Origin of the sequence: Glycomyces niveus (assembly GCF_017592475.1) — a bacterium.
Classification (GTDB): Bacteria; Actinomycetota; Actinomycetes; order Mycobacteriales; family Micromonosporaceae; genus Glycomyces; species Glycomyces niveus.
Map to the genome: position 1 here is coordinate 1 of NZ_JAGFNP010000018.1, position 83,287 is coordinate 83,287.

Annotated in this window: 83 protein-coding genes, 1 tRNA gene and 2 pseudogenes; 48 read left to right on the top strand and 38 right to left on the bottom strand. The window is 70.5% G+C overall.

Annotation, left to right across the window (positions count from 1 at the left end; translation table 11 throughout):
* Window positions 1–213: 213 nt before the first annotated feature.
* The 6 genes from J5V16_RS23220 to J5V16_RS23245 all read right to left on the bottom strand — a co-directional run bounded on the left by J5V16_RS23220 (window position 214) and on the right by J5V16_RS23245 (window position 5,544).
* Complete coding sequence (locus J5V16_RS23220) at window positions 214–450, bottom strand: DUF4287 domain-containing protein (protein ID WP_208499610.1); 237 nt, start codon at window positions 448–450, stop codon at window positions 214–216.
* Window positions 451–591: 141 nt separating this feature from the next.
* Window positions 592–1,377 carry an ABC transporter permease gene (locus tag J5V16_RS23225; protein WP_208499613.1) on the bottom strand — a complete coding sequence of 262 codons (786 nt, stop codon included), beginning with the start codon at window positions 1,375–1,377 and terminating at the stop codon, window positions 592–594.
* 40 nt (window positions 1,378–1,417) lie between these two features.
* Window positions 1,418–2,377, bottom strand: a complete 960-nt coding sequence (locus J5V16_RS23230; RefSeq protein WP_208499629.1) for an ATP-binding cassette domain-containing protein — start codon at window positions 2,375–2,377, stop codon at window positions 1,418–1,420.
* A 316-nt stretch (window positions 2,378–2,693) separates the two neighbouring features.
* Complete coding sequence (locus J5V16_RS23235) at window positions 2,694–3,212, bottom strand: EXLDI protein (protein ID WP_208499631.1); 519 nt, start codon at window positions 3,210–3,212, stop codon at window positions 2,694–2,696.
* Between the two features lie 164 nt (window positions 3,213–3,376).
* Complete coding sequence (locus tag J5V16_RS23240) at window positions 3,377–4,150, bottom strand: sporulation protein (RefSeq protein WP_208499634.1); 774 nt, start codon at window positions 4,148–4,150, stop codon at window positions 3,377–3,379.
* Window positions 4,151–4,248: 98 nt separating this feature from the next.
* Entirely contained in the window at window positions 4,249–5,544 is a 1,296-nt protein-coding gene (locus tag J5V16_RS23245) for a nicotinate phosphoribosyltransferase (protein WP_208499637.1), read from the bottom strand.
* Between the two features lie 157 nt (window positions 5,545–5,701).
* On the opposite strand from J5V16_RS23245, the gene J5V16_RS23250 reads away from it, so the two are divergent.
* From J5V16_RS23250 to J5V16_RS23285, 8 genes are all read left to right on the top strand, one after another.
* Window positions 5,702–6,184, top strand: coding sequence for a M67 family metallopeptidase (locus tag J5V16_RS23250; RefSeq protein ID WP_307793050.1), 483 nt, complete (start codon window positions 5,702–5,704; stop codon window positions 6,182–6,184).
* A gap of 95 nt (window positions 6,185–6,279) precedes the next feature.
* Window positions 6,280–6,558 (top strand): MoaD/ThiS family protein, encoded by a 279-nt coding sequence (locus tag J5V16_RS23255; RefSeq protein ID WP_208499640.1) that lies wholly within the window; start codon window positions 6,280–6,282, stop codon window positions 6,556–6,558.
* 19 nt (window positions 6,559–6,577) lie between these two features.
* Window positions 6,578–7,528, top strand: coding sequence for a PLP-dependent cysteine synthase family protein (locus J5V16_RS23260; RefSeq protein ID WP_208499642.1), 951 nt, complete (start codon window positions 6,578–6,580; stop codon window positions 7,526–7,528).
* Between the two features lie 306 nt (window positions 7,529–7,834).
* Complete coding sequence (locus J5V16_RS23265) at window positions 7,835–8,320, top strand: hypothetical protein (protein ID WP_208499644.1); 486 nt, start codon at window positions 7,835–7,837, stop codon at window positions 8,318–8,320.
* Window positions 8,321–8,549: 229 nt separating this feature from the next.
* On the top strand, window positions 8,550–9,353 hold the full coding sequence (gene murI / locus J5V16_RS23270; protein WP_208499647.1) for a glutamate racemase: 804 nt from the start codon (window positions 8,550–8,552) through the stop codon (window positions 9,351–9,353).
* A gap of 6 nt (window positions 9,354–9,359) precedes the next feature.
* Window positions 9,360–10,118 carry an MBL fold metallo-hydrolase gene (locus J5V16_RS23275; RefSeq protein ID WP_208499649.1) on the top strand — a complete coding sequence of 253 codons (759 nt, stop codon included), beginning with the start codon at window positions 9,360–9,362 and terminating at the stop codon, window positions 10,116–10,118.
* 93 nt (window positions 10,119–10,211) lie between these two features.
* Window positions 10,212–11,993 (top strand): hypothetical protein, encoded by a 1,782-nt coding sequence (locus tag J5V16_RS23280; RefSeq protein WP_208499653.1) that lies wholly within the window; start codon window positions 10,212–10,214, stop codon window positions 11,991–11,993.
* Window positions 11,994–12,035: 42 nt separating this feature from the next.
* Window positions 12,036–13,280 carry a deoxyguanosinetriphosphate triphosphohydrolase gene (locus tag J5V16_RS23285; protein ID WP_208499656.1) on the top strand — a complete coding sequence of 415 codons (1,245 nt, stop codon included), beginning with the start codon at window positions 12,036–12,038 and terminating at the stop codon, window positions 13,278–13,280.
* Window positions 13,281–13,286: 6 nt separating this feature from the next.
* Here J5V16_RS23285 and trmB read toward each other — a convergent pair whose 3' ends face one another.
* Window positions 13,287–13,973, bottom strand: coding sequence for a tRNA (guanosine(46)-N7)-methyltransferase TrmB (gene trmB, locus J5V16_RS23290; protein ID WP_208499660.1), 687 nt, complete (start codon window positions 13,971–13,973; stop codon window positions 13,287–13,289).
* 56 nt (window positions 13,974–14,029) lie between these two features.
* Window positions 14,030–14,851: a hypothetical protein gene (locus J5V16_RS23295; protein ID WP_208499663.1), complete on the bottom strand. Its 822-nt coding sequence runs from the start codon at window positions 14,849–14,851 to the stop codon at window positions 14,030–14,032.
* Window positions 14,852–15,191: 340 nt separating this feature from the next.
* On the opposite strand from J5V16_RS23295, the gene J5V16_RS23300 reads away from it, so the two are divergent.
* Both J5V16_RS23300 and J5V16_RS23305 read left to right on the top strand, forming a co-directional pair.
* The gene (locus J5V16_RS23300; protein ID WP_208499666.1) at window positions 15,192–17,708 is read left to right on the top strand and encodes a sigma-70 family RNA polymerase sigma factor; all 2,517 of its coding nucleotides are present in this window, start codon (window positions 15,192–15,194) and stop codon (window positions 17,706–17,708) included.
* A gap of 56 nt (window positions 17,709–17,764) precedes the next feature.
* On the top strand, window positions 17,765–18,295 hold the full coding sequence (locus J5V16_RS23305) for a GtrA family protein (RefSeq protein WP_208499669.1): 531 nt from the start codon (window positions 17,765–17,767) through the stop codon (window positions 18,293–18,295).
* A 49-nt stretch (window positions 18,296–18,344) separates the two neighbouring features.
* On the opposite strand, the gene J5V16_RS25170 is transcribed toward J5V16_RS23305, so the two are convergent.
* The 3 genes from J5V16_RS25170 to J5V16_RS23320 form a co-directional block, all read right to left on the bottom strand.
* Window positions 18,345–18,869: a PH domain-containing protein gene (locus J5V16_RS25170; RefSeq protein ID WP_208499675.1), complete on the bottom strand. Its 525-nt coding sequence runs from the start codon at window positions 18,867–18,869 to the stop codon at window positions 18,345–18,347.
* Between the two features lie 148 nt (window positions 18,870–19,017).
* A complete protein-coding gene (locus J5V16_RS23315; RefSeq protein ID WP_208499677.1) occupies window positions 19,018–20,001 on the bottom strand; it encodes a helix-turn-helix domain-containing protein in 984 nt (327 codons plus the stop codon).
* Window positions 20,002–20,036: 35 nt separating this feature from the next.
* On the bottom strand, window positions 20,037–20,837 hold the full coding sequence (locus J5V16_RS23320) for a biotin--[acetyl-CoA-carboxylase] ligase (RefSeq protein ID WP_243901607.1): 801 nt from the start codon (window positions 20,835–20,837) through the stop codon (window positions 20,037–20,039).
* 27 nt (window positions 20,838–20,864) lie between these two features.
* Here J5V16_RS23320 and J5V16_RS23325 point away from each other — a divergent pair, with 27 nt between their 5' ends.
* The 5 genes from J5V16_RS23325 to J5V16_RS23345 all read left to right on the top strand — a co-directional run bounded on the left by J5V16_RS23325 (window position 20,865) and on the right by J5V16_RS23345 (window position 25,804).
* Entirely contained in the window at window positions 20,865–22,448 is a 1,584-nt protein-coding gene (locus J5V16_RS23325; RefSeq protein ID WP_408612516.1) for an acyl-CoA carboxylase subunit beta, read from the top strand.
* A gap of 236 nt (window positions 22,449–22,684) precedes the next feature.
* On the top strand, window positions 22,685–23,695 hold the full coding sequence (locus J5V16_RS23330) for an NYN domain-containing protein (protein WP_208499685.1): 1,011 nt from the start codon (window positions 22,685–22,687) through the stop codon (window positions 23,693–23,695).
* Window positions 23,696–23,738: 43 nt separating this feature from the next.
* Window positions 23,739–23,948: an acyl-CoA carboxylase subunit epsilon gene (locus J5V16_RS23335; RefSeq protein ID WP_208499688.1), complete on the top strand. Its 210-nt coding sequence runs from the start codon at window positions 23,739–23,741 to the stop codon at window positions 23,946–23,948.
* Window positions 23,945–24,538, top strand: a complete 594-nt coding sequence (locus tag J5V16_RS23340; protein WP_208499691.1) for a Maf family protein — start codon at window positions 23,945–23,947, stop codon at window positions 24,536–24,538. The genes J5V16_RS23335 and J5V16_RS23340 overlap by 4 nt, the downstream gene beginning before the upstream one ends.
* Before the next feature lie 87 nt (window positions 24,539–24,625).
* Entirely contained in the window at window positions 24,626–25,804 is a 1,179-nt protein-coding gene (locus J5V16_RS23345; protein ID WP_208499694.1) for an amidohydrolase, read from the top strand.
* Here J5V16_RS23345 and J5V16_RS23350 read toward each other — a convergent pair.
* Entirely contained in the window at window positions 25,801–26,340 is a 540-nt protein-coding gene (locus tag J5V16_RS23350; protein WP_208499697.1) for a thioredoxin family protein, read from the bottom strand. The genes J5V16_RS23345 and J5V16_RS23350 overlap by 4 nt on opposite strands.
* A 382-nt stretch (window positions 26,341–26,722) precedes the next feature.
* Window positions 26,723–27,052 (bottom strand): hypothetical protein, encoded by a 330-nt coding sequence (locus J5V16_RS23355; protein ID WP_208499699.1) that lies wholly within the window; start codon window positions 27,050–27,052, stop codon window positions 26,723–26,725.
* 135 nt (window positions 27,053–27,187) lie between these two features.
* Here J5V16_RS23355 and J5V16_RS23360 point away from each other — a divergent pair, with 135 nt between their 5' ends.
* From J5V16_RS23360 to J5V16_RS23370, 3 genes are all read left to right on the top strand, one after another.
* Entirely contained in the window at window positions 27,188–27,352 is a 165-nt protein-coding gene (locus tag J5V16_RS23360) for a hypothetical protein (RefSeq protein WP_208499700.1), read from the top strand.
* A gap of 22 nt (window positions 27,353–27,374) precedes the next feature.
* Window positions 27,375–27,800, top strand: coding sequence for a GNAT family N-acetyltransferase (locus J5V16_RS23365; protein ID WP_208499702.1), 426 nt, complete (start codon window positions 27,375–27,377; stop codon window positions 27,798–27,800).
* Window positions 27,801–27,894: 94 nt separating this feature from the next.
* Window positions 27,895–30,048 (top strand): HelD family protein, encoded by a 2,154-nt coding sequence (locus tag J5V16_RS23370; protein ID WP_208499704.1) that lies wholly within the window; start codon window positions 27,895–27,897, stop codon window positions 30,046–30,048.
* Here the strand turns inward: J5V16_RS23370 and J5V16_RS23375 are convergent.
* From J5V16_RS23375 to J5V16_RS23385, 3 genes are read right to left on the bottom strand one after another with little or no spacing between them, the layout of a single operon-like run.
* On the bottom strand, window positions 30,026–30,274 hold the full coding sequence (locus tag J5V16_RS23375) for a hypothetical protein (RefSeq protein ID WP_208499706.1): 249 nt from the start codon (window positions 30,272–30,274) through the stop codon (window positions 30,026–30,028). The genes J5V16_RS23370 and J5V16_RS23375 overlap by 23 nt on opposite strands.
* Window positions 30,275–30,301: 27 nt before the next feature.
* Window positions 30,302–30,922, bottom strand: a complete 621-nt coding sequence (locus tag J5V16_RS23380; RefSeq protein ID WP_208499708.1) for a hypothetical protein — start codon at window positions 30,920–30,922, stop codon at window positions 30,302–30,304.
* Window positions 30,919–31,608 carry a lysoplasmalogenase gene (locus J5V16_RS23385; protein ID WP_208499710.1) on the bottom strand — a complete coding sequence of 230 codons (690 nt, stop codon included), beginning with the start codon at window positions 31,606–31,608 and terminating at the stop codon, window positions 30,919–30,921. Before J5V16_RS23385 ends, J5V16_RS23380 begins: the two co-directional genes overlap by 4 nt.
* Window positions 31,609–31,688: 80 nt before the next feature.
* On the opposite strand from J5V16_RS23385, the gene J5V16_RS23390 reads away from it, so the two are divergent.
* Complete coding sequence (locus tag J5V16_RS23390) at window positions 31,689–32,522, top strand: class I SAM-dependent methyltransferase (RefSeq protein ID WP_208499712.1); 834 nt, start codon at window positions 31,689–31,691, stop codon at window positions 32,520–32,522.
* Between the two features lie 3 nt (window positions 32,523–32,525).
* Here the strand turns inward: J5V16_RS23390 and J5V16_RS23395 are convergent, their stop codons facing one another.
* The 3 genes from J5V16_RS23395 to J5V16_RS23405 are packed head-to-tail and all read right to left on the bottom strand — an operon-like array spanning window position 32,526 to window position 35,099.
* Window positions 32,526–33,122: a histidine phosphatase family protein gene (locus tag J5V16_RS23395; RefSeq protein ID WP_208499714.1), complete on the bottom strand. Its 597-nt coding sequence runs from the start codon at window positions 33,120–33,122 to the stop codon at window positions 32,526–32,528.
* Window positions 33,123–33,177: 55 nt separating this feature from the next.
* The gene (gene egtD / locus J5V16_RS23400) at window positions 33,178–34,158 is read right to left on the bottom strand and encodes an L-histidine N(alpha)-methyltransferase (protein ID WP_208499716.1); all 981 of its coding nucleotides are present in this window, start codon (window positions 34,156–34,158) and stop codon (window positions 33,178–33,180) included.
* 53 nt (window positions 34,159–34,211) lie between these two features.
* The gene (locus J5V16_RS23405) at window positions 34,212–35,099 is read right to left on the bottom strand and encodes a carbohydrate kinase family protein (RefSeq protein ID WP_307793055.1); all 888 of its coding nucleotides are present in this window, start codon (window positions 35,097–35,099) and stop codon (window positions 34,212–34,214) included.
* A gap of 225 nt (window positions 35,100–35,324) precedes the next feature.
* On the opposite strand from J5V16_RS23405, the gene J5V16_RS23410 reads away from it, so the two are divergent.
* Window positions 35,325–35,933, top strand: coding sequence for a DUF4245 family protein (locus tag J5V16_RS23410; protein WP_208499720.1), 609 nt, complete (start codon window positions 35,325–35,327; stop codon window positions 35,931–35,933).
* A 134-nt stretch (window positions 35,934–36,067) separates the two neighbouring features.
* Here J5V16_RS23410 and J5V16_RS23415 read toward each other — a convergent pair whose 3' ends face one another.
* Both J5V16_RS23415 and xseA read right to left on the bottom strand, forming a co-directional pair.
* Window positions 36,068–36,280 carry an exodeoxyribonuclease VII small subunit gene (locus J5V16_RS23415; RefSeq protein WP_208499722.1) on the bottom strand — a complete coding sequence of 71 codons (213 nt, stop codon included), beginning with the start codon at window positions 36,278–36,280 and terminating at the stop codon, window positions 36,068–36,070.
* Window positions 36,281–37,483, bottom strand: a complete 1,203-nt coding sequence (gene xseA / locus J5V16_RS23420; protein ID WP_208499770.1) for an exodeoxyribonuclease VII large subunit — start codon at window positions 37,481–37,483, stop codon at window positions 36,281–36,283.
* A 140-nt stretch (window positions 37,484–37,623) separates the two neighbouring features.
* Here xseA and J5V16_RS23425 point away from each other — a divergent pair, with 140 nt between their 5' ends.
* The gene (locus J5V16_RS23425; protein WP_208499723.1) at window positions 37,624–38,586 is read left to right on the top strand and encodes a 4-hydroxy-3-methylbut-2-enyl diphosphate reductase; all 963 of its coding nucleotides are present in this window, start codon (window positions 37,624–37,626) and stop codon (window positions 38,584–38,586) included.
* A gap of 131 nt (window positions 38,587–38,717) precedes the next feature.
* Here J5V16_RS23425 and J5V16_RS23430 read toward each other — a convergent pair whose 3' ends face one another.
* Window positions 38,718–39,857, bottom strand: coding sequence for a DNA recombination protein RmuC (locus J5V16_RS23430; protein WP_208499724.1), 1,140 nt, complete (start codon window positions 39,855–39,857; stop codon window positions 38,718–38,720).
* Between the two features lie 41 nt (window positions 39,858–39,898).
* Here J5V16_RS23430 and J5V16_RS23435 point away from each other — a divergent pair, with 41 nt between their 5' ends.
* On the top strand, window positions 39,899–40,657 hold the full coding sequence (locus J5V16_RS23435) for a hypothetical protein (RefSeq protein ID WP_208499725.1): 759 nt from the start codon (window positions 39,899–39,901) through the stop codon (window positions 40,655–40,657).
* Window positions 40,658–40,717: 60 nt separating this feature from the next.
* Here J5V16_RS23435 and J5V16_RS25175 read toward each other — a convergent pair whose 3' ends face one another.
* Genes J5V16_RS25175 through J5V16_RS23450 form a run of 4 tightly spaced genes read right to left on the bottom strand, consistent with a single transcriptional unit; the run spans window position 40,718 to window position 44,007 of the window.
* Window positions 40,718–40,846: a hypothetical protein gene (locus J5V16_RS25175; RefSeq protein WP_255537592.1), complete on the bottom strand. Its 129-nt coding sequence runs from the start codon at window positions 40,844–40,846 to the stop codon at window positions 40,718–40,720.
* On the bottom strand, window positions 40,840–41,985 hold the full coding sequence (gene dgoD, locus J5V16_RS23440; RefSeq protein ID WP_208499726.1) for a galactonate dehydratase: 1,146 nt from the start codon (window positions 41,983–41,985) through the stop codon (window positions 40,840–40,842). Before dgoD ends, J5V16_RS25175 begins: the two co-directional genes overlap by 7 nt.
* 31 nt (window positions 41,986–42,016) lie before the next feature.
* The gene (locus J5V16_RS23445; RefSeq protein WP_208499727.1) at window positions 42,017–42,754 is read right to left on the bottom strand and encodes an SDR family NAD(P)-dependent oxidoreductase; all 738 of its coding nucleotides are present in this window, start codon (window positions 42,752–42,754) and stop codon (window positions 42,017–42,019) included.
* Complete coding sequence (locus J5V16_RS23450; protein WP_208499728.1) at window positions 42,751–44,007, bottom strand: ROK family transcriptional regulator; 1,257 nt, start codon at window positions 44,005–44,007, stop codon at window positions 42,751–42,753. Before J5V16_RS23450 ends, J5V16_RS23445 begins: the two co-directional genes overlap by 4 nt.
* A gap of 116 nt (window positions 44,008–44,123) precedes the next feature.
* Here J5V16_RS23450 and J5V16_RS23455 point away from each other — a divergent pair, with 116 nt between their 5' ends.
* Genes J5V16_RS23455 through J5V16_RS23465 form a run of 3 tightly spaced genes read left to right on the top strand, consistent with a single transcriptional unit; the run spans window position 44,124 to window position 47,295 of the window.
* A complete protein-coding gene (locus tag J5V16_RS23455) occupies window positions 44,124–45,473 on the top strand; it encodes an extracellular solute-binding protein (protein ID WP_208499729.1) in 1,350 nt (449 codons plus the stop codon).
* Window positions 45,470–46,459, top strand: a complete 990-nt coding sequence (locus tag J5V16_RS23460) for a carbohydrate ABC transporter permease (protein ID WP_208499730.1) — start codon at window positions 45,470–45,472, stop codon at window positions 46,457–46,459. Before J5V16_RS23455 ends, J5V16_RS23460 begins: the two co-directional genes overlap by 4 nt.
* The gene (locus J5V16_RS23465; RefSeq protein WP_208499731.1) at window positions 46,459–47,295 is read left to right on the top strand and encodes a carbohydrate ABC transporter permease; all 837 of its coding nucleotides are present in this window, start codon (window positions 46,459–46,461) and stop codon (window positions 47,293–47,295) included. The genes J5V16_RS23460 and J5V16_RS23465 overlap by 1 nt, the downstream gene beginning before the upstream one ends.
* 106 nt (window positions 47,296–47,401) lie before the next feature.
* Here J5V16_RS23465 and J5V16_RS23470 read toward each other — a convergent pair whose 3' ends face one another.
* Both J5V16_RS23470 and J5V16_RS23475 read right to left on the bottom strand, forming a co-directional pair.
* Window positions 47,402–48,976, bottom strand: a complete 1,575-nt coding sequence (locus J5V16_RS23470; RefSeq protein ID WP_208499773.1) for an N-acyl-D-amino-acid deacylase family protein — start codon at window positions 48,974–48,976, stop codon at window positions 47,402–47,404.
* A 99-nt stretch (window positions 48,977–49,075) separates the two neighbouring features.
* Window positions 49,076–49,471, bottom strand: a complete 396-nt coding sequence (locus tag J5V16_RS23475) for a (deoxy)nucleoside triphosphate pyrophosphohydrolase (protein WP_208499732.1) — start codon at window positions 49,469–49,471, stop codon at window positions 49,076–49,078.
* Between the two features lie 427 nt (window positions 49,472–49,898).
* Between J5V16_RS23475 and J5V16_RS23480 the strand changes: the two genes are divergently transcribed.
* Window positions 49,899–50,252 (top strand): hypothetical protein, encoded by a 354-nt coding sequence (locus J5V16_RS23480; protein WP_208499733.1) that lies wholly within the window; start codon window positions 49,899–49,901, stop codon window positions 50,250–50,252.
* Window positions 50,253–50,323: 71 nt separating this feature from the next.
* On the opposite strand, the gene J5V16_RS23485 is transcribed toward J5V16_RS23480, so the two are convergent.
* The 3 genes from J5V16_RS23485 to J5V16_RS23495 form a co-directional block, all read right to left on the bottom strand.
* Window positions 50,324–51,106 (bottom strand): SDR family NAD(P)-dependent oxidoreductase, encoded by a 783-nt coding sequence (locus J5V16_RS23485; protein WP_208499734.1) that lies wholly within the window; start codon window positions 51,104–51,106, stop codon window positions 50,324–50,326.
* A 93-nt stretch (window positions 51,107–51,199) separates the two neighbouring features.
* Window positions 51,200–52,273, bottom strand: a complete 1,074-nt coding sequence (gene ychF / locus J5V16_RS23490; RefSeq protein WP_208499736.1) for a redox-regulated ATPase YchF — start codon at window positions 52,271–52,273, stop codon at window positions 51,200–51,202.
* 75 nt (window positions 52,274–52,348) lie between these two features.
* A complete protein-coding gene (locus J5V16_RS23495) occupies window positions 52,349–52,771 on the bottom strand; it encodes a hypothetical protein (RefSeq protein ID WP_208499737.1) in 423 nt (140 codons plus the stop codon).
* A gap of 120 nt (window positions 52,772–52,891) precedes the next feature.
* Here J5V16_RS23495 and J5V16_RS23500 point away from each other — a divergent pair, with 120 nt between their 5' ends.
* Genes J5V16_RS23500 through J5V16_RS23510 form a run of 3 tightly spaced genes read left to right on the top strand, consistent with a single transcriptional unit; the run spans window position 52,892 to window position 54,408 of the window.
* Window positions 52,892–53,464, top strand: a complete 573-nt coding sequence (locus J5V16_RS23500; protein ID WP_408612517.1) for a TetR/AcrR family transcriptional regulator — start codon at window positions 52,892–52,894, stop codon at window positions 53,462–53,464.
* A gap of 59 nt (window positions 53,465–53,523) precedes the next feature.
* Window positions 53,524–53,967, top strand: a complete 444-nt coding sequence (locus J5V16_RS25265; RefSeq protein ID WP_208499739.1) for a MarR family winged helix-turn-helix transcriptional regulator — start codon at window positions 53,524–53,526, stop codon at window positions 53,965–53,967.
* A gap of 15 nt (window positions 53,968–53,982) precedes the next feature.
* Complete coding sequence (locus J5V16_RS23510; RefSeq protein WP_208499740.1) at window positions 53,983–54,408, top strand: organic hydroperoxide resistance protein; 426 nt, start codon at window positions 53,983–53,985, stop codon at window positions 54,406–54,408.
* A 50-nt stretch (window positions 54,409–54,458) separates the two neighbouring features.
* Here J5V16_RS23510 and J5V16_RS23515 read toward each other — a convergent pair.
* From J5V16_RS23515 to J5V16_RS23525, 3 genes and pseudogenes are all read right to left on the bottom strand, one after another.
* A pseudogene (locus J5V16_RS23515) lies at window positions 54,459–55,202 on the bottom strand (succinate dehydrogenase/fumarate reductase iron-sulfur subunit); the annotation flags it as partial.
* Complete coding sequence (locus J5V16_RS23520) at window positions 55,199–57,094, bottom strand: fumarate reductase/succinate dehydrogenase flavoprotein subunit (protein ID WP_243901609.1); 1,896 nt, start codon at window positions 57,092–57,094, stop codon at window positions 55,199–55,201. The pseudogene J5V16_RS23515 and the gene J5V16_RS23520, both read right to left, overlap by 4 nt.
* An 11-nt stretch (window positions 57,095–57,105) precedes the next feature.
* Entirely contained in the window at window positions 57,106–57,912 is an 807-nt protein-coding gene (locus J5V16_RS23525; RefSeq protein ID WP_208499742.1) for a hypothetical protein, read from the bottom strand.
* A 159-nt stretch (window positions 57,913–58,071) separates the two neighbouring features.
* On the opposite strand from J5V16_RS23525, the gene mshB reads away from it, so the two are divergent.
* From mshB to J5V16_RS23545, 4 genes and pseudogenes are all read left to right on the top strand, one after another.
* Entirely contained in the window at window positions 58,072–58,944 is an 873-nt protein-coding gene (gene mshB / locus J5V16_RS23530) for an N-acetyl-1-D-myo-inositol-2-amino-2-deoxy-alpha-D-glucopyranoside deacetylase (RefSeq protein ID WP_208499743.1), read from the top strand.
* A gap of 42 nt (window positions 58,945–58,986) precedes the next feature.
* Window positions 58,987–59,664, top strand: coding sequence for an MgtC/SapB family protein (locus tag J5V16_RS23535; protein WP_208499746.1), 678 nt, complete (start codon window positions 58,987–58,989; stop codon window positions 59,662–59,664).
* Window positions 59,665–59,799: 135 nt separating this feature from the next.
* Window positions 59,800–60,258, top strand: coding sequence for a GNAT family N-acetyltransferase (locus J5V16_RS23540; protein WP_208499747.1), 459 nt, complete (start codon window positions 59,800–59,802; stop codon window positions 60,256–60,258).
* A gap of 42 nt (window positions 60,259–60,300) precedes the next feature.
* A pseudogene (locus J5V16_RS23545) lies at window positions 60,301–60,791 on the top strand (transposase family protein); the annotation flags it as partial.
* 78 nt (window positions 60,792–60,869) lie between these two features.
* On the opposite strand, the gene J5V16_RS23550 reads toward J5V16_RS23545, so the two are convergent.
* Window positions 60,870–61,229, bottom strand: coding sequence for an ArsR/SmtB family transcription factor (locus tag J5V16_RS23550; RefSeq protein ID WP_208499749.1), 360 nt, complete (start codon window positions 61,227–61,229; stop codon window positions 60,870–60,872).
* Between the two features lie 112 nt (window positions 61,230–61,341).
* On the opposite strand from J5V16_RS23550, the gene J5V16_RS23555 reads away from it, so the two are divergent.
* The 4 genes from J5V16_RS23555 (at window position 61,342) to J5V16_RS23570 (ending at window position 65,008) form a co-directional block, all read left to right on the top strand.
* Entirely contained in the window at window positions 61,342–62,841 is a 1,500-nt protein-coding gene (locus tag J5V16_RS23555) for an FAD-dependent oxidoreductase (RefSeq protein ID WP_208499750.1), read from the top strand.
* A gap of 236 nt (window positions 62,842–63,077) precedes the next feature.
* The gene (locus J5V16_RS23560) at window positions 63,078–63,449 is read left to right on the top strand and encodes an ArsR/SmtB family transcription factor (protein ID WP_208499751.1); all 372 of its coding nucleotides are present in this window, start codon (window positions 63,078–63,080) and stop codon (window positions 63,447–63,449) included.
* A complete protein-coding gene (arsB, locus tag J5V16_RS23565; protein ID WP_208499752.1) occupies window positions 63,446–64,531 on the top strand; it encodes an ACR3 family arsenite efflux transporter in 1,086 nt (361 codons plus the stop codon). Before J5V16_RS23560 ends, arsB begins: the two co-directional genes overlap by 4 nt.
* Window positions 64,532–64,594: 63 nt before the next feature.
* Window positions 64,595–65,008 carry an arsenate reductase ArsC gene (locus J5V16_RS23570; protein ID WP_208499753.1) on the top strand — a complete coding sequence of 138 codons (414 nt, stop codon included), beginning with the start codon at window positions 64,595–64,597 and terminating at the stop codon, window positions 65,006–65,008.
* A 23-nt stretch (window positions 65,009–65,031) separates the two neighbouring features.
* On the opposite strand, the gene J5V16_RS23575 is transcribed toward J5V16_RS23570, so the two are convergent.
* Window positions 65,032–65,105, bottom strand: a tRNA-Arg gene (locus J5V16_RS23575).
* A gap of 425 nt (window positions 65,106–65,530) precedes the next feature.
* On the opposite strand from J5V16_RS23575, the gene J5V16_RS23580 reads away from it, so the two are divergent.
* Window positions 65,531–66,535 (top strand): M48 family metallopeptidase, encoded by a 1,005-nt coding sequence (locus tag J5V16_RS23580; RefSeq protein ID WP_208499754.1) that lies wholly within the window; start codon window positions 65,531–65,533, stop codon window positions 66,533–66,535.
* Between the two features lie 51 nt (window positions 66,536–66,586).
* Here J5V16_RS23580 and J5V16_RS23585 read toward each other — a convergent pair whose 3' ends face one another.
* Window positions 66,587–67,927 (bottom strand): dipeptidase, encoded by a 1,341-nt coding sequence (locus J5V16_RS23585; protein ID WP_208499755.1) that lies wholly within the window; start codon window positions 67,925–67,927, stop codon window positions 66,587–66,589.
* 59 nt (window positions 67,928–67,986) lie between these two features.
* Between J5V16_RS23585 and J5V16_RS23590 the strand changes: the two genes are divergently transcribed.
* Together J5V16_RS23590 and J5V16_RS23595 are read left to right on the top strand one after the other, a co-directional pair.
* The gene (locus tag J5V16_RS23590; RefSeq protein WP_208499756.1) at window positions 67,987–69,138 is read left to right on the top strand and encodes an RNA-guided endonuclease InsQ/TnpB family protein; all 1,152 of its coding nucleotides are present in this window, start codon (window positions 67,987–67,989) and stop codon (window positions 69,136–69,138) included.
* A gap of 123 nt (window positions 69,139–69,261) precedes the next feature.
* Window positions 69,262–70,038, top strand: a complete 777-nt coding sequence (locus J5V16_RS23595) for an SURF1 family cytochrome oxidase biogenesis protein (RefSeq protein WP_208499757.1) — start codon at window positions 69,262–69,264, stop codon at window positions 70,036–70,038.
* 27 nt (window positions 70,039–70,065) lie between these two features.
* Here the strand turns inward: J5V16_RS23595 and J5V16_RS23600 are convergent, their stop codons facing one another.
* Window positions 70,066–72,237, bottom strand: coding sequence for a transglycosylase domain-containing protein (locus J5V16_RS23600; RefSeq protein ID WP_208499759.1), 2,172 nt, complete (start codon window positions 72,235–72,237; stop codon window positions 70,066–70,068).
* 220 nt (window positions 72,238–72,457) lie between these two features.
* Between J5V16_RS23600 and cobA the strand changes: the two genes are divergently transcribed.
* The 8 genes from cobA (at window position 72,458) to J5V16_RS23640 (ending at window position 83,248) form a co-directional block, all read left to right on the top strand.
* A complete protein-coding gene (gene cobA / locus J5V16_RS23605; protein ID WP_307793054.1) occupies window positions 72,458–73,651 on the top strand; it encodes a uroporphyrinogen-III C-methyltransferase in 1,194 nt (397 codons plus the stop codon).
* Between the two features lie 229 nt (window positions 73,652–73,880).
* Window positions 73,881–74,972 carry a hypothetical protein gene (locus tag J5V16_RS23610; protein WP_208499761.1) on the top strand — a complete coding sequence of 364 codons (1,092 nt, stop codon included), beginning with the start codon at window positions 73,881–73,883 and terminating at the stop codon, window positions 74,970–74,972.
* A gap of 333 nt (window positions 74,973–75,305) precedes the next feature.
* Window positions 75,306–77,933 carry a fibronectin type III domain-containing protein gene (locus tag J5V16_RS23615; protein ID WP_208499762.1) on the top strand — a complete coding sequence of 876 codons (2,628 nt, stop codon included), beginning with the start codon at window positions 75,306–75,308 and terminating at the stop codon, window positions 77,931–77,933.
* Window positions 77,934–77,948: 15 nt separating this feature from the next.
* Window positions 77,949–78,977: an AAA family ATPase gene (locus J5V16_RS23620; protein WP_208499763.1), complete on the top strand. Its 1,029-nt coding sequence runs from the start codon at window positions 77,949–77,951 to the stop codon at window positions 78,975–78,977.
* A complete protein-coding gene (locus J5V16_RS23625; protein WP_208499764.1) occupies window positions 78,974–80,254 on the top strand; it encodes a DUF58 domain-containing protein in 1,281 nt (426 codons plus the stop codon). Before J5V16_RS23620 ends, J5V16_RS23625 begins: the two co-directional genes overlap by 4 nt.
* Window positions 80,251–82,392: a DUF3488 and transglutaminase-like domain-containing protein gene (locus tag J5V16_RS23630; RefSeq protein ID WP_208499765.1), complete on the top strand. Its 2,142-nt coding sequence runs from the start codon at window positions 80,251–80,253 to the stop codon at window positions 82,390–82,392. Before J5V16_RS23625 ends, J5V16_RS23630 begins: the two co-directional genes overlap by 4 nt.
* Window positions 82,393–82,484: 92 nt before the next feature.
* Window positions 82,485–82,700 (top strand): DivIVA domain-containing protein, encoded by a 216-nt coding sequence (locus J5V16_RS23635; RefSeq protein WP_208499775.1) that lies wholly within the window; start codon window positions 82,485–82,487, stop codon window positions 82,698–82,700.
* Between the two features lie 23 nt (window positions 82,701–82,723).
* Window positions 82,724–83,248 (top strand): hypothetical protein, encoded by a 525-nt coding sequence (locus J5V16_RS23640; protein WP_208499767.1) that lies wholly within the window; start codon window positions 82,724–82,726, stop codon window positions 83,246–83,248.
* Window positions 83,249–83,287 lie beyond the last annotated feature (39 nt).

The window sequence follows — 83,287 nt, forward strand, 5'->3', positions numbered from 1 at the left end:
GAGGTCCGGCCGGAGAGGAATGGGACCTCTTTGTCGCTGCCCGATTGAACCCCTATCGATTCGGGCCGGGCGGCCGAAGTGCGGGCAAGCGATATGGGGCCTCTTTGTCGCTGCCGCTTGAACCTCGATCAAGGCGACGCAGAACACGCCACATGCGCGATCACGGCCCCAGCTCGGCCGCGGGCGGCGAACCGTTCCGCAGCCGTCCCACCCCTACTCCGGCCGCACGAACGCCGGGTACTTGCCCGGGTTGAGGCGGTAGGCGGCCAGCGCGTTCGCGTGACCGTGGCCGAGCCCGTGCTCCGCTTTGAGCCAGTTCACGACCTCCATCTGCTTGGTGAGGCCGCTCGCGTCGATGAGGGCGAACCACTCCTCGACCGGGCGACCGCTGCGCTCTTCGATGGACAGGAAGTAGGAGGCAGGACCCTGGTTCGGGTTCTTCGCGTTCATGGTGTGCTCCTTGTGGTCGAAGTGTCGTACCGGTGTAGACGAGGCTCGCGGCGCGGATTCATCGGGGGCGCGTGCCGGAGGGCGGGCCGCTCTCGCGACCCGCCCTCCGGGGTGTGTTTCCTGGTGGTGGCTTTGCGGCGCTCAGCGCTTGTTGAACTTCTTCTTCGAGACCACGTAACCCAGCAGGGCGAACGCGAGCGACCAGGCGATCGTCAGGATCAGGTCCGTGCCGCCGACCGCGTTGCCGAACAGGAGCGCCCGGACGACCTCGATGAAGGGGGTGAAGGGCTGGTAGTCGGCGAAGTACTGGATCACGGTCGGCATCGACTCGGTGGGGACGAACGCGGAGCCGAAGAACGGCAGGAGCATCAGCGGCATGGGCGTGTTGGACGCTTCTTCGACGGTCTTGGCGGCCATGCCGAGTCCGACGGTGAGCCAGGTCAGGCCGAAGGAGATCAGGACCAGGACGCCGGCGAGGCCGAGCCAGCCGAGCGGGTCCGCGTCGGGGCGGAAGCCGATCGCGATCGCCACGCCGAGCGTGACGGCGATGCACAGGAAGGACTGGACCACCGAGGCGATCACATGTCCGGTGAGGACGGAGACCCGGGCGATCGACATGGTGCGGAACCGGTCGATGATGCCCTCGGTCATGTCCATGGCGACGCTGATCGCGGTGCCCTGGACGGCGGCGACGATCGCCATGAGCATCATGCCGGGCGTCAGGTAGGTCAGGTAGGCCTCGCGGCCGCCGGTCGGGCCGCCGAGGCCGTCGCCGATCGTGCCGCCGAAGACGTAGACGAACAGGAGCAGGAAGACCACCGGCATGCCGACGAGCATGACCGTCAGCGACGGGTAGCGGAGCATGTGCTTGAACTGGCGGCGGAGCATGGTGGAGGTGTCGGAGAGGGAGTAGGCGAGCGTGCTCATCGGAATCTGCTTTCTGGGCTTGGCGGTCGGTGGGGGCGGGTTACGCGGCGGCGGCCGCGGTTTCGATGTTCGTGGTGTGGCCGGTCAGGGTCAGGAAGACGTCGTCGAGGTCGGGCGTGTGCACGGTGAGTTCGTCGACCTCGATGCCCTCGCGGTCGATGGCGTCGAGGATGCGGCGCAGCGAGTGAATCGAGCCGTCCGAGGCGACCTGGACGCCGAGCGGGTCGGTGTCGGAGACGACGGCGGCGAGGGACTGCACGGCCCGCTCGACCTGGTCGGGGCGGTGGAGGCGGAGCTTGACGTGGCCGCCGGGGACGAGCCGCTTGAGCTCTTCGGGCGTGCCCTCGGCGACGATCGTGCCGCCGTTGAGGACCGCGATCTTGTCGGCCAGCTCGTCGGCCTCCTCCAGGTACTGCGTGGTGAGGAAGATCGTGGTGCCGCTCTTGACGAGTTCGCGGACGATCGACCACACGACGCGGCGCCCGCTCGGGTCCAGGCCCGTGGTCGGCTCGTCGAGGAAGATCACCTTCGGGTCGCCCATGAGGCACATGGCGATGTCGAGACGGCGCTTCATGCCGCCCGAGTAGGTCGCGGGCGTGCGCTTGGCGGCGTCCACCAGGTCGAACCGCTCCAGCAGGTCTTCGGTGCGGCGCTTGGTCTCCCGCTTGCCCAGGTGGTGCAGGCGGCCCATGAGGTGCAGGTTCTCGCGGCCGGTCAGCAGGCCGTCGACGGCCGCGAACTGCCCGGTGACGCCGATGCTCCTGCGCACCGCGTCGGCGTCGCCGGCCACGTGGTTGCCGTGGACGAACGCGTCGCCGCCGCTGGCGGGGATGAGCGTGGTCAGGATGTTCACCGTGGTGGTCTTGCCGGCGCCGTTGGGGCCGAGCAGGGAGAAGATGGTGCCTTCGGGGACGGAGATGTCGACGCCGCCGAGGACGGGCTTCTCGCCGTAGGACTTGGTGAGGTTCCGGGCTTCGATCGCTGCGGGCTTGCTGGTCATGATTCCTTCTTTCGGGGGTCTTCGCGTCGTTCCGGTTCGGTTCCCCTCGCCGGGCATGTGAGTACTGTGGCCGGGTCCGCTGACACGGCGCTGACATCGACCTGACGTGGCGTCAGCGGGCGTGAAAGCTGTTGCGGCGGCGGGTAGAGCGTGAGCACCATTCCGAGCTCGAACACGGTTCCACCTCGATGTCAAGGGTCAGTGACAGTGCAATGTGGACTGTCAGAGGACAGGGCTCCGCCCCGAGTCGTCGCGGTTGCGGAGGGTGCGGTCTACCGCCGGGACGCGCCCGGTGGCGGCGCAGTGAGATCGGGGCCTAGATGTCCAGGTCCTGCACCGGCGGGGCCTCCGCCGTGGCGGCGACCATCTGGTACAGCTCGGCCGGGATCTTGGACTTCAGCTCTTCGAGCGTCTCGACGACCTCGAGCGAGGCGTCGCCGAAGTTCATGGCGTAGCTCTGCTCGCCGAAGCCGAGGAGCTTGCGCCAGCCGGTCTCGTTGGTCTCATGGACGAAGTCGGGCGTCTTCTCGATGTGGATGACGAACTTGCCCGAACGCGACCGGTAGACCCGGTAGATCTCGGCCTTCTTCTCGTTCGAGCGGACCCACTCGCCGATCTTGACGCCGGTGAACCGCTGGCGCTGGCGCTTGCGGCCGGAGCCCGGGCCGACCGGGACGGTGATCTCCTCGTAGCCCTCGAGGCGGCCCTCCTCGGCGTCGACGTAGCGCTTGAGCGCCGTAGAGATCGCTTTGGAGAGGTTGCCTCCCGCCAGTTCCTGCGCTCGCGTGTAGAGGGGCAGGTCCTTGTCGGCGACGTAGATCGTCTTGTTGGGCATGACGGCATCTTAACCTCCTTCTAGGGGTCGTCCTTGGTATACGTAGAGACTATACGTATACGTAGAAGTTGTGCAAGCCCGCTCCCCGGATTTCTTCACCGGCAACGCCGAAAGGCGGCCCCGCGTTGATCCGCGGAACCGCCTTTCAAGGCTTTGAGCTGGTCTTATGCGCCCTTCTGGGCCGCCAACTGCGTCAGCTGGGCCTTGACCGTCTCGACCACGTCCGTCGACGCGGTGGGCACCGAGAAGCGGATCGTCGAGTTCAGGTCCGGCGCCAGCAGCTCCGCCGAGTTGTCCGCCGCGAACACCACATCGGTGTCGGCCTCGCCGACCACGAACACGACCTCGAGCTCCTTGACGCGGCCGTGGAACTCGCCCTCGGTCGCCCAGAACTCAACCTCCTGGTAGAACGGCACCGTCGCGCCCTGGATCGTGCCCAGCTCCAGGTCGGTCTCCTGGAACGCGAAGCCCAAGGCCTCCAGCGCTTCCCAGACCGCCTTGTGCACCGGCAGCGCCTCCACCGTCAGCCAGTCCAGGTCGCCCTTGTCCAGGGCCTGGTCCAGCGACAGGTGCGTCGAGACGCCGAGCTTCATGCCGCCCACCAGCGGGCGCTGCTCCACGTTGTTGAACGGCGTCTCCCAAGGCACCTGCACCTCGAACGGGATCGGGTGGGCCGTGCCCTTCGCCAGGTCGAACTTGCCCGAGATCTCGGTCTTGAAGTAGTCGTGCACGACGCCGGCCGCGTCCTCGCCCTTGGAGTCGTCCTCGACCAGGGCCGTGAACTCGATCTCGACGCTCTCCACCGCGGCGTCCACTTCGGCGCCGGAGATCCGCACCTCGCCCTTGAGGACACCGCCGGGGACCACGTGCTTCTCGTGCAGGAGCGTGTCGACTTGGATGCCACTACCGAGAATGGCCTTGAGCTTGCTGAACACCATTGGGGCGGTTCCTTTCGGGGAGGATCGCAGGTCTAACTGAGGCACCGGGGGTGGAACGCGGACAGGGGCAACCGCATCGTATCCCGAAAGCGCTGCGACTACGCGCCCCCGTGCTGCTGGACCACCGGAATCGCCGGATCGCCCGGCGAGAGTTTGAGCCCCTCCCAAGGGATCGAGATGAGCCGCTGGCGGAGCAGCTCTCGCGACTCCTCCAGCGACGGCTGCTCCACGAGCGCTCCGCCGCGGAACAGCGGCGTCTGCAGCCGCTTGTCGCCCGGCAGCGACTCCGGCTCCCCCTGGGAGACCACCACTTCCTCCGTCGCCGTGCCCGTCGGCTTGTGCCGGCGCACCGCCACCTTCCGGCCCCCGTTGGTGCCCTTGTGCTCCGATCGCTTCGCGACCGGCCGGCCCTCCACTTCGACCAGCTTGTAGACCAGCTGCGCCGTCGGCGCGCCCGAACCCACCACGACCGCGGTGCCCGCCCCGTAGATGTCCACAGGGGCCGCCGCCAGCGCCGCGATCGAGAACTCGTCGAGGTCGCCCGAGACCACGATCTTCGTGTCGTGCGCGCCCAGCTCGTCGAGCAGTTCCCTCGCGCCCGTGGCCATCACGTCGAGGTCGCCCGAGTCGATGCGGATCGCGCGCAGGCGCGGACCCGCCACCTCGATCGCGTTGCGGATGCCCTGCGTGATGTCGTACGTGTCCACCAGCAGCGTCGTGTCGGTGCCGAACGCGTCGACCTGCGCCTGGAACGCCTCCACCTCGGACTTGTGCAGCAGCGTGAACGCGTGCGCGCTCGTGCCCGAGGTCGGCACCCCGTACCGGCGGCCCGCCTCCAGGTTCGAGGTCGCCACGAACCCGGCCAGGTACGCCGCGCGCGACGCCGCGATCGCCGCCGCCTCGTGCGTGCGGCGCGACCCCATCTCCAGGATCGGGCGGCCGCGCGCGGCTGTCACCATGCGGGCCGCGGCGCTGGCGATCGCGCTGTCGTGGTTGAGGATCGAGAGCGTCAGGGTCTCCAGGAGCACGCACTCGGCGAACGTCCCGGTGACGGTGACGATGGGGGAGCCGGGGAAGTACAGCTCGCCTTCGGCGTACACGTCGATGTCGCCCTTGAAGCGGTAGTCGGCGAGCCACTCGGCGGTGGACTGCTTGACGACGCCCCGCGAAGTGAGGTCCTCGAGGTCGGCGTCCTCGAAGCGGAAGCGCTCGATGGCCTCGGAGAGGCGGCCGATGCCGGCGACGACGCCGTAGCGGCGGCCGGTGGGCAGGCGGCGCCCGAAGACCTCGAAGACGCAACGATGCTCCGCGGTGCCGTCGCGGAGGGCCGCTTCGAGCATCGTGTACTCGTAGTGGTCGGTGTACAGGGGCGTGCGCGGCAGCGTGACGGACATACCGGTGAGCGTAATGCACCTGCAAGGCGCCCGCGCCCCGTGCGCGAGCGGTGTTCACGCCCGTCCGTTCATTCCCTCCCGGCGCAGGTGGAGCGGTGTGTCTCACGCTCTGAGCGAGGGGTTCTGGCCTCCTCGCGCCGCGTGTACGCTTGCTTGCGTGTTGCGGATCGCGCATGAACTGGTCGAGGCGATGGTCGCGCACGCCCGGGCTGACCACCCCGACGAGGCGTGCGGCCTCATCGCGGGCCCCGAGGGCACGGGAGAGCCGAAGAGGCACATCCCGATGATCAACGCTGCCCGCTCCACCACCTTCTACGAGTTCGACTCGGAGGAGTGGAAGCAGGTCTACGACCAGATGTGGGACAACGACGAGGAAGTCGTCGTGACCTACCACTCGCACACCCACACCGAGGCCTACCCGTCGCGCTCCGACGCGGGCATCGCCTCGCAGATGGGGCTGCCGGACGCGCACTACGTGCTGGTGACGACGAAGGACCCCGACATCGCCGAGGTCCGCTCGTTCCGCATCGCCGACGAGGTGATCACCGAGGAGCCCATCGAGGTCACCGGCGCGCCGGAGGCGGTGCAGAGCTACAAGTTCGCGCACACCCCCGACTCGACGGTCTACGACTGTCACTGAGCTCCCGCCCCCCGGGCGGCACCGGTCCTGCAGCGTACGGCTGCGCACCAGACGAGAGCGTCCTCGCGGCTGCTCACAGAACAAAGGAAATCCGCATGTCCATCGAAGTCCGCATTCCCACGATCCTCCGCACCCACACCGGCGGCCAGAAGCTCGTCACCGGCGAAGGCGACACCCTCGCGAAGCTCTTCGACAGCCTCGACGCCCAGCACACCGGCCTCAAGGGCCGCGTCGTGACCGACGAGGGCGCGCTGCACCGCTTCGTGAACGTCTACATCAACGACGAGGACGTGCGGTTCATCGGCGGCCTCGAAGCCCCGCTCGCCGACGGCGACCAGGTGACCATCCTCCCCGCCGTCGCGGGCGGCATGTAGTTCGCAGAAGGGACTGGCCGTGGCACGTTTCACGGACATCACCGCGACGCTCGGCGACACGCCGCTCGTCGGCCTCCCGCGGCTCTCGCCCTCGCCCGACATCCGGCTGTGGGCGAAACTCGAGGGCGCGAACCCGACCGGCTCGGTCAAGGACCGCGTGGCCGCCAAGATGATCGAGGCGGCCGAGGACGACGGGCTCCTCAAGCCCGGCGCGACGATCCTCGAGCCGACCTCGGGCAACACCGGCATCGCCGTGGCGATGCTGGCGCGGCGCAAGGGTTACAGGCTCATCGCCGTCATGCCCGAGAACACCTCGCTGGAGCGGCGGCAGCTGCTGACCGCGTTCGGCGCGGAGATCGTGTTCTCCCCGGCCGCGGGCGGCTCGAACGCGGCCGTCGCCAAGGCCCGGGCCATGGCGGCCGAGCGTCCCGACCTGGTGATGCTCAACCAGTACGCGAACCCGGCGAACGCGGCCGCGCACTACGAGGGCACCGGCCCCGAGCTGCTGCGCGACCTGCCCGAGATCACGCACTTCGTGGCGGGTCTCGGCACGACCGCGACGCTCATGGGCGTCGGGCGCTACCTGCGCGAGCGGGCGCCGAGCGTGCAGATCGTGGCGGCCGAGCCGCGGTACGGCGAGCTGGTGTACGGGCTGCGGAACCTCGACGAGGGGTTCGTGCCGGAGCTGTACGACGAGAAGGTGCTCGACCGGCGCCTGTCGGTGGGCACCGAGGACGCCCTGCGGCGCACCCGCGAGATCCTGAGCGAGGAAGGCCTGTTCGTAGGGCTCTCCACGGGCGCGGTCCTGCACGCGGGCCTCGCGCTGGCGCGCGAGGCCGCGAAGGCGGGCCGCCCGGCGGACATCGCGATGCTCGTCGCCGACGGCGGCTGGAAGTACCTCTCGACCGGGGCCTACTCGGACGGCCTGGACGACGCGGCGAACGCGCTCGACGGCCAGGTCTGGGCATAGCGGAACGACAACGGCGAACGGCCGGGAAGCGCGTAGCGCGGCCCGGCCGTTTCCGTTTGCGCAGGCCGGTCCCCGGGGGCGGGTGTGTCGGCCGCGGAGGCCCCCGGTTACCAGGGTCGCGCGAGGGTCCGACATTCGCGCCGCAGCCGCCACCCGGGCTCGGGTGTGTCGACTCCGTCGCCCTTCGTTCAAGGGTGCGTCGGGGGTCCGACAGTCTTCTTTGCCGTGTTTCCGGTTTCGGCGATTTGGGCCGCACTGTCGCGGTGCGATCCTGAGGCGTCCTCAGTGGCTTGCTAGCCTGGCCGCATGAGTTCCGCCGGCAAGCTCAAACTGCCTTCCGTGTCGATCCGCAAGTCGAAGGACCTGCCGCGGCAAAGCACGGCGCCGCAGGCCGCGGCTGGGGACAACGCCTGGGCGAGCACCCCGGTGCCGCCGTCGGCGCGGACGACCGCGCTCGGCAGCATCCAGGGCGGCATCGCCTCCGCGAAGGACTTCGGCCCGGTGCAGCCCGAGAAGCCCGCAGTGCGCCTGCGCCGCCTCGCAGGCGTGGCCGTCTGGGCGCTCGTGCTCGTGCTCGCAGGCGTCGCGACCGCGATCGTCGGCCTCTTCCGCGTCTTCGGCGACAGCCCCGCCTGGTTCACCCCGGCGTTCATCTCCTGCGGCGTCATCGGGATGCTCCTGGCCATGATGGCCTTCGCGTCCCTGCGCTTCCGCGGCGTGCCCTGGATGTTCATGGCCGCCTCCACGATCACGCTGCTCGCCGCGTTCGTCATGCTCCGAGTCGCCGCCTAGGGCCGCAACGGAACCGGGTCCGCCCGAGCCGGCTGGCCCGTCAGGCGGGCAGACCTCCCGCCCAGGGTGGGTAAGGAGGGCGTCCCGGCCGCTCCCAGCCTCGCCCCCAGAGCCGACGAAAACGCAGCGCAAACGACAGAAATGTGGCGATCGCCACCCTGTCATTTTGGCGACATTCCAGTGACGAGCAGGGGTGTTCCAGGCCCGTTTGGACGTACGCTCGGAGCCCATGAACGACGCGCCCATCGGGATCTTCGACTCCGGTGTCGGAGGCCTGACCGTCGCCCGATCGATCAGCGAACTGCTGCCCGCCGAGCGACTCGTCTACGTCGGCGACACCGCCCACGTCCCTTACGGCCCGCGGCCCATCGCCGAGGTCCGCAAGTTCTCGCTCGACGTCTGCGACCACTTGGTCGAACAGGAGGTCAAAGCGCTCGTGATCGCCTGCAACTCAGCCGCGGCGGCCTCGCTGGCCGACATCCGCGAACGCTACGACATCCCGGTCGTCGAGGTCATCCGGCCCGCCGTCCGCCGCGCCGTCGCCACCACGCGCAACGGCCGCATCGGCGTGATCGGGACATCCGCGACGATCTCCTCAGGCGCGTACCTGGACGCCTTCAACGCCGTCCCGGACGTCAAGGCGACCGGGGTCGCATGCCCGGCGTTCGTGGATTTCGTGGAACGCGGTGTGACAACCGGCCGACAGCTCCTGGGCCTCGCCCAGGGGTACCTTGAGCCGCTACAGCAGTCCGACGTCGACACGGTCGTGTTGGGCTGCACCCACTATCCGCTGCTGTCGGGACTCATAGGACTGGTGATGGGAGAGGACGTGACACTGGTGAACTCCGCGAGCGAGAGCGCGCGCGAACTCTACCGCGTGCTCACCGACCACGACCTCTTGGCCACCCGCACCGACACCCCCGAGCACCGGTTCCTCGCGACCGGCGACCCGGAGGCCTTCACCAGGACCGCGCGCCGGTTCCTGGGCAACCTGTTCCCGAACGCGGCGGCGGCCGTACTGGACAAGGTGTGATCTGCCATGAAACTGACGGTTATCGGCTGCGCCGGCTCGTTCCCGGCCCCCGACACCCCCTGCTCGGCCTACCTGGTCGAAGCGGGCGGATACCGGCTGCTCATCGACTTCGGCACCGGCTCGCTCGGTGAACTGCAGAAGCACCTCGACCCGCACCTGATCGACGCGGTCATCGTCACCCACCTGCACGCCGACCACTTCTTCGACGCCTGCGCGTACGCGGTCATGCGCCGCTACGCCGCCGACGCGCCGAAGCACCCGCTGCCGCTCTACGGCCCCACCGGCGTCGCCGAGCGCATCGTGGCCGCGTACGGCGGGCAGGGCGAGCTGTGCAGCCCGTCCATGACCGACGTCTACGACTTCCGCGAGCTCCAGTCGGGCACGTTCGACCTCGGCCCGCTCACCGTCGCCGTCGACCGCGTCGCGCACCCGGTCGAGACGTACGGGCTCCGCGTCGAGCACGCCGGCTCCTCCCTCACGTACACCTCCGACTCCGGGCCGTGCCAGGCGCTCGAAGCGCTGGCCACCCATTGCGACGTGCTCCTCGCCGAAGCGTCCTACCTGGAGGGCCGCGACAACCCGAAGGACGTGCACCTCACCGGCAAGGAAGCGGGGGAGTACGCCACGAAGTCCGGGGCCGCCCGCCTGCTCCTGACCCACCTCGTCGAGCCCTGGAACTCCAAGGACCAGACCCTCGCCGAGGCCCGCGCCGCCTACACCGGACCCGTCGAGGTCGTGCGCCCCGGCCAGGTCTACGAGTTCTGAGACGCCGGCGCCGAGTCCCCTGCGACCCCCGCCGAGTCGCATTTGGCACGTTCCCGGGATACGGCCGTTGCACCGCGGCCGTAGCGTCGAAGGATGTCGAGCGATGCCACCTCTCAGCCCTACCCCGGGGACCCTAACCAGCCGCCCCCGGGCGCTTACGGGCCCCCGCCGGGCGCGTACCAGCCCCCGCAGCCGCAGCCCTATGTGGAGCCCGGCGCTCCCCAGCAGCCGCCCGGCGCCTACGTGCCGCCGGGCGCGTACACGCCGGTCCCCGTGGCGCCCAGCGGCTCCGGACGCGGGCGCGGACCCAAGGTCGCCGTGGCCGCGATCCTCTCCGTCGTGCTCCTCGCCGCCGTCGGCGCGGTCGTCCTGTTCAAGTTCGTCCTCGACCGCGGCCCCGACCCGGCCGAGAGCTTCCCCGCGACCGCGAGCATGTACGTCGAGCTCAACCTCGACCCGTCCTTCGACCAGACCCCGAAACTCCTCGACCACCTCCAGAAGTTCGAGGACCTCGAGGAGTACGAGGACACCGACGCGCTCGTCGAGGCGTTCGTCGACGAGTCCGGCGTCGAGGGTGTCGACGCCGCCGAGGACATCAGCTCCTGGCTCGGACTCCGCCACGGCCTCGCCACCTGGGAGTACGACGACGAGACCTACGCCGTCCTGAGCCTCGCCAGCACCGACGCGAACGCCGCCGAAGAGGGCATGGCCCAGATCCGGGCCGCCTCCGGCGGCGACGAGTCGAGCTTCGACTACACCGTCGAGGACGACCACGTCCTCATCGTCATCGGCGAGACCGGCGCCGACAAGGCGCTCGCCGCCGCCGAATCCGAGGCCGCCGACCAGCCCCTCGCCGAATCCGACGACTACGCCGAGGCCCGCTCCTGGCTCGACGGCGACCAGATCCTCGTCCACTGGACCGACATGGACGCCGTCGGCGACCTCGCCGAGATGACCATCGGGTCCGAGAGCGACGCCGTCGAAGACCTCTACTCCGGGCACCTCATCTACGGCTTCTCCGCCTTCGACCAGGGCTTCGAAGTCACCTACCGGATGTTCGGCGACGCCGACCACCGCTGGACCGGCACCGACGGCCTCATCGACGGCATGGGCGAGCTGCCCGCCTCCGACTTCGCCCTCGCCGCCTACGTCCCCGAGAACGTCGACGAGATCGCCCAGGGCTGGCTCGGCTTCTTCGAGGAGTTCTACGGCGTCGACGCCACCGCCACCGACGTGGTGGTCGAAGCCCCGCTCACCGACGCGGAGTACGCCGAGTACACCGAGCTCGACGAGCAGTACTGGGCCGGGACCCTCGCCGCCGAGGACGAGGAGCGCTACTGGGAGCTCGACGGCCGCTACTGGGCCGCCGGCACCGAGGACGAGCCCTGGGTCGAGGAGACCTACGGCCCCGACTTCGGCGAGATCGAGACCGCCGTCGGCGACTTCACCGACCTTCTCGCGGGAGCGACCCTCAGCGGCGGCGGGAACTTCTCCGCCGAGGACGACGTCGACCCCGACTCGCTCCACTTCGCCGCGCACCTCGCCGAGGACCGCGCCCAGGAGCTCGAGGACCTCATCACCACCTGGAGCGAGGGCGAGCCCCTCCCCGAAGGGGTCGAAGTGGACGGTTCGGAGCTGAGCTACACCGGGTCCGCCGTCGCCGACGGCACCCTCGCCGAGGACGACCGGTTCCGCGACTTCGCCGGCCTCACCCCCGCGCAGTGCTCCGTCGGCGCCTGGGTCGACTTCACCCGCGCCGCCGAGGAGTACCCCGACGACTTCGCCGGCCTCGAACCGCTCTCGGCCTTCGCCTGGGCGCACGGCATCGAGGACGGCGACGGCACCGGCGTGATGCGCCTCTACCTGAAGGATTAACGCCCGCATGCCGCCGGGATCGGTCGCGCTAGGCTCGATGGCGTGACCGATCCCGCACTGCACCCTCTGGCGAAGCGCTGGCCGGCCGCGGAGCGGCTGCTGGCCGAGCCCGGTTCGGCGCGGACGCCGTTCCAGCGCGACCGCGCGCGCATCCTCCACTCGGCCGGGTTCCGGCGGCTCGCCGACAAGACCCAGGTCCACACCGCCGGCACCGACGACTTCCTGCGGACCCGGCTCACCCACTCCCTCGAGGTCGCCCAGATCTCCCGCGAGCTCGGCTCCGCGCTCGGCTGCGACCCCGACGTCGCCGACGTCGCCGGCCTCGCCCACGACCTCGGCCACCCGCCCTTCGGCCACAACGGCGAAGACGCCCTCCACGAGATCGCCGGCCCCTGCGGGGGATTCGAGGGCAACGCCCAGACCCTCCGCGTCGTCGCGCGCCTCGAAGCCAAGGCCGTCGACGTCACCGGCGCCTCGCTCGGCCTCAACCTCACCCGCGCCTCCCTCGACGCGATGTGCAAATACCCTTGGGCCGCAACCGAAGGCGTGCGCAAGTTCGGTTTCTACGAGGACGACCGCGCGGTCTTCGAATGGTTCCGCGGCGGCGCCCCCGAAGGCGCGAAGAGCCTCGAAGCCCAGGTCATGGACTGGTCCGACGACGTCGCGTACTCAGTGCACGACGTCGAGGACGGCGTCTACGGCGGCTACATCAACCTCGCCAAGCTCATGGACGACGAGGCCGAGCAGGCCGCCGTCTGCGAAGGCGCGGCGGGCCGCTACTCGGGCGAGTCCACCGCCGTCCTCGGCGAGGCCCTGCGCGACCTGCTGCGCGACCCGCTCCTCGAGCCGCTGCACGACTACGACGGCTCCTTCGGGGCGCAGGTCGCCCTCAAGCGTTTCACCTCGGACATGGTGGGCCGCTTCGTGAACGCCGCCGCCAAGGCCACCCGCGCCCAGTTCGGCGACGGCCAGCTGCGCCGCTACGACGCCGACCTCGTCGTGCCCGAGCAGGAGCGTGTGCAGTGCGCGCTCCTCAAAGGCATCGCCTGGCGGTACGTGATGGAGCCGCGCACCTCCGCGGACTGGTACACGAGGCAGCGCGAGATCCTGCGCGAACTCGTCGCGGTCCTGTGCGCCCGGGGTGCGGACGCCATGGACCCGATGTTCGCCGAGCTCTGGAACCGCGCCGCCGACGACGCCGCGCGGCTGCGCGTCGCCGTCGACCAGATCGCGTCCCTCACGGACGCCTCCGCCGTGTCCTGGCACCACCGCCTCACGACGGCTTAGCCGCGACTAGCGCTTGCGGAAGATCAGGTCGAAGATCTCGCGGTCGGCCTTCACACCGCGCCGCTCGAACTTCGTCACCGGCCGGTGGTCCGGGCGCGGCGCGAACCCCTCGGCGGTGTTCTCGAACGCCGCGTCGGCCGTCAGCACCTCGAGCATCTGCTCGGCGTAGTCCGCGATGTCGGTGGCGCAGTGCAGCACCCCGCCCTCGCGCAGCAGCCCGGCCATCGTCGCCACATGCCCGGCCTGGATGATCCGGCGCTTGTGGTGGCGCTTCTTCGGCCACGGGTCAGGGAAGTACACGCGGATCTCGTCCAGCGAGCCCGGCGCGATCCCGTTCCACAGCAGCGGCAGCGCGTCGCCCTGGTAGATCCGCAGGTTCGTGAGGCCGCGCGCCTCCGCGCGGTCCATGAGGTCGGCGATGCCCTGCGGGTACACCTCGACGGCGAGCAGGTCCCGCCCGCGGTCGGCGTCGCCCATCGCGGCCGCCGCCTCGCCGTTGCCCGAGCCGATCTCGAGGATCACCGGCGCGGTGCGGCCGAACAGCTTCGCGAAGTCGATCCGGCCGTCCTCGGGCCGCCAGTCCAGGCCATAGCGCGGCCACAGGCGCGCGAAGGCCTCGTCGTGGCGGGGCTTGTTGCGTCCTTGACGGAAGTTGAACGTCAGGATGTGGCGGTGCTGCGGTTCCTCAGGCATAACCGGGCAAGTTTAGCCGCATCCCCGGTGTGCTCTGCTTCATCGCCCGCGTGCGGCTAGCGCTCGAGCTTCGCCGGCGCCTCGTACGAGCGGCCCCGCACGCCCGCGGGCCCGTCCGGGCGGCGCGGGTCCGGGCGCGGCGGCGGCGGAGGCGCGTCCTCGCCGAGCGTCCCGTTCTCGAACAGGAACGACTCGCGCGGCTCGGGCTCGTCGTCGTCATCGTCGCCGTCCGGCTGCTCCGGCACGTACATCGGCGGACCCGCCTCGTCGTGCTCGGGCTCGGCCGCGATCATCGCCTTCGGCTTGCGGCGCGGACGGCGCAGCCGCTTCGCGCGGTCGCGCAGGAAGTACACGTACCCGGCGAGCGCCGCCGCCGAGAGGCCCGCGCCGATCCAGAAGCCGGGGCCGGCGATCGCGACGCCGGCCAGCTCGAGCACGGTCAGCGCAATGAGTACGTAGAGGATGCGGCGGTGGCGCCGCCGCCACCATTCGGCGCGCATCTGCCGGAGCCTGGCCTGCTCGTGCATCTCGGGGTCCTCGCCGGGGTACGACTCGTCGGTCCTCAACCGTACCGAGTCGCCGCGGCGCGTGCCGCGCCGCTCCCACCCGCCCGAGTTCGCTTGCGGGGGAACGTCTTGCCCGTCGAGGAGCGCATCGAGGGAGCCGTCCTGGTCAGACCCCTCGCCGAGGCCGAGTTCGGCCGTGTCGTGGGAGGCGGGGCGGGAGGGGCGGTGGCCCTCGCGGTCGAGGACGCGGGCGTCGGACGAGGCCCGGTCGGCGATCATCCGCTCGTCGGGGTCGTAGCGGCGCACCAGCGCCGGGGTCAGGGCCAGGAGGGCCGTGGCGGCGAGGAGTGCGAGCAGGACCGATGCGGGCATCGTTCACCTCCCTTGCGTCGAAGTCGGCCGGGAATGCGTCAGCAAACTGTACGCAATGGCCTGACGGTTTTCCGACAGTTGCCTGGAACCAGGGCGGGAAGTCCCAATACGATCACGCCTGGTCACAATCAGATCACAATTTATGGTTATGCTGGGTTTTTGCCCTAAACTCGCAGCAATGTCCAGTTCGCCGGGAGCTTGCCTGAACGGCTGAACGGGCGCAACTCGAGGCGTACTCGCTCGTTACGTCAAGGAAGGCCCGAACGCACCGCCGCGAGCAGACACCCGAGCCCCCCGATCGTACGAGTTCGGCGCAACCTGGAAGGAGCACCGGCGAACGATGCCCGAGACCGTCCCCGCCGGCGATCCCCGCCACCTCGGACCGCAGCCCGGCGACACCCCCGAGACCCGCTCCGACCCCGAACTCATCGCCGCCACCCGCGGCGGCGACACCACCGCGTACGCCGTCCTCTACGAACGCCACATCCACTCCGCGCGCCGCCTCTCCCGCATCCTCTCCCGCGACCCGGCCGGCGCCGACGACCTCGTCTCCGAGACCTTCGCGAAGCTCCTCCACACCTTCCGCGAAGGCGGCGGCCCCGACCTCGCATTCCGGCCGTACATGCTCCAGACCCTCCGCAACACCTTCTACGACCGGGTCCGGCGCGACAAGAAGGTCGAGTTCACCGACGACCTCACCGCGCACGACTCCGGCGAGATCTACGTCGACCCCGCCGTCGAGGGCCAGGAGCGCCGGTACGCCGCGCTCGCCTTCGGCAAGCTCCCCGAGCGCTGGCGGATGGTCCTGTGGCACACCGAGGTCGAGGAGGACTCCCCGGCCAGGATCGCCACCATGCTCGGCATGACCCCGAACGGCGTCTCCGCGCTCGCGTACCGGGCGCGCGAGAAGCTGCGCCAGAACTACCTGAGCGAGCACGCGGCCGACGCGCCGCGCGAGGAGTGCCGCTGGACGGTCGACCGCATCGGCGCGCGCGTGCGCGGCAGGCTCGGCGAGCGCGAAGCAGCCAAAGTGGATGACCACCTCGACTCCTGCGTCACCTGCAACCTGCTGTTCGCCGAGCTCACCGAGTTGAACTCGGGGCTGCGCGGCGTGATCGCCGTGATCTTCCTGGGCGGCGCGGCCTCGCCGTACCTGGCGGCGGGCGCGGTATCGGCCGCCGGGATCGCCTTCGGCGGCGCGCTCGCGTTCCTGTTCACGCCCGTCAAGGCGGTCGCGAACTGGGTGCGCCGGATCGTGCAGCAGCTCGGCCCCAAGGGCACCGTCGCGACCGGCACGGCCGTGACGGTGGCCGCCGCGGTCGCGGTCTTCGCCCTCACCGGGGGCGAGGAGGAGCCGCAGCCGCAGGCCGCGCCCGAGGACACGGTGGTCGCGCCCGCCGCGCCGGATGAGGAGCCGGACGAGCCGGGCCCGCAGCCGCCGGACCCGGAGCCCGAACCCGAGCCGGAGGACCCGGCGGCGCCGGGGCCGGAGCCCGAGGACGAACCCGAAGCGCCCGCGGCCGAGCCTGCCTCGTACGGCATCGAGCACGGGCTCGGCTCGAGCGGACTCGTGGCCGGCGGCGAAGCGGTGCTGCCGATCCGGCTCGAGGGGCCGGACGGTGCGGGCGGCGGCTACGCGCCGGTGAGGGAGCGGGTGTTCGTCGAGGAGTCCGGTCGGCACGGGTACGCGGTCCCGGTCGCGCGGCACGCAGGCGGTCGGTTCGGCTGGGGGCAGGCCGCCTCGGAGCGCGTCACGCTGGACATCACGCTCCCGCAGGGGATCTCGCTCGCGTCGGCGACCGCCGAGCCGGGCTGGACCTGCGCCGAGGACGGCGCGGTCGTCCACTGCACGGTCGCGGCGATGCCCGATCCGGCGGAAGCCCGTGTGCGCATCATGATCGGCGACGAGGTGAGCGGCTACCAGACGTTCGAGGTCGCGGTCGAGGGTCCCGGGATCAGCGGGACGACGGCGCTGCAGGTGCCGATCGCGCCGGCCGGGAGCGAGGTCGGGTTCGCGAGCGTCGACGCCACGGGCGTCACGGCCGCGGGGAACACGTGGCTGACCTGCGCGATCCCGGGGTGCCGCGAGGCGGTGGGCCTCGGCGGCGGCGAGCAGTGGCCGATGAAGGCGTACAAGCCGGAGACCGCGCCCGCCGGGCGCGAGGGCGACGCGGTGTCGGGTGCGGTGCTCGACGTGCCGGACGGTGCGGTGGTCCAGTGGGCGGGCCTGTACTGGGCGGGCGTCGAGGACGACCTGCCGACGGCGGTCTCGCTCGCGGGGCCGGGCGGGTCCTGGACCGATCTGAGTGCGGCCGCGGTGCGGCACACCGAGCCCGGGCAGCAGGCGTATGTCGAGGTCACGGCCCTGGTGTCGGGCGCCGGCGAGTACTGGGTCGCTACGGATAACCACCAGCTGCCGGTGTCGGAGTGCGACCACTGGCCGCTCGACCGGAGCGCGGGGTGCACCGACCGGCGCTGGGCGGGCTGGTCGCTGACGGTGGTGTTCGCGGAGCCGGGGGCGGCCTCGACGGAGGTGGCGGTCTACGACGGGCCGCGGTCGTCGGACACCGAGATCGAGGTGGAGGACGGCGGCGAGGTGCAGATCGCGGCCACGCTGTGGGGCGGCTCCCGCTACCGCGGCGGCGACGGCCTGGCCGCAGGCGGCCAGGCGCTCGGCGAACCGGCCCGGTGCCACGCGCACGGGGCCGTGGAGAACCCGGACTGGTACGCGTTCGGCGTCGACGTGAACGTCCACCGGGTCCAGACGGGAGCGGAAGCGGTGATCCGCTTCGAACGCGGCGACGACCCGTTCATCGTGGGCGTGGTCGCCGTCGCGGCCCCCCTCGACGGCGAATAGCGGAGACGAATCTCGGCGGTATCGCTCCCGCGCAAGGCCGGGTAGGCTGTGGCTTGATGTCGACCTCCATTGAGACGCCGCCGCAACCCTCGGCCCCCCGCGGCCTCGCGGGGCTGTATGCGCGCGCCACGGGCCTGGTGAGACGCCATGCCGCCGAGCTCATCCGCTTCGCCGGCGTCGGCGGGGTCGCGTATGTGGTCGACATCGGGCTGTTCAACCTGATGTTCCTGGGCCTCGACTGGCCCGACTGGCTGGCCAAGATCGTCTCCGCCGTCATCGCGATGACCGTCGCGTTCTTCGGGAACCGCCACTGGACCTGGCGCGAGCGCCGCGGCAGCGCCGCCGCCCACCGCCAGTACGCCCTCTACTTCTTCTTCAACGGCATCGGCCTGCTCATCGCGCTCGCCTGCCTGTGGGCCAACTCCGGCCTCGCGCAGGTCTGGCCGCACATCTTCGGCACCGAGTTCGCGGTGAACGTGGCCGCCAACATCGTCGGCGTCGGACTCGGCTCGGTCTTCCGGTTCTTCGCCTACCGCACCTGGGTCTTCCGGCACCACCCCGAACTCGCCGAAGCCCGGAGCGGCTGACGCGAAAGGCCCGCGCCGGAACGGCACGGGCCTGCTCTCACGCCTGCGGTCAGGTGCCGTCGCCCGCGCCCGCGCGGCGCGAGCGGTCATCCTCGGCCAGCTGGTACAGGAGCGCCTTGGTCTTGTCGACCTTCGGGACGTCGATCAGGTTGATCTCGCCGTCGTCAGAGGCCGAGTCGATGTTCATGTCGCCGAAGCCGAAGATCCGCTCCCAGACGTTCTGCGTGTACGACACGGTGTTCACGCGCGCCAGCGGGATGTGGCGGCTCTCGCGGGTCACGAGGCCTTCGCGCCACATGATGCGCTGGTCGGTGATCACGTAGTGGGTCGAGCGCCAGCGGATCCACGGCAGCACCGAGAGCCAGACGAGCAGCGCCAGGAAGATGACGACCTCGGCGAGGATCAGCCACAGCCCCCAGCTCTCGTCGATGCGGGCCGTGAACGTGATCGCGATGGCGGCGATGGCCAGGAAGACCACGAACCACAGGACCGGGCCGACACCTTCCTTCCAGTGCGGGCGGGTGTGCAGCTTGACCACTTCACCGCGGGCGAGCTGATCGTCGGGATATCCCACTGCGGACCTCCAGGAGTGAGAACGGGCGGGGGCATGATGTACGGCTTGCAAGCTTCGCCAATGTCAAAAGCACAGTACAACACCGTGGCATCGGCGGTCGTCCCACGATTCAGGCGCCGCGCGGGAACCCGCCGGGGGCTCGCTTTCGCTAAGGCACCCAACCGTTCTTGGCGGCGTGCCAGCCCAGCTGGATGCGTGTGTCCACATCCGCCAGATCCATGAGTTCGCGCACCCGCCGCTGCACGGTCCGCAGTCCGATGCCGAGCTTCGTGGCGATCGACTGGTCGGTGAGCCCGGAGATCAAGAGCCCCAGCAGGACCGCATCGTCCTCGTCGAGCCGTTCGGCGCTGCTGGCGGCCGTCGTGGCCGGGATGCCGGTGGACCACAACTGGTCGAACAGCGCGCCCGCGATCTCCACGATGGAGCGGTTGCTCGTGACGATCGCCTTCGGGCGCCCGCCGCCCTCCTCCATGAGCGCGGTCTTGTCGTCCACGATGAGGAGCTTGAGCGGCAGGCGCTTGGCGAACCGCACCTCGTCGCCCGAGGACAGCGCGTGGCGCAGGTAGTCCGAGTACGGGTCGATGTCGAGGACCGCGCGGTCGAACAGGATGCGGTGGCAGATCCCGCGGGCCTGCAGGTCCTCGTGCAGCGCGGGTTCGGGCACGGGCAGGACCATGGGCGGGCGCACGAACGTGCGGAGGCGCTTCTCGGCGCCGGCCTTCAGCTGGCGGAGGCGGGAGCGGATGGCGACGGGGCCGGTCACGACCTCCCAGGAGCCGTGATCGCCGCCGCCCGAACCCGGTCCGGCGCGGTGGATCTCGAGGAGTTCGCGCAGGGCCTCGTACTCGCCGAGGACGTCGCCGAGCTGGGAGGCGATGCGTCCGCCGAGGACGGTGTCGGGTCCGACGGCGCGGAAGCGGGAGTCGGCGACCATGGTGGCGAAGCCGTCGTCGACGAGTCGCATGAGGAGGTCCCGGGTGCGGGCGGGCCCGAGTCCGGCGTCGGCCGCGAGGCGGGACACCGAGGCGTCCGTGCGGGACAGCAGGAGCCGGTAGAGCCCTTCGGCTTCCGGGTCGAGCCCGGTCGGTCCCGGTGCGGCGGGAACGTTCTCGTCATGCGCCTGGTCGGCCAATGCGCCACTCCTTCGTTCGCGCCGGTCGGCCGCGGTCAGTCCTGGGGCCGCAGGTGGACGATGTCGCCGGCGGCGACGGTCTCCACGGTGCCGTCGGCGGCGACCTGCAGGCAGCCGTCGTTGTCGATGCCGACGGCGCGCCCGGTGAGGTTGCGGCCGTTGGGGAACGATACCGCGACGTGCCTTCCGAGGGTCGCCGAATTGCGGCGCCACCGTTCGATCACGGAGGCGGGGCCGCGCTCGTTCCACGTCTCGTAGACGGCCGCGACGTGCGCGAGGAAGCCCGCGGCGATCTCGGCGCGGTCGAGGGTGGAGGCCCCGGCGATCTGCAGCGAGGTGGCCTCGGGGACGGGCAGCTCGTCCTCGGTGAGGGAGACGTTGAGGCCCGCGCCGATGATGACGGCGTTCCCCTCGACCTGGGCGAGGATGCCGCAGACCTTGCGGCCGTCGATGAGGACGTCGTTGGGCCACTTGAGCTTCGCGTTGACGCCGCACACGGCCTTGAGCGTCTCCTCCAGCGCGACGGCGGTGAGGAGGCTCAGCGTGCCCCACTGCTCGCGCGGCACGGTGGGGCGCAGGAGGAACGACATGGTGAGCCCGGCGCGGGCGGGGCTCACCCACTGGCGGCCGAGGCGGCCGCGGCCGTGCTCCTGCTCCTCGGCGATGAGGACCTTCCCTTGGGACGCGCCGTGCTTGGCGGCGGCGGCCAGGTCCGCGTTCGTCGATCCAGTGACTTGCACCACATCGACCTCGGTCCAGAAGTCGGACTTCTCCGACAACAGCGACCAGAGCTCGTGCCGGTCCAGTGGCTTTCTCGTCGGTGTGCTCACGCACATAGCGTAGCGACCGGAAGGGCCGATACGATCCGAGTCGTGACCGACATCGACTTCCACACGACCGCCGGGCGGCTCACCGACCTGGCCGAGCGCCTCTCCGAAGCGGCCACCGGGAACCCCCGGGCGATCGAGAAGCAGCACGAGAAGGGCAAGCGCACCGCCCGCGAACGCCTTGAGCAGCTGCTCGACGAGGGGTCGTTCGTCGAGCTGGACTCCCTGCGCCGCCACCACTCCACCAACTTCGGCATGGAGGCGAACCGGCCCTACGGCGACGGCGTCGTCACCGGCTACGGCACCATCGAGGGCCGCGAGGTCTGCGTGTTCGCGCAGGACTTCACCGTCCTCGGCGGCTCCCTCGGGCAGGTCTCGGGCGAGAAGATCACGAAGATCCAGGACCTGGCGCTGCGCACCGGCCGCCCGATCATCGGCATCTCCGACTCCGGCGGCGCCCGCATCCAGGAGGGCGTGGCGTCCCTCGGCGGCTACTCCGAGATCTTCTTCCGCAACGTGCGCGCCTCCGGCGTCATCCCGCAGATCTCGCTCATCATGGGCCCCTGCGCGGGCGGCGCGGTGTACTCCCCGGCGATCACCGACTTCACGATCATGGTCGACCAGACCAGCCACATGTTCATCACCGGCCCCGACGTCGTCCGCGCGGTGACCGGCGAGGACGTCGGCATGGAGGAGCTCGGCGGCGCGCGCACCCACAACGCGGTCGCGGGCAACGCCCACTACCTCGCCTCGGACGAGACGGACGCGCTCGAGTACGTCAAGCACCTGCTGTCGTATCTGCCGTCGAACAACCTCGACGAGCCGCCCGCCTACGAGTCCAAGGACTTCGAACTCGACGTCACCGCCACCGACCTCGAGCTCGACACCGTCATCCCCGACTCGGCGAACCAGCCGTACGACATGCACAAGGTCCTCGAGTCCGTCCTCGACGACGGCGAGTTCCTCGAGACCCAGGCGCTGTTCGCGAAGAACATCATCACCGGCTTCGGCCGCCTCGACGGCAAGCCCGTCGGCGTCGTCGCCAACCAGCCCATGCACTTCGCGGGCTGCCTCGACATCGACGCCTCGGAGAAGGCCGCGCGGTTCATCCGCTTCTGCGACGCCTTCAACATCCCGATCATCTCCTTCGTGGACGTCCCGGGCTTCCTGCCCGGCACCTCGCAGGAGCACGACGGGATCATCCGCCGCGGCGCGAAGCTCATCTACGCGTACGCCGAGGCCACCGTCCCCAAGCTCACCGTCGTGACCCGCAAGGACTACGGCGGCGCGTACTGCGTCATGGGCTCCAAGGGCGTGGGCGCCGACCTCAACCTGGCGTGGCCGACCGCGGAGATCGCGGTCATGGGCTCGCAGGGCGCGGTCAACATCCTCTACCGCCGCGAGCTGGCGAAGGCCGACGACGAGCAGGCCAAGCGCGCCGAGCTCATGGCCGAGTACGAAGAGAAGCTGAACAACCCGTACGTCGCGGCCGAGCTCGGCTACATCGACGCGGTCATCCAGCCGCGCGAGACCCGCGCCATGCTCGTGCGCGGCCTGCGCATGAACGCCTCGAAGCGCGACGAGCTGCCCGCCAAGAAGCACGGCAACATCCCGCTCTAAGCGGTGCCGCGAGGGCGGCGAGGGGGCGACCCTTCGCCGCCCTTTCCCGTTTCCTCTCACTCGATCCGGTGAGGGCCCCACGCGTCCGCCGCGCCGACCCGCCCGCCAACAGGACAAACCGCGTTGCCACGCGAAGCGACGCGCACCACTCCCATCCCTGGAGTCCGATCCGGGTACCGTCTTATACAGCTGGGGGAAGCGGGACAATTCGTCCCGCCCGACGTTGGGAGTGGGCCATGACACCTATCGGAGGGATGCTGCCAGGGCTGCCGTCCCGGCGGTACGCCATATTGATCGACGTCGGCTACCTCTACGCGGCGGCCGCGGAGCTCCTGCTCGACGCCACCTCCCGCCGCGACTACCGCGTCGACGCCGAGAAGCTGATCAAATCCCTCATCGAACGGGCCGCCCACCACCTCTCCGACGGCGAACTGCTGCGCCTGTACTGGTTCGACGCCGCCCGCGACCGCGTACCCACGGTCGACCAGCGCGTCATCGCCAACATGGAGTTCGTCAAAGTCCGCCTCGGGAACCTCAACTCGCGCGGCCAGCAGAAGGGCGTCGACGCCCAGATCCGCTCCGACCTGGAACTGCTCGCCCGCCACCACGCCGTCCACGAGGCCATCCTCCTCGCCGGCGACGAGGACATGGTCCCCGCCGTCGAGGTCGCCCAGGCCTACGGCGTGCGCGTCCACCTCTGGGGCGTCGAGCCGCCGTACGGCACCAACCAGGCCGAGCGCCTGGTGTGGGAGTCCGACACCGTCGCCACCATCGAAGCCGAGGACCTGCGCGCCTACTTCACCAAGAGCGGCACCGCCGCGGCCGCCACGTACAGCATGGTCGGCGCGCCGATGACGCAGCCCGAACCGCGCGTGCCCAGCCCCGCCGCCGTCTTCGGGCAGCGGCAGTCCGTGGCCGTGACCATGAACGCCGCCGAGGCGCTGGCGCAGGCCGAGTCGGCCCGCCCGAAGTTCGTGCGCACCACCCAGACCGGCGAGAAGCTCGACCCCGAGACGGTGCGGCAGATCGGCGAGTACGTGGGCCACAAGTGGCTCCTGACCAGGGGCGCGGACAACATCGCGGACCTGCTCCCTGGCCCGCAGCTGCCCACCGTCATCGACAAGGAGCTGCTGGTGGAAGCGGAGAAGGAACTCGGTTACTCTCTACGCGACCACCCCGAAGCGCGGATCTGGGTCCGCGACGGGTTCTGGGAGCGGGTGCACCGCGAATTCGACATCGAAGACTGATGCATCCGGCAGTGACAACGGGACAGGCGAGGAGTAGCGCTCGATGAGTCTGGAACTCAAGGTCGTCCGCGGCAACCCCAGCGACGAGGAGCTGGCCGCCCTGGTCGGGCTGATCACGGCCCTGCCGCGGCCGGTGGAGGAGTCCGAGGCCCCGGCCCGCAAGGCCGCGTGGTCGAACCCGGGCCTGAAGCTGCGGGTGCGCCGGTCCTGGCGCGACACCGCCGTCCCCGCCCGCAGGGGCATGGACCGTTGAGCCGGACGTTCGTGCTGGCGTCGCAGTCGCCGGCGCGCCGCGAGCTGCTGAAGGCGGCCGGGATCGAACCGCTCGTGATCGTCTCGGGCGTCGACGAGTCGCAGGTGATGGGGGAGGACCCGGCGATGCTGGCGTCCACCCTCGCCGAACTGAAGGCGACCGCGGTGCTCGACCTGGTCTCGCCGGGCGCGCTGGTGCTCGGCTGCGATTCGGTGCTGCACTTCGGGCACGAGATCCTCGGCAAGCCGGGCGGCCCGGACGAGGCGACCTCGCGGTGGAAGCGGATGCGCGGGCGCTCGGGGACGCTGTACACCGGGCACTGCCTCATCGACACCGAGGCGGACCGCAAGATCGTGCGCGCTTCGGGGACCGAGGTGCACTTCGCCGAGGTCTCCGATGAAGAGATCGCCGCGTATGTGGCGACGGGGGAGCCGCTGCACGTGGCGGGCTCGTTCACGCTCGACGGCTACGGCTCGGCCTTCATCGACCGCATCGACGGCGACCCGGGCACGGTCATCGGCCTCTCGATGCCCTTGCTGCGCAACATGCTCGGCGAGCTGGAGATCGCACTCCACCAGCTTTGGAAGTAGCGGGCGCGCAGTAGGCCCCGCGGTGGAGCAGCTCACGCGGGCGTCGGTGCCGTCGCGTCCGCCGTGCCGAGGCGAGAGGATCTGCACATGACCGACCTGCTGCTGCGCGACGCCCGACTCTGGGGCCGCGAGGGACGCACCGACCTCCTCGTCGAGGACGGGAGGATCGCCGCCATCGCCGACTCGCTCCCCGCGGGCGGGGCGGCGGTCGAGGACCTCGGCGGCGCCGTCGTGATCCCCGGCCTCGTCGACGCCCATGCCCACGTCGACAAGACCCTCTGGGGCGGCCCGTGGGTGCCCCGCACGGCCGGCCCCGGCCTGGCCGCCGCGATCGCCTACGGCGCCGAGCGGCGCGCCGAGTTCGGCATCCCGAACGCCGACTGCATCACCGCGCTGCTGTCGAACATGGTCGCCTCCGGCACCACCCACGCCCGCTCGCATGTGGACATCGACCCGGGGATCGGCATCAGCGCCGTCCACGCCGTGCGCGAAGCGGTCGAGCGCCTCGCCGGGCGCATCGACGTCGAGCTCGTGGCCTTCCCGCAGACCGGCATCCTCGCCAGCCCCGGCACGGCCGAGCTCATGGACGAGGCCCTCGCCGCGGGCGTCAAGTCCATCGGCGGCATCGACCCCGAGGGCTTCGACGGCGACGCCGAACGCCACCTCGACCTCGTCTTCGCGCTCGCCGAGAAGCACGGCGCGGAGATCGACATCCACCTGCACGACGGCGGCGACCTCGGCGCCCGCGAGTTCGACATGATCATCGAGCGCACCCGCGCGCTCGGCTACGCCGGCAAGGTCGTCATCAGCCACGGGTTCGCGCTGTGCGACGCCGACGACGCCACCCGCGCCCGGCTCATCGCCGCGCTCGCCGAACTCAGGATCGGCTTGACCTCGGTGGCGCCCAAGAAGATCCTGCCGCTGCGCGAGCTCGCCGAAGCGGGCGTCGCGATGGGCATCGGGCAGGACGGCGTGCGCGACCTCTGGAGCCCGTACGGCAACGGCGACAACCTGCAGCGCACGCAGTGGTTCGCGCGCAACGCCGGGTTCAGCAAGGACGAGGACATCGAGCTCGCGCTCGAGGCCGCCACGTTCGGCGGCGCGCGGCTGCTCAAGATCGAAGGCTACGGCCTCGCTGTGGGCGACACCGCCGACCTCGTCGCCGTCAAGGGCCGCAACGCGTCAGAGGCCGTGCTCGAGCACCCGGCGCGCACGCTCGTCGTCAAGCGCGGACGCGTCGTGGCCCGCGAAGGCACCCTGGTCTAACGCCACTTGATGCCGCAGCCGGTCGACGGGTAGTGCGGCTCGGGCACGGGCTCGCCGCGGCGCACCAGCTCGATCGCGCCCGCGAGGTACTCCCCGGTGACGGGCACGCCGTTGCCGGGGGTCGACCCGTCGAACGCGCCGCGGTAGGCGAGCGCGCGGTCGGGGCCGTAGAGGAAGAAGTCGGGGGTGCAGGCCGCGTTGTAGGCGCGCGCGACCTCCTGCGACTCGTCCACGAGGTACGGAAACGTCCAGTTCGCGCGCGCCACCTGGTCGGCGAGGCCCGCCGGGGCGTCGTCGGGGTAGTTCTCGGCGTCGTTCGAGCAGACGGCCACCACGTCGAGGTCCGCCTGCCCGGCCGCGAAGGACCCGAAGACCTGCTCGATGTGGCGCACGTACGGGCAGTGGTTGCACAGGAACGCGACCAGCAGCATCGGCGCGTCGAACCCCGCGAGCGACCGCACCGCCCCGTCGAGGTCCGGCAGCGAGAAATCGGGCGCGGCCGTACCCAGCGCCACCATGTTCGAGTTGAGGGCCAAAGGAATCGCACTCCTCACGTAGCGGACGTCCGACCCCCATCGTAGAAACCCGCGAGCCTCCCGCCCACCCGGGCTCGGAGCCCGCCGCGCTTCGCGGAATCGGGGCATGGGGACGGCGGGGCTCCAGGCCAGGTAGTTGGAGCCCCGCCGCCGGGCCGTCTCGACTACCCCACTTCGTCGGACGGCCTCCTGGTGATGGCGGCAAAGTCTCTGGTCGAGCAGGCTTGATCTCTGCCGCCGCGCCACCGGGGTACGTGGAAACAGCGTAGAACCGCCCATTCGACTTGGTCAGTCCGAAACCCGACAATTGCAGACATTGCCATCTTCGCATGTATGGCGTCGTCGCAGGCGGGAGCGGCTTTCCGCTGCCGTCCTCAGTGGATCAGCACTCGTCGCGTCCCGATGGCTTCGCCTCGGGGCCTTTGAATTCGCGGCCGGAGACCTCGACTTGCGCGAGGCGGCGGAGGATCTCGAAGAGGGCGTCGCCGAGGAGGGTGCCGACGACCATCGTCTCGAGAATCTCGTCGCGGTCGCCGCGGCGCATGAGGAGGCGGATGTCGGCCTCGGCGACCTGCTCGGCCGCGCGGGCGTAGCGGTCCTCGAGCTCGGCGCGGTCGCTGATGCCGAAGAACTCGAGGCGGGCGACGACGTCGGCGAGCGCCCGGATGTAGCCGTGCTCGTGGGGCGCCCGGTCCCAGCCGCGGCGGCGCACGATCGCCAGCGCCGTCTCGATGCGCTTGTCGTCGGGGGCGTCGTCAAGCCGTGCCGGCCTACCTCGTCCCCGGCATGGAGCCGCGCGTCGACATCCGCGAGAACGTCCCGATCCACCTCCCGTTCCTCATCGCCCGTGCAGCTGCCGCTGCTCGACGGGTTCTACGGCGGCGACTTCGACGTGCTCTTCGGCACCGCGTACACCGCCGCGATCGTCGGCTCGATCGTCCTCAACCTGCTGTTCATCGAGATCTATCTGCGCCGCAGGGGGAGCCGCCGGATTTCGACTGGCGCGGCCTGAACCGCGGGCATAGGTTGGGGCGATGAGCGACGAGTACACGATCTCCTCGGACCCCGACCGCCTCGACCGCGAGTGGATCCACAAGGTCATCTCCACCGACACGTACTGGGCCGTCGGCCGCACCCGCGAGCGCAGCGACCTCGCCATCGACCACTCGCTGCCGTACGGGGTGTACGCGGCGGACGGCCGCCAGGTCGCGTTCGGGCGGCTCGTCACCGACCACGCCTACTTCGGGTGGCTCTCCGACGTGTACGTCGACCGCGAGGTGCGCGGGCAGGGGATCAGCAAGCGGCTCATCGCCCACATCGTGGACGAGGCCGAGCGGCTGGGCCTCAAGCGGGTCCTCCTCGCCACCGGCGACGCCCAGGGCCTCTACCGCCAGTTCGGGTTCGACGAGATCGACGACGACTACTCGTGGATGTACCGCGTCTGGCCCGCCCGACCGTAGAGCGTGTGCGAGCCCTCGCTAGTCCATGATCGGCGGACGGGTGTCGCCGCGACGCGCTAGGCTGGTGCGTTCCCGAATTCGAGCGAGGAGCGCAGTGTCCCAGGAACCAGGCCCCGCCAGAGCCGCACGACCGGATGCCGTCGAGCAGGACGTCGACACGACCCACGCCGTCCCCGCCCCCGACCCGTCCAGCACGCCGGAGCAGGAGATCGCGATCGAGCAGGGCTTCGTCGACCGCGTGTACGCGCGCGTCGACGTGCTCCGCGGTGAGGCCGAAGGCAACCGCGACACCGGCTACGCCCACCTCGCCGCGACCGTGCCCGGCGCCCGCTACGAGCGCGACGTGTTCGTGTACCAGGCCGCCCGCCGCATCGCCGACCTCGACTCCCAGCACGAGGGCCTGGTCTTCGGCCGCCTCGACTTCGACGACGGCAAGGTCCGCCACGTCGGCCGCCTCGGCGTGCGCGACGAGGAGTACCGCACCCTCCTCGTGGACTGGCGCGCCCCCGCCGCCGCGCCGTTCTACCGCGCCACGGCCGTCGACCGGCAGGAGGTCGCGCGCCGCCGCGTCATCCGCTCCTTCGGCCGCAGCGTCGAGGAGATCAGCGACGACCTGCTCAATGAGGACGCCGCCGACCGCCTCCCCGTGATCGGCGACGGCGCGCTCATGGCCGCCTTGGGCCGCAAGCGGACCGGGCGGATGCGCGACATCGTCGCCACCATCCAGGCCGAGCAGGACGCCGCGATCCGCGCCCCCGGCCGCGGCGCCACGATCATCACCGGCGGCCCCGGCACCGGCAAGACCGTCGTCGCCCTCCACCGCGCCGCGTTCCTGCTCTACCAGGACCGCAGCCGCTACGAGGCCGCGGGCATCCTCGTCGTCGGCCCCTCGGCCGTGTTCATGAAGTACATCGGGCGCGTCCTCCCCAGCCTCGGCGAGGAGACCGCCGCCCTCTACTCCCTCGGCGAGCTGTACGCCGGAGTCGAGGCCACCCGCCAGGACCGGCCCGAGGTCGCGGCCGTCAAGGGCGGCACCGTGATGCTGCCGATCCTGCGCCGCCTCGTCCGCCAGACCCCGCCGGGCGCCCCGAGCGAGCTGCGGATCGTCTACCGCGGCGACGTGTTCAAACTCGACGCCGCCGAGCTCGCCGCCGCCCGCGCCCGCGTCTTCGAGAAGGAGCCGCGCCCCAACCTCGCCAAGACCGAGGCCGGCCGCGCCCTCCTCGTCGCCTTGTGGCGCAAGATCAAACCGGTCATCGAAGACGCCGAGCCCGCGAAGTTCTCGCGGGACGTGGGCTCGCGCGGCGAGTTCCTCACCTTCCTCGACCACTGGTGGCCCGACCTCGACCCCGCCGACGTGCTCGGCTGGGCCGGCGACGCCCGCCGCCTCGCGTCCGCCGCCGAAGGCCACCTCAAGAAGGAGGCCATCGAAGCCGTCTCGGCCTCCCTGCGCGAGACCGACTTCTCGATCCCCGACGTGGCGCTCCTCGACGAGCTGCGCATCCTCCTCGGCGTGAAGCCGCAGCCGCGCAACCGGGACCGCATCCGCTCCTGGGACGGCATCCAAGAGGTCTCCACCGTCCAGGACCGCTACTACGACCGGCCCGAACGGCAGGCCCGCGACGCGTTCTACGAGGACTACGCGCACGTCATCGTCGACGAGGCACAGGACCTCTCGCCCATGCAGTGGCGCATGCTCGGCCGCCGCGGCCGCGGCGCCGGCTGGACCATCGTCGGCGACGAGGCCCAGTCGAGCTGGCCGCGCCCGAGGGAGAGCGCCGACGCCCGCCGCCGCGCCGTCCCCAGCGGCCGCCTCCACGAGTTCCACCTGACGAAGAACTACCGGAACTCCAAAGAGGTCTTCGAGTACGCCGCCGAATGGGCCAAGCCGCGCCTGCGCAACATCGACCTGCCCGAGGCCGTGCGCGAGACCGGCGTCGGCGTCGCCCAGAAGACCGTCGCCGCCGACACCCTCATGCCCGAAGTCGCCGGCGCGGTCGTCGAAGCCCTCGACGCCGTCGAAGGTACCGTCGGCATCATCGCGCCCTACGACCGCCACGCGGAACTCGCCGGCATCGTCCACGACGGCCGCGTCACCCTCGTCGGCCCCTTGGAGTCCAAGGGCCTCGAATGGGACGCCGTCATCGCCGTCGACCTCGAAACCGTCGCCGCCTCGCACGGCGCCGGCGTCGCCTACGTGGTCCTCACCCGCGCCACCCAGCGGCTCACGAGGATCGACCTCGACTGAGCTCAGGCCTCGGAGGCGTCCAGCGCGCGGCGCCTCCGAGCCCGCCTCGCGGCGTGGACGAGGAGCACGGCCGAGACCACACCCGGTCCATGTGGACGAGAAGCACCCCGAAGTGGCTCGGCCCGCCCCAGTCGGCCGCATAGCTCGACGGGTCGCCGAAGTCGACCACGAGCAGCTCCATGACGGCCCGGAAGATGAAGAAGCCGCCGACCACGAAGCCGAGCACCCACAAGACGCGTCCCGTGACCCGACTCTAACGGCTCAGGCCCCCGGCGGGGTCCCGCCCGTTTCGCGCGCGCCCTACCGCCATCCGCCGGAGCGCCCCGATGCCGAGCGACGCGCCGACCAGCACCGCGACCGGGACCCCATCCAGGTTCGGCCGGTCCTCAGCGGACACCGGAAACCAGCGAGGCTCGGACGAGCCCAGGAACAGCCAGGCGGTCCAGCCCGAAGACGAATACCGGGCGACCAGCTCGCCCGGGCGCAGCGGCCCGCCCGTGACGACCTCGATCGAACCGGCCCCGGGCGGCGAGTCCGAGCGGTACGCGGTGAGCGCGCACCTGCGGGCGATACCGAAGCCGAGCGGGGCGCGTTCGCACTCGCCGACCTCGACCACCTCGACCGTGAACCCGTCCCTGTCGCCGAGCGGGGAGCCGAACGCGGCCCGCACTTCGAGCGCCGCGTCCAGCAGCGCCAGCAGCGCCACGACACCGACGATGTCGGCGGCCATGCGGCGCCAGCGGACCCGCCGGGGTTCGGCCTCCCTGCCCTGGTGAGGCTCCGCAGGAAGCACGAACCGGAACGCCGCCCCCACCGCGGCGAAGACGAGCAGCGCGAACACGAGGACCGCGCCCAGGTTGACGAGCGCGGTCATGCGGCGGCCGGGGCGGGCAGGGCCTTGACGACGCCGAGCACGAGGAGGACCTGCGCGGCCGCGTACGTCGCCATCACCGCCTGCGACTGCAGCGGGAACTCGAACCCCGCCATGCCCAGGCCCAGGCACAGGTCCGAGACGACGAACAGCAGCCCGCCGACCGCCGCGAGCCGGTTGACGCCCGCCGCGGCGGCCGCCATGGCCACCAGCAGCAGGCTGTACACCGCGACCGGGACCGCCAGCGCCGCCAGGCGCGGCCACAGGACCACGTTGGCGCCCAACCAGAACGCCAGGTAGCAGCCCGGAGCCATCCACCGTCGGCGCAGGACCGGCAAGGCGCCCAAGCGGACGAAGACCGCGAGGTACACGATCTGCATGAGCCCGAACAGGCCCATGCCGGTCAGGAACGCGGGCGTTCCGTCGAACAGCAGCGCGATGTCGGCCGCGCACGCCAGCAGCAGACCCATGCCGAAGAGGCGGGCCGGGCGCAGGCCCGGCGGGGTCGCGACGATGAGGTGGGCGAGGAGCAGGAGCGTCAGAGCGGGTTTGCTCGCCCAGCGGAGGGCGTCCGCGCCGAGGCTGATCGCGGCGAGGTCGACGGCGATGGCGACCGCGAACGCCCACAGCCAGAAGCGGGCCGGGAAGCGCACCAGGATCGAGCGGATCAGGACGAGGGGAGGGTTCATGGATGCCGGATCCTAGCAGCATCCCGCGGGCGGTGGGAAAAGCGCTGGTGTTCGGCGGGCCGATCGGGGATGCTGCGCCGATGAGTGACGACTGGGAGTGGGACGAGACCCTGTTCGCCGGCAGCGCCGCCCACTACAGCGTCGGCCGGATGCCGTACCCGGCCGCGCTCGCCGCGGCCGTGCGTGACGCACTGGGCCTGGACGGGACCGGGCGGCTTCTCGATGTCGGCTGCGGGCCCGGTTCGCTGACGCTGATGCTCGCCCCGCTCTTCGCGTCCACTGTGGGCGTGGATCCGGATGCGGGGATGCTCGCCGAGGCGGCCCGCCGGGCGAAGGAGGCCGGGCTCGAGGACGTCGAGTGGCGGCGGCACCGGGCCGAGGAGCTGCCGGATGACTTGGGCCGCTTCAAGGTCGTGGCGTTCGCGCAGTCCTTCCACTGGATGGACCGGCTGCGCGTCGCCCGGCGCGTCCGCGGCCTGCTCGAGCCGGCGGGGTACTGGATCCACGTCGGCGCGACCACCCACCGGGGCGCGGAGGACGCCGAGACACTGCCGCACCCGGCCCCGCCGTGGGACCGGATCAGTGCGCTCGTCGCCGCCTACCTGGGGCCGGTCCGCCGCGCCGGACAGGGCTTCCTGCCCGGCGGCACCGCGGGCGGTGAGGAGGCGATCATGCGCGAGGCCGGGTACACCAAGGTCACGCGCCTGCAGGTCGATGACGGCCGCGTCTTCGACCGCGACGCCGACGCGATCGTCTCGGCGGTGTTCTCGCTGTCGAGTTCCGCTCCGCATCTGTTCGCGGAACGGCTGCCCGCCTTCGAGATCGAGCTGCGGGACCTGCTCGCGGAGGCGTCGCCCGGCGGCCGGTTCGCGGAGCGCGAAGTGTCCACAGGGGTCGTCGTCTGGCGGCCCTGACGGTCAGGCGTCGCCGTTCGCGGCCGCCGCGGTGAGGTTCCACAAGGTGATCGCGTGGCGCCCGTGCTCGTAGCCGAGGGCCGCGATCGAGGCGGTGTCGATCTTGAAGTCGCGGCCGTCGCGGGCCGGGCGGCCGAGCCAGCGGGCCGCCGCCACACGGAGGCTGTGGCCGTGGGCGACGAACGCGACGTCGCCGCGATCCAGGAGCGGTTCGGCCTCGGCGAGCGCCCGGTCGAGGCGCAGCGCTACCTCCTCGGCCGACTCGCCGCCGTCGCCCTTGCCGCCGTCGGTCCACAGCGACCAGCCCGGCCGCTCGGCCTCGATCTCCTCGCTGGTGCGGCCCTCGTAGTCGCCGTAGCCCCATTCGGCCAGGTCCGGGATGACGCCGGTGACGTCGAGGCCGGCGAGGTCGGCGGTGATGAGCGCCCGTTTGCGCGGGCTCGACCAGACCGCGGCGAACTCGCGCCCGGCGAGCAGCGGCGCGAGTGCTTTCGCCTGGGACACGCCGTTCTCGGTGAGGTCGAGGTCGGTCACGGACGTATGCTGCCCCGACGCCGACCAGGTGGTCTCGCCGTGGCGGATGAGGACGATCTCTCCCATGCCGCCCACTGTAATCCGGCCCGGCCGGGGGCAGGCGCGATCGCGTGACGGCCGGTCAGATCGCGCGGGCGAGGAACACGCCCATGTACCCGCGCTCGTCGGTCCAGCAGCGGGTCGTCTCGAACCCCGTGGCCTGCAGCTGGTTCTCGAGTTCGCCGGGGAGGAACTTGGTGGAGATGCCGGTGTGGATCTCCTCGCCGACGGAGAACGTCAGGTCGATGCCGAGCGCCGCGAGGTCCACCTTCATCGGCTTCATCGCGCGCAGCCGCATGTCGATGGTGGCGGTGTCGCTGTCCCACAAGGCGATGTGCTCGAAGTTGTCGGGCTCGAAGTCGGCGTCGAGGCGGTGGTTGAGGACGTACAGGATGTGTCGGTTGAACTCGGCGGTCACCCCGGCCGCGTCGTTGTACGCCGCGAGGATCACGTCGGGGTCCTTCACGAGGTCGGCGCCGAGGAGGAACCAGTCGTCCGCGCGCAGGGACTCGCGCAGGTCGCGCAGGAACTGGCTGCGCTCCATGCCGGTGAAGTTCCCGAAGGTCCCGCCGAGGAACGCGACCAGGCGCGTGTCGTGGTGGTCGGGCAGGTGCGCGAGGTGGCGGGTGAAGTCGCCGACGATGCCGCCCAGGTGCGCGTCGGGGTAGACCGGGGCGAGTTCGAGCAGCACGTCCCGCACCTCGCCTTCGGCCACGTCGAACGGCCAGAACCCGTCGAGCCGGCCCGCGTCGGCGAGCGCGCTCAGCAGCGGCCGGATCTTCTCGGCGCGGCCCGCGCCGAGCTCGATCACCGAGATCGGGTCGCCGCCGAGCGCGGCCGCGATCTCGGGGGCGCGGTCGTGGAGGACCGCCCGCTCACTGCGGGTCTGGTAGTACTCGGGCTGGCGGGTGAGCTCGGCGAAGAGGGTCGAGCCGCGGCCGTCGTAGTGCAGGCGCATCGGCAGGTGCTTGGGGTGCGAGGTGAGGCCCCGGCGGACGTCGAGGCGGAGCGACGCGTCGAGGTCGGCGTCGTCGATGCAGATCCGCAGTTCAGGAGCAGACACCCTTCGATCTTATGTCGACTCCGGGCATGTTTCGCCCCAGTGGACCACAGGCGTCACGGCGCGCCCGGGACGGTGCAGGCCTGCGCGGCGAGCTGGCTCGCGTACCGCAGCGCCGCGGCGACCACGCTCCGGTTGCCCCAGGCGGGGAGGCGGTCGAGGCGCATCCACCCGGCCGAGGTGAGCCAGCCGAGGAGCCCCGAGGTGAACGCGTCCCCCGCGCCGATCGAGTCGACCAGGTCGACGGCCGGGGCGGTCATCTGCGTGACGTGGTTGCGGTGGAACGCGACCGAACCGGCGTCGCCGAGGGTCACGACCACGAGCTCGGGCCCGGCCTCGAGCCATTTGCGGGCGATCTCGTCCACGGCGGTGCCGGGGTAGAGCTGCGCCAGGTCGCGCTCGGAGACGCGCACGAGGGTGGCGAGGCCGACCAGGCGCTCGGTGCGTTCGAGGACCTTCGCGCGGTCGCCCATGGCGCTGAGGCGGATGTTCGGGTCGAACGAGATCGGGACCGCGCGGCGGGCGCGGTTGATCCAATGCTCGATCGCCCGCGCCGAGGGCTCGAGGTACGCGGCGAGGGACCCGAAGTGGATGAGGTCGACCACGGCCGGGTCGGGTGCGGGCAGGGCGCGGTGCTCCCAGGCGAAGTCGGCGGTGCCTGCCGTCCAGTAGTCGTACGCGGCGCTGCCGTCCTCGCTCACGACCGCAAGACCGAGGGTCGAGGGGCGGTCGGTGCGGAGGATCCAGTCGCGGCGGACGCCCGCGGCGATATGGCGGCGCCAGACCCGGCGGCCGAAGTGGTCGCCGCCGACGGCGCCCACGAGCGCGGTCGGGACGCCGCGCCGGGCGAGCGCGACCGCGATGTTCGCGGGGCCGCCGCCGCAGGTCGGGCGGAGCTGGCCGCCGGGGGCGGGGACGAGGTCGATGACGTTCTCGCCTGCCACGAGGATCAACGGGGGCTCCTTCCGGTCGGGGGCGGGTGCCGCTGCGGAGAGGGTATTGCAGGTGCCCGAAGGCGTGGAAGTCGGATTCGCGTCCTGCTGGGAGGTCTCGTCCGGATAACGGACGCGACGGCTCGCGGTGCGCGCAGCGCCCGGTCCGGGGCTTCCTGCGCCACGCCCGGGCGGGCCGGTGCGCCGGACGGCGGGGCGGGGGTTCAGGATGGAGCCATGTCCACCGAGAAGGTCGAAGCCGAGCGCGCCGCCGCCGACACCGTCGAGAACGACGCCACGGACGGTCCCGCGGCACCCGCCGAGGGCGAGGCGCCCGCGCGCCCGAAGCAGCGGCGCATGCGCGACATGGCGATGTCGATGGCCGTACTGCTCGTGCCGATCGGCCTGTTCTACGCCGGATGGCAGTGGGTCGCCTCGGACCGGCAGGTCAGCGTCGTCGACACCACCGAGAACCACGCCACCGCCGCGAGCCTCGGCCTCGCGGCGATCGAGCCCGAGCTCGGCGAGGAGTGGAAGGCCATCTCCACCGACCTCGCCGTCGACGGCGAGACCGTCGTGCTCCGCACCGGCTACTACTCGCCCGACGGCCACGGCCTCCAGCTCGCCGAGACCAACGGCGCCCTCGCCGACGTGAACGAGGCCCTGACCGGTACCGGCACCCCCGTCGAGGCGGCCGGCATCACCTGGGCCGCATACGAAACCAACGCCGGCGAGACCTGGACGGCCGAGATCGGCGGCGAGACCGTCGTCCTCAGCGCCGAACCCGACGGCATCCCCGACCTCCCCGAACTCGCCGAAGGAGTGGCCGAGGCCACCGGCGCTTAGCGAAGCGCTACCCGCGAAACCGGCAGGCCCCCGAGCGGCCCCGGTCTCGGCGAAGCTGGCGAGCCGTCAATTCACCCAGATATCCGTTTTGGAAGGCTAACGCCGGAACTATGGCACCGTTCGGGGTCGGCGGCTCAGTCCTCGTCGTCGTCCGCCGCCGCCGCCGTGCGCGCCCGCAGGCGCTCCCGCGCGCCCTCCAGATGCGACTGGCACAGGTCGGCCAGCTGCTCGCCGCGCTCCCAGAGCTTCAGCGACTCCTCGAGCGTCGCCCCGCCCGCCTCGAGCCGCTCGACCGTGGCCACGAGCTCCGCCCGGGCCTCCTCGTACGTCAACTGCTCCCCGCTCACTTACCCTTCCTCTCTCGTCTGCACGACCGCGGCCCGCAGCGAACCCGCCGCCAACCGCACTTCGATGGCCTCCCCGGCGGCCGCCGCCTCCCGCAGCACCGCCCCCGACTCCGTGTCCGTGACGATCGCGTACCCGCGGTCGAGTGTGGACTGCGGCGACAGCGACCGCAGCCGCGCCCGCAGATGCTCCAGGTCGTCCGTGGACCGCTCCAGCCGCGAATCCACCCGCGCCCGCATCCGGTGCGTCAGGTTCGCGACCGCCTCGCCCCGGGCCTCCAGCATCGTCTCCGGCCGCGCCATCACCGGGCGGGCGCGCATCGCCGCGAGCCCGTCGGCCTCCCGCGCCACCATCGCGTTCAGCGCCTGGCGCAGCCGGGTGCGGCAGATGTTCAGGCCGCGCTGCTCCTCCGCGAGGTCGGGCACCACCTTCTTGCCCGCCTCGGTGGGCGTCGAGGCCCGCCAGTCCGCCACATAGTCGAGGATCGGCGTGTCCGGCTCGTGCCCGATCGCCGACACCACCGGGGTCACCGCCTCGGCCACGGCCCGGCACAGCGTCTCGTCCGAGAACGGCAGCAGGTCCTCCATCGAACCGCCGCCGCGGGCGATCACGATCACCTCGACGTCAGGGTTCCGGTCGAGCTCGGCCAGCGCCGCGCAGACCTCGGTGACCGCGCGCGGCCCCTGGACGGCGACCTCGCGGACCTCGAAGTCCGCGGACGGCAGGCGGGCCTTGGCGTTCTTGAGCACGTCCCGCATCGCGTCCGAGGCGCGGCCCGTGATGAGACCGATCCGGTAGGGCAGGAACGGCAGCGGCTTCTTGCGCTCGGCCGCGAACAGTCCCTCGGCGGCGAGCAGCTTCTTGAGGCGCTCGAGCCGGGCGAGGAGCTCGCCGAGGCCGACCTGGCGGATCTCGCGCACATGCAGCGAGAGCGAGCCGTTCTTGTCCCACCACTGGGCCTGGGCGCGGATGACGACCTGGGCGCCGTCGCGCAGCGGCGGGTCGCACGCCGCGACCGCGCCGGTGAAGTCGACGACCCGCATCGAGACCTCGGCGGCCGGGTCGCGGAGGGTGAGGTAGACGGTGCGGCCGCGGTGGCTGATCTCGGTGATCTGGCCCTCGGTCCACACCTCGCCGAGGCGGGCGAGCCAGTCGCCGATCTTCTTCGAGACGACCCGCAGCGGCCACGGGTTTTCGGCGCTCATCGGCACGCCCGGCCCGGTGGCGGGGCCGGTGCGGCCGGAAGCGCTGGCGGTGCTGTCGGTGGCGCTGCTCGCTGCGTCGGTCACGTGGCCAGACTAACTGCAGGGTGTGACGAAACCGGGCGGCCGGATACCATCGAGGCGTGGCAGACCCGAAGCGAGTGTTGTTGGCCAAGCCGCGCGGGTACTGCGCGGGCGTGGACCGGGCCGTGGTGACCGTCGAGAAGGCGCTGGAGCTCTACGGCGCTCCGGTGTACGTGCGCAAGGAGATCGTGCACAACCGGCATGTGGTGGAGACCCTCGCCGGGAAGGGCGCGGTCTTCGTGGAGGAGAACGAGGAGGTGCCGCCGGGCTCGGTGGTGGTCTTCTCGGCGCACGGCGTGGCGCCGGAGGTGCACGACCAGGCGGCCGAGCGCGGCCTGAAGGCGATCGACGCGACGTGCCCCCTGGTGACCAAGGTGCACAAGGAGGCCGTGCGGTACGCCGAGGAGGACTACGACATCCTGCTCATCGGCCACGAGGGCCACGAGGAGGTCATCGGGACCTCCGGTGAGGCGCCCGAGCACATCCAGCTCGTGGACGGGCCGGACGCGGTGGACGGGATCACGGTGCGCGACCCGGAGAAGGTCGTGTGGCTCTCGCAGACGACGCTGTCGGTGGACGAGACGATGGAGACGGTGGGGCGGTTGAAGCAGCGCCTGCCGATGCTGCAGAGCCCGCCGAGCGACGACATCTGCTACGCGACGCAGAACCGCCAGCAGGTGGTCAAGGACATCGCGGCGGAGTGCGACGTGATGCTGGTGGTCGGGTCGAAGAACTCTTCGAACTCGGTGCGGCTGGTCGAGGTCGCGGTCCAGCACGGCGCGCGCGCCGGTCACCTGATCGACTTCGCGCACGAGATCGACGAGGCCTGGCTCGAGGGAGCGTCCACTGTGGGCCTTTCCTCGGGGGCCTCGGTGCCGGACAACCTGGTGCAGGATGTGCTGGCGCACTTGGCCGAACGCGGCTTCACGAGCGTCGAGGAGTTCGAGCCGGTGACCGAGAAGCTGACCTTCTCGTTGCCGCGCGAACTCGTCAAGGACCTCAAGGCCGCCGGGCGCGCCTGAGCCCCGGTGACCTCTTTCGGGTGACACCTTTCCTTACGACGGTAAGAACGGGGTTTCTTGTCGGACCCCCGCGAAACACTTGAGCAGGGGACGCCCCCCGGGTGGGTGGGGGGCTGCCCGGAGCGCGGGCGCTAGGGGCGGAGGTCCTCCACCGACTCCCACGCCGGCTTCCGCGCCGGGGTGATCACCGGGGCCGGAGACTCCGGCGGGTCGCCCGCGACCTCGAGTTCGCTGAACCGCCGCGCCGTCACCAGCAGGCGCGACTCGACGCTCGCCACCGCCGCGTTGTAGGACCCGACCGCCGCCTCCAGCGACGAGCCGAGCCGCGAGAAGTGCCCCGCCACCGCGCCCAGCCGCTCGTGCAGCTCCCGCCCGAGCTTGTGGACCTCCTTGGCGTGCTGCGCCAGCGCCTCCTGCCGCCACGTGTGCGCCACCGTCCGCAGCAGCGCCATCAGCGTCGCCGGGGAGGCGATCACCACCCCGCGCGCGAACGCGTCCTCCAGCAGCGCAGGGTCGCCCCGCAGCGCCGCGTCCAGGAACGCGTCCGCGGGCACGAACAGCACCACCATCTCCGGCGTGTCCTCGAACGCCCGCCAGTACTCCTTGCCCGCCAACGACTCCACATGTCGCCGCAGGTGCTTCGCGTGCATTCGCAGCAGCTGGTCCCGCCCGGCCTCGTCCTCCGATTCCAGCGCCTGCAGGTACGACTGCAGCGGCGCCTTCGCGTCCACCACGAGGGTCCGCCCGCCGGAGAGGCGCACGACCAGGTCGGGGCGCACCCCGCGCCCGTCGACGAGCCCTGAGTGCTGCTCGGAGAAGTCGCAGTGCTCGACCATCCCGGCCGCCTCCACGATCCGCCGCAGCTGCACCTCGCCCCACTGCCCGCGCACCTGCGGCGACCGCAGCGCCCCCAGCAGCCGGCCCGTCTGCTCGCGCAGATCCTCCGAGATGTCCGCGACCCCCGAGAGCTGGATCCGCAACTGCGCGTAGGCGTCCACGCGGGCCCGCTCCACGTCGCCGAGGCGGGTCTCATACCGCGCCAACGTGTCCGCGATCGGTGCGAGCACCTGCCCGACCGCCTGGCGCGAGTGGTCCGTCGCCTCGAACGCGACCGCCTTCAGCGTCGACTCGAGCCGCTGCTCGTTGTCCGCCGCCGCTTCCAGCCGCGCCGTGGCCGCCGCCAGCTCGGCCGCCTGGCGCGACCGCCCCGCGAACCAGCCCCCGATACCGCCCGCCGCCAGGCACACCACCGCCAATAGGACCCACGTCATACGGGCCAGTCTAGGCGGGGCGCCACGGGTACAGTCGGTACATGGAGCTGTGGTTGACCCTGCTGGTGGTCGCGATCCTGGTCATCTTCTTCGTGGTGCAATCCAATAAGAAGCGGGCGCAGGTCGAACTCGCCGATGCCGAGGCGGAGGCCCGGCGCCTCTACGAGCGCCTCGGCGGCCAGACCATGAACCTCACCGCCCCCGGCGACAACCTTCCCGCAGGCCAGGCCCTCGCCGACGCCGGCGAGCGGTACACGGCCGCGGGCTCGCAGCTGGAATCGGCCCGCTCGATCAACCAGTACCGGCTCGTCGCCGAGACCGCCATCGAAGGCCTCAACTACGTGCGCGCCGCCCGCACCGCCATGGACATGGACCCCGGCCCCGAGGTCCCCGTCATGCGCGGCCAGCGCCGCACCGGCGCGCTCACCGAGCCGGTCAGCGCCGAGGTCGAGGGCCGCCGCTACACCGGCTCGCCCGACCCGAGCGACGAGAACCGCCACTACTACCCGGGCGGCCGCGTCGACGGGCGTCCCGTGCCGGCAGGCTGGTACAACACGCCCTGGTGGCAGCCCGCGCTGGCGGGCGCGGCGGGCGTGTTCGTCGGCATGATGGTCTTCGACGCGATGATCGCGCCCGCGTACGCGATGGGCGCGATCGAGGGCACCGATTACGGGAGCGATGCCGGAGCGGACGGCGGCGACGCGGGCGCTGACGGCGGCGACGCCGGTGGTGACTCGGGCAGCGGCGATTTGGGCGGCGGGGACTTCGGCGGAGGCGACTTCGGCGGCGGGTTCGAGTAGCCGCCCCGACGACACGGGCTCCCCTGCCGCTGTGCGGCAGGGGGCTTTTTCGTGCCTGAGTCAGTCGCGGCACCACTCCTTGGAGTCGGCGGAGGCGAGCAGGACCATGATGACGGCGTTGAGCCCCAGGCCGACCACCGGTCCAAGGGCTCCCGCCGGCGTCGCGGCGGGAGCCCCCGGAGTCACCATTCGGCGAAGGAGCCGTCCTTGAGGCGCCAGATCTCGTTGCGCCAGCGGTGGGGGTCCTTGGCGGCCTTGCGGACCGCGGCCTCGTCGATGTCGATGCCCAGGCCGGGGCCGGTGGGGCGCTTGACGACGCCGTCGGTGAACGCGAAGACCGCGGGGTCCACCAGGTAGTCGAGGAGGTCGTTGTCCTCGTTGTAGTGGATGCCGAGGCTCTGCTCCTGGATGAGGAAGTTCGGGGCCGCGAAGTCGACCTGGAGGCTCGCCGCGAGCGCGATGGGCCCGAGCGGGCAGTGCGGGGCGAGCGCCACGTCGTAGGCCTCGGCCATGGCGGCGATGCGGCGGACCTCGGAGATGCCGCCGGCGTGCGAGAGGTCGGGCTGGGCGACCGCGATGCCGGTGGAGAGCACGTCGCGGTAGTCCCAGCGGGAGTACAGGCGCTCGCCGGTGGCGATCGGGATGGAGGTGCTCGAGGTGATCGCGCGCAGGTCGCGGGAGAACTCGGGCAGGACCGTCTCCTCGACGAACAGCGGGAACAGCGGCTCCAGCAGCGGCAGGACGCGGCGGGCCATGGCGGTGGAGAAGCGGCCGTGGAAGTCGATCGCGAAGTCCATGTCGTCGCCGACGGCGGCGCGGAGCTCGGTGAACTGGTCGACGATGCGGTGGACCTGGGCGGCGGTCTCGATGTGGCCGAGCTGGGCCGCGGCGTTGCACTTGACGGCGTCGAAGCCGTTCGCCTTGGCGCGCAGGGCGTCTTCGGCGAGGGCCTGGGCGGAGTCGCCGCCGATCCAGGTGTAGACGCGGACGGTGTCGCGCACGGCGCCGCCGAGGAGTTCGTAGACGGGCACGCCGAGGGCCTTGCCCTTGAGGTCCCACAGGGCCTGGTCGATGCCGGCGACGGCGCTGGAGAGCACCGGGCCGCCGCGGTAGAAGCCGCCCTTGGTCATGACCTGCCAGTGGTCTTCGATGCGGGAGGCGTCCTCGCCGATGAGCCGGTCGGCGAGCGCCTCGACGACGCTGGCGACGGCCTCGGCGCGGCCCTCGACGATCGGTTCGCCCCAGCCCACGAGGCCGTCGTCGGTCTCGACGCGGACGAAGAGCCACCGGGGCCGGACGAAGAAGGTCTCGATGCTGGCGATGTTCAAGGGAACCTCTATCTCTTGTGGAGGGATCGGGTCAGGCGAGCCTGACGAGCCGGCCGCCGTCGACGGGGAGTTCGGCGCCGGTGATGTAGCCCGCCTCGTCGGAGGCGAGGAACGCGATCGCGGCGGCGACCTCTTCGGCGCGGCCGAGGCGTCCGGCGAGGGTGCGCCCGGCCTCCTCGGCCTGCCCCGCGGGGGGCACGCGGTCCCATTGCCGGGTGCGGATGGGGCCGGGCGCGACGGCGTTGACGCGCACGGCGGGGGCGTATTCGACGGCGAGCTGGCGCACCAGCGCGCTGAGGCCGCCCTTGGCGGCGGCGTAAGCGGTGAAGCCGGGCATGGAGGCGTGGGCGTGCACGGAGGAGACGGCGACGACGGAGCCGCAGGCGGCCGTGAGCGGTTGGGCGAGCGCGGCGACGCCGAGGTAGGTGGCCTTGAGGGTCGTGTCGAGCACGCGGTCCCAGTCGTCCTCGGGCAGTTCGTGGGCGGCGCCGAAGCGCAGCGCGTAGGCGTTGGAGACGAGCGTGTCGACGTGCCCGTGCTCGTCCATGGCCCGCGCGGCGAGGTCGCGCCAGTGCGCGGACTCGGCGACGTCACAGTGGACGAAGTGGACGGATCCTTCGGTCTCGGCGACGATGCGCGCCCCCGCTTCGCCGTCGATGTCGGCGAGGTACACGACCGCGCCTTCACTCGCGAGGCGCGCGACGACCGCGGCCCCGATGCCCATGGCGCCGCCGGTGACGACGGCGACCTTTCCCTCGAATCGGTTCATCCGGCGACCTTATCGGCGTCGGCGGCCGCTTTGCCGCGCTGGCGCGGTTTCGCCGCGGGTTCGGTGAGGTCGACGAGGGCGGCGGCGAGGCCGGGGCGTTCGCGGAGGATGAGGGCCGCGCCGCCGACCGCGCCGGCGCGGGCGCCGAGGTCGAGGGCGGCGGGGACGACGTCGACCTCGCGCACGAGGGTGAGCGCGTACCGGCGGATCGCGGTGCGCAGCGGGTCGAGCAGGACTTCGCCGGCGCGGGCGAGCTCGCCGCCGATGACGATCCGCTCGGGGTTGAGGAGGTTGCAGAGGCTGGCGAGGACGCGGCCGGTCATCTGGCCGACGTCGGCGAGGACGCCTTCGCAGGCGCGGTCGCCCGCCGCGGCGGCGGCGAGCACGTCCTCCACGGTGACCTTGGCGCCCAGGTGGGGACGCAGCGCTCCCAGCACCGCGGGGATGCCCGCGTGGAGGACGAGGCAGCCGCGGTTGCCGCACGGGCACGCCGGTCCGTCCACATCGACCGAGGTGTGCCCGAGCTCCCCGGCGGCGCCGACCGCGCCGCGGAAGACCCGGCCGTCGAGGATGAGCCCGGCGGCGATGCCGCTCGACAGGCCCACGTACATGAGGTCGCGGACGCCTCTGCCCGCGCCGCTGTAGGCCTCGGCGACGGCTTCGAGCCGGGTGTTGTTCTCGATCGCGACGGGCAGGCGCAGGCGCCGCTGGAACTCGTCGGCGGCGTGCACATGGGACCACGGCTGGTCGGGCAGCGAGGTGGAGACGATGCCGGTGGCCTTCTCGATGGGGCCGGGCAGGCCGACGCCCGCGCCGACGATCCGGTCGCGGTCGAGGCCGTGTTCGGCGATGAGCCCGTCGAGGAGGTCGGCGGCGACGTCGATGCGCTCGGACCAGCCGAGGTCGGGGTCGACGGCGCGGCCGGCGCCCGCGATCTCGTTGTGCGCCAGGTCCGAGAGGTGGACCCAGACGTGGTCGAAGGTGAAGTCGAGGCCGAGCGCGACGGCCGCGCCCGGGTTGACCGCGAGCGTCTCCTTGGCGCGGCCGTCCCCGTCGGGGTCGCCGTCCTGCTCGATCACCAGGCCGCGGGACATCAGTTCGGTAACGATGGTCGACACGGTGGTGCGGGAGAGGTCGGCTCGGCGCGCGAGCTCGGCGCGGTGCGTAGGTCCCTTGCGCAGCAAGAGGGTGAGCAGCCGTTCCTGGTTCGCGCGGCGCAGTGACTGGAGGGATCCGCTCTTCGTCCGGGGCATGCGCTGATCATACAACCCGCTCATAAATCTGTGTCAAGACTATTGACGTACTTATGTGAGTGGAGCTAGCCTTCGTCCACAGACTTTTCGAACCCCTTCCTGAAAGGCGAAAACCCATGCGTGGATCCCTCGGGACGCCGGTGTCCCGTCGTACCCTGATGCGCGGCTCGGCCCTCGGCGCGGCCGCCGCGGCCGGCGCCGGAGCCCTCTCCGCCTGCGCCCCTTCGGCAGGCGGCAGCGACGGCGGCAAGAAGACGCTGACGATCATGGCCCCGGAGAACGAGTTCAGCCCCGAGTTCCTCAAGTCCGCCGAGAAGGAACTCGGCATGACGATCAAGCGCGTCGAGGTCGACACCACCAAGCTCACCGCCATGCTCGCCAGCGGCACCGCCCCCGACCTGGTCCGCGGCCTCGGCGCCGTCGAGACCTCGTACATCGTCTCCCGCGACCTGGCGCTCCCCCTCGACGACTACTTCGCCAAGAGCGAACTGCTCAAAGAGGACGACATCGACCCGATCAACGACGTGTGGCGCTACGACGGCTCCGTCCAGGGCCAGGGCCCCCGCTACGGCCTCGCCAAGGACTACTCCCAGGACGCCATGTTCTGGTACAACACCGCCCTCTTCGACGCGGCCGGCGTCGCCCACCCCTCGGACGCCGAGCCGGTCACCTACGACGAGTGGCTCGAGATGGGCAGGCAGCTCACCCAGAAGGACGGCGACACCACCACCGTCTACGGCCTCTCGGCCGGCGGCCTCGGCCTCTTCATCAGCCTCACCAACATGACCGCCTCCGCGGGCGGCAGCCTCCTCTCCGACGACCTCGGCACCATCGACTTCTCCTCGCCCGAAGCGCAGAAGGCCCTCACCTGGTACCTCGAGTACGCCCGCGCCAAGGTCGGCTTCAGCCCCGTCGAGCCCAACCCCGACGGCTGGGACTGGCCGCCCTACCAGACCGGCCGCCTCGCCCAGTCCTGGTCCGGCTACTGGTTCGGCGGCGCCATCGCCGCCGAGGCCGCCCTCGCCGAGACCTCCCGCCTCGCCCCCGCCCCGACCATGGGCGGCGAGCGCGTCAGCCCCTGCTTCGGCGCCACCGGCTACTGGATCCCCAAGGCCTCCAAGAACCACGACGAAGCCTGGCAGCTCTTCGAATGGTTCATGGGCGGCGACCCCGCCAAGGAGCGCGCCGCCGGCGGCTGGGGCATGCCGAGCCTCCTGTCCCTCCGCGCTGACCTGCCCGTCGGCACCCCCGCCCAGGAGCAGGCGCTCGCGGCCGTCGAAGCCGAGGCCGACTACTTCAAGGTCCTGTCCTTCACCCCGTACGTCAAGGTCGAGGCCCTCGACGCCGTGCTCAACCAGTACCTGCCCGACGCCATCAACGAGGGCGTCTCCGCCGGGGCGCTGGCCGACACGCTCAACAACGACATGCAGGCGCTCCTGGACGAAGGCAAGGAGCTGGTGAAGTGACCGCAACGCTCACAGCGTCGCGCGAGACTCCCCCCGGGACCGCCCGGCCGCGCCGTGGGAAGCGCGGCCGGGCGGGCACCCGCCCCCGGACGTTCTACCTGTTCGTCGGCCCGTGGATCGCCGGGTTCGTGCTGCTGACGCTCTTCCCGCTCGGCTACGCGTTCTGGATGAGCCTCACCAACACCGACGGGCTCTCCCCGCACTGGTCCTATGTGGGCATGGACAACTACGTCAGGGTCTTCCAGGACGGGCAGACCCTGGCGTCCCTGGGCCGCACCGGGATCTTCATGCTCGCGACCGTGCCCACGGGCGTCGCCGCGGGCCTGCTGATGGCGGTGATGCTCAATCGCGACTTCAAGGGGCGCGCGCTCTTCCGGGCCCTGTTCTACCTGCCCGCCGTCGTGCCCGGCGTGGCCGCCGCGCTCACGTTCAAGATCATCTTCGACAAGAACGCCGGCGCGGCCAACGCCGCCATCGGCGCGGTCGGCGGCGAGCCGATCTCCTGGCTGGCCGACCCGTGGGTGCGCTCCGTGCTCATCCTCATGATGCTGTGGGGCGTCGGCGGGTCGATGATCGTCTCCCTCGCCGCACTGCAGGACGTGCCGAAGGAGCTGCTCGAAGCGGCCCGAGTGGACGGCGCGGGCCCGGTCTACTCGTTCTTCAAGATCACCCTGCCGATCCTCAGCCCGATCATCTTCTTCCAGGTGGTCACCGGCGTGATCGGCTCGCTCCAGGTGTTCGTGCCCTCGTTGCTGCTCGCGCCCGTCAACGGCGCCGCCGCGGTCACGGCCGTGCCCGAGGGCAACTACTTCTTCATGGTGCACGTCTACGCCGAGTACTTCGCCAAGAGCCACTTCGGGTACGCCTCGGCGCTGCTGTGGGTGCTCTTCCTCTTCGTACTCCTCATCACCGGCATCGTGTTCAAGATCGGCAACCGCGCGGTCTTCTACGGCGGGGTCGACCCCTCTGAGCGGAAGGAGGGCTGATGAACGTCGACTTCGCGCGCCGGGCCCGCATGACGGCCCTCTACATCGCGCTGATCACGCTCGCCGTGATCTTCTCCGGCCCGCTCGGCTGGCTCATCCTCACCTCGCTGAAGGCCCCGAACGAGCTGTCGGTCTTCCCGATCCAGCTGTTCCCCGAGACGCCGCAGTGGCACAACTACCTCGACGCCCTCACCTACATCGACTTCCTCGGCTACGCCCGGAACTCGCTGATTCTCGCCACGCTCTCGTCGGTGCTGACCACCATCTCGTCGGCGTGGATGGCGTACGGGTTCGCGCGGCTCTCGGCCCCCGGCAAGAAGTTCTGGTTCGGGCTCCTGATCTCGACGATGATGATGCCCGGCATCATCACCCTGATCCCGACGTACCTGATGTTCGCCAAGCTCGGCTTCGTCGACACGTACATCCCGTGGATCCTCTGGGGCCTCAGCGGCGCCGCGTACATGATCTTCCTGTTCCGCCAGTTCTTCTCGGGCATGCCGAAGGAGCTGGAGGAGGCGGCGGTCCTCGACGGCTGCGGCCATGTGCGGATCTTCTGGAAGATCTTCATCCCGCAGTCGTGGCCCGTGCTGGCCGCGTGCATGGTGCTGACCTTCACCGCCAGCTGGGGCGACTTCATCGCGCCGAGCCTGCTGCTCAGCGACGAGACGACGACCCTGGCCGTCAAGATGACCGCCGGGTACGTCAACGAGAAGGGCTTCCCGGTCCAGAACCTGCTCGCGGCGGGCAGCACCATGTTCATCCTGCCCGTGCTGCTGCTGTTCCTGTTCTTCCAGCGTTTCTTCGTGCAGGGCTTCTCGACCTCGGGTCTGAAGTAACGAGTCTCCGGCGCCCTGATCCATCGTCTCGTCAGGGCGCCGGTGCGAGAACCGGGGCGGCGGGCCGGAAGCCGGGGGTCAAACCTCCGGTCCGCCGCCCCTTTCGCTATGCGCGCCGGCGCACCGAGCGGCCCGCGAGGGCCTCGGTGCGCCGGCCGTCGTCGATGGCCAAGGCGCCGTTGACGACGACATAGGGGACGCCCGCCGCCTGGCGGCGGGGCTCCTCGAACGTGGAGCGGGCGTCCACGGTCTCGGGGTCGAAGAGGACGAGGTCGGCCGCGAAGCCCTCCTTGACGAGGCCCCGGTCGGTGAGGCCGAGGGTCGCGGCGGGGCGGCCGGTCAGGTGGGCGACGCAGTCCTCGACGGTCATGAGGCCGAGGTCGCGGGTGTAATGGCCGAGGTAGCGGGCGAACGAGCCCCAGGCGCGCGGGTGGATCTTGTCGCCCGCGAGGACGCCGTCCGTCGATCCGGTGTGGACGCCGTGGCGCATGATCGCGCGGACGTTCTCCTCGTTGCCCACGTGCATGAGGCACGCGGTGCTGAAGTCGTCCTCGGCGATGAGGTCGAGGAAGAACGCCGAGGGCCGCTCCGCTCCGGCGGCCTCGGCGACGCGCCGGCCCACCAGGTGCCGCAGGCCGGGCTTGGCGACGCCCGCGATCTCGATCCTGGACCAGTCGACGGGGACGCCGTTCGCGCCGTCGGTGCCCTCGACGTCGAGCTCGTGGACGATGCGCGCCCGCTGCTCGTCGCTGCGGAGGCGTTCGGCAAGGGCCCCATAGCCTCCCGCGACCGACCAGCTCGGCAGGAGCGCCGCGAGCATCGTCATCCCGGGCAGGTACGGGTAGGTGTCGAGGCTGATCGGCAGGCCCTCGTCGAGGCCTTCGTCGATGAGTTTGAGGAGTTCGGCGGCGCGGCCCTCGTTGACCGGGTAGTTCAGGGTGGCGTGCGCGAGGTGCAGGGCGCAGTTCGCGCGGCGGCCGATTTCGATCATCTCCGCGTAGCCCTCCATCGCACCGGCGCCGTAACTGCGCTGGTGGGGGCTGAAGTAGCCGCCGTACGAGGCGACGACCTTGCACAATTCGACCAGCTCTGCGGTGGTCGCGTACATGCCGGGGGCGTAGCTCAGCCCCGCCGAGAGTCCGAAAGCGCCCGCTTCCATGCCTTGGGCGACTTGGGCTTTCATGGCCTCGAGCTCGGCGGGCGCCGGTTCGCGGTCCTCCCAGCCCATCGCGAGCATCCGCACGGTGCCGTGGGGGACGAGGTAGGCCGCGTTGGTCGGGATGCCGCGGTCCAGGCGGTCGAGGTACTCGCCGACCGTGCGCCAGTCGAAGTCCACGTCGAGGCGGCCGTTCCACGCGGCGATGGCCTCCCACATCTGCGGCGCGGTGGCCTCGTCGACCGGCGCGTACGACAGGCCGTCCTGGCCGAGCACTTCGAGGGTGCAGCCCTGGCCGAGCTTCGCGAGGTGGTCGCGGTCGGCGAGGACCGCCAGCTCCGAGTGGGCGTGCATGTCGATGAAGCCGGGGGAGAGGACCAGGCCGTCCGCGTCGATGACGCGGCGGCCGTCGAGGCGCTCGGCGCCGATCGACGCGATCCGGCCGCCGTCGACCCCGACGTCGGCCCGGAACCGGGGCGCACCGGTGCCGTCGGCGATCTCGGCTCCCCGGATCACGATGTCCACTGCGGCCACTCGGCGACCTCCCCCATTCGGCACGGAGCGTCAGTCTATGCAGGCCAGAGGGTGAGCACTAGCCGCATCTCGGCCCTCGGGAGGCGGCGTTCAGGCGCTCAGGAGGGCCTTGAGCGCCTCCACGGCCGGGCGGTTGCCGGGGAGCCACGGGACCGAGTCGAGCTCGGCGGGGCCGAGCCAGCGCAGCTCGGCGTGCTCCTTCGCGTGCGGCTCGCCTGCGGTCAGTTCGGCGAAGTAGACGCGCAGGAGGTAGCGGCCGCCGCCGGTCGCGAGGTCGCCGCCGACGCGCTCGCCGACCGCGATGGCGACGCCGAGTTCCTCGCGGCATTCGCGTACGAGCGCTTCGGTCTCGGTCTCGCCGGGTTCGACCTTGCCGCCGGGGAACTCCCAGAGCCCGGCGAGTTCGGGCGGGTAGGCGCGCGCGGCCGCGAGGACGCGGTCGCCGGCGCGGATGGCGGCGCCCACTACGACTTTCGGTTCGTTCACCGCAAGAGCTTATCGGCGCCGCGGGGCCGCGCGGACTTCGCGGCCGTTGCCGGGTTGAGGGCGTTTCGTTATCTTTGGCGCGTCAGATCACGAGCAGTGACCACTAATGAGCAACGTGTTGTTCATACGTTCGGATGATGCGGCGTAGACCCTACGGTCAGGAATCGTGTCCACCAGCACAAAACCAGACAAGAACTGTACCGCCGCATCCGGTATCACCGATTGATCCCATTTGCCGGTCTGGACAGAAACTGGGAGACGCGCAAGACTCGGTTCAGAAACGATAAAGATCCGGCGACAATTCAGACACGAAGCCCCCGTGTCCGTCGGAGCCGAATCAGACCAACCTTACTGATCGGTCGCGGCCCTGCTTCGGCAGGGCACCGGTTTGCCGGACGCGGCCAGGACGAAATGGCGATGGTGCCATATGGGGAGAACGGAGCAAGACGACAACGTGCTGCTGGATGCACTGAGGGAGCTCAACGGTTGGGTAGCGGATGGCGACGGCCGCCTCTCGCGGTCGCTGCCGCTCGACGATTCCCAGCACGCGGAGCTCGCCGAACACATCAAGATCTTCGCCGACACGCTCGGGGTCAGGCCTGACGTGTCGCGCACCGATGAAGCCACGCTCATCGTGCTCGCCAGAGAAGGCGGATTCAGCCTCACCGACGTGACCTTCGCGGGCCGCGTCGAGACCGCGTACATCACCATCGCCGGCGAACTCGCCGCCCCGGAGGACTCCTCCAAGGGCCGCTTCCGCTGGCTCAGGCGCGGCGAATAGAACGACCCGCACGGCGGACCGCCGGGGACCCCACCTCCCCGCCGGTCCGCCGCTCGCGTGTCCCGGGTCCGTCAGGAAGGCATGACCGCCTCGGGGTCGTGGCCCTGCGCCGAGCGGGCGCCGTCGACCGGGAGCACGGCGCCGCTGATGAACGAGGAACGCGCCGAGAGCAGGAACGCGACCGTGTCGGCGACCTCCGCCGCCTCGCCCGCCCGGCCGAGCGGGTGCAGGTCCCGGATCGCCGCCTCGACCCGCGCGTACGCCTCGGCGCCCGACTCCTCCAGCGAACGCAGCCGCTCGGTCGCCACCGACCCGAGCGCCAGCGCGTTCACCCGGACGTCCCAGGGCCCGTAGTCGACCGCGAGCGCCCGCGTCAGCCCCTCCATCGCGGCCTTCGCCGTCGCGTACGGCAGCGCGCCGCGCACGGCCCGCTGCGCTTGATGCGACGAGATGTTGACGATGCTGCCGGGGACGCCCTGGACCCGGAACGCGGCCACCGCGGCGGCCGCCCCGGCGAGGCAGGGTTGGAGGTTGCGGCGCACCAACTCCATGACCCCCGCGCCGCCCACTTCGTGGAGCCAGGCGTCGTGGAACAGCGCGGCGTTGTTGACCCAGCCGGTGAGCGCGCCGAGGGATTCGGCGGCGGCGACGGCCCGCGCGGCGACGGCGTCCTCGCCCGCGTCGCCGACGACGACCCAGGCGCGGCTCTCGCTGATCGCCTCGTCGAGCCATTCGAGCCGCTCGTCGCGCATCTCCACGACGACGACCGCCCGGTCCTCGGCGAGCAGCCGCTCGACGATCGCCTTCCCGATGCCCTGCCCGCCGCCGGTCACGACCGCCACTTCACGGCTCATCCGCCCCACCTCCGAGATCGAAGACGCCGCGACCCGATCGTCGCGGCGTCAGATTCCTTAGTGCTCAAGGAAAGGCGTGTTTAAACCCCGGTCTCAGACGTTGAAGCGGAACTCGACCACGTCGCCGTCGGCCATGACGTAATCCTTGCCCTCCATGCGGACCTTGCCGGCGGCCTTGGCGGCCTGCATGGTCCCGGCCTCCATGAGGTCGTCGAAGGAGACGATCTCGGCCTTGATGAAGCCGCGCTGGAAGTCGGTGTGGATCTCGCCGGCCGCCTCGGGGGCGGTCGCGCCCTTCTTGATCGTCCAGGCCCGGGTCTCCTTCGGGCCCGCGGTGAGGTAGGTCTGCAGGCCGAGGGTCTCGAAGCCGACGCTGGCGAGGCGGTCGAGGCCCGGCTCGGTCTGGCCGGTGGACTCGAGCAGTTCGCGGGCCTCGGCCTCGTCGAGGTCGATGAGCTCGGACTCGAACTTGGCGTCGAGGAGCACCGCCTGGGCGGGGGCGACGAGCGCGCGGAGCTTCGCGGCCAGCGCTTCGTCGGCGACCTGGTCCTCGTCGACGTTGAAGACGTAGATGAACGGCTTCGCGGTGAGCAGGTGCAGGTCGTAGAGGAGCTCGGTGTCGAGCCCGGCGGCGAAGACGGTCTTGCCGGAGTCGAGGACCTGCTGCGCGGTCTGGACGGCCTCGAGCTTGGCCTTGGCGTCCTTGTTCATGCGCGCTTCGCGCTCGAGGCGCTTGAGGGCGTTCTCGACGGTCTGGAGGTCGGCGAGGATCAGTTCGGTGTTGATCGTCTCGATGTCGTCGACGGGCGAGACCTTGCCGTCGACGTGGGTGACGTTGCCGTCCTCGAAGACCCGCACGACCTGGGCGATGGCCGAGGTCTCGCGGATGTTGGAGAGGAACTGGTTGCCCTTGCCCGCGCCTTCGGAGGCGCCCTTGACCAGGCCCGCGATGTCGACGAAGGTCACGGTGGCGGGGAGGATCTTCTCCGAATCGTAGACCTCGGCCAGCTTCGGGAGGCGGGCGTCGGGGACGGCGACCACGCCGACGTTCGGTTCGATGGTCGCGAAGGGGTAGTTCGCGGCCAGGATCTCCGAGCGGGTCAGCGCGTTGAAGAGCGTGCTCTTGCCGACGTTGGGCAGGCCGACGATGCCGATGCTGAGTTTCACGAGGGTCAAGTCTAGGCGGGGCCGCGCCGCCGCCGCACGGCGCGACCTGGTGCTGTGTTGCGGAAGACCGGTGCGTCAGGCGGCGAGCAGGCCGATCCCGAGGGTCAGGACGCCGAGCGCGAGGCTCGCCGCGCCGGCGTAGACGATCGCGATGAAACGGTTGGGGACGGTGCGCCCGGCTCCGGCCATGGCGGCGAAGAACCCGCCGGACATGAGGACCGCGGCGGCCGGGACCGCGATGCGCCCGACCCAGCCCCAGAGGCCTTCGAGGCCCGTGGCGTCGGCGAGGATCAAGGTCACGAGGCTCAGGATGACGAGGACGCCCGCGTGGGCGTGCCCGGCGCGCGAGAACGCCTTCTGGAAGTCGGTGAGCGGGACCTTGCCGGCGGCGATGCGCAGCAGGAAGGTGCCGCCGAACTCGATGGTGACGATGGTGAGCAGGACGACGCCGGCGATGATGCGGGAGGCGTCGCTGAGGGCGAGAGTGGACTCGAACATCAGGGGTTCCAATCGTGAGCGTTGTGGAAACCCAACGTACGCGGGAGTCTTGACAGTGTCAAGTTATTCGCCGAGATGGCCGTAGTGGTGTTTGACACTGTCAAGATCCGCGCTACAGTGGTGCTTGTGACCGATCGCTACCACCACGGGGACCTGCGCCGGGCGCTCATCGCGGCCGCCGTCGAGGCCATCGCCGAAAGCGGGCCGAGCGCCCTGAGCCTGCGGGCCGTCGCCAAGCGGGCGGGCGTCTCGCACGCCGCCCCGGCCCACCACTTCGGCGACAAGGCCGGGCTCCTGACGGCGGTAGCCGCCGAGGGCTACGACCGCTTCGCGGACGCACTGGAGCGGGCGTGGGAGGCGACCGGCGACTTCGTCGAGGTCGGCGTCGCCTACGTGCGCTTCGCCATCGACAACAAGGCGTATTTCGAGACGATGTTCCGGCCCGAGCTGCTCCACGAGGACGACCCCGACCTGCAGCGCGCCGAGTCGCGCTCGAACGACGCGCTCGTGCGCGGCGCCGGCGCGCAGCGCCCCGACGCCGCGTTCAACGCCGAGGCGCTGGGCGCCTGGTCCCTCGTCCACGGCTTCGCGGGCCTGCTCATGGGCGGGAACTTCCCGCAGGCGGTCAAGGACGACCCCGAGGCCGCGCTCCGGGATATCGCGACCCACGTCCGCTTCGGCAAGCATTCCTAAAATTCAAGTCACACACAACTAGGTTGCGCACAACTCAGTTGTGCACTATCGTCGTCCCCATGGACAGGACACCGAGGCTCCGCGAGCAGGCCTGCTTCGCGCTGTACACCGCCTCCCGCGCGGTGACCGGCCTCTACCGGCCGCTGCTCGACAAGCTCGGCTTGACCTACCCGCAGTTCCTGGTCCTCATGGCGCTGTGGGAGACCGACGGCCTCACCGTCACCGCCCTCGGCGACGAGCTCCAGCTCGACTCCGGCACCGTCTCACCGCTGCTCAAGCGGCTCGAGGCCGCCGGGTTCGTCGAGCGCCGCCGCGAGTCGGACGACGAGCGGCGCGTCACCGTGCACCTCACCGAGGCCGGGGCTGCGCTCGAGCGCGAGGGCTGCGAGGTCACCCAGGTCGTCGGCACCGCCTCGGACATGTCCTACGAGGAGCTGGTCGCCCTGCGCGACAAGCTCCACGAGTTCACCGCCGCCATCCGCACCCGCGAAACCACCGAATAGGCAAGGGAAAACCACATGGAACAAGCGCTCTACGTCGCGAACGCCGTCTCCTCCGGCGAAGGCCGCAACGGGCACGTCGCCACCGGCGACGGCATCATCGCCCTCGACCTGGCCATCCAGAAGGAGCTCGGCGGCCCCGGCGGCAAGGCCAACCCCGAGCAGCTGTTCGCCGCGGGCTACGCGGCCTGCTTCCACAGCGCGCTCCAGATGATCGCCCGCCAGGCCAAGGTGGACCTCGGCGACTCCACGGTCGAAGCCTCCGTCGGCATCCACAAGCAGGGCGATGGCTTCGGGCTCAGCGCCATCCTCGAGGTCTCGACCCCGGGCGCAGAGCGCTCGGTCGCCGAGGGCCTCGTCGCCAAGGCCCACGAGGTCTGCCCCTACTCCAACGCGACGCGCGGCAACATCCAGGTCGAGGTCGACCTGGTCCAGACCGCTTAAGCAGAGCAAAGGGAAAGGGTCCGCGCCGTCCGGCGCGGACCCTTCCTCTACTTGCGGAAGATCTTGCGGCCCAGCCACACCAGCGGGTCGTACCGGTCCCCGGCGACGCGCTCCTTCATCGGGATGATCGCGTTGTCGGTGATCTTGATGTGCTCGGGGCACACCTCGGTGCAGCACTTGGTGATGTTGCAGTAGCCCAGGCCCTGGTCGTCCTGGGCCTGCTCGCGCCGGTCGTCCCGCGCGTCGAGCGGGTGCATGTCGAGCTCGGCCGCGCGGATGAACAGGCGCGGGCCCGAGAACGGCGGCTTGTTCTCCTCGTGGTCGCGCACCACGTGGCAGGTGTTCTGGCACAGGAAGCACTCGATGCACTTGCGGAACTCCTGGCTCCGCTCCACGTCGACCTGCTGCATCCGGTACTCGCCCGGCTCGAGGTCGGCGGGCGGCGCGAACGCCGGCATCCGCCGCGCCTTCTCGTAGTTGAAGGACACGTCGGTGACGAGGTCGCGCACGACCGGGAAGGTCCGCAGCGGCGTGATCGTGACCGCCTCGCCCTCCTCGAAGAGGTTCATGCGGGTCATGCACATCAGCCGCGGCATGCCGTTCACCTCGGCCGAGCACGAGCCGCACTTGCCGGCCTTGCAGTTCCACCGCACGGCGAGGTCGGGCGCCTGCTCGGCCTGGATCCGGTGCACCACGTCGAGGACCACCTCGCCCTCGTTGACCTCGACGTCGAACTCGGCGAAGTCGCCGCCTCCGGCGTCGCCCCGCCACACCCTGAACGTCCGCTCGTTCATCGGGACTCCTCCTCGGCCGCTCCGGGCCGGTATTCCTCGGGGGTCATGTACTTGGCGAGCTCGGTCTCGTCGAACAGGCCCAGGAGCTCCCGGGTCATCGCCGGGACCGCCTGCCGCTCCAGCCGCACCTCCCCGTCTTCGAGCGAGGCCACGAGGTTCACCTTGCGCCACTCGGGGTCCATGCCCGGCGCGTCCTCGCGGGTGTGCCCGCCGCGCGACTCGTCCCGCTCCAGCGCGGCCATCGCGGTCGCGACCGAGCAGAGGTACATGTTGCGCAGATCCAGCGCCAGGTGCCAGCCGGGGTTGTAGGCCCGACCGCCGGTCGCGCTGACGTTCGCGATCCGCTCATCGAGGGCCGCAAGCTCGTGGAGCGCCTCCTGGAGTTCGCCCGCCCGGCGGATGATCCCGACGAGGCGGCCGTTGATCGCCTGCATGGCGTTCTGCAGCGCGAACGGGTTCTCGCCGTCGTTCCCGAAGGGCCGCAAGGCGTCCTCGGCCGCCGCCGCGATCTCGTCGTCGCTGAGCTTCGGCGGCTCGGCCGCCGAGGCGTGCGCGGCCGCGTACTCGCCCGCGCGCTTGCCGAACACGAGCAGGTCCGACAGGGAGTTCCCGCCGAGCCGGTTCGAGCCGTGCATCCCGCCCGAGACCTCCCCGGCCGCGAACAGTCCGGTGACGGCCGACGCGGTCGTGTCGGCGTCGACCTCGATGCCGCCCATGATGTAGTGGCAGGTCGGGCCGACCTCCATCGGCTCGGTCGTGATGTCCACGTCGGCCAGTTCCTTGAACTGGTGGTGCATCGAGGGGAGCCGCCCGCGGATGTAGTCGGCGCTGCGCCGGGACGCGATGTCGAGGTAGACGCCGCCGTGCTCGGTCCCCCTGCCCGCCTTGACCTCCGCGTTGATGGCCCGCGCGACCTCGTCGCGCGGCAGCAGCTCCGGAGGGCGGCGGTTGTGGTCGGGGTCGGTGTACCAGCGGTCGGCCTCCTCGGGGTTGTCGGCGTACTGCGCCTTGAACACCTCGGGGATGTAGTCGAACATGAACCGCCTGCCCTCGGCGTTCTTCAGCACCCCGCCGTCGCCGCGCACCGACTCGGTGACGAGGATGCCGCGCACCGAAGGGGGCCAGACCATCCCGGTGGGGTGGAACTGGATGAACTCCATGTTGACGAGCTTCGCGCCGGCCCGCAGCGCGAGCGCGTGGCCGTCCCCGGTGTACTCCCACGAGTTCGAGGTGACCTTGAACGAGCGCCCGATGCCGCCCGTGGCGAGCACGATCGCGGGCGCGGCGACCGCCATGAACCGCCCGGTGCCGCGCCGGTACCCGAAGGCGCCCTTCACGGCGCCGCCCGCGGTGAACAGCTCGGTGATCGTCGTTTCATCGATGACCTGGAGCTTCGGCTCGGTCTCGCCGGCCGCTTCGTCGTCCTGCTGCAGCGAGACGAGCTTCTGCTGCAGGGTGCGGATCAGCTCGAGCCCGGTGCGGTCGCCCACGTGCGCGAGGCGCGGGTACTCGTGGCCGCCGAAGTTACGCTGGCTGATCTTGCCGTCGGCGGTCCGGTCGAACAGGGCCCCATACGTTTCGAGCTCCCAGATCCGCTCCGGCGCCTCCTGGGCGTGCAGCTCGGCCATCCGGTAGTTGTTGAGGAACTTGCCGCCGCGCATCGTGTCGCGGAAGTGGACCTGCCAGTTGTCGTTCGAGTTGACGTTGCCCATCGCGGCGGCCGCGCCGCCTTCGGCCATGACGGTGTGCGCCTTGCCGAACAGGGACTTGGAGATGACGATGACGCTCTTGCCCGCCAGCCGCGCCTCGACGGCGGCCCGGAGCCCGGCCCCGCCCGCGCCGATGACGAGGACGTCGCAGGAGAGGTGCTCGACCTCGTTGATGTCGTTCATGGTCTGCCCCTCTACCCGACGAATCGGAGGTCGGTGATCCAGCCGGCGGCGACGGCCATGACGTAGAAGTCCGTGAGCGCCAAGGACGCCAGGGTGATCCAGGCCCACATCATGTGGCGGGCGTTGAGCGCGCTGGAGAACGTCCAGAGGCGATAGCGGATCGGGTGCTTCGAGAAGTGCTTCATCCGACCGCCCATGACGTGCCGGCACGAGTGGCAGCCGAGCGTGTAGCACCACAGCAGCAGCACGTTGGCCAGGAGGACGACGTTCCCCAGGCCGATGCCGAAGCCGTCGGGGGAGTGGAAGGCCAGGATCGCGTCCCAGGTGTTGATGAGCGAGATCGCGAACGCCAGGTAGAAGAAGTACCGGTGGAAGTTCTGCAGGATCAGCGGGAAGCGGGTCTCGCCGGTGTAGCGCGGGTGCCCGTCGGGGACGGCGCACGCGGGCGGCGAGAGCCAGAAGGACCGGTAGTAGGCCTTGCGGTAGTAGTAGCAGGTGAGCCGGAACGCCAGCAGGAACGGCAGGCTCAGCGCCGCGTACGGGATCAGCGGGTGGTCCGGCAGGAACCGTCCGAAGTGGGCGGATTCAGGGACGCACCCCTCGGAGACGCAGGGGGAGTAGAACGGCGTCAGGTAGTGGTAGTCCGCCACCCAGTAGTCGCCTTGGTAGAAGACCCGGAAGGTCGCGTACGCGACCCAGGCGGTGATCCCGAGAACGGTCAGGATCGGGCCCCGCCGCCAGTTGTCGGTCCGCAGGTTGCGGGCCATGATGGCGGCCCGGGGCGGCGACGAGACGGCACTGTCTTCGGTCGTGGTCATCAGCGCAGGATATCGCTGAACCTGTGACGTAAGTCCATGGGGTACATCACATTTATGAGCTTTTCTCTGGCTGAGGCAGTAGATTGCAAAGTTTCGCTTGAGGCCTCCTCGCGTCTCTTGTGGCGCGAGTGGCGCGGGCGCACCGTTAGGCTTGAGCCCATGAGCGCACGCGGGATCATCTTCGTCCACGCCCACCCCGACGACGAGACCGTCGGCACCGGCGCGACCGTCGCCCACTACGCCGCCCGGCCCGACGTCCACGTCACCGTCGTCACCTGCACCCTCGGCGAGGAGGGCGAGGTCCGCGTCCCGCACCTCGCCGGGCTCGCCGCGGGCGAGGCCGACCAGCTCGGCGGCTACCGCTACTGGGAGTACCGCCAGGCCACCGAAGCGCTCGGCGTCACCGACACGCACTTCCTCGGCGGCGTCGCCCGCTACCGCGACTCCGGCATGATGGGCCTGCCCTCGAACGACCACCCGCGCGCGTTCTGGGGCGCCGACGTGGACGAGGCCGCCGCCGACCTCGTCGCGGTCATCCGCGACCGCGCCCCGGAAGTGCTCGTCACCTACGACCCCGACGGCTTCTACGGCCACCCCGACCACATCCAGGCCCACCGCGTCGCCATGCGCGCCGCCGATCTCGCCGCCGACCCTGCGTGGCGGCCCGACCTCGGTGCGGCACACCGGATCCGCAAGGTCTACTGGACCACCATGCCCCGCAGCGTCATCGAAGCCCAGTTCGACGCCTTCACCGGCGCCACCGACAACCCCTTCGCCGGCGTCGCCTCCGCCGACGAGCTGCCCTTCGGCGTCCCTGACGACCAGATCGACGCCTGCGTCACCGGCGACGCCGCCGACACCGCCAAGAAGCGCGCCGCCATGGCCGCCTACGCCACCCAGATCGCCCCCGGCGACTGGCTCGACGTGCTCGGCGACAAGCTCGGCGACGAGGCCCTCGTTGCCGAGCACTACCGCCTGGTCAGGGGCGAACGCGGCCCCGGTCCCGGCTGGGAGACCGACCTGCTGGCCTGACCTGGGATTCCGCGGACGTTGATCGGGGTACCCCGGACGGCTATGGATGCTTGGACCTATCTCGGCCCGCTGGGCCTGGCGCTGCTGCTCGGCCTCGCCGTCGGCGCCGAACGCGAATGGCAGGGCAAACCCGCCGGCATGCGAACGCACGCCCTCATCGCGGTCGGCACCTGCCTGTTCGTCCTCGCCGGCCGCTACGGCTTCCCCGAGACCGTGCCCGGTACGCCCGGCGTCGACCCCGCCCGCATCGCCGCGCAGGTCGTGACCGGCATCGGCTTCCTCGGCGCGGGCGTCATCTTCTTCAACCGGAACATCGTCCACGGCATGACCACGGCCGCGTCGATCTGGTCGACCACCGCCATGGCGCTCGCGTGCGGCGCGGGCCTGTACTGGGCGGCCGTCGCCGTCGCCGCCGCGCAGCTCGTGATCGTCGCCGGGCTCGCCCCGGTCGAGGACGTCATCGCCCGGCATGCCAAGCACGCCGGGCGCCTCCAGATCCGCTACACCAGCTCGGCCGCGCTCACCGCCGCGCTCGCCAAATGCACCGAGGAAGGGTTCAAGGTCGCCGAGATCCAGGGCGAGAACGGCCACGGCGTCGTGCGCACCACCGACTTCGTCCTCACCGGCCGCGGCGCGGTCGCGGAACTGACCGTGAAACTGCGGGCCATCGAGGGCATCGAGCACGTGATCTACCGCGAAGAGGACGACTCGGCCCCCTAGGCGATGTCCCGCAAGTTGATGCCGCGCAGTGGAAGCTCTCTCGATCGGTGATGAACAGGTGGGTTGGATATCGGTCCTGTGAAGCGGCCCGCAATGTGGCCGAGAGTCTGAGGGCCGGTCGTTAGGTTGGGGGGTATGAACGATGCTCCCCGCCTCGAACCCATCACGCCCGCCAATGTCGCCATGGCCTGCCGCATCAAGGTCGCGCCCGAACAGGAGGAGTTCGTGGCCCCGGTTGCGGTTTCGCTGGCCGAGGCATACGCGTCCTTCCCGACCGCGTGGCCGCGTCTGGTGTACGTCGGTGACGAACCGGTGGCGTTCGTGATGGGGGGATTCGATCCGGATGCCGAGATCGAGTTCTTCCGATGCGGCATCTGGCGGCTCAATGTCAGCGCCCGGCACCAACGCGCCGGCCTCGGTCGTTTCGCGGTCGAGGCCGTGCTCGGTGAGGCGCGGCAGCGTGGTTCGAAGCGGGCCACCGTGATGTGGAAATCCGGCTCGACCGGCCCTGAGGGCTTCTACCGCAGGATGGGGTTCGAGCCGACCGGTCAGGAGTTCGCAGGGCAAGTGGTTGGTGCGATCGCGCTGGACTAATGGAGACCCCGAGGCTATTGGGGCGCATGGGATCATGCCTGCGTGGCGGGTGTGATCAGTGCGGTGGATGAGACGATGATCGAGCTGTTCAGCGGCCTTTCGGCCCGGCAGTTCACCAAGCTGGTCCGCCAACTTCGGCGTGAGGGTGCCGATTCGGCGCTCAAAGGACGGCCTTGGGGCCTCGCCTTCGAGGACCGAGTGCTGCTGGTCGCGGTCTACTGGCGCACCAACCTCACGATGCGCCAGATCGCGGTTCTGTTCGGCACCTCGAAATCCGCCGCTCACCGGATCATCGACGACCTCGCCCCCAAGCTCGCACTCCGGCCGCGCAAACGCTATGCACCCGAAACGGTCCTGATCGTGGACGGCACGCTGGTGCCCACCCGCGACCACCAGGTCGCGGCGAAGTCGAAGAACTACCGTACTCGACCAACCACCAGGTGGTCATCCACGCTGACACGCAGCTCGTCGTCACAGTCGGGGAACCCTTGCCTGGCAACCGCAACGACTCGGTGGCCTTCGGCGAGCCCGGTATCGACCACGCCACCTGGCTGTTCCACACCAATGGGGCCTGACCCGCGGTGCGACACAAGCGCTGCGGGTTGTGTTCGCTAGTCGCAGCAGGTGTCTTCGGCGGGGGTGGAGAGTCCGGCGAGGGCGCGCAATGGCGCGGAGAACGCGTCGCAGCAGAGTGAGTAGACGTTGCTGCGGCCCTTGGGGGTCACGTTCACGAGCCCGAGTTCGCGCAGGGGCGCGAGGTGGTGGGAGACGAGGGTCTGGGCGAGGCCGGTGGCCTCGGTCAGCTCGCGGACGGTGCGGGAGTGCTCGGACAGCAGCAGGACGATCGCGAGGCGGTTCTCGTCCGACAACGCCTTGAACTGGGGAGCGAGGTCCTTGGCGTGCGCGATCATCGACGCGTCCGAGTGCCCGGTGGTCACGTCGGTCAGGGTGAGTTCGATCGTGCGGCTCATGAGTCAAGTAAACCACAGAACTTGATATCATCAGCAATCACTGGTATTAATTACGGAAGTTGATGTGACCGCTGGGTGCGGTCACCGTGAACCGAGATTCCAGGAGTCCGCCATGTCGAACCCCATCACCCGACAGGTGTCCACGGTCGCCGTCATCGGCGCAGGTCCCGTCGGCCTGGCCGCCGCCGCCCACCTGGTCGAGCGCGGCCTGACCCCGATCGTCCTCGAAGCCGGCGAAGGCCCCGCCGACGCGATCCGCCAGTGGGGGCACGTACGGCTGTTCTCCCCGTGGCGCTTCGACATCGACGCCGCCGCACGCAGGCTGCTCGAAGCCCAGGGCTGGACCGCGCCCGACCCCGACGGCCTGCCCACCGGCGCCGATCTAATCGACGCCTACCTCGCCCCGCTCTCCAAGACGCCCGAACTCGCTCCGCATCTGCGCTTCGGCACTCGCGTCGTCGCCGTCTCCAGGGTCGGTGTCGACAAGACCCGCACCATCGATCGCGAGGGCCGCCCTTACCTCGTTCGCACTCGCACTACCGCCGGCGAATGGTCGGACCTAGTCGTGGACGCGGTCATCGACGCCTCCGGCACCTGGATGCAGCGCAACCCTCTCGGCGCCCACGGCCTCGCCGCACCCGGCGAAGACCACGAAGCCACGTGGGCCGCCGGGCCGCTGCCCGACGTCCTCGGCTTCGAGCGCGACCGGTTCGCGGGCAAGCGGACCCTGGTCGTCGGCATGGGCCACTCGGCCGCGAACACGCTCCTGAACCTGGCAACCCTGAAGGAAGCCGAGCCGGAGACCACGGTGGTGTGGGCGATCCGCGGCCAGAGCCCGGCGCGCCTGTACGGCGGCGGCTCGGCCGACGCGCTCCCCGCTCGCGGCACCATCGGCACCCGCCTACGCGAACTCGTCGAAGCGGGCGCGATCGAACTCGTCACCGGGTTCACCATCGACCGCTTCGAAGACCGCGACGATGCTGCGGTCGCGGTGGTGGGGAACATCGGCGGCGTCGAGCACGTCATCGAGGCCGACCAGGTCGCCGCCGCGACCGGGTTCCGGCCCGACCTGGAGATGCTGCGCGAGGTCCGGCTCGAGATCGACAGCACCGTCGAGGCCCCGGCGAAGCTCGCGCCGCTCATCGACCCGAACTTCCACTCCTGCGGCACCGTGCCCCCGCACGGCGAGGCCGATCTCGCCCAGCCTGACGAGGGCTTCTATCTCGTCGGCATGAAGTCCTACGGCCGCGCGCCGACGTTCCTGCTCGCCACCGGATACGAGCAGGTCCGCTCCATCGCCGCCGCGCTGGCGGGCGATCGGGAGGCCGCCGACAAGGTCGAGCTCGACCTCCCCGAGACGGGTGTCTGCTCCTCGAGCAGGTCGCTGGAAGCCACCAGCATCGCCGACGCCGCCGAGGCTTCGGGCTGCTGCGGCTCCACCGCCGCCGAGACCGCCGACTCCGGGTGCGGGACGAGCGCCGACAGCGGATCCGGTTGCGGCACTGCGCAGCCTGAACCGGTCGTGGTCGGTGGCCGCGGTCTCGCTACCGGCGTCTTGCACGGCTACTCCGGCGAGCGGATCGAACTCAAGCAGACCGGCGGCTGCTGCTAGACATCAAGAGCGGTAAGGGAATGTGGCCGGGGCGCAGCCGCACCCCGGCCACATTCCGTTCGGCACTCAGGCTTGTCCGAGCAGGCTGACAGTTGAACTTCAAACCACCTCCGGGCAGCCGAGGGGCGAACGGCAAGCGTCGGCCGCCTGGTCGGCCTCGGCTCCGTGCCGAGTCGTGACCTGGGTGACAATTGATCGGCTTGCCGCGTTGCTTTCATGTCGGTCAAAATAAACGTATGTCGAAGCAACCTGGTCGCGAGCCGATCGCGCTGACCCTCGCGGACTGCCGCACCCCGCTGATCAAAGAGCCGTTGAACGCCGATCAGGCCGAGCGGCTCGCCCCGTCCTTCAAGGCCCTCGGCGACCCGATCCGGCTGCGCCTGCTTTCCCTCATCGCCTCGCACGAAGGCGGGGAGGCATGCGTGTGCGATCTGACCGACGCCTTCGACGTGTCCGCGCCGACGATCTCCCACCACCTCAAGGTGCTGCGCGAGATCGGCCTGGTCTCCTCCGAGCGCCGGGCGACGTGGGTCTACTACCGGGCCGAGCAGTCCGCGCTCGACTTGCTCTCCACGGTCCTCTCAGTCCCGCAGGGCGTGAACGCATGACCGCGACCGCGGCCACCGAGACCACTACCGCCGTTGGCGGTCGGCTCTCCACGCTCGACAAGTACCTGCCGGTGTGGATCGGCGCCGCCATGCTCGCCGGCATCGCGCTGGGGCAGTGGGTCCCCGCCGTCGGCAAGGCGTTGAACGCGATCCAGATTGGCGGCATCAGCCTCCCGATCGCCGCCGGTCTGCTCATCATGATGTACCCGGTCCTGGCCAAGGTCCGCTACGACAAGCTCGACTCGGTCACCGCCGACAAGCGGCTCCTCGTCTCCTCGATCGTCCTGAACTGGCTCGTCGGGCCCGCGCTGATGTTCGCCCTGGCCTGGGTCTTCCTCCCGGACCTGCCCGCGTTCCGCACGGGCCTGATCATCGTCGGGCTCGCCCGCTGCATCGCCATGGTCATCATCTGGAACGACCTGGCCTGCGGCGACCGCGAGGCCGCCGCCGTGCTCGTCGCCCTCAACTCGGTCTTTCAGGTGATCGCCTTCGGGGCACTCGGCTGGCTCTACCTTGACGCGCTGCCCAGGTGGCTGGGACTCGACTCGACCGGACTGGAGGTCTCGGGATGGGAGATCGCGCTCAACGTGGCGGTCTTCCTCGGTGTGCCGCTCGCCGCGGGTTATCTGACCCGCCGCATCGGCGAGCGCCGCAAGGGCCGGGACTGGTACGAGGGGCGGTTCCTGCCGAAGATCGGCCCGTTCGCGCTCTACGGCCTGCTGTTCACCATCGTGGTCCTCTTCGCCCTGCAGGGCGAGGCGATCCTCAGCCAGCCGATGGACGTCGTCCGCATCGCGCTCCCGCTGCTGGCGTACTTCGCGATCATGTGGGCGGGATCGTTCGTCTTCGGCAAGGCCGTCGGCCTGAACTACGAGCGCTCCACGACCTTGGCGTTCACCGCTGCGGGCAACAACTTCGAGCTCGCCATCGCCGTCGCGATCGCGACCTTCGGCGCGGCCTCCGGCCAGGCGCTCGCGGGCGTCGTCGGCCCGCTCATCGAGGTCCCGGTCCTGGTCGGCCTCGTCTACGTGAGCCTGTGGGCTCGCCGCTTCTTCCGCACCCCAGAACTCCGAGAAGCCTGACCATGTCCGCCCCGTCGACTGCCGCCAGACGGTCGGCGACCGTTGTAGAAAAGGATCATCACCATGTCTGACAAGCCTTCGGTGCTCTTCGTATGCGTCCACAACGCTGGCCGCTCCCAAATGGCCGCTGGATGGCTCTCCCACCTCGCGGGCGACCGCGTCGAAGTCCGCTCCGCCGGATCGGCACCGGCCGACCAGGTCAACCCCGCCGCCGTCGAGGCGATGAAAGAGGTGGGCATCGACATCACCGCCGAGAAGCCGAAGATCCTCACCTTCGACGCCGTCGAGGCCTCCGACGTGTGCATCACCATGGGCTGCGGCGATGTCTGCCCGGTGTTCCCCGGGAAGCGCTACCTCGACTGGAAGCTCGACGACCCCGCCGGGCAGGGTGTCGAAGCAGTGCGCCCGATCCGCGACGAGATCAAGACCCGCATCGAAGGCCTGATCGCCGAGCTCTTCCCTGAAGACGGGAAGTAGGCATGACAGGCGGGGGCGGATCGCGCCCCAGGCAGGATTCGAACCTGCGACCATCGGATTAGAAGTCCGGTGCTCTATCCAGCTGAGCTACTGAGGCACGGCGACGTCGCACAGGGCACCGCGCCAGCGGTAAGAATACCTGGAGACCGGTCCCTCGGGGGACCCGGGAGCCCTGCGGAGGGCATGGATACGGGGCGTCGCAAGAACACCCCAAACGATTCTCCACGACGCCCCGGAATTGCTGACCCGTATCAATGAGTAGTGCCTGCGGGCGTGAGTGTCAAGCGCCGTGCGGCGTGTTGACGCCGATTCGTTATCTCGCCCCCTTGTGGGCGCCAATGCCCGCTATGCGTCCTTACTGCTTGGGGCCCTTGCGGACTTCCCGGGTGAAATCCGGCACCGCGGCGCGGCGCCGCTGCCGGTCGCGGCCGGATCGGCCTGGGGCCGTGCCGTTCCCGAGCGGACTCCGGCGCTGGCGCCGCCGTGCCACACTTGCACCAGAGCCAACCGTGAGGAGCGGGCATGAGCGACGACCAGTCACCGGCCGAAGGCGGTCCGGTCGAGACCAGGGATGCGGCTCGCGGGCCGGTCATCCTGCGCGGCATATCGACTCGCGCCTGGGAGCACCCGGCCGACCGGGGTGCGCTGGTCGCCCTGCGGGAGCTGCGCGGCTTCGACGTCGTCCTCCGCAAGGTCTCCGGGATGATCTCCGAGCGGGCGCTGCGGCTGAGCCTCATGGGCTCCTCGATCCGGGTCGACCGCCACCAGTACTCGCGCGTCTACGAGGCCTATCAGCAGGTCGGCGCGGTGCTCGACGCCCAGGACCTGCCGGAGCTGTACATCACCCGCGACCCCGACCTGGGCGGGATGTGCATCGGCATCGACAAGCCCGTCATCGTCATCAACTCCGGCTCGCTCGACCTGCTCGACGAGGCCGAACTGCGGTTCCTGCTCGCACACGAGTTGGGGCACGCGCTTTCCGGGCACGGCCTGTACCGCACCCTCCTCATGGTCCTGGTGCGGCTCACCTCCTCCGTCGCCTGGATCCCGGTCGGCGTCGTCGGCCTGCGGGTCATCACCGCCGCGCTCTACGAATGGGCCCGCAAGTCCGAGCTCTCGGCCGACCGGGCCGGCGCGCTCGCCGTCCAGGACCCGGCCGCCGCCATTCGCGTCATGGCGAAGCTCGCCGGCGGCGGCGACCTCCACGACGTCGACACCGCCGCGTTCCTGGAGCAGGCCAAGGAGTTCGAGACCGGCGGCGACCTGCGCGACAGCTTCCTCAAGCTCATGCTGCTCGAGACGCGCAGCCACGACTTCGCCGTGGCCCGCGCCGCCGCCGTCAAGTCCTGGATCGACGACGGCGAGTACCGCGACTACCTCGCCGGGGACTACCCCAGGCGCGAGGACGACAAGGACGCCTCCATCGCGGCCGAGGCCAAGGCCGCCGCGAACTCGTACCGCCACGCCTTCCAGGCCTCCGGCGACCCCCTCGCCAAGGTCCTGCGCAAGGTCCGCGAAGGCTTCTAGGCAAAGGGAACGGGCTCCATCCATTGAGGATGAAGCCCGTTCCGTTCGCTGCTATCGCTGCAGCTTCTCCAGCAGCAGCGCCTCGGCCACGCACACCCGCTCGAACATCCGGATGTCGAGGGACTCGTTGGGGCCGTGCGGGTTCGAGTACTGGTCCTCGACACCGGTTACCAGGATCGCGGCCTCGGGGAACAGCTCCTGGAAGGTCGCGATCATCGGGATCGAACCGCCCACGCCGATCTCGACCGGCTCCGTGCCGTCCCAGGCCTCCGCGAACGCCGCCCGCGCCGCGTCGAAGGACGGCCCGGTCGCGTCGATCGCGCACGGGTCGCCAAGGCCGCCTTCGGGAGTCACCGTCACCTCGGCGCCCCACGGGGCGTTCGCCAGCAGGTGCTCGGTGACCGCCTTGAGCGCGTTCGCCGCCGAGTCGCCCGCCGCGAGCCGGAACGAGACCTTCGCGCGGGCCTTGGGCTGCAACGCGTTCGCCGACTCCGCCGCGCCCGGCGCGTCGATGCCGAGCACCGTCGCGGTCGGCTTCGACCACAGGCGCTCGGTCAGCCGCCCGGTGCCGATGAACTCCGCGCCCGGCAGCATCCCGGCCTCATGGCGCAGCGCCGCCTCGTCGTAGTCGAGGTCGCTGCTGCGGCCCGTCGCGAGGCCCGCGACGGCCACGTCGCCGTTCTCGTCGTGCAGGGTCGCCACGAGCCGCGCCAGCGCGGTCAGCGCGTCCGGCACCGGCCCGCCGAACATCCCCGAGTGCACCGCGCCCTTGAGGACCGCGACCTCCACGTACACGTTGATGACCCCGCGCAGGGTCGTGGTGAGCGCGGGGACCTCGGTGCGCCAGTTCTGCGAGTCGGCGATGACCACCACGTCGGCGGCCAGCAGGTCCTGGTGCTCGCGCAGCAGGCCCTCGAGCGTGGGGGAGCCGAACTCCTCCTCGCCCTCGATGAGGAGCTTGACGCCGACCGGCGGCTTCCCGCCGAAGACGCGCAGCGCGGCGATGTGCGCCATCACCCCGGCCTTGTCGTCGGCGACGCCGCGGCCGTACAGCCGCCCGTCCTTCTCGACCACGGTGAACGGGTCGGGCTGCTCCCACTTGGAGAGGTCGCCGACCGGCTGGACGTCCTGGTGGGCGTACAGCAGCACCGTCGGCTGGCCGGCGGGCGCGGGGAAGTGCGCGTACACGCTTGGCTGCCCGCCCCCGTGGGAGAGCTGCCTGGTCTCGGCCGCGCCGGCCTCCTCGAGGAGCCGCTGGACGGCGTTCGCACCTTGTCGGACCGGCTCGTGGTCGAGTCCTTCGAAGGCGATCGCCGGGATCTTGACGAGGGCCTCCAGATCGGCGCGCACGGCGGGCATGGCGGCGCGCACCGCATTCACTACATCGCTCATCGCCTCACCATATCGCAGGCCGATTTCTAGCCTTACGAGATATTTGTTAGAATGTGAAGATGACGGGGACGGCGACGCAACGGTCTTACCGGTTTCGCTGCTACCCGACCCCTGGCCAGGCCGATAATCTCTCCCGGACTTTCGGATGCGTGCGCTTGGTGTACAACAAAGCGCTGGACTACCGGACCAAGGCGTGGTTCCGACGGCGTGAGCGGGTCGGCTACAACCAGAGTTCCTCGATGCTCACCGTTTGGAAGCGCCGCCGAGACTTGGCCTTCCTGAACGAGGTGTCCTCGGTTCCACTGCAACAGGGCCTGCGGCATCTGCAGAAGGGTTTCGCGGGGTTCTTCGAGGGGCGCACCGCATATCCGACGTTCAAGAAGAAGCGGTCTCTTGCCGGATCGGCCGAGTACACGAAGTCCGCCTTCACCTGGCGAGAGGGCGCGTTGAAACTCGCCAAACACACCGCACCACTTCGAATCAAGTGGTCGCGACCGCTGCCGAAAGGGGCCGAGCCGACCTCGGTGACCGTTTCCCGGGACGCGGCCGGGCGTTGGTTCGTGTCGCTGCTCATCGAGGAGGATATCCCCTCGCTCCCGCGGCGGAGCGAAGCCGTAGGCGTCGATGCTGGTATCACCAGCCTGCTCACACTCTCGACGGGCGAGAAAATCACCAACCCGCGACATGAACGTCGTGATCGCGAACGAATCAAGCGGCGTCAGCGAGACCTGGCCCGCAAGGAGAAGGGATCCAGTAACCACCGAAAAGCCCAGTTGCGTCTTGCTCGCGCCCACGCCAGGGTCGCTGACCGGCGATACGACTTCCTGCACAAGCTCACCACTCGATTGGTTCGCGAAAACCAAACGATTGCGATCGAGGACCTGAATGTGCGTGGCATGCTGTCGAATCACACCCTGGCCAGGGCGGTCTCCGACGCATCGTGGGCGACTTTTCGCCGACTCCTCGAATACAAGGCAGCTTGGTACGGGCGGCAGGTGATCGCCATCGATCGATTCTGGCCATCCACCAAGACTTGCTCAGCCTGCGGCGGGCTGAACGATGCCGTGCCGCTCGCGGCGCGGACCTTCATATGTCAGGATCCGGATTGTGGGCACATTGAAGATCGCGATGTGAACGCAGCGAAGAACATTCTGGCCGCCGGGCTGGCGGTTGCAGCCTGTGGAGACGGTGTCAGACCCAAACGCTCATAGCGGGAGGGCAACTGTCGACGAAGCAGGAAGCCCGGCTGGGAGACCAGCCGGGCTCCCCCAATTCACATCGGGGGAGCGAGCCAAGGGGCGCAATCCTATGCCGGGTCTACACTCGGCGGCGTGATGCAGCGATTCCGATTCGTCCTCGCACCGCGCTGGCTCCTGCTGACGGCGGCGGGCCTGATCGTGATGGTCGTGTGCGGGCTGCTGTCCCAGTGGCAGTGGGACCGCGCCGTCATGCGCGCCGCGGCGAACGAGGTGATCGAGGAGAGCCGCGTCGCCGCGCCCGTCGAGGAGGTGCTGCCCGCGGGGGCGGCGCTGGACGACGCCGACCGCTGGACCCTCGTGGAGGCCACCGGGGTCTACGACGCCGAGCACGAGATCGTGCTGCGCGCGCAGACGAACGACAGCATCAACGGGTTCGAGATCGTCACGCCGCTCGTCCTCGAGGACGGCACCGCGCTCCTCGTCGACCGCGGCTTCGTCGCCTCCGAGAGCACCGGGCACGTGCCCGACTACCCTGCCCCGCCTGCGGGCGAGGTGACGGTGACCGGCCGCCTCTACGAGTCCGAGCCCGAGGGCGGGTCGGTCGCCGAGGTCGACGGGCACCTGGAGTCGCGCCGCCTCAGCCTCGAGATGTTCGAGGGGCGCTTCGACTACGAACTGCGCGGGGCGTGGGTCGCGGACGTCGAGCCCGCCGAGGGCTTCACCGCGCTCGAGACGCCCTCGTTCAAGGACTGGCAGAACTACTCGTACGCGGTGCAGTGGGCGCTGTTCGCGGCCATGGTCCCGGTCGGCTGGTTCGTCCTGGTGCGCCGCGAGCGCAAAGAGATGGACGAGGCCGAGAACGCTGAGCGCATCGACGGCTCGCAAGCTCGCCGAAGCGGCCCCCGGCGGTGAGCCGGAGGCCGCTGGGTCCGAGGCGGTCTAGTCCCCGTACATGATGTCGCGTGACGGCGGCGTGAACGGGAGGACCTTCTCGCCCTTCAAGGCGTCCCTGAAGATCTTCCCCACGGTCTCCTTCGAGGTGGACGTGTTGCCCGTGCCCACCGGGTTGAAGATGTAGTCGGGGTCGGCCATGAACGCGCCCACCGTCAGCTGCGGCGTGTACCCCAGGAACCACGAGGCCCGGTTGTTGTCCGTCGTACCGGACTTGCCCGCGATGGGCCGCCCGGCCAGGGTGCCCACCACCTTCGAGGTGCCCCAGGGCCCGCATTGCGCACCCTTGCGCTCGGTCTCGGTGACGCACCGGCCCGCGTCGGTCGCGGCCCGCGCCACGTCCGCGTCGAGCTCCTGGTGGCAGCGCGGCGAGGCGGCGTCGAGGTCGTGGCCCTCCGGGTCGATGATGCGCAGCGCGGGTAGCGGTTCGCAGTACAGGCCGTCGGCGGCGAGCGTGTTGAACACGTTCGTCATCTCGATCGGCTGCACGTCGGAGACGCCCAGGGTGAACGGCCCCCAGCCCGAGCGGCGCTCCTCCGAGGCGTAGTACGCGTCGCCTTCGGAGCGCCACTGCAGGCCCATCCGCTCGGCCATCTCCACCGCCTTGTCGGCCCCGACCCTGTCGATGAGCTGCGCGAAGTACGTGTTCACCGACATCCCGAACCCGGACCACATGTCGCGGTTGCCCGCCATCGCCGCGGAGCCGTTCTTCGGGCACCATCTGCCGCCGCACGCGGTCGTCGCGGAGACGAAGCTCGTGGCGACCCGGTTGGGGGAGTGGATGTTGTAGTCGAGCGGGTAGCCCGCGTCGAGCGCGGCGAGCATCGTGAAGATCTTGAACGTCGACCCTGCCTGGTAGCCGCCCTCGGCGCCGCCGCCGAGCACCGGGTTCACGGTGTTCGGGTAGTTGCCCTTGCGGTCGAAGGACGGGTTCGAGTGCGGCCCGTTGTGCTTCTGGTCGTACGAGAACACCCGGTTGAGGCCGAGCGCCTTGACGCGGCCGGTGCCCGGCTCCATGACGACGGCGCCGTGCGCGAGCTTCGACTCGTTGCTCTTGGCGTTGTTGACATGTTTGTTCGCCATCGTCTGCAGCTCGGGGTCGAGCGTGGTGATGATCGTGTACCCGCCCTGGCGCAGTTCGCGCTCGCGCTCGGCAGGGGTCGCCCCGAAGGCGTCCTGCTCTCGCCACCAGCGGCGGAAGTAGTCGCAGAAGAACCCGAACTCGGAGGGCGTGCCCTCGATGCCGATGCAGGAGTTCGGCGGGTCCGAGACGTCCAGCTCGATCGGCAGGCCCCGCACCTGGGAGGCGTCGCCGTGCGAGAGGTAGTCGATGTCGACCATCCGGTCGAGCACCCAGTTGCGGCGCGCGAGCGCCTGCGTCTGGTCGGAGGTGATCGGGTCGTACGCGGACGGGGCCTGCACGAGCCCGGCGAGCGTGGCCGACTCCTGCAGGTTGAGGTCGCTCGGGTGCTTGGAGAAGTACACCTGGGCGGCGGCGAAGATCCCGTACGCGTTGTGCCCGAAGTACGCCTGGTTGAGGTACCGCTCGAGGATCTCGTCCTTGGTCAGCTGCTCCTCGACGGCCATCGCGAGTCGGGCCTCGCGGAGCTTGCGGACGGCGGTCTGCTCGGTGGCGGCGATGACCTCGTCGATGGTCTCGGCGTTGAGCTGGAGCGCGCCGCGCACGTACTGCATGGTGATGGTGGAGGCGCCCTGCTGGACCCCGCCGGAGGAGTTGTTGGCGACCATGGCGCGCACGATGCCCCGGTAGTCGACGCCGTTGTGCGTGTAGAACCGCGAGTCCTCGGCCGAGACCATGGCCTGCTGCATGACGGGCGCGACCTCGTCCAAGTCGACGTGGCGGCGGAACTCGTCGTAGAAGAGGCTCACCAGCGTCTCGCCGTCGGCCGCGTACACGTACGAGGTGAGCGGCGGGTCGGTCTCGGTGACCGCGACGGAGAGCGTGTCGATCGAGTTGAACCCGGCTTTCGCGCTCAAGCCCGCCATGGCGGCGAGCGGGAAGAGCAGTGCGGCGATGGCGAGCCCGGCGAGCAGGCTCGTGCGCAGCAGCGCGTAGACGCCTTCGGCGGACGGGCCGGATTCATCGCTCCCGTGTGCGGACAGTCCGGGCACACGGTGCTGGCGGGGTCGATCGCGCATATATCCAGCCTAGGGCACATGGATGGCCGCAAGGTGAAAAACCTCACGACCACTGGCATTGCTTTCCCCAAGGCGCCGAATGTAATGCGTGCTCGCATAACTCTGGCAAGTCCCGCATCGCGGGTTTCGCGTAACAGGCTCGCAATCCGCCGGTTAGATGCACGCGATGAAACCCGCATACGCTTGTCGAGTCTTACTGGGAGTGCTGGAGGAGGCACACGTGTCGGTCTACGAGATCGGTCTGCGGCTGCAGGGCAAGCCCGTGCTCGTCGTCGGCGGCGGTTCCATCGCCGGGCGCCGGGTCCCCCGCCTGCTGGCCGCGGGCGCCCGCGTCCTGCTGGTCGCCCCCGAGGCCACCACCACGCTCTCGGACTACGCCGCCGCCGGGGAGATCCAGTGGGAGCGGCGCGAGTGGCGCTCGGGCGACGGCGACGACGCCTGGTTCGTGCTCGCCGCCACGGACGTCCCCGAGGTGAACGCGGCCGTCGCGGCCGAGGCCGAGGCCCGCCGCACCTGGTGCGTGCGCGCCGACGACGCCGCTGCCTCCGGCGCCTGGACCCTCGCGCACACCGAGTTCGACGGCGTCGCCGTCGCGGTCTCCGCCTCCGGCGACCCGCGCCGCGCCGCCGCGGTCCGCGACGCGATCGCCGCGGGCCTGCGCACCGGCGACATCGACGCGCCCCGCAGCCGCACCGTCCGCCCCGCCGGCGTCGCCCTCGTGGGCGCCGGCCCCGGCGACGCCGACCTCATCACCCTCCGCGGCCTCGAACTGCTCCGCCAGGCCGAAGTGGTCGTCTCCGACCGGCTCGCCCCGCAGGAGCTGCTCGACATGCTCGCCGAGGACGTCGAGATCGTCGACGCCGCGAAGCTCCCGTACGGGCGGCACACCACGCAGGAGCAGATCAACGCCGTCATGGTCGAGCGCGCCCTCGAAGGCAAGTTCGTGGTCCGCCTCAAGGGCGGCGACGGCTTCGTCTTCGGCCGCGGCGCCGAGGAGCTCGACGCCTGCCTCGCGGCCGGCGTGCCTGTCGAAGTCGTCCCGGGCCTCTCCTCTTCCATCGCCGGACCGGCCGCCGCCGGGGTCCCGGTGACCGAGCGCGGCGTCGTCCACGACTTCACCGTCGCCACCGGCCACGTGCCCCCGGGCCCGCAGAGCAAGGTCAACTGGACCGCGCTGGGCGCCGGAAACGGGACGATCGTGCTGCTCATGGCCGTCAAGAACCGGGCCGCGATCGCCGCCGCGCTCATCGAGGGCGGCCGCGCCCCGGAGACGCCGGTGCGGATCGTCGAGAACGCGACGACGAAGAACCAGACCGTCCGCCAATGCGCCCTCGCCGACCTCGGCGTCACCGAAGCGCACCACCCGTCCGTCATCGTCATCGGGGACGTCGCCGGGAGGGCCCGCGAACTGTGAGTTCCCGCAGGTAGAGGCTGAAATTCAGGCGGCGCCGGAGGTTCACTCCGGCGCCGCCGCAGTTTTACCTGATCCACTCTTTACAAGCCTGAACACAGGCCGTAATATTCGTCCATCAACAGCGCAGCGATCGTTGCGCTAAACCACCGTGGTCACGTTCTGCACCACTGGTGTACTTCCATTCAAGCGGGTGACCCCGCTGACCCTTTTTGTCCTTTTTGGAGTGTGCATGCGCATTCGTGAGTTCTCTGCTGAGCTCGCTTCGCGGCTGAAAGTCGCCTACGCGGTCCGGAATGTCGACCTGACATCGCCCGGGCTGACCCTGGTCGACGGATGCGCGCCGCGACCCGGCCACATCCTGGCCGCGCGGGTCGACGCGATCGGGCACCACAACTGGCTCGAGCTCGCCACCGGCCGCAAGGCCACCATCTACCCGGGAGACGAGATCCTCCTGGCCTTCGGCGAGCGGTACGCGCCGGACCAGTACGAATCACGCGTGCCCGACGTGCTCGGCACCTCGGTCGACCTGGTCGCCGCCGGCGGCGTCGCGGGCGAGGTCCTCTCGCGCCACGGCGACATGCGCCCGCCGACCCGGCTGGAGCCCCTGGGCATCCTCGCCGACCGCGAAGGCGTCCCGCTCGACCTGCGCCGCTACAGCGTGCTCGCGCCGTTCGGACTCGGCGACCACCCGCCCGTGGTCTGCGTCGTCGGCACCTCCATGAACGCGGGGAAGTCCACCACCGCCGCCAGCGTGATCCGCGGCCTGTCGCGCGGCGGCCGCCGCGTCGCCGGCATCAAGATCACCGGCACCGGCGCCGGGGGCGACCCGTGGATGTTCCGCGACTCCGGCGCTGTCGTCGCCGCGGACTTCACCGACGGCGGCTACCCGACCACCGCGGGCATCCCGGTGCCCGAGCTGGCCGAACTCGCCCAGACGCTCTACCACCACGCCGCCGCGCACGACGTCGAGGCCGTGGTCATGGAGATCGCCGACGGCATCCTGCAGGCCGAGACCTCCGCGCTGCTCGAGCACCCGCTGGTGCGCGAACTCGTGGACGGCGTGGTCCTCGCCGCCGCCGACGCCGCCGGCGCCCGCTACGGTGCGATGCACCTGCGCGGCCTCGGCCTCCCGGTGATCGCCGCGTCCGGCAAGCTCACCCAGTCGCAGCTCGCGATCCGCGAGGCCACCGCCGGCATGGACGCCCCGGTCTACACCCCCGGCGAACTCGCCGAGGCGCATGTGGCCCAGGAGATCCTGGCGCTCGCGAACGTCGCCCGCGCCCGCCGCGCCGGCGTCCTCGAACTCGGCGAGGCCGCCTAGCGGACAGCCATGCATAGACAGGTGTCGGCGGCCCGCAGGAGGTCGCCGAGAAAGCGAACATTGGCAGACGACTCAGGCGGTGCGCCCAGCGCACCGCCCCTTTGCGTTTACAGGACGCTTTCGCCTTGCCTACACGTGCCGGTAACGTGACCTGCTTGGACCACTTTGGGCCACCCCAGACCGATACCTTCTTGTGACAATGGCAGCCTAGTCCTGCTTGCACTGACGAATTAGGCTCGGGTTCGTGTGCCGCCCCCCGAGGCACCTGGGGCCCTTCTGGCGCTCGCGCCCCCACAACCCGGCATAGCTGACCCCGCAGAGGATTTCCCCCTTATGACCACTCGCAACGTCGATGCCCGTCGCCTCAACGTCAAGGGCCTGCTCATCGCGATAGGCCTGCCGGTGGTGCTCGTCGGAGCGCTCGTCGCGACCCTCCTCGGCACGGGCGCGTTCAGCCGCGACAGCGAGCTCGAGGACTCGAGCCTGTGGCTGTGGACGACCCCGGCCGGCGAGATCGCCCGTGTCAACGGCCTCACCGCCGCGACCGACGTGCGGTTCCCCCTCACCGACGCGGCCGGCAACGCCGTCCAGATCGAGCAGACCGACTCGCACCTGCTCCTGCGCGAGATCGCCTCGGGGAAGGTCTCCGCCATCGACCTCTCCACCCTCGAACTCACCGGCGAGGCCGAGACCGCCCCCGGCGAAGGCGTGCGCCTCGCGCTCGCCGACGAGGGCGCGTTCATCATCGACCAGACCCAGGGCCTGGTCAATCAAGTCGACCCGAGTTCGCTCGTCGCGATCGGCGACCCGCTGCAATTCCCGGCGGGCCTCACCGGCGGCGCCTTCGACACCACCGGGAAGCTCTGGATCGGCGTGCCGCGCGAGGGCACGATCGTCCAGATCGAGCCGAAGGACAAGGGCGCCCGAGCCGTCGCGACCGAAGTCGTGGCCGAGCCGCGCCAGGAACTGGCGCTCACCGTTCTCGGGGACGGCGTCGCCGTCCTCAACTCGACCGCCAAGCAGATGACGACGCTCCGCGCCGACGGCCGCAAGTCGGTGACCGATGTCGAGCTGGTCGGCCCCGCCGAGACCGCCGACACGAGCCCCGGCACCATCGCCTCGGTCACCGTCACCGAGCCCCCGTCGATCGTCACGGTCAACGACGAGCAGGCGAAGACCTTCTCCATCTCCGCCGCCTCCTCCAACCTCCTCGGCGCCTCAGTCGAGTTCCACCAGCGGATCTACGTGCCGGACGGCGCCTCGGGCCTGGTCTGGGTCTACGACCTCGACGGCAAGGAGCTCGACCGCATCGAGATCGACGCGGGCGGCGGCCCGGTCGAGCTCTACCACACCGGCGACACGCTCTTCGCCAACGCGGTCAACACGAACGCGGCCGTGGTCGTCTCCTCCGACGGCAACGCCCGCCAGGCCGAGAAGGACCGCGACGACATCCTCGGCGGCAACGCCCCGCCCGAAGACGAGGACGCCGAAGGCGACGAAGGCGACGAGGACGGCAGCGAAGAGTCCGCCCCGCAGATCGGCCCGCCCGGCGCGGTCACCAACCTGCGCGGCACCGTCGGCGACGGCCTCATCAACCTCTCGTGGGACGCCGCGCCCAACAACGGCTCCGCGCTCACGAAGTACACGATCGAAGGCGCGGGCGACTCCTGGGAGATCGCCCCGGACCAGCGCGTCTTGGAGATCGGCGACCTCGAGAACGGCACGCCCTACACCTTCACCGTGACCGCCCACAACGCCGAGGGCCAGGGCGACAGCGCCACCTCCCCGTCGATCACGCCTTCGGCCGATGTGCCCGACCCGGTCACGACCGTGGAGGCCACGGCCAACAACGACGGCACCGTCACCGTGAAGTGGGACGAGGCCAACGGCCAGGGTAACGACGTGAGCGGCTACCAGATCGAGGCCATCGCTTCCGGAAAGCAGTCGGTGGTCGGCCAGTCCGACACGACGACGTTCACCGTTCCCGAAGGGGCCCTTGAGTACGGGGTGCAGCACGTCTTCCAGGTGACGACGCTGTCGGGAGCCGCGGCCTCGACGCCTTCGGCGCCGTCGAACTCGGTGACGCCGTTCAACGTGCCCGATGCTCCCACCGAACTGATCGCCGAAACCGCTTCTGACGCGGCCGGATCGATCGACGTTGAGTGGCAGCGGCCCTCCGACAACGGCCGCGCCATTACGAAGTTCATCGTTCGGGCCGACGGCCAGACTGTGGAGGTCGACGGGAACACCACCAAGGCGCGTGTCTCCGGCTTCGACAACGGAGCCACGGTCCCGGTGTCGGTCGTCGCCGTGAACGAGGCGGGCGAGTCCGAACCCGCTACGACCACTTCGAACACCATGGTCGCGCCTCAAGTGCAGTACTCCGACTCGTCTTCAACGACGTCGATGATGACCATCGACTACACCTTTGACGACGGCGGAGGCGACGCCACCTGCGACCTCTACCGGTCGACCGCCACTGCGCCGGAAAAGTCGGAGCCCTGCGACGGAAGCTTCGAGGCCGGACCGCACTACGCCTCGACCACCCACAATTTCCGCATCGAGATCAGCAACCCGGCCGGGACCGCCGCCTCCGAGACCTTCCAGGTCAAGACCCAGGACATCAACGGGCAGGTCTACTTCGGCTGCGACGAAGGCATGGACACGATCTACTGCAGGTCCGCCGACGGCATCGCCATCTACTCCGCCGCGAACAACAACGGGAACTCGATCGGGAAGACGCACTCCGGAGACCGCCACAAGGCGTACTGCTGGACGACCGGTGCGTTCATCCGAAAGGGCGGCCAGGAGACCGACGGAAACAACGATTACCACCAAGGCAAGAACGACTCCGACATCTGGATCAAGATCGACTACGCGTCCGACGCCTACATCCCCTTCGTGTGGTTCAACATCGACGGTGTCGACAAGAACTCCGTTGGCGACCTCAAGAAATGCTGAATAGGAAGACGACCCATGCACGACACCTCGCAGACCCATCCGCTGCAAGTGCCTAGGCGCATTCAGCAGCAACCGGTCCAGCTGGGCGCCGCGCAGGCCGAGCAGTTCGCCGCGACGTTCGACGCGCTCGCGGCGGCGGTCGACACCGTCGTGCTCGGCAAGCAGGAGGTCGTGCGCCTGGCGCTGACGGCCATGTTCGCGCAGGGCCACATCCTGCTCGAAGACGTGCCCGGCACCGGCAAGACGACCCTCGCCCGCACCATCGCGGCGGCGGTCTCGGGCCAGTGGCGGCGCATCCAGTTCACGCCCGACCTCCTGCCCTCGGACGTCTCGGGTGTCACGATCTTCAACCAGGCCAGCGGCGCCTTCGAGTTCCACCCCGGCCCGGTCTTCGCGAACATCGTGATCGCCGACGAGATCAACCGGGCCAGCCCGAAGACCCAGTCGGCGCTCCTCGAGGTCATGGAGGAAGGCCGGGTCACCGTCGACGGCAACCCGCACCAGGTGCCGCAGCCGTTCCTCGTGGTCGCCACCCAGAACCCCGTCGAGATGGACGGCACCTACCGCCTCCCCGAAGCCCAACTCGACCGCTTCCTCGTGAAGCTCTCGGTCGGCTACCCCGTGGAGGCCGCCGAGATCGAGGTCCTGCGCGGCACCCACCAGCGCAGCCCCGAACACCTCGCGCCCGTGATCGACACCGACACGGTCGCGCAGATGGCGGAGATGGCCAAGCACGTCTACATCGCCGAGCCGCTGTACGCGTACCTCGTGCAGCTCGCGAACGCGACCCGCAACCACCCGCAGGTGGCCGTCGGCGTCAGCCCGCGCGGTCTCATCGCCTTGACCAGGGCCGCAAGCGTGTTCGCGCTCTCGCAGGGCCGCACGTACATCATCCCGGAGGATGTGAAGGCCCTGGCCGGACCGGTGTTCGCGCATCGCGTCCAGCTCGCGCCCGACGCCGCCATGCGCGGCATCACCGGTGCTCAGATCGTCTCGGACGCCTTCGACCAGGTCCCGGTCCCGCTGCCGGCTTCGGCGGCATGAGCGAGTCCGGTCAGGCCGCCGGAGCCGGACCGGGCGAGGCCGAGAAGTCCATTTTGGCTGGTCAAAGGCTTGACAGGTTCAAGAATCTCGCACTGGCCGTCCCGATCACGAGTCGCGGTGTCGCCCTTGCCATCGCGGCGGCCGGTCTGCTCGTCGCCGGCTGGATCTGGGGCTACCCGGAACTGGCGACCCTCGGTGCGGCCGCCGCGCTCGCGTGCCTGGCCGCCGGTTCGGTGATCGCCGCGAAGCCGCGCCTCGAAGTCGAACGCTCCGTCGTACCCGACCGGATCTCGGTGGGCGACAACGCGACCGTCCAGCTCAGTGTCCGCAACGCGGGCCGCTGGCGTTCGGTGAACGCCCGCGCGGTCGACGCGTACGGCGGTCCGGGCCTGGAGACCCGCCGCGTCGCGGTGCCGCTCGCGCGCCTGCGCCCCGGGAAGAGCGCCGGGGCGAGCTACGCGATCCGGGCGGAGCGGCGCGGGGTGGTCGACGCCGGTCCGCTCGGCATCGGCAAGCGCGACCTGCTCGGCCTCGCCGCTACGGCCGGGAACTTCGGCGGCACCGCGCGCCTGTGGGTCCACCCGCGCCTGCACCAGCTGGGACGCACCCCGGACGGCCTCGCGCGCTCGCTCGAAGGCACGGCCGACAAGGTCGAGCAGGGCTCGCTCACCTTCCACGCCTTGCGCGAGTACGTGATCGGCGACGAGCTGCGGCACGTCCACTGGCGCACCTCGGCCCGCATCGGCAAGCTCATGGTGAAGGAGCACCTGGACACCTCGCTGCCCACGGTCGCGATCGCGATCGACGACCGCGCCGAAAGCTGGCCGGCAGCATCCGCGCCGGGTTCGCAAGCCTCGCCCGGCGACCCGTTCGAGGCCGCCTGCGAAGCCGCGTACTCGATCCTCACCGCGTGCTTCCGCGCCGAATACCACGCCGCGCTCGTGCCCGCGTCCGGCGCGGTCGTCTCCGGGGCCGGGCGCGACTCCTACGGCGACCTCCTCGCGGAGCTCACGCCGAACACTCCGGAGTCGTTGGGCGCGTATGTCTCCCGGCTCACCGCCGCCCGCTACGGCGACACGCTCGTGTGGATCACGGGCGTCGAGCCGCCCACGGACCGGCTCGCGGTCCTCAAGCGCGCGTACCCGACCGTGATCGCCGTGCACCTCGCGCTCGGCCTGCCGGCCTCGGCCTCGCTGGCCGGGGGCGTGCCCACGATCCGCGCCTCCGACGGCGAGCAGTTCGCGGCGGCCTGGAACAACGGCGGGACCCGGCTGTGAACGCGCAGAGCAGAAGGCGCACCCGGTACCGGCTGCGCGTGGCGGCCGTCGCGGCCTGCCTCACCCTCATGTGCCTGGTCGCGGGGACCGTGGCGGCCCGCGTCTACCACGGGCAGCTGCTGCTCCTCCTGGTCGCGGGGGCCGCGTTCGGCGCGTTCGCGATCGGGTTCGCGGTGCGGAACCGACCGTCGTTCCTCGCCCCCGGCCTCTCGGCCACGGGCCTGGCCGCGTACCTCCTCGGGGTCATCGCGCTGACCAGAGACGGCACGGAAACGCTCGGGACCACGATCGTCGACGCGCTCGTCAACGCCGTGCCGCGCACGCTGACCGCGCTCATCCCGATCGAGCCCGTCCCGGACACGGTCGTGGTGCCGGTCTTCCTCACCTGGCTCGCCGCGACGCTCTCGTGCGAGTTCGCGATCCGCTACGGCCGCACGCTCCTCGGCTGCCTGCCGCCGACGCTCCTGTACGGCGCGGGCCTCTACCTGGTCGGCCCCAACGCGGACGCGGGGCCGCTCTACGCGATCGTCTTCTGCGTGCTCGCCGCCGCCGCGCTCGCGGTGACCGCCGCGCCGCCCGAACGCCGACCCGACTCCGACGCCACTGTGGACGGTCAGCCGCCGTCGCGCACGCCTGCGCTCATGGGCGCGGTGCTCACCACCACCGTGCTTCTCGCCGCCGTCGCGCTCCTCGGCCCGGCCGCGGCCCGGCTCGTCACGACCAGCCCCGGCGACCCGCGCGAGTACGTGGAGCCGCCGCGGCTCACCGACATCGACCTCAACCCGCTCGTGCGCATCGCCGAGTGGGCCAAGTACCCCGAGCAGGAGCTGTTCAAGGCCGACACGAGCGGCGACGCGTGGATGCGCCTGGCCGTGCTCACCGAGTACGACGGCACCACTTGGCAGGCCACCGGCGACTTCCGCACCGCCGGAACCGTCGTCCCTGGCGCCGGCGAGGCGACGTACTCCGCCGACGTCGAGATCATCGAGCTCGGCGGCAAGCTCGTGCCCGCTCCCGCGGACCCCGCGAGCGTCACCGATCTGCCGATCGCCGTGAACCTCTACACGAAGTGCCTGCTCACTCCCGACGGCCTCGCCACGGGCACGAGCTTCCACGTCGACTCCGCGCTCGTCTCGAACGACCCGGCGGGCATCGAGACGGCCCGCCCGGACCTCTCTGACGTCACGACCGTGGCGGTCCCGCCCGGGACCCCCGAGATCATGGCGACGATCGCCGAGTACATCAACGCCACTTACGACACGCCTTATGAACGCGCCCAAGGGCTCGCGGACTTCCTTTCGCAGCACTACGCGTTCGACTCCGAGGCGCCTTCCGGGCACGACCTGCCCGCGCTCGGGTTCTTCCTCGGCAGTCCCGTCACCGCGGGCGGCCAGCGCGGCACCAGCGAGCACTTCGCGGCCGCGTACGCCGTGATCGCGCGCCTCGTGGGTCTGCCGAGCCGGGTGGTGGTCGGGTTCGACGTGCCGTCGGGTGCGAGCACGGTGACGGCGGCGCAGGGCCAGGCCTGGCCGGAGGTCGCGTTCGACGGCCCCGGGTGGGTCCGGTTCGACCCGATGCCCGCGGCGGGGGTCGCCCCGGTCCCTCCGGAGGACACGCTGGAGCAGATGGAGGAGGAGACGCCGAGCCCGGAGGAGGCCGAGGGCGGCGGCGGTGAGGCCGAGGACTTCAACGACGAGGCGCTGGAGCAGGACGGCGACTTCAACGAGCAGGCCGGGCAGGACGAGGGCGGGGTGCCGCGCTGGGTCTGGTACGCGGCGGCGGCGCTGCTGCTGGCCTGCGTGCCGCTGGCGTTGAAGCTGCGGCGGGCGCTGCGGCGCCGGCGGCGTCTGCGCAAGGGCGCGCCGGCCGAACGAGTGGCGGGCGCCTGGGCCGAGGTGCTCGCCGAGGCCGCGCGGGCGGGCGTGAAGGTGCCGGTCCATGCGAACGCGGAGGAGGCGGCGGTGCGGCTTTCGGCGCTCAAGGGTGACATCGGTGCTTTGCCGCGTCTGGTGAACGCCGCGGCTTTCGCCCCGGGGGCGGTCTCGGAGGCCGACGCGGACGCTGCTGCGGCATTGGTCGGACCCTTCTCGCGGACAATTCGGCATCAAGTGAATTGGCTGAGACGTTTGCTCACTTAACTTGTGGCCGTTACGAGTTGTTATGACCGTCGAAAATTGATGTGGGCCGGGGCGATCCCACTCAGTGGCGTAGACCTGGCAGACTGTGACGTATGGAGAACCCCTTCTTCTCTGTCCGTTTCCGCGGATACGACCGAGCCCAAGTCGACCGTGCCGTGGCCCGCATCAGGCAAGCCACCGAGGCCGGCGCGCCCCCGCACCCCGACTCCCTCACCAACCTGGGCTTCCAGTTGACCATGCGCGGGTACGACACCAAGGAGGTCGACGAGTACTTCTCGGCGGTCGCGAGATCCCTTCGAGGCAACTAGCGCCAGCCGCTACTGTTGGAGTCGTGACCGCGCAGGATCCGTACCAACCTCACATGCAGCCGCCGCCCCAGGCGCCGCCCGCCCCGCCAGTCCACGGCTACGCGCAGCCGCAGTACCAGCACCCGTATCCGCAGCCCTACCCCTATCCCCACCCCTATCCGATGCAGCCGATGCACCCCGTCTGGCAGCCGATGGCAGTCCCCGCACCTGCCATGGTCGACGGTTTCCACCTCGTGCTGCCTCGCCTCAAACCGATCCCCTCGGGCCCGGCCATCGGCGCGCTGGTGGCCGGCATCGCGGGCATATTCGGCTCGATCATCGGGCTGATCGGCGTGATCTTCAGTCCTTGGGCAGGACTCACGTTCTTCATGTCCGCGGCGCTGTTCGGCATCGGCTCGCTCTCCCTGGGCGTGTACGGGAAGCGCCAGATCCGGGCCGCGCAGGGCGGAGTCTCGGGCAAGGGCGTGGCGACGACGGGCCTCATCCTCGGCATCGTGGCCTGCGGCCTGGCTCTCCTGGTGGGATTGATCTCGCTGGCGACCGCTTGAGACGCGACGAGACGGGCGGCCGACTCGATCGAGTCGGCC

Excerpts from the sequence above, each read along its gene's own strand:
- J5V16_RS23220 (WP_208499610.1), bottom strand. The coding sequence starts at position 450 with ATGAACGCGAAGAACCCGAACCAGGGTCCTGCCTCCTACTTCCTGTCC.
- J5V16_RS23225 (WP_208499613.1), bottom strand. The coding sequence starts at position 1,377 with ATGAGCACGCTCGCCTACTCCCTCTCCGACACCTCCACCATGCTCCGC.
- J5V16_RS23230 (WP_208499629.1), bottom strand. The coding sequence starts at position 2,377 with ATGACCAGCAAGCCCGCAGCGATCGAAGCCCGGAACCTCACCAAGTCC.
- J5V16_RS23235 (WP_208499631.1), bottom strand. The coding sequence starts at position 3,212 with ATGCCCAACAAGACGATCTACGTCGCCGACAAGGACCTGCCCCTCTAC.
- J5V16_RS23240 (WP_208499634.1), bottom strand. The coding sequence starts at position 4,150 with ATGGTGTTCAGCAAGCTCAAGGCCATTCTCGGTAGTGGCATCCAAGTC.
- J5V16_RS23245 (WP_208499637.1), bottom strand. The coding sequence starts at position 5,544 with ATGTCCGTCACGCTGCCGCGCACGCCCCTGTACACCGACCACTACGAG.
- J5V16_RS23255 (WP_208499640.1), top strand. The coding sequence starts at position 6,280 with ATGTCCATCGAAGTCCGCATTCCCACGATCCTCCGCACCCACACCGGC.
- J5V16_RS23265 (WP_208499644.1), top strand. The coding sequence starts at position 7,835 with ATGAGTTCCGCCGGCAAGCTCAAACTGCCTTCCGTGTCGATCCGCAAG.
- murI (WP_208499647.1), top strand. The coding sequence starts at position 8,550 with ATGAACGACGCGCCCATCGGGATCTTCGACTCCGGTGTCGGAGGCCTG.
- J5V16_RS23275 (WP_208499649.1), top strand. The coding sequence starts at position 9,360 with ATGAAACTGACGGTTATCGGCTGCGCCGGCTCGTTCCCGGCCCCCGAC.
- J5V16_RS23280 (WP_208499653.1), top strand. The coding sequence starts at position 10,212 with ATGTCGAGCGATGCCACCTCTCAGCCCTACCCCGGGGACCCTAACCAG.
- trmB (WP_208499660.1), bottom strand. The coding sequence starts at position 13,973 with ATGCCTGAGGAACCGCAGCACCGCCACATCCTGACGTTCAACTTCCGT.
- J5V16_RS23295 (WP_208499663.1), bottom strand. The coding sequence starts at position 14,851 with ATGCCCGCATCGGTCCTGCTCGCACTCCTCGCCGCCACGGCCCTCCTG.
- J5V16_RS23300 (WP_208499666.1), top strand. The coding sequence starts at position 15,192 with ATGCCCGAGACCGTCCCCGCCGGCGATCCCCGCCACCTCGGACCGCAG.
- J5V16_RS23305 (WP_208499669.1), top strand. The coding sequence starts at position 17,765 with ATGTCGACCTCCATTGAGACGCCGCCGCAACCCTCGGCCCCCCGCGGC.
- J5V16_RS23320 (WP_243901607.1), bottom strand. The coding sequence starts at position 20,837 with ATGTGCGTGAGCACACCGACGAGAAAGCCACTGGACCGGCACGAGCTC.
- J5V16_RS23330 (WP_208499685.1), top strand. The coding sequence starts at position 22,685 with ATGACACCTATCGGAGGGATGCTGCCAGGGCTGCCGTCCCGGCGGTAC.
- J5V16_RS23335 (WP_208499688.1), top strand. The coding sequence starts at position 23,739 with ATGAGTCTGGAACTCAAGGTCGTCCGCGGCAACCCCAGCGACGAGGAG.
- J5V16_RS23345 (WP_208499694.1), top strand. The coding sequence starts at position 24,626 with ATGACCGACCTGCTGCTGCGCGACGCCCGACTCTGGGGCCGCGAGGGA.
- J5V16_RS23365 (WP_208499702.1), top strand. The coding sequence starts at position 27,375 with ATGAGCGACGAGTACACGATCTCCTCGGACCCCGACCGCCTCGACCGC.
- J5V16_RS23380 (WP_208499708.1), bottom strand. The coding sequence starts at position 30,922 with ATGACCGCGCTCGTCAACCTGGGCGCGGTCCTCGTGTTCGCGCTGCTC.
- J5V16_RS23385 (WP_208499710.1), bottom strand. The coding sequence starts at position 31,608 with ATGAACCCTCCCCTCGTCCTGATCCGCTCGATCCTGGTGCGCTTCCCG.
- J5V16_RS23390 (WP_208499712.1), top strand. The coding sequence starts at position 31,689 with ATGAGTGACGACTGGGAGTGGGACGAGACCCTGTTCGCCGGCAGCGCC.
- J5V16_RS23395 (WP_208499714.1), bottom strand. The coding sequence starts at position 33,122 with ATGGGAGAGATCGTCCTCATCCGCCACGGCGAGACCACCTGGTCGGCG.
- J5V16_RS23410 (WP_208499720.1), top strand. The coding sequence starts at position 35,325 with ATGTCCACCGAGAAGGTCGAAGCCGAGCGCGCCGCCGCCGACACCGTC.
- xseA (WP_208499770.1), bottom strand. The coding sequence starts at position 37,483 with ATGAGCGCCGAAAACCCGTGGCCGCTGCGGGTCGTCTCGAAGAAGATC.
- J5V16_RS23430 (WP_208499724.1), bottom strand. The coding sequence starts at position 39,857 with ATGACGTGGGTCCTATTGGCGGTGGTGTGCCTGGCGGCGGGCGGTATC.
- J5V16_RS23435 (WP_208499725.1), top strand. The coding sequence starts at position 39,899 with ATGGAGCTGTGGTTGACCCTGCTGGTGGTCGCGATCCTGGTCATCTTC.
- J5V16_RS25175 (WP_255537592.1), bottom strand. The coding sequence starts at position 40,846 with ATGGTGACTCCGGGGGCTCCCGCCGCGACGCCGGCGGGAGCCCTTGGA.
- J5V16_RS23445 (WP_208499727.1), bottom strand. The coding sequence starts at position 42,754 with ATGAACCGATTCGAGGGAAAGGTCGCCGTCGTCACCGGCGGCGCCATG.
- J5V16_RS23450 (WP_208499728.1), bottom strand. The coding sequence starts at position 44,007 with ATGCCCCGGACGAAGAGCGGATCCCTCCAGTCACTGCGCCGCGCGAAC.
- J5V16_RS23455 (WP_208499729.1), top strand. The coding sequence starts at position 44,124 with ATGCGTGGATCCCTCGGGACGCCGGTGTCCCGTCGTACCCTGATGCGC.
- J5V16_RS23465 (WP_208499731.1), top strand. The coding sequence starts at position 46,459 with ATGAACGTCGACTTCGCGCGCCGGGCCCGCATGACGGCCCTCTACATC.
- J5V16_RS23480 (WP_208499733.1), top strand. The coding sequence starts at position 49,899 with ATGGGGAGAACGGAGCAAGACGACAACGTGCTGCTGGATGCACTGAGG.
- J5V16_RS23485 (WP_208499734.1), bottom strand. The coding sequence starts at position 51,106 with ATGAGCCGTGAAGTGGCGGTCGTGACCGGCGGCGGGCAGGGCATCGGG.
- J5V16_RS23495 (WP_208499737.1), bottom strand. The coding sequence starts at position 52,771 with ATGTTCGAGTCCACTCTCGCCCTCAGCGACGCCTCCCGCATCATCGCC.
- J5V16_RS25265 (WP_208499739.1), top strand. The coding sequence starts at position 53,524 with ATGGACAGGACACCGAGGCTCCGCGAGCAGGCCTGCTTCGCGCTGTAC.
- J5V16_RS23510 (WP_208499740.1), top strand. The coding sequence starts at position 53,983 with ATGGAACAAGCGCTCTACGTCGCGAACGCCGTCTCCTCCGGCGAAGGC.
- J5V16_RS23520 (WP_243901609.1), bottom strand. The coding sequence starts at position 57,094 with ATGAACGACATCAACGAGGTCGAGCACCTCTCCTGCGACGTCCTCGTC.
- J5V16_RS23525 (WP_208499742.1), bottom strand. The coding sequence starts at position 57,912 with ATGACCACGACCGAAGACAGTGCCGTCTCGTCGCCGCCCCGGGCCGCC.
- mshB (WP_208499743.1), top strand. The coding sequence starts at position 58,072 with ATGAGCGCACGCGGGATCATCTTCGTCCACGCCCACCCCGACGACGAG.
- J5V16_RS23535 (WP_208499746.1), top strand. The coding sequence starts at position 58,987 with ATGGATGCTTGGACCTATCTCGGCCCGCTGGGCCTGGCGCTGCTGCTC.
- J5V16_RS23540 (WP_208499747.1), top strand. The coding sequence starts at position 59,800 with ATGAACGATGCTCCCCGCCTCGAACCCATCACGCCCGCCAATGTCGCC.
- J5V16_RS23550 (WP_208499749.1), bottom strand. The coding sequence starts at position 61,229 with ATGAGCCGCACGATCGAACTCACCCTGACCGACGTGACCACCGGGCAC.
- J5V16_RS23555 (WP_208499750.1), top strand. The coding sequence starts at position 61,342 with ATGTCGAACCCCATCACCCGACAGGTGTCCACGGTCGCCGTCATCGGC.
- J5V16_RS23560 (WP_208499751.1), top strand. The coding sequence starts at position 63,078 with ATGTCGAAGCAACCTGGTCGCGAGCCGATCGCGCTGACCCTCGCGGAC.
- arsB (WP_208499752.1), top strand. The coding sequence starts at position 63,446 with ATGACCGCGACCGCGGCCACCGAGACCACTACCGCCGTTGGCGGTCGG.
- J5V16_RS23570 (WP_208499753.1), top strand. The coding sequence starts at position 64,595 with ATGTCTGACAAGCCTTCGGTGCTCTTCGTATGCGTCCACAACGCTGGC.
- J5V16_RS23580 (WP_208499754.1), top strand. The coding sequence starts at position 65,531 with ATGAGCGACGACCAGTCACCGGCCGAAGGCGGTCCGGTCGAGACCAGG.
- J5V16_RS23585 (WP_208499755.1), bottom strand. The coding sequence starts at position 67,927 with ATGAGCGATGTAGTGAATGCGGTGCGCGCCGCCATGCCCGCCGTGCGC.
- J5V16_RS23590 (WP_208499756.1), top strand. The coding sequence starts at position 67,987 with ATGACGGGGACGGCGACGCAACGGTCTTACCGGTTTCGCTGCTACCCG.
- J5V16_RS23595 (WP_208499757.1), top strand. The coding sequence starts at position 69,262 with ATGCAGCGATTCCGATTCGTCCTCGCACCGCGCTGGCTCCTGCTGACG.
- J5V16_RS23600 (WP_208499759.1), bottom strand. The coding sequence starts at position 72,237 with ATGCGCGATCGACCCCGCCAGCACCGTGTGCCCGGACTGTCCGCACAC.
- J5V16_RS23610 (WP_208499761.1), top strand. The coding sequence starts at position 73,881 with ATGCGCATTCGTGAGTTCTCTGCTGAGCTCGCTTCGCGGCTGAAAGTC.
- J5V16_RS23615 (WP_208499762.1), top strand. The coding sequence starts at position 75,306 with ATGACCACTCGCAACGTCGATGCCCGTCGCCTCAACGTCAAGGGCCTG.
- J5V16_RS23620 (WP_208499763.1), top strand. The coding sequence starts at position 77,949 with ATGCACGACACCTCGCAGACCCATCCGCTGCAAGTGCCTAGGCGCATT.
- J5V16_RS23625 (WP_208499764.1), top strand. The coding sequence starts at position 78,974 with ATGAGCGAGTCCGGTCAGGCCGCCGGAGCCGGACCGGGCGAGGCCGAG.
- J5V16_RS23635 (WP_208499775.1), top strand. The coding sequence starts at position 82,485 with ATGGAGAACCCCTTCTTCTCTGTCCGTTTCCGCGGATACGACCGAGCC.